This is a genomic window from Streptomyces sp. NRRL WC-3626 (assembly GCF_000718785.1).
GTDB classification, from domain to species: domain Bacteria; phylum Actinomycetota; class Actinomycetes; order Streptomycetales; family Streptomycetaceae; genus Streptomyces; species Streptomyces edwardsiae.
Map to the genome: position 1 here is coordinate 1 of NZ_JOCA01000012.1, position 112,587 is coordinate 112,587.

Annotated in this window: 104 protein-coding genes, 1 pseudogene and 1 riboswitch (1 of these 106 only partly in view); of the genes and pseudogenes, 29 read left to right on the forward strand and 76 right to left on the reverse strand. The window is 71.3% G+C overall.

Annotation, left to right across the window (positions count from 1 at the left end; translation table 11 throughout):
* Positions 1 to 132 (forward strand): annotated as a pseudogene (locus IF28_RS38710) (2-oxoacid:ferredoxin oxidoreductase subunit beta); the annotation flags it as partial.
* A 32-nt stretch (positions 133 to 164) separates the two neighbouring features.
* Here IF28_RS38710 and IF28_RS0119495 read toward each other — a convergent pair.
* The gene (locus IF28_RS0119495) at positions 165 to 545 is read right to left on the reverse strand and encodes a winged helix-turn-helix transcriptional regulator (RefSeq protein ID WP_030221811.1); all 381 of its coding nucleotides are present in this window, start codon (positions 543 to 545) and stop codon (positions 165 to 167) included.
* 103 nt (positions 546 to 648) lie between these two features.
* On the opposite strand from IF28_RS0119495, the gene IF28_RS0119500 reads away from it, so the two are divergent.
* Entirely contained in the window at positions 649 to 1,503 is an 855-nt protein-coding gene (locus IF28_RS0119500; RefSeq protein WP_030221813.1) for an SDR family oxidoreductase, read from the forward strand.
* Between the two features lie 151 nt (positions 1,504 to 1,654).
* The gene (rarD, locus tag IF28_RS0119505) at positions 1,655 to 2,638 is read left to right on the forward strand and encodes an EamA family transporter RarD (protein WP_037893584.1); all 984 of its coding nucleotides are present in this window, start codon (positions 1,655 to 1,657) and stop codon (positions 2,636 to 2,638) included.
* A 72-nt stretch (positions 2,639 to 2,710) separates the two neighbouring features.
* Here the strand turns inward: rarD and IF28_RS0119510 are convergent, their stop codons facing one another.
* Entirely contained in the window at positions 2,711 to 3,889 is a 1,179-nt protein-coding gene (locus IF28_RS0119510; RefSeq protein WP_030221820.1) for a tetratricopeptide repeat protein, read from the reverse strand.
* A 158-nt stretch (positions 3,890 to 4,047) separates the two neighbouring features.
* Here IF28_RS0119510 and IF28_RS0119515 point away from each other — a divergent pair, with 158 nt between their 5' ends.
* The 3 genes from IF28_RS0119515 to IF28_RS0119525 all read left to right on the forward strand — a co-directional run bounded on the left by IF28_RS0119515 (position 4,048) and on the right by IF28_RS0119525 (position 6,352).
* A complete protein-coding gene (locus IF28_RS0119515; RefSeq protein ID WP_037893586.1) occupies positions 4,048 to 4,542 on the forward strand; it encodes a DUF6668 family protein in 495 nt (164 codons plus the stop codon).
* A 32-nt stretch (positions 4,543 to 4,574) separates the two neighbouring features.
* Positions 4,575 to 5,699: an amidase family protein gene (locus IF28_RS0119520; protein ID WP_420713783.1), complete on the forward strand. Its 1,125-nt coding sequence runs from the start codon at positions 4,575 to 4,577 to the stop codon at positions 5,697 to 5,699.
* A gap of 68 nt (positions 5,700 to 5,767) precedes the next feature.
* The gene (locus tag IF28_RS0119525; RefSeq protein ID WP_030221829.1) at positions 5,768 to 6,352 is read left to right on the forward strand and encodes a flavodoxin family protein; all 585 of its coding nucleotides are present in this window, start codon (positions 5,768 to 5,770) and stop codon (positions 6,350 to 6,352) included.
* Positions 6,353 to 6,354: 2 nt separating this feature from the next.
* Here the strand turns inward: IF28_RS0119525 and IF28_RS0119530 are convergent, their stop codons facing one another.
* From IF28_RS0119530 to IF28_RS0119550, 5 genes are all read right to left on the reverse strand, one after another.
* Complete coding sequence (locus IF28_RS0119530) at positions 6,355 to 6,945, reverse strand: hypothetical protein (protein ID WP_030221832.1); 591 nt, start codon at positions 6,943 to 6,945, stop codon at positions 6,355 to 6,357.
* Positions 6,946 to 6,990: 45 nt separating this feature from the next.
* Complete coding sequence (locus tag IF28_RS0119535) at positions 6,991 to 7,860, reverse strand: ABC transporter permease (RefSeq protein WP_030221835.1); 870 nt, start codon at positions 7,858 to 7,860, stop codon at positions 6,991 to 6,993.
* The gene (locus tag IF28_RS0119540) at positions 7,847 to 8,821 is read right to left on the reverse strand and encodes an ABC transporter ATP-binding protein (RefSeq protein ID WP_030221838.1); all 975 of its coding nucleotides are present in this window, start codon (positions 8,819 to 8,821) and stop codon (positions 7,847 to 7,849) included. The genes IF28_RS0119535 and IF28_RS0119540 overlap by 14 nt, the downstream gene beginning before the upstream one ends.
* A 38-nt stretch (positions 8,822 to 8,859) precedes the next feature.
* Positions 8,860 to 10,089, reverse strand: coding sequence for a LolA family protein (locus tag IF28_RS0119545; RefSeq protein WP_030221841.1), 1,230 nt, complete (start codon positions 10,087 to 10,089; stop codon positions 8,860 to 8,862).
* A gap of 242 nt (positions 10,090 to 10,331) precedes the next feature.
* Positions 10,332 to 11,342: a polyprenyl synthetase family protein gene (locus IF28_RS0119550; RefSeq protein ID WP_030221843.1), complete on the reverse strand. Its 1,011-nt coding sequence runs from the start codon at positions 11,340 to 11,342 to the stop codon at positions 10,332 to 10,334.
* A gap of 574 nt (positions 11,343 to 11,916) precedes the next feature.
* A riboswitch (cyclic di-AMP (ydaO/yuaA leader) is annotated at positions 11,917 to 12,083 on the forward strand.
* 3 nt (positions 12,084 to 12,086) lie between these two features.
* Here IF28_RS0119550 and IF28_RS0119555 point away from each other — a divergent pair.
* Positions 12,087 to 12,560, forward strand: coding sequence for a transglycosylase SLT domain-containing protein (locus IF28_RS0119555; protein ID WP_030221846.1), 474 nt, complete (start codon positions 12,087 to 12,089; stop codon positions 12,558 to 12,560).
* Here the strand turns inward: IF28_RS0119555 and IF28_RS0119560 are convergent.
* Positions 12,524 to 13,393 (reverse strand): HAD family hydrolase, encoded by an 870-nt coding sequence (locus IF28_RS0119560; protein ID WP_030221849.1) that lies wholly within the window; start codon positions 13,391 to 13,393, stop codon positions 12,524 to 12,526. The two genes, IF28_RS0119555 and IF28_RS0119560, sit on opposite strands and share 37 nt — an antisense overlap.
* A gap of 284 nt (positions 13,394 to 13,677) precedes the next feature.
* On the opposite strand from IF28_RS0119560, the gene fahA reads away from it, so the two are divergent.
* Positions 13,678 to 14,892 (forward strand): fumarylacetoacetase, encoded by a 1,215-nt coding sequence (gene fahA, locus IF28_RS0119565; RefSeq protein ID WP_030221852.1) that lies wholly within the window; start codon positions 13,678 to 13,680, stop codon positions 14,890 to 14,892.
* 177 nt (positions 14,893 to 15,069) lie between these two features.
* Positions 15,070 to 16,008, forward strand: coding sequence for a M56 family metallopeptidase (locus tag IF28_RS0119570; protein WP_030221855.1), 939 nt, complete (start codon positions 15,070 to 15,072; stop codon positions 16,006 to 16,008).
* A 476-nt stretch (positions 16,009 to 16,484) separates the two neighbouring features.
* Here IF28_RS0119570 and recQ read toward each other — a convergent pair whose 3' ends face one another.
* From recQ to IF28_RS0119650, 16 genes are all read right to left on the reverse strand, one after another.
* Positions 16,485 to 18,416, reverse strand: coding sequence for a DNA helicase RecQ (gene recQ, locus IF28_RS0119575; RefSeq protein ID WP_420713784.1), 1,932 nt, complete (start codon positions 18,414 to 18,416; stop codon positions 16,485 to 16,487).
* Positions 18,417 to 18,591: 175 nt separating this feature from the next.
* Entirely contained in the window at positions 18,592 to 20,241 is a 1,650-nt protein-coding gene (gene nuoN / locus IF28_RS0119580; RefSeq protein WP_030221862.1) for an NADH-quinone oxidoreductase subunit NuoN, read from the reverse strand.
* Complete coding sequence (locus tag IF28_RS0119585; RefSeq protein ID WP_030221866.1) at positions 20,238 to 21,809, reverse strand: NADH-quinone oxidoreductase subunit M; 1,572 nt, start codon at positions 21,807 to 21,809, stop codon at positions 20,238 to 20,240. The genes nuoN and IF28_RS0119585 overlap by 4 nt, the downstream gene beginning before the upstream one ends.
* A gap of 5 nt (positions 21,810 to 21,814) precedes the next feature.
* Positions 21,815 to 23,779, reverse strand: coding sequence for an NADH-quinone oxidoreductase subunit L (gene nuoL / locus IF28_RS0119590; RefSeq protein ID WP_030221869.1), 1,965 nt, complete (start codon positions 23,777 to 23,779; stop codon positions 21,815 to 21,817).
* 14 nt (positions 23,780 to 23,793) lie between these two features.
* Complete coding sequence (nuoK, locus tag IF28_RS0119595; protein ID WP_030221872.1) at positions 23,794 to 24,093, reverse strand: NADH-quinone oxidoreductase subunit NuoK; 300 nt, start codon at positions 24,091 to 24,093, stop codon at positions 23,794 to 23,796.
* Complete coding sequence (locus IF28_RS0119600; RefSeq protein WP_030221876.1) at positions 24,090 to 24,947, reverse strand: NADH-quinone oxidoreductase subunit J; 858 nt, start codon at positions 24,945 to 24,947, stop codon at positions 24,090 to 24,092. The genes nuoK and IF28_RS0119600 overlap by 4 nt, the downstream gene beginning before the upstream one ends.
* Positions 24,944 to 25,585 (reverse strand): NADH-quinone oxidoreductase subunit NuoI, encoded by a 642-nt coding sequence (gene nuoI / locus IF28_RS0119605; RefSeq protein ID WP_030221880.1) that lies wholly within the window; start codon positions 25,583 to 25,585, stop codon positions 24,944 to 24,946. The genes IF28_RS0119600 and nuoI overlap by 4 nt, the downstream gene beginning before the upstream one ends.
* A complete protein-coding gene (gene nuoH, locus IF28_RS0119610; protein WP_030221883.1) occupies positions 25,578 to 26,954 on the reverse strand; it encodes an NADH-quinone oxidoreductase subunit NuoH in 1,377 nt (458 codons plus the stop codon). The genes nuoI and nuoH overlap by 8 nt, the downstream gene beginning before the upstream one ends.
* On the reverse strand, positions 26,951 to 29,455 hold the full coding sequence (locus IF28_RS0119615) for an NADH-quinone oxidoreductase subunit G (protein WP_030221886.1): 2,505 nt from the start codon (positions 29,453 to 29,455) through the stop codon (positions 26,951 to 26,953). Before IF28_RS0119615 ends, nuoH begins: the two co-directional genes overlap by 4 nt.
* Positions 29,452 to 30,798 carry an NADH-quinone oxidoreductase subunit NuoF gene (gene nuoF, locus IF28_RS0119620; RefSeq protein WP_030221888.1) on the reverse strand — a complete coding sequence of 449 codons (1,347 nt, stop codon included), beginning with the start codon at positions 30,796 to 30,798 and terminating at the stop codon, positions 29,452 to 29,454. Before nuoF ends, IF28_RS0119615 begins: the two co-directional genes overlap by 4 nt.
* Complete coding sequence (nuoE, locus tag IF28_RS0119625) at positions 30,798 to 31,658, reverse strand: NADH-quinone oxidoreductase subunit NuoE (RefSeq protein ID WP_030221890.1); 861 nt, start codon at positions 31,656 to 31,658, stop codon at positions 30,798 to 30,800. Before nuoE ends, nuoF begins: the two co-directional genes overlap by 1 nt.
* Positions 31,655 to 32,977: an NADH-quinone oxidoreductase subunit D gene (locus tag IF28_RS0119630; protein WP_030221893.1), complete on the reverse strand. Its 1,323-nt coding sequence runs from the start codon at positions 32,975 to 32,977 to the stop codon at positions 31,655 to 31,657. The genes nuoE and IF28_RS0119630 overlap by 4 nt, the downstream gene beginning before the upstream one ends.
* On the reverse strand, positions 32,974 to 33,750 hold the full coding sequence (locus IF28_RS0119635; protein WP_030221894.1) for an NADH-quinone oxidoreductase subunit C: 777 nt from the start codon (positions 33,748 to 33,750) through the stop codon (positions 32,974 to 32,976). Before IF28_RS0119635 ends, IF28_RS0119630 begins: the two co-directional genes overlap by 4 nt.
* Positions 33,747 to 34,301: a NuoB/complex I 20 kDa subunit family protein gene (locus IF28_RS0119640; RefSeq protein ID WP_030221896.1), complete on the reverse strand. Its 555-nt coding sequence runs from the start codon at positions 34,299 to 34,301 to the stop codon at positions 33,747 to 33,749. Before IF28_RS0119640 ends, IF28_RS0119635 begins: the two co-directional genes overlap by 4 nt.
* A 13-nt stretch (positions 34,302 to 34,314) precedes the next feature.
* Positions 34,315 to 34,674, reverse strand: coding sequence for an NADH-quinone oxidoreductase subunit A (locus IF28_RS0119645; protein ID WP_003974383.1), 360 nt, complete (start codon positions 34,672 to 34,674; stop codon positions 34,315 to 34,317).
* A 533-nt stretch (positions 34,675 to 35,207) separates the two neighbouring features.
* Positions 35,208 to 37,424 (reverse strand): MMPL family transporter, encoded by a 2,217-nt coding sequence (locus IF28_RS0119650; RefSeq protein WP_063829335.1) that lies wholly within the window; start codon positions 37,422 to 37,424, stop codon positions 35,208 to 35,210.
* Between the two features lie 442 nt (positions 37,425 to 37,866).
* On the opposite strand from IF28_RS0119650, the gene IF28_RS0119655 reads away from it, so the two are divergent.
* Positions 37,867 to 38,700, forward strand: a complete 834-nt coding sequence (locus tag IF28_RS0119655; protein WP_030221900.1) for a C40 family peptidase — start codon at positions 37,867 to 37,869, stop codon at positions 38,698 to 38,700.
* A gap of 260 nt (positions 38,701 to 38,960) precedes the next feature.
* On the opposite strand, the gene IF28_RS0119660 is transcribed toward IF28_RS0119655, so the two are convergent.
* Positions 38,961 to 40,640, reverse strand: a complete 1,680-nt coding sequence (locus IF28_RS0119660) for a hypothetical protein (RefSeq protein ID WP_030221903.1) — start codon at positions 40,638 to 40,640, stop codon at positions 38,961 to 38,963.
* Positions 40,641 to 40,765: 125 nt separating this feature from the next.
* Complete coding sequence (locus IF28_RS0119665) at positions 40,766 to 42,049, reverse strand: geranylgeranyl reductase family protein (RefSeq protein WP_030221904.1); 1,284 nt, start codon at positions 42,047 to 42,049, stop codon at positions 40,766 to 40,768.
* A 97-nt stretch (positions 42,050 to 42,146) separates the two neighbouring features.
* Here IF28_RS0119665 and IF28_RS0119670 point away from each other — a divergent pair, with 97 nt between their 5' ends.
* Positions 42,147 to 42,653 (forward strand): GNAT family N-acetyltransferase, encoded by a 507-nt coding sequence (locus IF28_RS0119670; RefSeq protein ID WP_030221907.1) that lies wholly within the window; start codon positions 42,147 to 42,149, stop codon positions 42,651 to 42,653.
* A 112-nt stretch (positions 42,654 to 42,765) separates the two neighbouring features.
* A complete protein-coding gene (locus IF28_RS0119675) occupies positions 42,766 to 43,107 on the forward strand; it encodes a PASTA domain-containing protein (protein WP_078621264.1) in 342 nt (113 codons plus the stop codon).
* On the opposite strand, the gene IF28_RS0119680 is transcribed toward IF28_RS0119675, so the two are convergent.
* From IF28_RS0119680 to IF28_RS36440, 3 genes are all read right to left on the reverse strand, one after another.
* Positions 43,094 to 43,789: a demethylmenaquinone methyltransferase gene (locus IF28_RS0119680; protein ID WP_030221913.1), complete on the reverse strand. Its 696-nt coding sequence runs from the start codon at positions 43,787 to 43,789 to the stop codon at positions 43,094 to 43,096. The two genes, IF28_RS0119675 and IF28_RS0119680, sit on opposite strands and share 14 nt — an antisense overlap.
* Before the next feature lie 68 nt (positions 43,790 to 43,857).
* Positions 43,858 to 46,065: a bifunctional polysaccharide deacetylase/glycosyltransferase family 2 protein gene (locus IF28_RS0119685; protein ID WP_030221916.1), complete on the reverse strand. Its 2,208-nt coding sequence runs from the start codon at positions 46,063 to 46,065 to the stop codon at positions 43,858 to 43,860.
* On the reverse strand, positions 46,062 to 46,412 hold the full coding sequence (locus IF28_RS36440; RefSeq protein WP_051713794.1) for a hypothetical protein: 351 nt from the start codon (positions 46,410 to 46,412) through the stop codon (positions 46,062 to 46,064). Before IF28_RS36440 ends, IF28_RS0119685 begins: the two co-directional genes overlap by 4 nt.
* A 184-nt stretch (positions 46,413 to 46,596) precedes the next feature.
* Here IF28_RS36440 and IF28_RS0119695 point away from each other — a divergent pair, with 184 nt between their 5' ends.
* Entirely contained in the window at positions 46,597 to 47,583 is a 987-nt protein-coding gene (locus IF28_RS0119695) for a chitinase (protein WP_030221924.1), read from the forward strand.
* Between the two features lie 19 nt (positions 47,584 to 47,602).
* On the opposite strand, the gene IF28_RS0119700 is transcribed toward IF28_RS0119695, so the two are convergent.
* The 15 genes from IF28_RS0119700 to IF28_RS0119770 all read right to left on the reverse strand — a co-directional run bounded on the left by IF28_RS0119700 (position 47,603) and on the right by IF28_RS0119770 (position 61,944).
* Positions 47,603 to 48,202: an imidazolonepropionase-like domain-containing protein gene (locus tag IF28_RS0119700; RefSeq protein WP_030221928.1), complete on the reverse strand. Its 600-nt coding sequence runs from the start codon at positions 48,200 to 48,202 to the stop codon at positions 47,603 to 47,605.
* A 7-nt stretch (positions 48,203 to 48,209) separates the two neighbouring features.
* Positions 48,210 to 49,409, reverse strand: a complete 1,200-nt coding sequence (gene mqnC, locus IF28_RS0119705) for a cyclic dehypoxanthinyl futalosine synthase (protein ID WP_030221931.1) — start codon at positions 49,407 to 49,409, stop codon at positions 48,210 to 48,212.
* 69 nt (positions 49,410 to 49,478) lie between these two features.
* A complete protein-coding gene (locus IF28_RS0119710; RefSeq protein ID WP_030221933.1) occupies positions 49,479 to 50,213 on the reverse strand; it encodes a prepilin peptidase in 735 nt (244 codons plus the stop codon).
* Positions 50,210 to 53,131 (reverse strand): BTAD domain-containing putative transcriptional regulator, encoded by a 2,922-nt coding sequence (locus IF28_RS0119715; RefSeq protein WP_030221935.1) that lies wholly within the window; start codon positions 53,129 to 53,131, stop codon positions 50,210 to 50,212. Before IF28_RS0119715 ends, IF28_RS0119710 begins: the two co-directional genes overlap by 4 nt.
* A 124-nt stretch (positions 53,132 to 53,255) precedes the next feature.
* Positions 53,256 to 54,704, reverse strand: coding sequence for a tetratricopeptide repeat protein (locus IF28_RS0119720; RefSeq protein WP_063829337.1), 1,449 nt, complete (start codon positions 54,702 to 54,704; stop codon positions 53,256 to 53,258).
* A 163-nt stretch (positions 54,705 to 54,867) separates the two neighbouring features.
* Complete coding sequence (locus IF28_RS0119725; protein ID WP_030221939.1) at positions 54,868 to 55,107, reverse strand: hypothetical protein; 240 nt, start codon at positions 55,105 to 55,107, stop codon at positions 54,868 to 54,870.
* A gap of 333 nt (positions 55,108 to 55,440) precedes the next feature.
* Complete coding sequence (locus IF28_RS0119730) at positions 55,441 to 55,908, reverse strand: pilus assembly protein TadG-related protein (protein ID WP_030221940.1); 468 nt, start codon at positions 55,906 to 55,908, stop codon at positions 55,441 to 55,443.
* Positions 55,905 to 56,330, reverse strand: coding sequence for a TadE/TadG family type IV pilus assembly protein (locus IF28_RS0119735; protein ID WP_030221941.1), 426 nt, complete (start codon positions 56,328 to 56,330; stop codon positions 55,905 to 55,907). Before IF28_RS0119735 ends, IF28_RS0119730 begins: the two co-directional genes overlap by 4 nt.
* A complete protein-coding gene (locus IF28_RS0119740; RefSeq protein ID WP_234325254.1) occupies positions 56,331 to 56,774 on the reverse strand; it encodes a TadE family protein in 444 nt (147 codons plus the stop codon). It abuts the gene before it with no gap.
* Between the two features lie 26 nt (positions 56,775 to 56,800).
* Entirely contained in the window at positions 56,801 to 57,052 is a 252-nt protein-coding gene (locus tag IF28_RS0119745; RefSeq protein ID WP_030221948.1) for a hypothetical protein, read from the reverse strand.
* A 64-nt stretch (positions 57,053 to 57,116) separates the two neighbouring features.
* Complete coding sequence (locus IF28_RS0119750; RefSeq protein ID WP_030221951.1) at positions 57,117 to 58,046, reverse strand: type II secretion system F family protein; 930 nt, start codon at positions 58,044 to 58,046, stop codon at positions 57,117 to 57,119.
* Positions 58,043 to 58,999 (reverse strand): type II secretion system F family protein, encoded by a 957-nt coding sequence (locus tag IF28_RS0119755; RefSeq protein ID WP_037893627.1) that lies wholly within the window; start codon positions 58,997 to 58,999, stop codon positions 58,043 to 58,045. The genes IF28_RS0119750 and IF28_RS0119755 overlap by 4 nt, the downstream gene beginning before the upstream one ends.
* 52 nt (positions 59,000 to 59,051) lie before the next feature.
* On the reverse strand, positions 59,052 to 60,359 hold the full coding sequence (locus tag IF28_RS0119760) for a CpaF family protein (RefSeq protein WP_030221957.1): 1,308 nt from the start codon (positions 60,357 to 60,359) through the stop codon (positions 59,052 to 59,054).
* Positions 60,356 to 61,201, reverse strand: coding sequence for a hypothetical protein (locus IF28_RS0119765; RefSeq protein ID WP_030221958.1), 846 nt, complete (start codon positions 61,199 to 61,201; stop codon positions 60,356 to 60,358). The genes IF28_RS0119760 and IF28_RS0119765 overlap by 4 nt, the downstream gene beginning before the upstream one ends.
* Positions 61,202 to 61,218: 17 nt before the next feature.
* Positions 61,219 to 61,944, reverse strand: a complete 726-nt coding sequence (locus IF28_RS0119770; RefSeq protein WP_030221959.1) for a hypothetical protein — start codon at positions 61,942 to 61,944, stop codon at positions 61,219 to 61,221.
* Positions 61,945 to 62,391: 447 nt separating this feature from the next.
* On the opposite strand from IF28_RS0119770, the gene IF28_RS0119775 reads away from it, so the two are divergent.
* The 6 genes from IF28_RS0119775 (at position 62,392) to IF28_RS0119800 (ending at position 67,291) form a co-directional block, all read left to right on the forward strand.
* Entirely contained in the window at positions 62,392 to 63,063 is a 672-nt protein-coding gene (locus IF28_RS0119775; protein ID WP_030221960.1) for a hypothetical protein, read from the forward strand.
* Positions 63,054 to 64,139 (forward strand): hypothetical protein, encoded by a 1,086-nt coding sequence (locus tag IF28_RS0119780; RefSeq protein ID WP_030221961.1) that lies wholly within the window; start codon positions 63,054 to 63,056, stop codon positions 64,137 to 64,139. Before IF28_RS0119775 ends, IF28_RS0119780 begins: the two co-directional genes overlap by 10 nt.
* A gap of 229 nt (positions 64,140 to 64,368) precedes the next feature.
* A complete protein-coding gene (locus IF28_RS0119785) occupies positions 64,369 to 64,710 on the forward strand; it encodes a hypothetical protein (RefSeq protein WP_030221962.1) in 342 nt (113 codons plus the stop codon).
* On the forward strand, positions 64,710 to 66,206 hold the full coding sequence (locus IF28_RS0119790) for a C2 family cysteine protease (RefSeq protein ID WP_030221963.1): 1,497 nt from the start codon (positions 64,710 to 64,712) through the stop codon (positions 66,204 to 66,206). Before IF28_RS0119785 ends, IF28_RS0119790 begins: the two co-directional genes overlap by 1 nt.
* Positions 66,196 to 66,525: a hypothetical protein gene (locus IF28_RS0119795; protein WP_030221964.1), complete on the forward strand. Its 330-nt coding sequence runs from the start codon at positions 66,196 to 66,198 to the stop codon at positions 66,523 to 66,525. The genes IF28_RS0119790 and IF28_RS0119795 overlap by 11 nt, the downstream gene beginning before the upstream one ends.
* Positions 66,518 to 67,291: a hypothetical protein gene (locus IF28_RS0119800; RefSeq protein WP_030221967.1), complete on the forward strand. Its 774-nt coding sequence runs from the start codon at positions 66,518 to 66,520 to the stop codon at positions 67,289 to 67,291. Before IF28_RS0119795 ends, IF28_RS0119800 begins: the two co-directional genes overlap by 8 nt.
* A 25-nt stretch (positions 67,292 to 67,316) precedes the next feature.
* Here the strand turns inward: IF28_RS0119800 and IF28_RS0119805 are convergent, their stop codons facing one another.
* Entirely contained in the window at positions 67,317 to 67,577 is a 261-nt protein-coding gene (locus IF28_RS0119805; protein WP_030221969.1) for a WXG100 family type VII secretion target, read from the reverse strand.
* 213 nt (positions 67,578 to 67,790) lie between these two features.
* Between IF28_RS0119805 and IF28_RS0119810 the strand changes: the two genes are divergently transcribed.
* Positions 67,791 to 68,051 carry a WXG100 family type VII secretion target gene (locus IF28_RS0119810; protein ID WP_030221971.1) on the forward strand — a complete coding sequence of 87 codons (261 nt, stop codon included), beginning with the start codon at positions 67,791 to 67,793 and terminating at the stop codon, positions 68,049 to 68,051.
* A gap of 87 nt (positions 68,052 to 68,138) precedes the next feature.
* Here IF28_RS0119810 and IF28_RS0119815 read toward each other — a convergent pair whose 3' ends face one another.
* The gene (locus tag IF28_RS0119815; protein ID WP_030221974.1) at positions 68,139 to 68,441 is read right to left on the reverse strand and encodes a hypothetical protein; all 303 of its coding nucleotides are present in this window, start codon (positions 68,439 to 68,441) and stop codon (positions 68,139 to 68,141) included.
* 71 nt (positions 68,442 to 68,512) lie between these two features.
* Here IF28_RS0119815 and IF28_RS0119820 point away from each other — a divergent pair, with 71 nt between their 5' ends.
* The 3 genes from IF28_RS0119820 to IF28_RS0119830 all read left to right on the forward strand — a co-directional run bounded on the left by IF28_RS0119820 (position 68,513) and on the right by IF28_RS0119830 (position 70,777).
* Entirely contained in the window at positions 68,513 to 68,785 is a 273-nt protein-coding gene (locus tag IF28_RS0119820) for an SAV_915 family protein (RefSeq protein ID WP_234325256.1), read from the forward strand.
* Between the two features lie 10 nt (positions 68,786 to 68,795).
* Positions 68,796 to 70,259 carry a hypothetical protein gene (locus IF28_RS0119825; RefSeq protein ID WP_030221982.1) on the forward strand — a complete coding sequence of 488 codons (1,464 nt, stop codon included), beginning with the start codon at positions 68,796 to 68,798 and terminating at the stop codon, positions 70,257 to 70,259.
* 122 nt (positions 70,260 to 70,381) lie between these two features.
* Positions 70,382 to 70,777, forward strand: a complete 396-nt coding sequence (locus IF28_RS0119830; RefSeq protein WP_158713700.1) for a DUF3592 domain-containing protein — start codon at positions 70,382 to 70,384, stop codon at positions 70,775 to 70,777.
* Here IF28_RS0119830 and IF28_RS0119835 read toward each other — a convergent pair.
* The 3 genes from IF28_RS0119835 to IF28_RS0119845 form a co-directional block, all read right to left on the reverse strand.
* Positions 70,746 to 75,200, reverse strand: coding sequence for an FtsK/SpoIIIE domain-containing protein (locus tag IF28_RS0119835; protein WP_030221988.1), 4,455 nt, complete (start codon positions 75,198 to 75,200; stop codon positions 70,746 to 70,748). The genes IF28_RS0119830 and IF28_RS0119835 overlap by 32 nt on opposite strands.
* A gap of 149 nt (positions 75,201 to 75,349) precedes the next feature.
* Positions 75,350 to 77,149: a serine/threonine-protein kinase gene (locus IF28_RS0119840; RefSeq protein ID WP_030221991.1), complete on the reverse strand. Its 1,800-nt coding sequence runs from the start codon at positions 77,147 to 77,149 to the stop codon at positions 75,350 to 75,352.
* A gap of 73 nt (positions 77,150 to 77,222) precedes the next feature.
* Positions 77,223 to 78,071, reverse strand: a complete 849-nt coding sequence (locus tag IF28_RS0119845; protein ID WP_030221995.1) for a menaquinone biosynthetic enzyme MqnA/MqnD family protein — start codon at positions 78,069 to 78,071, stop codon at positions 77,223 to 77,225.
* Between the two features lie 320 nt (positions 78,072 to 78,391).
* Here IF28_RS0119845 and IF28_RS0119850 point away from each other — a divergent pair, with 320 nt between their 5' ends.
* Positions 78,392 to 78,595 (forward strand): cold-shock protein, encoded by a 204-nt coding sequence (locus IF28_RS0119850; RefSeq protein WP_003992177.1) that lies wholly within the window; start codon positions 78,392 to 78,394, stop codon positions 78,593 to 78,595.
* Positions 78,596 to 78,847: 252 nt separating this feature from the next.
* Here IF28_RS0119850 and IF28_RS0119855 read toward each other — a convergent pair whose 3' ends face one another.
* The gene (locus tag IF28_RS0119855; protein WP_030222000.1) at positions 78,848 to 80,767 is read right to left on the reverse strand and encodes an AMP-dependent synthetase/ligase; all 1,920 of its coding nucleotides are present in this window, start codon (positions 80,765 to 80,767) and stop codon (positions 78,848 to 78,850) included.
* Between the two features lie 207 nt (positions 80,768 to 80,974).
* Positions 80,975 to 82,261 (reverse strand): acetyl-CoA C-acetyltransferase, encoded by a 1,287-nt coding sequence (locus tag IF28_RS0119860; RefSeq protein WP_030222006.1) that lies wholly within the window; start codon positions 82,259 to 82,261, stop codon positions 80,975 to 80,977.
* Between the two features lie 103 nt (positions 82,262 to 82,364).
* Here IF28_RS0119860 and IF28_RS0119865 point away from each other — a divergent pair, with 103 nt between their 5' ends.
* Both IF28_RS0119865 and IF28_RS0119870 read left to right on the forward strand, forming a co-directional pair.
* On the forward strand, positions 82,365 to 83,672 hold the full coding sequence (locus tag IF28_RS0119865; RefSeq protein WP_030222007.1) for a 3-oxoacyl-ACP reductase: 1,308 nt from the start codon (positions 82,365 to 82,367) through the stop codon (positions 83,670 to 83,672).
* Between the two features lie 8 nt (positions 83,673 to 83,680).
* Positions 83,681 to 84,526: a MaoC family dehydratase gene (locus IF28_RS0119870; protein WP_030222008.1), complete on the forward strand. Its 846-nt coding sequence runs from the start codon at positions 83,681 to 83,683 to the stop codon at positions 84,524 to 84,526.
* Here the strand turns inward: IF28_RS0119870 and IF28_RS0119875 are convergent.
* The 12 genes from IF28_RS0119875 to IF28_RS0119925 all read right to left on the reverse strand — a co-directional run bounded on the left by IF28_RS0119875 (position 84,496) and on the right by IF28_RS0119925 (position 95,893).
* Positions 84,496 to 85,188 carry a TetR/AcrR family transcriptional regulator gene (locus IF28_RS0119875; RefSeq protein ID WP_030222011.1) on the reverse strand — a complete coding sequence of 231 codons (693 nt, stop codon included), beginning with the start codon at positions 85,186 to 85,188 and terminating at the stop codon, positions 84,496 to 84,498. The genes IF28_RS0119870 and IF28_RS0119875 overlap by 31 nt on opposite strands.
* A gap of 24 nt (positions 85,189 to 85,212) precedes the next feature.
* Entirely contained in the window at positions 85,213 to 86,526 is a 1,314-nt protein-coding gene (locus IF28_RS0119880; protein WP_051713795.1) for an SPFH domain-containing protein, read from the reverse strand.
* The gene (locus IF28_RS0119885; protein ID WP_030222016.1) at positions 86,523 to 88,160 is read right to left on the reverse strand and encodes an SPFH domain-containing protein; all 1,638 of its coding nucleotides are present in this window, start codon (positions 88,158 to 88,160) and stop codon (positions 86,523 to 86,525) included. Before IF28_RS0119885 ends, IF28_RS0119880 begins: the two co-directional genes overlap by 4 nt.
* 177 nt (positions 88,161 to 88,337) lie before the next feature.
* Positions 88,338 to 89,639, reverse strand: coding sequence for a dicarboxylate/amino acid:cation symporter (locus IF28_RS0119890; protein ID WP_030222018.1), 1,302 nt, complete (start codon positions 89,637 to 89,639; stop codon positions 88,338 to 88,340).
* 70 nt (positions 89,640 to 89,709) lie between these two features.
* Positions 89,710 to 89,811, reverse strand: coding sequence for a putative leader peptide (locus IF28_RS40270; RefSeq protein ID WP_311709939.1), 102 nt, complete (start codon positions 89,809 to 89,811; stop codon positions 89,710 to 89,712).
* Between the two features lie 150 nt (positions 89,812 to 89,961).
* Positions 89,962 to 90,279, reverse strand: a complete 318-nt coding sequence (locus tag IF28_RS0119895; protein ID WP_030222023.1) for a DUF4229 domain-containing protein — start codon at positions 90,277 to 90,279, stop codon at positions 89,962 to 89,964.
* 96 nt (positions 90,280 to 90,375) lie between these two features.
* A complete protein-coding gene (locus IF28_RS0119900; RefSeq protein ID WP_030222026.1) occupies positions 90,376 to 90,900 on the reverse strand; it encodes a GNAT family N-acetyltransferase in 525 nt (174 codons plus the stop codon).
* A 106-nt stretch (positions 90,901 to 91,006) separates the two neighbouring features.
* On the reverse strand, positions 91,007 to 92,170 hold the full coding sequence (gene mqnE, locus IF28_RS0119905) for an aminofutalosine synthase MqnE (protein ID WP_030222029.1): 1,164 nt from the start codon (positions 92,168 to 92,170) through the stop codon (positions 91,007 to 91,009).
* A 93-nt stretch (positions 92,171 to 92,263) separates the two neighbouring features.
* On the reverse strand, positions 92,264 to 92,722 hold the full coding sequence (locus tag IF28_RS0119910) for an Lrp/AsnC family transcriptional regulator (RefSeq protein ID WP_030222038.1): 459 nt from the start codon (positions 92,720 to 92,722) through the stop codon (positions 92,264 to 92,266).
* Between the two features lie 62 nt (positions 92,723 to 92,784).
* The gene (locus tag IF28_RS0119915; RefSeq protein ID WP_078621268.1) at positions 92,785 to 93,459 is read right to left on the reverse strand and encodes a UbiX family flavin prenyltransferase; all 675 of its coding nucleotides are present in this window, start codon (positions 93,457 to 93,459) and stop codon (positions 92,785 to 92,787) included.
* An 80-nt stretch (positions 93,460 to 93,539) separates the two neighbouring features.
* The gene (mqnP, locus tag IF28_RS0119920; RefSeq protein WP_030222044.1) at positions 93,540 to 94,445 is read right to left on the reverse strand and encodes a menaquinone biosynthesis prenyltransferase MqnP; all 906 of its coding nucleotides are present in this window, start codon (positions 94,443 to 94,445) and stop codon (positions 93,540 to 93,542) included.
* Positions 94,442 to 95,893 carry a menaquinone biosynthesis decarboxylase gene (locus IF28_RS0119925; protein WP_030222046.1) on the reverse strand — a complete coding sequence of 484 codons (1,452 nt, stop codon included), beginning with the start codon at positions 95,891 to 95,893 and terminating at the stop codon, positions 94,442 to 94,444. The genes mqnP and IF28_RS0119925 overlap by 4 nt, the downstream gene beginning before the upstream one ends.
* Before the next feature lie 66 nt (positions 95,894 to 95,959).
* Between IF28_RS0119925 and IF28_RS0119930 the strand changes: the two genes are divergently transcribed.
* Positions 95,960 to 96,301 carry a PLD nuclease N-terminal domain-containing protein gene (locus tag IF28_RS0119930; RefSeq protein ID WP_030222049.1) on the forward strand — a complete coding sequence of 114 codons (342 nt, stop codon included), beginning with the start codon at positions 95,960 to 95,962 and terminating at the stop codon, positions 96,299 to 96,301.
* 14 nt (positions 96,302 to 96,315) lie between these two features.
* On the opposite strand, the gene IF28_RS0119935 is transcribed toward IF28_RS0119930, so the two are convergent.
* Entirely contained in the window at positions 96,316 to 98,079 is a 1,764-nt protein-coding gene (locus tag IF28_RS0119935; RefSeq protein WP_030222051.1) for a serine/threonine protein kinase, read from the reverse strand.
* A gap of 166 nt (positions 98,080 to 98,245) precedes the next feature.
* Between IF28_RS0119935 and IF28_RS0119940 the strand changes: the two genes are divergently transcribed.
* Positions 98,246 to 98,845 (forward strand): TetR/AcrR family transcriptional regulator, encoded by a 600-nt coding sequence (locus tag IF28_RS0119940; RefSeq protein WP_030222053.1) that lies wholly within the window; start codon positions 98,246 to 98,248, stop codon positions 98,843 to 98,845.
* A 9-nt stretch (positions 98,846 to 98,854) separates the two neighbouring features.
* On the opposite strand, the gene IF28_RS0119945 is transcribed toward IF28_RS0119940, so the two are convergent.
* From IF28_RS0119945 to hemL, 8 genes are all read right to left on the reverse strand, one after another.
* The gene (locus IF28_RS0119945; RefSeq protein WP_030222061.1) at positions 98,855 to 100,612 is read right to left on the reverse strand and encodes a protein kinase domain-containing protein; all 1,758 of its coding nucleotides are present in this window, start codon (positions 100,610 to 100,612) and stop codon (positions 98,855 to 98,857) included.
* Between the two features lie 224 nt (positions 100,613 to 100,836).
* Complete coding sequence (gene ccsB, locus IF28_RS0119950) at positions 100,837 to 101,946, reverse strand: c-type cytochrome biogenesis protein CcsB (protein WP_030222065.1); 1,110 nt, start codon at positions 101,944 to 101,946, stop codon at positions 100,837 to 100,839.
* The gene (gene resB, locus IF28_RS0119955; protein ID WP_030222073.1) at positions 101,943 to 103,661 is read right to left on the reverse strand and encodes a cytochrome c biogenesis protein ResB; all 1,719 of its coding nucleotides are present in this window, start codon (positions 103,659 to 103,661) and stop codon (positions 101,943 to 101,945) included. The genes ccsB and resB overlap by 4 nt, the downstream gene beginning before the upstream one ends.
* A 4-nt stretch (positions 103,662 to 103,665) precedes the next feature.
* Entirely contained in the window at positions 103,666 to 104,439 is a 774-nt protein-coding gene (locus IF28_RS0119960; RefSeq protein ID WP_030222075.1) for a cytochrome c biogenesis CcdA family protein, read from the reverse strand.
* A 1-nt stretch (position 104,440) separates the two neighbouring features.
* Positions 104,441 to 105,100: a TlpA family protein disulfide reductase gene (locus IF28_RS0119965; protein ID WP_030222078.1), complete on the reverse strand. Its 660-nt coding sequence runs from the start codon at positions 105,098 to 105,100 to the stop codon at positions 104,441 to 104,443.
* Between the two features lie 66 nt (positions 105,101 to 105,166).
* Positions 105,167 to 106,432, reverse strand: coding sequence for a hypothetical protein (locus IF28_RS0119970; RefSeq protein ID WP_030222081.1), 1,266 nt, complete (start codon positions 106,430 to 106,432; stop codon positions 105,167 to 105,169).
* A gap of 156 nt (positions 106,433 to 106,588) precedes the next feature.
* The gene (locus IF28_RS0119975; RefSeq protein ID WP_051713802.1) at positions 106,589 to 107,236 is read right to left on the reverse strand and encodes a histidine phosphatase family protein; all 648 of its coding nucleotides are present in this window, start codon (positions 107,234 to 107,236) and stop codon (positions 106,589 to 106,591) included.
* Between the two features lie 38 nt (positions 107,237 to 107,274).
* A complete protein-coding gene (gene hemL / locus IF28_RS0119980) occupies positions 107,275 to 108,591 on the reverse strand; it encodes a glutamate-1-semialdehyde 2,1-aminomutase (protein ID WP_030222086.1) in 1,317 nt (438 codons plus the stop codon).
* 302 nt (positions 108,592 to 108,893) lie between these two features.
* On the opposite strand from hemL, the gene IF28_RS0119985 reads away from it, so the two are divergent.
* A complete protein-coding gene (locus IF28_RS0119985) occupies positions 108,894 to 109,502 on the forward strand; it encodes a hypothetical protein (RefSeq protein WP_106982097.1) in 609 nt (202 codons plus the stop codon).
* Positions 109,503 to 109,596: 94 nt separating this feature from the next.
* Here the strand turns inward: IF28_RS0119985 and IF28_RS0119990 are convergent, their stop codons facing one another.
* The 4 genes in view from IF28_RS0119990 to IF28_RS0120005 are tightly spaced (at most 28 nt apart) and all read right to left on the reverse strand, a layout consistent with a single transcriptional unit that may run on beyond the window.
* Positions 109,597 to 110,151 carry a flavoprotein gene (locus IF28_RS0119990; RefSeq protein WP_030222091.1) on the reverse strand — a complete coding sequence of 185 codons (555 nt, stop codon included), beginning with the start codon at positions 110,149 to 110,151 and terminating at the stop codon, positions 109,597 to 109,599.
* Positions 110,148 to 110,873 carry a WbqC family protein gene (locus IF28_RS0119995; protein WP_030222093.1) on the reverse strand — a complete coding sequence of 242 codons (726 nt, stop codon included), beginning with the start codon at positions 110,871 to 110,873 and terminating at the stop codon, positions 110,148 to 110,150. The genes IF28_RS0119990 and IF28_RS0119995 overlap by 4 nt, the downstream gene beginning before the upstream one ends.
* A 28-nt stretch (positions 110,874 to 110,901) precedes the next feature.
* A complete protein-coding gene (locus IF28_RS0120000; protein WP_030222094.1) occupies positions 110,902 to 111,591 on the reverse strand; it encodes a YdcF family protein in 690 nt (229 codons plus the stop codon).
* On the reverse strand, positions 111,588 to 112,587 hold the 3' portion of the coding sequence (locus IF28_RS0120005) for a helix-turn-helix domain-containing protein (protein WP_030222095.1). Its footprint extends 44 nt past the window's final position; only the last 1,000 of its 1,044 coding nucleotides appear in the window; its start codon lies beyond the right edge, outside the window — the gene reads right to left on this strand; it ends in the stop codon at positions 111,588 to 111,590. Before IF28_RS0120005 ends, IF28_RS0120000 begins: the two co-directional genes overlap by 4 nt.

Below are 112,587 nucleotides of genomic sequence, written 5' to 3' on the forward strand. Positions count from 1 at the left end.
CTGCGCTCCGTCGACCGGCCCGTCTACGACACCCTCATGGCCGACCAGCTCGACACCGCCCTCGAACAACAGGGCAAGGGCGACCTCGGATCCCTCCTCACCGGCGCCGACACCTGGACCGTCGTCGGCTGATCCGCCGAAGGCCGTGACGAGGCCCGGGTGCGCTATCGCGCCCGGGCCTCGTCGTATGCCTGCCGGGCCCGCGTCACGGCGACCATGCGCTTCTCCGTCCACAGGGCGAGGTCGCGCACCTGCTCGGCGGCCTCGCGGCCCAGGCCGGTGAGGGAGTAGTCGACGCGGGGCGGGATGACCGGCTTGGCGTCGCGGTGGACCAGGCCGTCGCGCTCCAGGGTCTGGAGGGTCTGGGTGAGCATCTTCTCGCTGACCCTGCCGATCGCCCGGCGCAGTTCGCTGAACCGGTACGGGCGTTCCAGCAACTGGATCAGCACGAGCACGCCCCAGCGGCTGGTCACATGCTCCAGGACCAGCCGGTGCGGGCACATGGCCTCGGCCTCGGTCAGCCGTTCCGTCTCACTTACCGCCATGCCAGTACCTTACCTCGAAGTGGGTACTTTCCAAAAGTTAGCGCACCTCCTAGAGTGAGTGACACAGACGCATCCGCACCACCCCCCCTGGGAGTTCCGCATCATGAGCATCGTCGTCACCGGCGCCACCGGACACCTCGGCCGTCACGTCGTGGAACAGCTGCTGGAGAAGGTCCCGGCCGAGCAGATCACCGCCGTCGTCCGCAGCGCGGAGAAGGCGGCGGACCTCGCCGGGCGCGGGGTGCGGATCGCGGTCGCCGACTACAACGCCCCCGAGACCTTCGACGGCCTGTTCGCGGCCGGCGACAAGGTCCTGCTGATCTCCGGCAACGAGTTCGACAAGGGCAGGGTGGGCCAGCACCGGGTCGTCATCGACGCCGCCAAGGCCGCCGGTGTCGCCCTGCTCGCCTACACCTCCGCCCCCGGCACCCTGACCGCCGCGCTCGCCGACGACCACCGCGGCACCGAGGAGGCGCTGCTGGGCTCGGGCGTGCCGTACACGCTGCTGCGCAACGGCTGGTACCACGAGAACTACACCGAGAACCTGGCCCCGGTGCTGGAGCACGACGCGGTCCTCGCGGCCGCCGGTGAGGGCCGGATCTCCTCCGCCTCGCGGGCCGACTACGCGGCCGCCGCCGTCGCCGTACTGACCGGTGAGGGGCACGAGAACGCGACGTACGAGCTGGGCGGCGACGAGGCGTGGAGCTTCGCCGAGTACGCGGCCGAGCTGAGCCGGCAGACCGGCAGGGAGATCGCCTACAACCCGGTCACGCCCGAGGCGCTCACCGGGATTCTCGCCGGTGCCGGGATTCCCGCGCCGATGGCCGCCGTCCTCGCGGGCGTGGACGTCTCGATCGAGAAGGGGGAGCTCGTCGTCGACGGCGGCGATCTGTCCCGGCTGACCGGCCGTCCGACCACCCCGCTCGCCGAGGCGGTCGCCGCCGCTCTCAAGAACTGACCTCCGGGGCCGGCCCCCGCGCGTCATGACCGTATGCCGGTACGGACATGACGCGCGGGGGTGTCCGGCGTTACCGTCGTCCGGTCGAGCACCGCGCGCGTGCGCGGGCCTCGCCGGGACACGGCACGCACCGGACACGAAGGAGGGCCCCATGACCGGGAAGTCGGCCGCAGAGCGGCGCACAGGACTGCTGAACGGCTTCGCCGCGTACGGCATGTGGGGCCTGGTCCCGCTGTTCTGGCCGCTGCTCAAGCCCTCGGGCGCGGTGGAGATCCTGGCCCACCGGATGGTCTGGTCGCTGTTCTTCGTGGGCGCCGCCCTGCTCTTCATACGCCGCTGGGCCTGGCTCGGCGAGCTGCTGCGGCAGCCGCGCAGGCTGGCGCTGGTCGCGGTCGCCGCGGCCGTCATCACCGTGAACTGGGGCGTCTACATCTGGGCCGTGAACTCGGGCCATGTCGTGGAGGCGTCCCTCGGCTACTTCATCAACCCGCTGGTCACCATCGCGATGGGCGTGCTGCTGCTGAAGGAGCGGCTGCGGACCGCGCAGTGGGCGGCGGTCGGGGTCGGCGCGGCGGCGGTGGTCGTGCTCACCGTAGGCTACGGCCAGCCGCCGTGGATCTCGCTCTGTCTCGCCTTCTCCTTCGCCACGTACGGGCTGGTGAAGAAGAAGGTCGACCTCGGCGGCGTCGAGTCGCTGGCGGTCGAGAGCGCGATCCAGTTCCTGCCCGCGGTCGCCTATCTGGTGTGGCTGGGCACGCGGGGCGACGCCACGTTCGGTGCCGAGGGGGCGGGGCACGCGGCGCTGCTCGCGGCGTCCGGGATCGTCACCGCGCTGCCGCTGGTCTGCTTCGGTGCCGCCGCGATCCGCGTGCCGCTGTCCACGCTGGGGCTGCTCCAGTACATGACGCCGGTCTTCCAGTTCCTGCTGGGCGTCCTGTACTTCAAGGAGGCCATGCCGCCCGAGCGCTGGGCCGGTTTCGCGCTGGTGTGGCTGGCGCTCACCCTCCTCACGTGGGACGCGCTGCGCACCGCCCGCAGGTCCGCGCGGGTGCTCGCGGAGAAGAAGAGGCGCGCGGCGGCAGCCGATCCCGCGAGCGTGCCGGTCGAAGCGGACCCGATCCGGAGCACGACCTAGGGGTGCCGTCCGGATCGGGCCGGCTCCGGGCAGCGGCGCCGGTTTCCTCCGGCCCGCTCCGCCGGGCGGGCGCTAACGCGCGCGTTCCGTCAGGCGGCCCATGCGGGCGCGGGCGGATTCCAGCTCCTCGATCTCGTCGGCGGCGGGGCCGTCCTCGGTGGTGAGTTCGGTCCACAGGGTGATCAGCTCGTGCCCGAGTTCCAGTCCGGGCCCCGGGTCGCGTACCGCGCGCCATGCGGTCGCCGCGCTGCGGACATTGCCGTAGGCGGCCTCCGCGTCCCCCGCGCGGCGGCAGATGACGGCGAGGTCGAGGGAGATCCGGAAGGCGCGCAACGGCTCTCCGGCCAGATAGGCGATGTACGCGGCGAGCTCGCGCAGCCGCAGCACCTCGGGGTGGTCCGGGCCCAGGGTGCCCGACGCCTCCGTGACGGTCTCCTCGGCCAGCCGGGCCGCCTCGTCGATCCTGCCCGTCCGGACGGCGTCGTTGATCCGTGCCATGGGTTCGGCGAGGTGGTTCTCGGCGGCGGGGGGCTCGTCCCCGAGCACCGCCTCCGCCACGGCGTCGAACCCGCGCGGCGGGGTGGGCTTGGGGTCGGGCTCGTACGCGGACTCCGGAGCCGGGGTGACCGGTCCGGGTTCGGGGTGCGGCCGCGCGTCCATGGGCGGGGGCGGGCCGAACTCTCCCGTCGGCGGTACGACCGTACCCGGCGGCGTCGGCTCCGCCGGTTCGGGGACGGCCCGCAGCGGGAACGTGGGGGCGGCGTCCCGGGGTGTCCCCGGTCCGGGCAGGGGGCGCAGCTTGAAGGTGGGGGCGCTGTCCCGGTGAGGCGCCGGCGGTGCGGACGCGGTCTCGTGCGCCGCCTGCTCGGGTACCGGCCGCAGGAGGTGGGTCGGCAGGTCCGTGCCGGGCGTCGGCGCCGGCTCGCGGTCCCGCGGGGGTTCCGTCAGGACCGGCTGTCCCGTGAAGTGGCTGGAGCCGTCGGGGTCGACGCGGAGCGGGATGACGCAGCCGACGCGCTCGTCGTGCACGGTGGCGAGGGCGGCGTGTCCGGAGGCGATGGCGATGCGGTGGAGGCGGTTCAGCACCGCCTGCTGGATCTCCTCGCCGGGCCCGGCGATCACCGTCACCCCGCCGACGGACGCGCCCGTCCCGCCCAGGGGGACATGGACGTCGATCGGCGCCGCCGCAGGGTCCACCGCGTCCGCGGCCTGCTGCTGTTCCCGCTTCTTCTCACGGCTGAGTCGCGACATCGTCCCCTCATTCGGGTCGTACACCTACCGTCGAGTCTGTCCGCTCGCCCGCTCTTCTCACGTCACCGCGTTGTCACAGGCTCGTCCCAACGACCGTATGTGCGGTTTCCTGTCCCCGGGGCGGCATGGAGATCGACAGGGCGAGCAGGAGAAACAGCATGCGACAGGGACCGGAGATCTGGATCCGAGGACCGGTGGCGTTACCGGAGCCGGCGCCGCCGGAGCCCGCCCACGCGCGGGCGTCGGCGCGGCGCTTCTCCTGGGTCGGTCTGCACGGCGGCGCGGGCGTCTCCACGCTCGCCGCGGTCTACGGCGGCCATGACGGCGGACGCGCCTGGCCCGGCCCCGCCGATCCGCGGTCGGTGCTGCTCGTGGCCCGGACCCATGCGGCCGGCCTGGACGCCGTGGTCCCGGCGGTGGAAATGTTCCGGCGCGGCGACGCCCCGGAGGGGCTGGACCTGGACGCCGTGGTGCTGGTGGCGGACGCGCCGGGACGGCTGCCGCGCCCGCTCGCCCACCGGGTCCGGCTCATCGAGTCGGTGATCGACGTGTACCGGGTGCCGTGGGTGAACGAGTGGCGCCTCGGCGACCTCGGCGAACGGCCGCCCCGCGAGACGGAACCGCTGGCCCGGCTGACGGGCGCGATGCGCTGACCGGGGGTCGCGCGCAGGAGATCGCGGCCGCCGTGGGCGCACGGCGGCTGCGGGCCGTGGACGTCGTCGCGGAGGCGCTGGGGCGGATCGAGCGGGCCGATCCGGTGCTGTGCGCGTTCCTCGAGGTATGGGGCGAGGAGTCCCTGCGGCGGGCGGCCAAGGTGGACGCGCGGGTCGCCGCCGGGGAGCCGCTGCCGCTGGCCGGGGTGCCGGTCGCCGTCAAGGGGCGGCACGGACTGCGTGCGGCGCGGGCGCTGCTCGCGGCCGGTGCGGTCGCCGTGGGCGCCACGTCGGTGCCCGGTCCGGGAACGCCGTGGCAGACCTGGGGGCTCGGGGCGTACGGCCGTACGGTCAACCCGTGGCGGGCGGACCGTACGCCGGGCGGCTCCTCGGCCGGGGCGGCGGTGGCGGTCGCGGCCGGGCTGGTGCCGCTGGCGACGGGCAGCGACGGGGCGGGCTCGGTGCGGATCCCGGCGGCGTGGTGCGGGGTCGTCGGGCTGAAGGTCACGGGCGGCCGTCTGGCCTCGGCGGACCGTACGGGCCTGGCGGCGCCCGGCGTCCTCACCCGTACGGCGTCGGACGCGGCGGTGTGGTGGCGGATGGTGTCGGGGCGGGTGGTGTCGGGGCGGGTGGTGTCGGGGCGGGCCGACCCGGTGGCGCCGCCCGTCTCCGCCTGCTGGTCCCCCGACCTGGGCTTCGCCGCCCCCGACCCGGAACCCGTCGCCCTGGCCCGCGCGGCGGCCGGCCGGCTGGCCGACGCGGGGATCGTACGGCTCGTACGGCGGCCACCGCCCGGACTCCTCGACCCCGCCCCCGCCTGGCTCGCCCTGCGCACGCCCGGTGCCGATCCCGTCGGCGCCCACCGGATCCGGGCGGAGAACGGCCGGCGCCTGGACGACCTCTTCTCCGGCGCCGACCTGCTGCTCACCCCCACGGCGCCCACCGCGCCGCATGGTCACGAGGGCCCAGGTGACGTCTACTCGACGGCGCTCACCTGGGCGTTCAACCTCAGCGGGCACCCCGCGCTGAGCCTGCCGGCCGGGTTCGGCACCGACGGCTGCCCGGCGGGGCTCCAGTTGGTGGCACGGCACGGGCGGGAGGACCTGCTGCTGTCGGTGGCGATGGAGGCCGAGCTCCGGGGAGTGGTCGCCCTTTGACATGTAGATGCATGCGCATATGATGCAGAGGCGCTTAATTGACGTCCGCCGAGCATCTGGGGATGACCATGGCTCGCCGTTTTCTCTTCGTCCTGGGCAGTGCCCGCCCCGAAGGCAACACCGAACTGCTGGCCCGCAGGGCCGCCGAACAGCTGCCCCCGGATGTGGAGCAGCAGTGGATCGACCTCACCTCCGACCCCCTGCCCGACTTCGAGGACCTGCGCCACGACAGCGACCACGCCCGCCCCACCGAGGGCCCCGTGGCCGAACTCCTGGACGCCACCCTCGCCGCGACCGACGTGGTGATCGCCTCGCCGCTGTACTGGTACTCGGTGTCCGCACAGACCAAGCGCTACCTCGACTACTGGTCGGGCTGGCTGCGCACCCCCGGTCTGGACTTCAAGGCGGCGATGACGGGCCGCACCCTCTGGGGCGTCACCGCCCTCGCCCACGAGGAACCGGAGGTCGCCGACCCCCTGGCCGGCACGCTGAACAACTCGGCGGCATACCTGGGGATGCGGTTCGGCGGGGTACTGCTCGGCAACGGCAGCAAGCCCGGCGACGTGCTGAAGGACACGGAGGCGCTGGCGCGGGCCAAGACGTTCTTCGCCCAGGAGGCACCGCTCGCCCGCTTCCCGTACGAGGCGGGCTGACGTCACCAGCCGAGCTGCGCCTCGCCCAGGACCTCGCTGCCGATGTGGGCGGCGAGTTCCCGGGCGAGGGGCAGGTCCCCCCACTCGGTCACATGGACGAAGACGGTGTGCTCCTCCGTCCAGTCGCCCCACTGGGCCAAGTCACCGTGGAACAGGACCTGGATCCCGTCGTACTTCGAGGACCAGTCCACATCCGGGTCCGCATCGTCCGGCCAGCGCCCGTGCCACTCGACGGAGACCATGCCGTCGCCCAGCGCGGCCAGGATCCCGGCCTCGACGCGCTCCCGCTCGACGTCCTCCGAGAAGGTCAGCGGCAGATGTCCCGCCAGGGCCGCGTCGTCCAGTGCCGTCACGTCGAGGTCGAACCGGAGGCGGCCGCCCGTCGCCGGATCGGTCCGGGTCCCCGCGTAGTCGAAGGGCAGTCCGGGAGCGATCGCGGCGATCGCCCTCACCTCGCGGACCGTTGCCGGTTCGGCGAACAGCCACACCTTGTCCTCGACATTCCTCAGCAGTGCACACAGCCGCCCGGCCTGCCGGTACGCCTCGGCCGCGTCGGTGGTCCGCAGGACGGGGTACGCCTTCGAGTTGCCCATGGCCCGTACCGTCACACGCCCCGCCGCACCCGGGCCACCGATTTCCTACGCGCTGATGTCCTTCGCCGTGAACCGTGCCCACGCCGCCGAGCCGAACACGGCCGCGTAGAGGGCCTGGAGGCCGAGGTTCCTGGTCAGGTCGTCCCAGTAGACCGGTTCGCGCATCAGGTCGGCGAAGGACAGCCAGTAGTGGGAGAAGAGGTAGGGGTGCACGGCGTGCAGCTGGGGGATCTGGTCGACGATCTGGACCGTGATCAGCAGTCCCACCGTGGTCGCCATCGCCGCGATGCCGCTGTTGGTCAGCGTGGAGACGAACAGGCCGAGCGCCGCCACCCCGATCAGCGACACGGCGACGACCAGGGCGATCAGCAGCGCTCTGGCCAGCCCCTCGGAGAAGCTGATCCGGGTGCCCGAGATGGTCGTGAGATCGCCGAGCGGGAACAGCAGCGCGCCGGTGATCAGCGCCGACACGGCGACCACGAGGGTGGCGACCAGACAGAACGTCATGACCGTCGCGTACTTGGTGAGCAGCAGCCGGGTCCGCCCGGCCGGGGCGACGAGCAGATAGCGCAGGGTGCCGGTGTTCGCCTCGCCCGCGACGGCGTCGCCCGCCACGACCCCGATCGCCATGGGCAGGAAAAACGGCAGCGTGGCGGCGAGCGCGGTGAAGACGAGGAACAGGCCGTTGTTGGTGATCTGCGAGATGAACGCCGGGCCCCCGCCGCCCCCTCCCCCGGCCGACGACCCGTCACCCGTCTCGATCCGTACGGCGATCCCGACCAGGACCGGTACGGCGGCCAGCACCCCCAGCAGGGCGAGGGTGCGCCAGCGGCGGAAGGTGGTGAGCAGTTCGCTGCGCAGCAGCCCGAGGGTCCACAGCGGACTCACCGCACGCACCGCTTCAGCCCGCGACATCGAAGCCCTCCCCGGTCAGTGCCACGAACGCGTCCTCCAGCGAGGCCCGTTCGACCCCGAATCCGCGCACCCGGACCCCCGCCGTCACCAGGGCCGCGTTCACCTCGGCGAGGTCACGCCCGGGTACCTCCCCGGTCACCCGCTCCCCGTCCGCCACGACATCGGCGACCCCCTGCTCCTTCAGCAGCCGGGCCGCGTCCGCCGGGTCCGGGGTGGTCACCACCAGCCGGCCGCGGGCGCCCGCGGCCAGGTCGGCGACCGGGCCCTGGGTGAGCAGCCGGCCCCGCGCCATCACGGCGGCGTGGGTGCACACCTGCTCGATCTCGTCGAGGAGGTGGGAGGAGAGGAAGACGGTGGTGCCGTCGGAGGCCAGTTCGCGCACGAGGGTGCGGATCTCCCGCATGCCCTGCGGGTCGAGGCCGTTGGTGGGCTCGTCCAGGACGAGCAGCCGGCGCGGCTGGAGCAGGGCGGCCGCGAGACCGAGCCGCTGCTTCATGCCGAGGGAGTACGCCTTCGCCTTCTTGCCCCCGGCGGCCGTGAGGCCCACCCGGTCCAGTGCGGCCAGGACGCGGATGCGCCGGGTGCGCGGGTCGGCGGTCGGATCGGCGGCGTCGTAGCGCAGGAGGTTGTCGCGGCCGGAGAGGAAGCCGTAGAGGGCCGGGCCCTCGATGAGGGCGCCGACGTGGGGCAGCACGGCGCGCGCGGAGCGCGGCATGGGGCGCCCGAGGACGTGCGCCGTGCCGGAGGTCGGCTCGATCAGGCCCATCAGCATGCGGATGGTGGTGGTCTTGCCGGAGCCGTTGGGGCCGAGGAAGCCGAAGACGCTGCCCGCCGGGACGGTCAGACACAGACCGTCGACGGCGAGCTGTCCGCCGCGGTAGCGCTTGGTGAGCGCGCGGGTGGTGATGACTCCCCCACCCGTGTGCTCCCCGTCCTGCTCACTGGCGGACGCCTCGCCCATCGGCTCCCTCGATCCCTCCAGGGCCTTGTAGGGCCTTGTCACTTACCCGCGTCGGCGGCCTTCACGAGCGCGTCCTTGGTGACCGTGCCCACGTAGACCTTGCCGTCCTCGGTGATCAGGGCGTTCACCAGGCGGGTGCTGAACACCGTGCCGGTGCCGAAGTCGCCCTTGACCTCGTCGCCGAGGGAACCGAGGAAGCCGCCGAGGTCACCGCCGGGCCCGCCCGTCCCGCCGGTGGGCAGGCCGCCCTCGCCGCCGGTGTCGAGGACGGCGACGGAGTTCCAGCCCTCGCCGAGCATCTTCAGCCCGTCGAGCCCCTTGCCCAGGTCCTCTTCGGACTTCGGGCCCCGCTCCGGCTTCCCGGAGTGCTCCCGGCCCTTGGCCGGCGCGTCGTCCTCGGTCACCTTGGCGCCCTTGGGCGGGGTGAAGTCGAACGTCGACGCGGACGGCTTGTCGAAGCTCACCTGGGTGAAGCCGACGTCCACGACGGCCGCGCCCCCGCTGGACGGGGTGAGCGTGAACTTCAGCGGCATCCCGGTCCTGTGGTCGACGGCGATGCTGATCGCGCCGACCGTGGAGCCGGACTGCTTCGGCTTGACGACCAGTTTGTAGGCGTCCCGGCCGGCCACCTGGGCGGTGCCGTCGACGGTCACCGACGTGGTGTCGTCGACCGACTTCAGCGCCTGTTCGGCGAAGTCCTTCGGGGTGGCCGGGGGCCGCTGCTCCCGGTCCTCGCCGGACGCGTCGACGGTGCCGTGGTAGACCTCGTTGGAGCCGCTGTCGTAGCCCCAGACGTCCTCGCCGTTGTGGATCAGGCTGTACTCGGCGGCGTTCTCCAGGAGCGACAGCTTCTGCCGGTCCGGGCCGTCGGCCGCGACGCGCAACGTGTGCGTGCCGGACGCCAGTTCGGTGAGCTTGGCGGACGGGTCGGCCGAGGAGCCGCCGTCGTCGCCGCGCCCCATGGCGCCGGACGTGAGGCTGTTCTCCAGGCCGCCGAGGTTCGGCAGTCCGAGGTCCGTGGTGATCTTCACGGTGCCGGACAGCCGCTCGACGTCCGACTGCGCGATCTTCTCGATGAGCTGCGCGGCGGTGATCTCCGGCAGGTCGGGGTCGCCGGAGTCGGCGAGCGCGGGGACGAGCCCGATGGTCGCGGCCGCCACCCCCATCACGGTGACCGGGACGACGTACCGTGCGGCCCTTCGCCGCCCCGTGCGCGGCTCGTCGACGTCCCCCGCGGTCGTCATGTCGTCGGATTCGTACGGTGCCATGTGTGCCCTACCTCCGTGGTCGGCGGCGGCTTCCGTCTCGTGTGCTCGCACCGGTCCCACCCTGAGCCGCCATTCTCACCCGAATCGGTGAGAAGTGGTGTGGTCCGTCGTTGTCCATCTGACCAAATCCGGCAGGCTCAGTCGTCAGACCCCGGACTCAACTCCGTGTACTGCTGCGGTATGACACGGGGGACGGTTTCGTCCCCCGCCCCGTAGGGGTCGGCGGGGAGGCCGGGGCCCGCTCAGCCCGCGCGGTGCACCACGGCGTCGCACAGCTGCACGAGCGCGGTCTTCGCGGCGCACTCCCGCAGCGGGGCCAGCGCCGCGCGCGCCTCCTCGGCGTAGCGCACGGTGTCGCGGCGGGCCTGCTCGAGCGCGGGGTGGGCGCGCAGCAGCCGCAGTGCCTCGGCGTGCCGGGTGTCGTCGGTGAGGTCGGAGTCCAGCAGCTCGCACAGGGCGATGTCCTCGGCCAGGCCCTGACGGGCCGCCCGTTCGCGCAGCCGCAGCACGGGCAGGGTGGGGATGCCCTCGCGCAGGTCGGTGCCGGGGGTCTTGCCGGACTCGTGGGTGTCGGAGGCGATGTCGAGGACGTCGTCGGCGAGCTGGAAGGCGACGCCGAGCCGCTCGCCGTACTGGGTGAGCACGTCCACGACCGTCTCGTCCGCGCCGGACATCATCGCGCCGAACCGGCAGGAGACGGCGACGAGGGAGCCGGTCTTGCCGCCGAGCACGTCCAGGTAGTGGTCGACCGGGTCGCGGCCGTCCTGCGGTCCCGCGGTCTCCAGGATCTGCCCGGTGACCAGCCGCTCGAACGCCTCCGCCTGCACCCGTACGGCCTCGGGGCCGAGGTCGGCCAGGATGTGCGAGGCGCGGGCGAAGAGGAAGTCGCCGGTGAGGACCGCGACGGAGTTGCCCCAGCGGGTGTTGGCGCTGTCGACGCCGCGCCGCACCTCGGCCTCGTCCATCACGTCGTCGTGGTACAGCGTGGCCAGATGGGTCAGCTCCACGACCACGGCCGACGGCACGACACCGGGCGCGTAGGGGTCGCCGAACTGGGCGGCGAGCATCACGAGCAGCGGACGGAACCGCTTGCCGCCGGCCCGCACCAGATGCTGGGCGGCCCCGGTGATGAAGGGCACCTCACTCTTGGTGGCCTCGAACAGCCCCTCCTCGACAGCCGTCATCCCGGCCTGGACATCGGCTTCCAGAGCCTGGTCCCGCACGCTCAGCCCGAACGGCCCGACGACGGTCACGAGGGGTCTCCTGTCTGCTGGTGTCCACTGGCGGTTATACGGAATGTCGATAGGTCGCTGCCCTCACTCAAGTCAGCGTATCCGGTCATGTTTCGATCACCGCCAGCGCCCGACGTTACGGGCAGGGCGACAGGGGATCAGGAGCGGAGTGTTTTTGATCAGGTGATCACAAGGGACATTCCCTGACATTCCCCTATGTACCGATCCACTCCTCGACCCGACCCTCGACCCGGCCCGCAACCCGCCTTCCGTCACGCGGACCATCCTGCCCGCCCTCGCGTCCGATTTGCCGCACATACAGAGCGAATTCCCTTTGGCGAGTAATGCGCTCACAGGTGATGGACAGTGAAGTGGCTCACGCGCGAACCCGTACCCCCGTCACGGTCCGCGACACCCGTTCCCCCCGCCCCCGCAACCGAGTTGACCCTTGGCACCCGCAAAGGATCAAGCACCCCAAAAGCCCCATCTCAAGATCAAACGGCCTCATCCGTGAGGTCCGCACTTGTTCCCGACATGTGCTCTCGCATACGTTCCGGGCCTGCCGGGTGGACGCCTGATCCTGCCGCCGCCCGCATCACACCCAACGACATCCCGGACGGCAGGAGTGGGGGACCCAGGTAGGTCGCCGGGCCGGTCATGTGCCGGAACGGCTAGGGGTGAAGCCGTGCCCGCAGGGGCACGGCCGGGCACTCTCCCGCCCGAACCCGACAGCTCACCTCGCAGGCGTAGGAGAGGAACCCAGTCATGCCCGCTTCCGCTCGTCACCGCCGTCTCGTCCGCTCCCTCGCCGTCGCCGGAACCGGCGTCGCCGTGGTCGCCCTGCCGCTGTTCGGTGCCACCGCCGCCTCCGCGGCCACCACCGGCACGACCACGACCGCCGCCTCCGTCACGGCCTACCCGGACAACCTCGACGGCTGGATCCGCGAGTCGCTGTCGATCATGGCGCAGAACGGCATCCCGGGCAGTTACGAGAGCATCCACCGCAACATCATGCGCGAGTCCTCCGGCAACCCGTTCGCCATCAACAACTGGGACTCCAACGCCGCCGCGGGCACCCCGTCGAAGGGTCTGCTGCAGGTCATCGACCCGACCTTCGCGGCCTACCACGTGGCCGGCACCGCCTTCGACCCGTACGACCCGGTCGCGAACATCACGGCGGCCTGCAACTACGCGGCCGACCGCTACGGCTCCATCGACAACGTCTTCGGCGCGTACTGAGCCACCCGGGGACCAGGCACCCCCGCCCCGCCGAACAGTCGCTCGAGGACGACGGCCACGCCGTCGTCCTCGTTCGACGTGGTGACCTCGTCCGCGACCGCCTTCAGTTCGGGATGCGCGTCGGCCATGGCGACACCGTGGGCCGCCCAGTCGAACATGGGGATGTCGTTCGGCATGTCACCGAAGGCGATGGTCCGCTCCGGGCCCACCCCCAGTTCCCCGGCGGCCAGCGCGAGCCCGGTCGCCTTGGTCACCCCGCACGGCTGGAGCTCCACCGTGCCGGGACCCGACATGGTGACCGTGGCCAGTGAGCCCACCACCGCCCGGGCCACCGCCGCCAGCTCGTCGTCCGACAGCTCCGGATGGCGCAGCAGCACCTTGCTGATCGGGCGGTCCCACAGCTCCCGGCGCCGCCCGACCCGCACCGCGGGCAGGGTCGGGTGCGGCATCAGATAGCCGGGCTCGATCAGCGTCAGCCCGTCGACCCCGTCCTGGTCGACCGCGGCGTACACCTCCCCCACCTCGGCCTCGATCTTGCCGAGGGCGGTCTCCGCCAGTTCCCGGTCCAGCGTGACCGACCACAGCAGCCGGTCCGCGCCGGCGTCGTACACCTGCGCGCCCTGTCCGCACACCGCGAGCCCCGTGGAGCCGAGGTCGTCCAGGAGCGCCCGCACTCTGGGGGCCGGCCGCCCCGTCACCACGAGGTGCCGCGCACCCGCCCGGCCCGCCCGCGCGAGCGCGGCGAGGGACCGGTCGGAGAGGGTGTCGTCGCCGCGCAGCAGCGTCCCGTCCAGGTCGGTGGCGATGAGTGAATACGCGGTGGGTGCGGCCATGATCAGAGAATACGGACAACACGACCGTCCGATTCACCGTGCCCGCATCCGCTCGCTTCGGTGCGATTCCCCTTCCCTCGATGCCGGTCAAGGACCGTTTCGGGCCCCTTTCCCCGATTGCCTCGAACATGGTCCGCCGTCCGCCCCCGCCACGACGCGGTGCGAGAGGAAGCGCGGGTGCGCCACCACGCCGGCTCTGCCCAAGACCGCCGTCGCACCCGTAACGTGTGGCACGGCCACAGACACGTGGAGCACCTGCGCACACGAAAGCGAGGCAGCACCCGATGCCCCCCTTCGATGTACCCGAGGGCGATCCCTTCGGCCCGCACAACCTGCCGTACGGCGTGTTCTCGCCCCCCGGTTCGTCGGAGCGGACCGTGGGCGTCCGGCTCGGCGACCACGTCCTCGACGCCGGCGCCGCGGCACACGCTCTGGGCTCGCCGTACGCCTCCCTGCTCGCCCGCCCGAGCCTCAACCCACTGCTGGCGGCGGGCCGTACGGCCTGGTCGGACGTGCGGCGGGCGCTCACGGCGTGGGTGACCGTACCGGCGCACCGGGAGACCGTCGGCCCCCTGTTCCACCCGCTGTCCGAGGTGACCCTGCACCTGCCCTTCGAGGTCGCGGACTACGTCGACTTCTACGCCTCGGAGAACCACGCCCGGAACGTCGGCCAGATCTTCCGCCCCGACGCCGCCGACTCCCTCACCCCCAACTGGAAGCATCTCCCGATCGGTTACCACGGCCGCGCCGGCACCGTCGTGGTGTCCGGCACCGATGTCGTACGCCCCTCGGGCCAGCGCAAGGCACCCGCGGACGCCGCACCGGTGTTCGGGCCGTCCGTCCGGCTGGACATCGAGGCCGAGGTCGGCTTCGTGGTCGGCGCCCCGTCACAGCTGGGCCGGCCGGTGCCGCTCGCCGACTTCCGCGACCACGTCTTCGGCCTCTGCCTCCTCAACGACTGGTCCGCGCGCGACGTCCAGGCCTGGGAGTACGTGCCCCTCGGCCCGTTCCTCGGCAAGTCGTTCACCACCTCGGTGTCGGCCTGGATCACCCCGCTGGACGCCCTGGACGCCGCCCGCGTCGCGCCGCCCGGGCGCACCCACGCACTGCTGCCCTACCTGGACGACACGGACGAGGAGCCCGGCGGCTACGACCTGCGGATCACCGTCACGGTCAACGGCCACACCGTCTCCGAGCCGCCCTTCTCCACCATGTACTGGACGGCCGCGCAACAGCTCGCCCACATGACCGTCAACGGCGCCTCGCTGCGCACCGGCGACCTGTACGGCTCCGGCACGGTGAGCGGCCCCTCCGAACGGGAGCGCGGCTCGCTGCTCGAACTGACCTGGAACGGCCGCGACGCCCTCGAACTCCCCGACGGCAAGCGGACGTTCCTGGAGGACGGTGACGTGGTGACGCTGTCGGCCTGGGCGCCCGGACCGGACGGCGTCCGCGTGGGCCTCGGTGAGGTCACGGGACGGGTGACCCCCGCGGTGTGACCCGTCAGGCCCTCACCGATCCTCGCCGACCCCTGACCCGCACCGCCCCGCGCCGTCATAATCGGAGTGGGGCGGTGTGCGCGTTCGCACCGCACTCCCCCTGTACGCCCCCGCACCATCGCACGCCCCAGCACGCCCCGAAGCCGCCCTCTTCCGACAGGATCCGGAGCCCGTGGCATGACCGTCTGCCTGCTCCTGCTGAGCGTTGTCGCCGTGACGGCCGCCGTGCCCGTCCCCCGGGCGCTGACCCGGGCCAAGTGGCCGGAACGGGAGCCGGTGGTCGCCCTGTGGGTGTGGCAGTGCCTGGTCGCCACCGTCCTGCTGTGCTGTGTCACCGCTCTCGCCCTGGGCGCCGCCGCCGTCTTCGGCACCGTCCGCGCCCAGCTCTTCGCCCCGGCCCCGCCCGCCGTCACCGCCGCGTACAACCTGTCCGCCGCCTCGCCCTGGACCGTGGCCCTCACCCTGCTGCTCGCCTGCGGCGCCGCGTGGACGACCGCCATGCTCGGGCGTGAACTGGCCGAGGCCCGTCGTCGGCGCACCCGCGCCCGGGAGCAGCTGCGCGAACGCGCCCCGGACCTGCCGGCCGGCCTGCCCCAGGCCCGCGGTCCCCTGCTGGTGCTGGAGGACGAGTATCCCGACGCCTGGTGGATGCCGGGCAGCCCGCCCCAGCTGATCGTCACCACCGGCGCCCTGCAGCGCCTCACCGACCATCAGCTGGACGCCGTCCTCACCCATGAGCGCGGCCACGCCCGTGCCCGTCACGACTGGCTGCTCCACCTCTCCACCGCGCTGGCCACCGGCTTCCCCCGCATCCCCCTGTTCGCGCACTTCTGCGACCAGACCCACCGCCTGGTCGAACTGTCCGCCGACGACACGGCCTCCCGCCGCTGCGGCCACCTGACCACGGCCCTGGCCCTGATCGAGCTCAACCAGCACCGGGGCGTCCTCTCCTGCGCCTCCAGCCACCGCCTGCTCGGCGAACGCGTCGACCGCCTCCTCGCGCCCCCGCCCCGCCTCACCCGCCACCACCGCGCCCTGACGACGGCGGCGGCGGCGCTGGTCCCCTTGGTCCCCTTGCTGATCACCTTCGCACCGGCCCTGACAGCCCTGCCGTAACCGCCCACGCGGCCGCAGCCCGCGCAGCTGCGGGCAGCCGCACCGCCACAGCCCACGCAGTCCGCCTAGCTGCGGGCAGTCGTGCCGCTGGGGCGGCACGGGTGGGCGCAGCGGCACCCCCTCCAGGGGGGCGAGCGCACACCCACCCCCGCCCAGCAGCTGCCCGGGGTGACGGCTGAGCGGGGGGACATCGCGCAACCCGGCGCTTACGGGGTGCCGTCGCGCCCACCCGTGCCGCCCTGCGGCACGCCTGCCCGCGGAGTGCGGAGGGCAGCGCCAGTCACGCGGCGCGCGGATCGGCGGGAGCGGCGGCGGCAGGCGCGCGGGGCGCGGATCGGCGGCGGCAGGCACGCGACGCGCGCGGGCGCGCAGCCCGACAGGCGCGGCGCAGCGCGGCAGACGCGGGCCGCGGCAGGCACGCGGCGCGCGTGGGTGCGCGCAGCGCGGCAGGTGCGGACGCTCGGGGCGCGGGGCGTCTACTCCCAGTCGTCGGGCTGGGGTTCCTCCTCCGGCCAGTCGTCCGGGCGCCCCACATCCTCGGGCACGCCGCCGGCGTCCCCCGGCGCGGTCAGCCCGGCCAGCACACCCACCACGCCCTCCCCGTACGTCGCCAGCTTCTTCTCCCCTACCCCGCTGATCCCGCCGAGCTCGGCCACCGACGTGGGCCACACCGTGGCGATCTCCCGCAGCGTGGCGTCATGGAAGATGACGTACGCCGGGACGCCCTGCTCACGGGCCTGCTCGGCGCGCCAGGCGCGCAGCGCCTCGAACGCGGGCTGAAGCTCCTCGGGCAGCTCGGCCGCGGCCGCCTTGGCCTTGCGCTCGCCCCGGCCGCCCGCGCCCCGGGCCGCCGTCGGCTTCTTCGGCTCCTTCCGCAACGACACCTCCCGCTCCCGCCGCAGCACCGCCCCGCTCTCCTCGGTCAGCACCAGCGTGCCGTACTCCCCCTCCACGGCGAGCAGCCCCTGCGCCAGCAACTGCCGTACGACGCCCCGCCACTCGGCCTCGCCGAGCTCCTCACCGATGCCGAACACCGACAGCTGGTCGTGGTCGAACTGGATGACCTTGGCCGTACGCCGCCCCAGCAGGATGTCGACGATCTGCACCGCGCCGAACTTCTGCCCGCGCTCCCGCTGCAGCCGCACCACCGTGGACAGCACCTTCTGCGCCGCGACGGTCCCGTCCCAGCTCTCCGGCGGGGTGAGGCAGGTGTCGCAGTTGCCGCAGCCCGTCGGGTCCGGGTCCTGGCCGAAGTAGGCGAGAAGCTGGCCGCGCCGGCACCGCACGGTCTCGCACAGGCCGAGCATCGCGTCGAGGTGCTGGTTGGCCCTCCGGCGGAACGCCTCGTCGCCCTCCCCGGACTGGATCAGCTTGCGCTGCTGTATGACGTCGTTCAGCCCGTAGGCCATCCACGCCGTGGACGGCAGCCCGTCCCGGCCCGCACGTCCCGTCTCCTGGTAGTAGCCCTCGACCGACTTGGGCAGATCGAGGTGGGCGACGAAGCGGACGTCGGGCTTGTCGATGCCCATGCCGAACGCGATGGTCGCCACCACGACCAGGCCCTCCTCGCGCAGGAACCGCGACTGGTGCGTGGCGCGCGTCCTCGCGTCCAGGCCCGCGTGGTACGGCACCGCCTCGACGCCGTTGCGGGAGAGGAACTCGGCGGTCTTCTCCACCGAGTTGCGCGACAGGCAGTAGACGATGCCCGCGTCCCCGGCGTGCTCCCCGCGCAGGAAGCTCAGCAACTGGTTCCTGGGGTCCGCCTTGGGCACGATCCGGTACTGGATGTTGGGCCGGTCGAAGCTCGCCACGAAGTGCCGGGCGTCCGGCATGCCGAGGCGCTCGGTGATCTCCCGGTGCGTGGCGTGCGTCGCCGTGGCCGTCAGCGCGATACGCGGTACGTCCGGCCAGCGCTCGCCGAGCACCGACAGCATGAGGTAGTCCGGCCGGAAGTCGTGCCCCCACTGGGACACGCAGTGCGCCTCGTCGATCGCGAAGACGGAGATCTTGCCGCGTGACAGCAGGTCCTGGGTGCTGTCGAGGCGCAGCCGCTCCGGCGCGAGATACAGCAGGTCCAGCTCGCCGGCGAGGAACTCCGCCTCGACGGTCCGCCGCTCGTCGAAGTCCTGCGTGGAGTTCACGAACCCGGCCCGCACGCCCAGCGCCCGCAGCGCGTCCACCTGGTCCTGCATCAGCGCGATCAGCGGGGAGACGACCACTCCCGTCCCCGGCCGGACCAGGGCCGGGATCTGGTAGCACAGCGACTTTCCGCCACCGGTCGGCATGAGCACCACGGCGTCGCCGCCCGTGACCACATGCTCGATGACCGCTTCCTGCTCACCGCGGAAGGCCTCGTACCCGAACACGCGGTGCAGCGCGGCCAGCGCCTCACTCTCCGTCACTGCCATTCCGCCACTACCGCCCATCACCGGTGCCCCCCGAAAGCCGTCCCTCGACCACTGCCTCCACGATAGGGGTCCGCACCGACAGCCTCCGGAGTTGTCCACAGGCCCATCCGTACGCCGACGGCGGCCCGGCCCCCCGAAGGGTGCCGGGCCGCCGTCGGCGTACCGAACCGAGCGATCAGCGCACGAACACTCCCGCGTCCCCCGCCAGCTCCAGGAAGTACTGGGGTGCCACGCCCAGCACCACCGTGACCGCCACGCCGACCGCGATCGCCGTCATCGTCAGCGGTGACGGCACCGCGACGGTCGGGCCCTCGGGTCGCGGCTCGCTGAAGAACATCAGGACGATCACACGGATGTAGAAGAACGCCGCGATGGCCGACGAGATCACACCGACCACGACCAGCGGGGCGGCCCCGCCCTCCGCCGCCGCCTTGAACACGGCGAACTTCCCGGCGAAGCCGGAGGTCAGCGGAATGCCCGCGAAGGCCAGCAGGAACACCGCGAACACCGCCGCCACCAGCGGGGAGCGCCGGCCGAGTCCCGCCCACTTCGACAGGTGCGTCGCCTCACCGCCGGCGTCCCGCACCAGCGTGACCACCGCGAAGGCGCCGATCGTCACGAACGAGTACGCCGCCAGATAGAACAGGACGGACGAGATGCCGGACGGCGTGGTCGCGATGACACCCGCGAGGATGAAGCCCGCGTGCGCGATCGACGAGTACGCCAGCAGCCGCTTGATGTCGGTCTGGGTGATCGCCACGATCGCACCGGCCAGCATGGTGACGATGGTGACGGCCCACATGACCGGCCGCCAGTCCCAGCGCAGGCCCGGCAGCACGACGTAGAGGATCCGCAGCAGCGCGCCGAACGCGGCCACCTTGGTCGCCGACGCCATGAAGCCGGTCACCGGCGTCGGGGCGCCCTGGTACACATCGGGTGTCCACATGTGGAAGGGGACGGCGCCGACCTTGAACAGCAGGCCCATGACCAGCAGCGCGGTGCCGATCAGCAGCAGCGCGTCGTTGCCCATGGTGCCGGCGAGCGCCGGGCTGACGTCCTGGACCGTGCCGTCGACGACCTGCGCGATCGTGGCGTACGACATCGAGCCCGAGTAGCCGTACAGCAGGGCGATGCCGAACAGCGTGAACGCGGAGGCGAACGCGCCGAGCAGGAAGTACTTGACCGCGGCCTCCTGCGACATCAGCCGCTTGCGGCGGGCCAGCGCGCACATCAGGTACAGCGGGAGCGAGAGGACCTCGAGCGCCACGAACAGCGTCAGCAGGTCGTTGGCCGCCGGGAAGACCAGCATGCCGGCGACGGCGAAGAGCAGCAGCGGGAACACCTCGGTGGTGGTGAACCCGGCCCTGACCGCCTGCTTCTCGCCCTCGCTGCCCGGTACGGCCGCGGCCTGCGCGGCGAACGAGTCGACCCGGTTGCCGTGCGCCTCCGGGTCGAGCCTGCGCTCGCCGAAGGTGAACAGGGCGACCAGCGCCGTCAGCAGGATCGTGCCCTGGAGGAACAGGGCCGGCCCGTCGACGGCGATGGCGCCCATCGCCGCGATGCCCGCCTTCGTCGTGCCGTAGCCGTCGGCGGCGAGCGCCACGACCGCGGCGAACGCGGCGGCCAGGGCGACCACGGCGACACACATCTGCGCGTGGTAGCGCGACCTGCGCGGGACGAACGCCTCGACCAGCACCCCGACGAGCGCCGCTCCGACGATGATCAGGGTGGGCGCGAGCTGCCCGTATTCGATCTTCGGCGCGTCGATCTTGGAGATCGGGTCGGCCGCCGTTGTCCACAGGCTGTGGACGGCTGTTGCGCTCACTTGGCCGCCTCCACCTCGGGCCGGGGGTCCTGCTTCTGTACGTCGGACATGGTGTGCTTCACCGCCGGGTTCACGACGTCCGTGAGGGGCTTCGGATAGACGCCGAGGAAGACCAGCAGCACGACCAGCGGCGCCACCACGGCGATCTCCCGCACCCGCAGATCGGGCATCGCGGAGACCTCGGGTCTCACCGGACCGGTCATCGTCCGCTGGTAGAGGACGAGGGTGTAGAGCGCGGCGAGGACGATGCCGAAGGTCGCGATGATGCCGATCACCGGATAGCGCGTGAACGTGCCGACCAGGACCAGGAACTCACTGACGAAGGGCGCGAGCCCCGGCAGTGAGAGGGTCGCGAGTCCGCCGATCAGGAACGTGCCGGCGAGCACCGGGGCCACCTTCTGCACACCGCCGAAGTCGGCGATGAGCCGCGAGCCGCGCCGCGAGATCAGGAATCCGGCGATCAGCATCAGCACGGCGGTCGAGATGCCGTGGTTGACCATGTAGAGCGTCGCTCCGGACTGGCCCTGGCTGGTCATCGCGAAGATGCCCATGATGATGAAGCCGAAGTGCGAGATCGACGCGTACGCGATCAGCCGCTTGATGTCGCGCTGGCCGACCGCGAGCAGGGCGCCGTAGATGATGCTGATGACCGCCAGGACGAGAACGGCGGGCGTCGCCCACTTGCTGGCCTCCGGGAACAGTCCGAGGCAGAAGCGGAGCATCGCGAAGGTGCCCACCTTGTCGACGACCGCCGTGATGAGCACGGCCACCGGGGCGGTGGACTCCTGCATGGCGTTGGGCAGCCAGGTGTGCAGCGGCCACAGCGGCGCCTTCACCGCGAAGGCGAAGAAGAAGCCGAGGAACAGCCAGCGCTCGGTGTTCGTCGCCATGTCCAGCGAGCCGTTGGCGCGGGCCTCGGCGATCTCCGGGAGCGAGAAGTTCCCGGCGACGACGTACAGGCCGATCACGGCGGCCAGCATGATCAGACCGCCGGCCAGGTTGTAGAGGAGGAACTTCACCGCCGCGTACGACCGCTGGGTCGCCGCCGTCTCCTCGCCGTGCTCGTGGGCACGGTCCCCGAAGCCGCCGATCAGGAAGTACAGCGGGATCAGCATGGCTTCGAAGAAGATGTAGAAGAGGAAGACGTCGGTGGCCTCGAAGGAGATGATCACCATCGCCTCGACGGCCAGGATCAGGGCGAAGAAGCCCTGCGTCGGCCGCCACCTCTTGTTCCCCGTCTCCAGCGGGTCGGCGTCGTGCCAGCCCGCGAGGACGATGAACGGGATCAGCAGGGCGGTCAGCGCGATCAGCGCGACCGCGATGCCGTCCACACCCAGCTCGTAGCGCACGCCGAAGTCCGCGATCCAGGCATGGGACTCGGTGAGCTGGTAGCGGTCGCCGTCCGGGTCGAACCGGACCAGGACGACGATCGCCAGCACGAGCGTGGCGAGCGAGAACAGCAGGGCCAGCCACTTGGCGGCCGTGCGCTTCGCGGCCGGTACCGCGGCCGTGGCGATCGCCCCGATGGCCGGGAGCACCGCCGTCGCTGTCAGCAGAGGAAAGGACATCGGTATCAGACCGCCCTCATCAGCAGGGTCGCGGCGACCAGAACCGCCGCGCCCCCGAACATCGAGACCGCGTAGGACCGCGCGAAGCCGTTCTGCAGCCTGCGCATCCGCCCGGACAGGCCGCCCATGGAGGCCGCCGTGCCGTTGACGACCCCGTCGACCAGGGTGTGGTCGACGTACACCAGCGAGCGGGTGAGGTGCTCACCGCCGCGGACCAGGACCACATGGTTGAAGTCGTCCTGGAGCAGATCGCGCCGGGCGGCCCGGGTGAGCAGCGAGCCGCGCGGGGCGACGGCGGGCACCGGACGGCGCCCGTACTGGGCCCAGGCGATCGCCACGCCGACGACCATCACGGCCACCGTGGACGCGGTCACCGTGGTCGCGCTGATCGGCGCGTCCCCGTGGGAGTGCCCGGTGACGGGCTCCAGCCAGTGCACGAAGCGGTCGCCGATACTGAAGATCGCGCCGGCGAAGACCGACCCGAAGGCGAGCACGATCATCGGAATCGTCATGCTCTTCGGCGACTCGTGCGGGTGCGGCGGCTCGTAGGCGCCGCGCGTCTCGGCGGCGGGCTCCACGTCCGGCGCGGCCGGGGACGGCGTCGGGGCATTGCGCCAGCGCTCCTCGCCGAAGAACGTCATCAGCATCACGCGTGTCATGTAGTACGCGGTGATGGCCGCGCCCAGCAGGGCGCAGGCGCCGAGGATCCAGCCCTCGGTGCCGCCCTTGGCGAACGCCGCCTCGATGATCTTGTCCTTGGAGAAGAAGCCGGACAAGCCCGGGAAGCCGATGATCGCGAGGTAGCCGAGGCCGAAGGTGACGAAGGTGACCGGCATGTACGTGCGCAGTCCGCCGTAGCGGCGCATGTCGACCTCGTCGTTCATGCCGTGCATCACCGAGCCGGCGCCGAGGAACAGCCCGGCCTTGAAGAAGCCGTGCGTCACCAGGTGCATGATCGCGAAGACATAGCCGATGGGGCCGAGGCCGGCGGCGAGGACCATGTAGCCGATCTGCGACATGGTCGAGCCGGCCAGCGCCTTCTTGATGTCGTCCTTCGCGCAACCGACGATCGCACCGAACAGCAGCGTGACGGCGCCGACGATGGTGACGACCAGCTGTGCGTCCGGGGCGCCGTTGAAGACGGCCGCGGAGCGGACGATCAGGTACACGCCCGCCGTCACCATGGTCGCCGCGTGGATCAGGGCCGAGACGGGGGTCGGGCCCTCCATCGCGTCCCCGAGCCAGGACTGCAGCGGCACCTGGGCGGACTTGCCGCACGCGGCGAGCAGCAGCATCAGCGCGATCGCGGTGAGCTTGCCCTCACCGGCCTGGCCCGCGAGTCCGGCCTCCCCGTGGCCGCCGAGCACCGGCCCGAAGGCGAAGGTCCCGAACCACAGGAACATCAGCATGATCGCGATGGACAGGCCCATGTCGCCGACCCGGTTGACCAGGAAGGCCTTCTTCGCGGCCGTGGCCGCGCTGGGCTTGTGCTGCCAGAAGCCGATCAGCAGGTAGGAGGCGAGACCGACGCCCTCCCAGCCGACGTACAGCAGCAGGTAGTTGTCGGCGAGGACGAGGATCAGCATCGCCGCGAGGAACAGGTTCAGATAGCCGAAGAAGCGGCGGCGCCGCTCGTCGTGCTCCATGTACCCGATGGAGTACAGGTGGATCAGCGAGCCGACGCCGGTGATCAGCAGGACGAACGTCATCGACAGCTGGTCGAGCCGGAAGGCGACGTCCGCCTGGAATCCCTCCACCGGGATCCAGCTGAACAGATGCTGCGTGACCGTGCGTTCCTCGGCGCCCTTGCCGAGCAGATCGGTGAACAGCACCAGGCCGAGCCCGAAGGAGACGGCCGCGAGCAGCGTGCCGATCCAGTGGCCCACGGCGTCCAGCCGGCGTCCGCCGCACAGCAGGACCACCGCTCCGAGCAGGGGCGCCGCCACCAGCAGCGCAATCAGGTTCTCCACGATTCAGCAGCCCCTCACAGCTTCATCAGGCTGGCGTCGTCGACCGAGGCCGAGTGGCGGGAACGGAACAGGGACACGATGATCGCCAGCCCGACCACGACCTCCGCGGCGGCGACGACCATCGTGAAGAACGCGATGACCTGCCCGTCGAGGTTGCCGTGCATCCGGGAGAAGGCGACGAACGCGAGATTGCAGGCGTTGAGCATCAGCTCGACGCACATGAACAGGACGATCGCGTTGCGCCTGATCAGTACGCCGGTGGCGCCGATCGTGAACAGCAGCGCGGCCAGGTACAGATAGTTCACGGGGTTCACTTCGACGCCTCCTCGGCCCGCTTGAAGGTCGGCGCGTCGATCGCGGTGCGCTCCAGCCGCTCCTCGGCGCGCTGCTCGATCGCCCGCAGGTCGTTGATCGCCTCGTGCGACACATCACGGATCTGGCCGCGCTCCCGCAGCGTCTTGCTGACGGTGAGGTCCGACGTGGTGCCGTCGGGCAGCAGGCCCGCGATGTCCACGGCGTTGTGCCGGGCGTACACACCGGGCGCCGGCAGCGGCGGCAGGTACTTGCCCTCGCGCACGCGCTGCTCGGCCAGTTCCCGCTGGGTCCTGGCGCGTTCGGTGCGCTCGCGGTGGGTGAGCACCATGGCGCCGACGGCGGCCGTGATGAGCAGGGCGCCGGTGATCTCGAAGGCGAAGACGTACCGGGTGAACAGGAGCGTCGCGAGACCCTCCACATTGCCGCCCGCGTTCGCCTCGCCGATGCCGTTGAACTCGCTGAGCGAGGCGTTCCCGATCCCGCCGACCAGCAGGGCGCCGAAGCCGAGCCCGCACAGCAGGGCCAGCCAGCGCTGGCCCTTGACGGTCTCCTTGAGGGAGTCCGCCGCGGTGACGCCGACCAGCATCACCACGAACAGGAACAGCATCATGATCGCGCCGGTGTAGACGACGATCTGCACGACGCCCAGGAAGTAGGCGCCGTTGGCCAGGTAGAACACCGCCAGGATGATCATGGTGCCGGCGAGGCAGAGCGCGCTGTGCACGGCCCGCCGCATGAAGACGGTGCACAGGGCGCCGATCACCGCGATCGTGCCGAGCACCCAGAACTGGAAGGCCTCTCCGGTGGAGGTGCCGGCGGAGAGGGTCGCCGCGGCGGCGAGCTGCGCGGTCATCGCCCGACCACCTTCCCCGACGCCGGCTCCTCGGGACCGAAGGTCGAGTCGGCCTCCTGCACGACCTCACCCTCAAAGTGGGCCGCCTGCTGCTCCGTGCCGGGCGCGGCCTCGGTCACCAGGCCCCGGTAGTAGTCCTGTTCGTCGGTGCCCGGGTACATGGCGTGCGGCGAGTCGACCATGCCCTCCTCCAGACCGGCGAGCAGCTGCTCCTTGGTGTAGATGAGGTTGGCGCGGCTGGAGTCCGCCAGTTCGAACTCGTTGGTCATCGTCAGCGCCCGGGTGGGGCACGCCTCGATGCACAGCCCGCACAGGATGCAGCGGGCGTAGTTGATCTGGTAGACGCGGCCGTACCGCTCGCCGGGCGAGTAGCGCTCCTCGTCCGTGTTGTCCGCGCCCTCGACGTAGATCGCGTCGGCGGGGCAGGCCCAGGCGCACAGCTCGCAGCCGACGCACTTCTCCAGGCCGTCCGGATGGCGGTTGAGCTGGTGCCGTCCGTGGAAACGCGGAGCGGTGGTCTTCGGCTGCTCCGGGTACTGCTCGGTCAGCCGCTTCTTGAACATGGCCGTGAAGGTCACGCCGAAGCCGGCCACGGGGTTCAGGAAACCGGGCTTGGTGTCCTTGGGTTCCTCAGCCATCGGACGCCTCCTTTCCATCCGTGGACCCGCCCACAGATCCGTCACTCTGAGTATCGGGTGCACCACTGACAATCAGTTCCCGCTCACGGCGCGGACGGCGTCGCGGCACCGGCGGCACCTCCTGTCCCGGCAGCGGCGGTACGGGGAATCCGCCGCCCATGGGGTCGAAGGCGGGCGGGCCCTCGGCGGGCTGTTCCGCCTGCTTCTCCTTGCCGCGGAACAGGTCCGCGACGAAGGACAGCAGCAGGAGGGCGAGGACGGCACCGCCGATGTAGAGCGCGATGTCGGTGAAGTCGTAGCCCTCGTTGCGCAGTGCCCGCACGCTGGCGACGAGCATCAGCCACACCAGGGACACCGGGATGAGGACCTTCCAGCCGAGCTTCATCAGCTGGTCGTAGCGCACGCGCGGGAGCGTGCCGCGCAGCCAGACGAAGCCGAACAGCAGGCTCACGAGCTTGCCGGTGAACCAGAGCATCGGCCACCAGCCGTGGTTCGCGCCCTCCCAGAAGGTGCTGATGGGCCACGGGGCCCGCCAGCCTCCCAGGAAGAACGTCACGGCGACGGCCGACACGGTCACCATGTTGATGTACTCGGCGAGCATGAACATCGCGAACTTGATGGACGAGTACTCGGTGTTGAAGCCGCCGACGAGGTCGCCCTCGGACTCCGGCATGTCGAAGGGGGCGCGGTTGGTCTCACCGACCATCGTCACGATGTAGATGAGGAAGGACACCGGCAGCAGCAGGATGTACCAGCGGTCGGTCTGCTGTTCCACGATCGTCGACGTCGACATCGACCCCGAGTACAGGAACACGGAGGCGAACGCGGCGCCCATGGCGATCTCGTACGAGATCATCTGCGCGCACGAGCGCAGACCGCCCAGCAGCGGATAGGTGGAGCCGGAGCTCCAGCCCGCGAGGACGATGCCGTAGATGCCGACCGAGGCGACCGCGAGGATGTACAGGGCCGCGATCGGCAGGTCGGTGAGCTGCATCGTGGTGCGGTGGCCGAAGATCGAGATCTCGTTGCCGGCCGGCCCGAAGGGGATCACCGCGATCGCCATGAAGGCCGGAACGGCCGCGACGACCGGCGCGAGGATGTACACCGCCTTGTCGGCGCGCTTGACGACGAGATCTTCCTTGAGCATCAGCTTGATGCCGTCGGCGAGCGACTGGAGCATGCCCCAGGGGCCGTGCCGGTTGGGGCCGACGCGCAGCTGCATCCAGGCGACGACCTTGCGCTCCATGACGATGGAGATCAGCACGGTCACCATCAGGAACGCGAAGCAGAACACCGCCTTGAGGACCACCAGCCACCAGGGGTCGGTGCCGAACATCGAGAGATCTTCGGCGGCGAGGTACGGACTCATGCCTCCACCTCCTCGGGGGCCTCGTCGGCGAGCGTCGCCGGGCCGATACGGACGAGCGAGCCGGGCAGGGCCCCGGTGCCGGAGGCGACGCCGCCGCCGACGGAGTTCAGCGGCAGCCACACCACACGGTCGGGCATCTCGGTGACCGCCAGCGGCAGCCGGACCGTCCCGGCGGTGCCGGTCACCGCGAGCAGGTCGCCCTCCTTGACGCCGGCCTCGGCGGCCGTGGCCGCCGACACCCGCGCGCGGGCGGCGTGCCGGGTGCCGGCGAGCGCCTCGTCGCCGACCTGCAGAAGGCCTTCGTCGAGCAGCAGCCGGTGTCCGGCGAGCACCGCCTCCCCGGCGGCGGGCCGGGGCAGCGCGCTCGCGGTCTCCAGCGGGTCGCTCGCGGCGGGGCCGTCCCAGGCGCCGAGCCGGTCGAGCTCCGCGCGGACGGTGCGCAGATCCGGCAGCCCCAGATGGATGTCCATGGCGTCGGCCAGCATCTGCAGCACACGCGCGTCGGTGGGCGGAAGCCGCCGGGTCATCTGGTCGGGCTTGAGCGCCGCCTCGAAGAGGCGGACCCTGCCTTCCCAGTTGAGGAAGGTGCCGGCCTTCTCGGGGACCGCGGCGACGGGCAGCACCACGTCGGCCAGTGCGGTGACCTCGCCGGGCCGCAGTTCGAGGGAGACCACGAACCCGGCCTCGGCGAGCGCGGCACGCGCGCGTGCCGGGTCGGGCAGGTCGGCGACCTCCACGCCCGCGACCAGCAGCGCCTGCAGCTCACCGCGCGCGGCCGCCTCGACGATCTGAGCGGTGTCGCGCCCGTAGCGGGTCGGCAGTTCGGCCACGCCCCACAGGGCGGCGACCTCCGCGCGTGCGCGCGGGTCGGTCGCCGGGCGGCCGCCCGGCAGCAGCGCCGGCAGCGCGCCCGCCTCGACGGCGCCCCGCTCACCGGCCCGGCGCGGGATCCACACCAGCCGGGCGCCGGTCGCGGCGGCGAACCGGACGGCGGCGGTGAGACCACCCCGTACGGCGGCCAGCCGCTCGCCGACGACGATGACCGCGCCGTCGCCGCGCAGGGCCTCGGCGGCCCCGGCCCCGTCGCCCTCCAGGCCGACGCCGCTCGCGAGCGCGTCCAGCCACTCGGTCTCGGTGCCGGGGGCCGCCGGCAGCAGGGTGCCGCCGGCCTTCTCCAGCCCGCGCGTGGCGTGGGTCGCGAGGGCGAACGTCTTCTGCCCGTGCCGCCGCCAGGCCTTGCGCAGCCGCAGGAAGACGCCGGGCGCCTCCTCCTCCGACTCGAACCCGACCAGCAGGACCGCGGGCGCCTCCTCCAGGGAGGTGTACGTGACACCCGTGCCGTCGAGATCACGGCCGCGTCCGGCGACCCGCGCGGCGAGGAAGTCGGCCTCCTCGGCGCTGTGCACGCGCGCGCGGAAGTCGATGTCGTTGGTGTCGAGCGCCACCCGCGCGAACTTGCTGTACGCGTAGGCGTCCTCGACGGTGAGCCGGCCGCCGGTCAGCACACCGGTGCGGCCCCGCGAGGCCAGCAGCCCCTGGGCCGCGATCTGCAGCGCGTCCGGCCAGGAGGCGGGCTCCAGCTCACCCTCCGGGTTGCGCACCAGCGGTGTGGTGAGGCGGTCCCGCTGCTGTGCGTACCGGAAGCCGAAGCGTCCCTTGTCGCACATCCACTCCTCGTTGACCTCGGGGTCGTCGGCGGCGAGCCGCCGCATGACCTTGCCGCGCCGGTGGTCGGTGCGGGTGGCGCAGCCGCCGGAGCAGTGCTCGCACACGGACGGCGAGGAGATCAGGTCGAAGGGGCGGGAGCGGAACCGGTACGCCGCCGAGGTGAGCGCGCCGACCGGGCAGATCTGGATGGTGTTGCCGGAGAAGTACGACTCGAACGGGTCGCCCTCGCCGGTGCCGACCTGCTGCAGCGCGCCCCGCTCGATCAGCTCGATCATCGGGTCGCCCGCGACCTGGTTGGAGAACCGGGTGCAGCGGGCGCACAGCACGCACCGCTCACGGTCGAGCAGCACCTGGGTGGAGATCGCGACGGGCTTCTCGTAGGTGCGCTTCTTGCCGTCGAAGCGGGAGTCGGCCTGGCCGTGCGACATCGCCTGGTTCTGCAGGGGGCACTCGCCGCCCTTGTCGCAGACGGGGCAGTCCAGCGGGTGGTTGATGAGCAGCAGCTCCATCACACCCTTCTGGGCCTTCTCCGCGACCGGCGAGGAGAGCTGCGTCTTCACCACCATCCCGTCGGTGCAGGTGATGGTGCAGGACGCCATGGGCTTGCGCTGGCCCTCGACCTCGACGATGCACTGCCGGCAGGCGCCGGCCGGGTCGAGGAGCGGGTGGTCGCAGAACCGGGGGATCTCGATGCCGAGCCGCTCGGCGGCCCGGATGACCAGGGTGCCCTTGGGCACGCTGATCTCGGCGCCGTCGATGGTCAGCGACACGAGGTCCTCCGGCGGGACCGCCGCCTCTCCCCCGCCGGAGGGAGCGTTGGTGGTCACAGTCATGCGTGCACCTCCGTACGGTCGGCCCAGGCCGTGGACTTGGCCGGGTCGAAGGGGCAGCCCCGGCCCGTGATGTGCTCCTCGTACTCCGCGCGGAAGTACTTCAGGGAGGAGAAGATCGGCGCGGCGGCGCCGTCGCCGAGGGCGCAGAAGGCCTTGCCGTTGATGTTGTCGGCGATGTCGTTGAGCTTGTCGAGGTCGGACATCCGTCCCTTGCCGGCCTCGATGTCACGCATCAGCTGGACCAGCCAGTACGTGCCCTCGCGGCAGGGGGTGCACTTGCCGCAGGACTCGTGGGCGTAGAACTCGGTCCAGCGGGTGACGGCGCGCACGACGCAGGTCGTCTCGTCGAAGCACTGCAGGGCCTTGGTGCCCAGCATGGAACCCGCGGCGCCCACTCCTTCGTAGTCGAGGGGGACGTCGAGGTGTTCGTCGGTGAACATCGGCGTCGAGGAACCGCCGGGGGTCCAGAACTTCAGCCGGTGGCCCGGGCGCATTCCGCCGCTCATCTCCAGCAGCTGGCGCAGCGTGATGCCGAGCGGCGCCTCGTACTGGCCGGGGGTGGCGACATGGCCGCTGAGGGAGTAGAGCGTGAAGCCCGCGGACTTCTCGCTTCCCATCGAGCGGAACCAGTCCTTGCCCCGGTTCATGATGGCGGGAACCGACGCGATCGACTCGACGTTGTTCACCACGGTCGGGCAGGCGTAGAGGCCCGCGACGGCGGGGAAGGGCGGACGGAGCCGCGGCTGGCCCCGGCGTCCTTCGAGCGAGTCGAGCAGCGCGGTCTCCTCACCGCAGATGTACGCGCCCGCGCCCGCGTGCACGGTGAGCTGGAGGTCGAGTCCGCTGCCCAGGGCGTTCTCGCCGAGGAGGCCGGCCGCGTAGGCCTCGCGCACCGCCTCGTGCAGCCGCCGCAGTACGGGGACGACCTCACCCCGCAGATAGATGAACGCGTGGGACGACCTGATGGCGTGGCACGCGATGACGATGCCCTCGATGAGGCTGTGCGGGTTCGCGAAGAGGAGCGGAATGTCCTTGCACGTCCCGGGTTCCGACTCGTCGGCGTTGACCACCAGGTAATGGGGCTTTCCATCGCCCTGGGGAATGAACTGCCACTTCATTCCCGTCGGGAATCCGGCGCCGCCGCGTCCGCGCAGTCCGGATTCCTTGACGTACGCGATGACGTCGTCCGGGGACATGGCGAGCGCCTTGCGGAGCCCCTCGTATCCCCCGTGGCGCCGGTAGACGTCCAGCGTCCAGGACTCGTCCTCGTCCCAGAAGGCGGACAGTACGGGTGCGAGCAGCTTCTCCGGGCTCATGTCCTTGAGTTCGGGTGCCAAGGTCATCACTCCCCCTCCTCGGCGGCGGGACCCGACGGGTGGGAAGGGTCGGAGGCCGATGTGTCCTGCGGCGCGTCGTGCGAGCTGAGGTGCTCCGAGGGCGACGGCTCGTGCGGCGGGGTGTCCCGGGGCGCCTCACCGCGCGGGTGCACCACACGCGCGGGCGCGGCCTCGCCCTTGGCCAGCTTCAGGCCGACCAGGGAGGCGGGTCCCGCGCTGCCGGTGGCCTCGACCGCTCCCTCGCGCGTGTCGGGGAAGCCGGCCAGGATGCGGGCGGTCTCCTTGAAGGTGCACAGGGGCGCCCCGCGCGTGGGCGACACCTCGCGGCCGGCCCGCAGGTCGTCGACCATGCGCTTGGCGCTCTCGGGGGTCTGGTTGTCGAAGAACTCCCAGTTCACCATCACCACGGGCGCGAAGTCGCAGGCCGCGTTGCACTCGATGTGCTCCAGGGTGACCTTGCCGTCGCCGGTGGTCTCGCCGTTGCCGACGCCGAGGTGCTCCTGGAGCTCCTCGAAGATCGCGTCGCCGCCCATGACGGCGCACAGGGTGTTGGTGCACACCCCGACCTGGTAGTCACCGCTCGGCCGGCGCCGGTACATGGAGTAGAAGGTGGCGACCGCGGTCACCTCCGCGGTGGTCAGGTCCAGCGTCTCCGCGCAGAACCGCATCCCGGTGCGCGTGACATGGCCCTCCTCGGACTGCACGAGGTGCAGCAGCGGCAGAAGGGCGGAGCGGGAGTCCGGGTAGCGGGCGATGACCTCGCGCGCGTCGGCCTCCAGCCGGGCCCGTACGTCGTCGGGGTAGGCGGGCGCGGGCAGTTCGGGCATGCCCAGGCTGACGCCGTGGTCCGAAGAAGAGGTGGTCACCGGTCGACGCCTCCCATCACGGGGTCGATGGACGCGACGGCGACGATGACGTCGGCGACCTGGCCGCCCTCGCACATCGCCGCCATGGCCTGCAGGTTGGTGAAGGACGGGTCGCGGAAGTGGACCCGGTAGGGGCGGGTGCCGCCGTCGGAGACGACATGCACCCCGAGTTCGCCCTTGGGCGACTCGACCGCCGTGTACGCCTGTCCCGGCGGGACCCGGAATCCCTCGGTGACCAGCTTGAAGTGGTGGATCAGGGCTTCCATGGAGGTGCCCATGATGTTCTTGATGTGGTCGAGGGAGTTGCCCAGTCCGTCCGGTCCCAGGGCGAGCTGGGCGGGCCAGGCGATCTTCTTGTCGGCGACCATGACCGGTCCGGGCTGCAGCCGGTCCAGGCACTGCTCGACGATGCGCAGCGACTGGCGCATCTCCTCCAGCCGGATCAGGAACCGGCCGTAGGAGTCGCAGGTGTCGGCGGTCGGGATGTCGAAGTCGTAGGTCTCGTATCCGCAGTACGGCTGGGCCTTGCGCAGGTCGTGCGGGAGGCCGGTGGAGCGCAGGATCGGGCCGGTGGCACCGAGGGCCATGCAGCCGGCCAGGTCGAGGTAACCGACGTCCTGCATACGGGCCTTGAAGATGGGGTTCCCGGTGGCGAGCTTGTCGTACTCCGGGAGGTTCTTCCGCATCTTCTTCACGAACTCGCGGATCTGGTCCACCGCGCCGGGCGGCAGGTCCTGGGCGAGTCCGCCGGGCCGGATGTACGCGTGGTTCATCCGCAGGCCGGTGATCAGCTCGTAGATGTCGAGAATGAGTTCACGATCACGGAATCCGTAGATCATGATCGTGGTGGCGCCGAGCTCCATGCCGCCGGTGGCGATGCACACCAGGTGGGAGGAGAGCCGGTTCAGCTCCATCAGGAGGACCCTGATGATGGTGGCCCGGTCCGGGATCTGGTCCTCGATCCCGAGGAGCTTCTCGACGCCCAGGCAGTACGCCGTCTCGTTGAAGAACGACGTCAGGTAGTCCATGCGCGTCACGAACGTGGTGCCCTGGGTCCACGTGCGGTACTCGAGGTTCTTCTCGATGCCGGTGTGCAGGTAGCCGATGCCGCAGCGGGCCTCGGTGACCGTCTCGCCGTCGATCTCCAGGATCAGCCGGAGCACTCCGTGGGTGGAGGGGTGCTGGGGACCCATGTTGACGACGATGCGCTCGTCGTCGGCGCGGGCGGCGGTCTGGACGACCTCGTCCCAGTCGCCGCCGGTGACCGTGTAGACGGTGCCTTCGGTCGTCTCCCTCGGGGAGGCGTGGGAAGTGCTCACGAGTACGACCTCCGCTGGTCCGGAGCCGGGATCTGGGCGCCCTTGTACTCGACGGGGATGCCGCCGAGGGGATAGTCCTTGCGCTGCGGATGGCCCGGCCAGTCGTCCGGCATCATGATCCGCGTGAGCGCCGGGTGGCCGTCGAAGACGATGCCGTAGAAGTCGTACGTCTCGCGCTCGTGCCAGTCGTTCGTCGGATAGACCGAGAACAGCGACGGGATGTGCGGGTCGCTGTCGGGGGCGCTGACCTCAAGGCGGATCAGCCGGTTGTGGGTGATCGAGCGCAGGTGGTAGACGGCGTGCAGTTCGCGGCCCTTGTCGTTCGGGTAGTGCACGCCGCTGACGCCGGTGCACAGCTCGAAGCGCAGGGCGGGGTCGTCGCGCAGGGTCCTCGCGACCCGGACCAGGTGCTCGCGCTCGATGTGGAAGGTGAGTTCGCCCCGGTCGACGACCGTCTTCTCGATGGCGTTCTCCGGGAGCAGGTCCTGCTCCTCCAGCGCGCCCTCCAGTTCGTCGGCGACCTCGTCGAAGTATCCATATGCGCCTCCGCCGCGTGGGCCGCCATAGGGGCGGGCCGCCGGTCCGGGGAGGCGGACGGAGCGGACGAGTCCGCCGTAACCGGAGGTGTCGCCGCCCTCGGTGGCGCCGAACATGCCGCGCTGGACGCGGATCTCCTCACCGCCCTGGCCGCGCTGGCCGGGGAGGTTCTCGGCGGAGAGGTCCTTCTCGGGGTTCACCCCGTCCGACCCGCCCGCGCCGTTCGCGTCACTCATCGCAGCAGCCCCTTCATCTCGATCGTGGGCAGGGCCTTGAGCGCCGCCTCCTCCGCCTCACGGGCCGCCTCCTCGGCGTTCACGCCGAGCTTGGAGTTCTGGATCTTCTCGTGGAGCTTGAGAATCGCGTCCAGCAGCATCTCGGGGCGGGGCGGGCAGCCGGGGAGATAGATGTCGACCGGGACGACATGGTCGACGCCCTGCACGATCGCGTAGTTGTTGAACATGCCGCCCGAGGAGGCGCAGACCCCCATGGAGATCACCCACTTGGGGTTCGGCATCTGGTCGTAGACCTGCCGCAGCACCGGTGCCATCTTCTGGCTGACCCGCCCCGCGACGATCATGAGGTCCGCCTGCCGCGGAGAGCCGCGGAAGACCTCCATGCCGAAGCGCGCCAGGTCGTAGCGGCCGGCGCCGGTGGTCATCATCTCGATGGCGCAGCAGGCGAGTCCGAACGTGGCCGGGAAGACGGACGACTTGCGCACCCAGCCCGCGGCCTGCTCGACGGTGGTCAGCAGGAATCCGCTCGGCAGCTTTTCTTCGAGTCCCATGAGTTAAGGCCCCTCAGTCCCATTCCAGGCCGCCGCGCCGCCATACGTACGCGTACGCGACGAAGACGGTGAGCACGAAGAGCAGCATCTCCACGAGCCCGAAAATCCCCAGGGCGTCGAAGGTGACGGCCCAGGGGTAGAGGAAGACGATCTCGATATCGAAAATGATGAAGAGCATCGCCGTCAGGTAGTACTTGATCGGGAAGCGCCCGCCGCCGGCCGGCGTGGGGGTCGGTTCGATACCGCACTCGTACGCCTCGAGCTTGGCGCGGTTGTACCGCTTCGGACCGATCAGCGTGGCCATGACCACGGAGAAGATCGCAAAGCCTGCCCCGAGGGCTCCCAGTACGAGGATGGGCGCATACGCGTTCACCGCTCCTCGCTCCTCTCAGTCGGCACTGACTGCTGGCGTTTGTGCAGTGGGCCCACCCGCCTCAACTGCCCCACGAACCACGCCCGCCCCGGCGAAGATCGAGAACATGTGAAGCAGGTCACAAGCCCAACCGCTCCGCATCCTATGCCCGCGAGTCTGTGATCTGCGACACGGGGTATTGCACAAGCTTTGTGATCTCCACCACCTGACGAACGATCATGAAGTCGGATGAGCGGTGATCTTCACACGCCAAGCATCCACGCGATCACCAATGGTGACATTTTGACTGGTCAGTGCAGCTCAGAGGGCTCGTCTCCATATCAAGAGGCTTCCCGCGCATGCAAATTGGTGTGGGACTCGATCTCTTGATAGAGGCCCGTTCACACATCAGGGGGACGCGGGGCGGGATGTGGACGTGTGCACGCGTTCACGAAGTCCCCCGCCGCCCGGCCGGTGATGAAGCGGAGCACCCCGGGGCCGGGGGCACCCGGGTGCGGTGCCCCCGGCCTCGGGGTGGCTGGTGGAGCCTTGCCTCAACTGCCCGTTGTGGTGGGGGACTTGACCGGGATCCGAAGGGTGGGACGGTCGGGGGTGCCGACGTCGCCGCCCTCGACGTCGAGGTGGGGCAGCAGGCGGTCCAGCCCGCGGGGCAGCGTCCAGGCCCGGTCGCCGAGGAGGGCCATGACCGCCGGGACCAGGGTCATACGGACCAGGAAGGCGTCCACGAGGACCCCGAAGGCCAGGGCGAAGGCGATCGGCATGATGTCAGCGTCGTGGGAGAAGAGGAAGCTGACGAACACCGAGATCATGATCAGCGCGGCGGCGGTGACCACACGGGCGGCGTTGCGCGCGCCGGCCACGACGGCGGCGCGGGCGTCGCGGTGGCGGACGTAGTCCTCCCGCATGGCGGAGACGAGGAACACCTCGTAGTCCATGGCCAGGCCGAAGAGGACGGCCATGACGATGATGGGCATGAAGCTCGCCACCGGTCCCTCAGCGCTGACGCCCAGCACGCCGGCCAGCCATCCCCACTGGAACACCGCGACGGTCGCGCCGAACGCCGCGCCGACGGAGAGCAGGAACCCGACGGTGGCCTTCACCGGGATGGCGACGGACCGGAAGGCGATCATCAGCAGCAGCAGGGAGAGGCCGACCACCACGACCGCGAAGGGCACGAGCGCGCCGCTGAGCCTGTCGGCGACGTCGACGCTGACGGCGGTGAGGCCGGTGACGGCGACGTGGCTGCCGGAGTCCGCGGCCAGCGGCGCCATCTCGGTGCGCAGGTGAGCCACCAGGGAACCGGTCTCGGCGGTGCGCGGCCCGGTGGTGGGGATGATCCGGACGCGTGCGGCCGTGCCGTCCTCGGCGATGTCGGCGTCGCCGACGTCCGCGATGCCCTCGACCCGGCCCAGCCTGTCGCCGACCGCGTCGGCGGTGGACCGGACGGCCGCCGGGTCGTCGTTCTCGACCAGGACCACCAGCGGACCGTTCACGCCGGGGCCGAAGGCGTCGCCGATCAGGTCGTAGGCCTGGCGGCTGGAGGTGCCTGCGGGGCTGTCGCCCTCGTCGGTGACGGCGAGCTGGAGCTGCAGGGCCGGCAGGGCGAGCGCGATGACGGCGACGGTCCCGACGACGAGGGTCCGCACGGGACGCCGCAGCACACCCTCGGTCCAGCGCACGCCCAGCGGCGTCCGGCCGCCGCGCGCCTTCCGGACGGTCCACCGCCCGGTCCGCGCACCGGCCTTGGGCGTGAGCCTGCGCCCGGCCATGCCGAGGAGGACGGGGAGCATGCCCAGCGCGAGGACGACGGCGACGGCGACGGCACCCGCGGACGCGAGCCCCATCGAGGTGAGCAGCGGCACCCCGGCCACCGACAGTCCGGCGAGCGCGATGACCACGGTGGCGCCGGCGAAGACCACCGCGCTGCCCGCGGTGGCGTTGGCCCGTGCCACGGACTCCACCACCGGTGTCCCGGCGGCCAGCTGACCGCGGTGACGGGACACGATGAACAGGGCGTAGTCGATACCGACCGCGAGCCCCAGCATGATCGCGAGCGTGGGCGCGTTGTCGCTCACCCCGAACACCGTGGCGGCGCCCGTCATGGCGGCCATCGTGCCCACGACACCGAGGACGGCGGTCAGCAGCGGCAGCCCCGCGGCGATCAGCGAACCGAACGTGATCACCAGGATGACCAGGGCGACGCCCAGCCCCGCCAGCTCGGACGGCCCGAACGGCGCGGTGGAGGGAGCGTAGGCGTCACCGCCGAAGATGGTCCTCATCCCCGCCCGCCCGGCCGGCTCCCCCGCGGCCTTCACCGCGTCCAGCGTGCCGGCGGGCACGTCCTCCTCGGCGGCGGCCGTGAACGTGACCTCCGCGACGGCGGTACGTCCGTCCTCCGACACCATGACGTCCTCGGCCGGGCCGCTCACCTCCCGTACGCCGCTCACGTCACCCATCGCCGTGAGGCTGGAGTCCAGGGCCTGCCGCAGCGCGGGTTCGGTCACCCGGTGGCCGGGCGGGGCCCGGAACACGATCCGCGCGGACTGCAGGTCCGGCGACGGGAAGTGCCGGTCCATCCTGGCGAGCGCCGTCTGCGCGGGCGACCCGGGGATGGAGCCGCTGTCCTCGAACTCACCGGCGAGCGAGAAGCCCAGCCCGGCCACCGCGCACAGCGCGACCAGCCATCCGACCAACATGGTGCGCCATCGCCGAGCGCCCAGTGCGCCCAGCCGGTACAAGTACGTAGCCATTCCCGGATCCCTCGTCAGCGGTCATCGACACGCCGATCCTTCTGCGCACGGTTGACGGTCCCTCCCCCCGCGACCTGAGGACTTCCTGACGGTCCCCGCACCGCGCCGTCAACCCGATGCCCGCCGTCGCCGGCGGGGCGCACGGGCCGGGATCGAATCCGGCCGTCGACCGGGGCGGCCGGGCGTCGCGGCCGACGCCGTGACACGGGTAAGCGTTCCGTGACCTCCGTCACATTCATGAGAGCCGCATGAGAGGAGGGATTGGCCAACCACTTCAACCGATGGTAAGTGCGGGGCAATTCGGGCGTAACGATGAAAGCGCGTGATCACGGGCCGATCACGGACGCCCGCAATGTCCGTTAGGGCGTCAATAAAGAGCGACACGCCCGGGAATTGACGCCCCGATTGAACAACTGTGGCGCAGCACACGTTTCTTGAAGATATGAAGCAGCCCCTGGTACCGGTTGTTCCCATGTCCCACACCGCTCACATACGCAGCCACCGGAAACCCCGCCGCACCGCGTCGTCCACGATGGCGATGCGTGCCGGAGTCGCCGGTGGTGTTCTCAGCACCCTGGCAGTGGCCGGGGCGTCCGGTTCGGCCAACGCGGCCGAGCCGGTGACGCAGACCCTCGAACTGCCCACCCTGACGGCCGACCTGGCCACCCAGGCCGCCCAGGCCGCGGACGCCACCCAGCAGGCGGCCGCGAACTACCAGCTGCAGGCCGAGCGTGACGCGGCCGCGGAGCAGGCCGCCAAGGAGGCCAAGGCGGACCTCGCCGTGGCCAAGAAGAAGGCCGAGGCGAAGAAGCAGGCCGCCGAGGAGGCCCGCAAGGCCGCCGCCGAGCGCGCCACCCGCAACGCCGAGCGCACCACCCTCACCACCACGGCGACGTCCACGACCGCCTCCGCGCCGGCCAGCGGCAGCGTCGCGTCGGTCATCGCCTTCCTCAGGGCGCAGGTGGGCGACGCCTACGTCATGGGCGCCTCGGGCCCCAACGCCTGGGACTGCTCCAGCCTGGTGCAGGCGGCGTTCAAGCAGGTCGGCGTCGACCTGCCGCGCGTCTCGCAGGACCAGTCGATGGCCGGCACCGACATCCCGCTGTCCAACGTCCAGGTGGGCGACATCCTGTACTGGGGCGGCAAGGGTTCCGCCTACCACGTGGGTGTCTACATCGGCAACGGCCAGTACCTGGACGCGGCCAACCCCTCCAAGGGTGTCGTCATCCAGGACCTGTCCGGCTACCCCGCGTCGGGTGCCGTGCGCGTGCTCTGAGCCGCGCCCCGTTACGGGCCGGAGGGCCGCTGCCGGTCGAAGGAGCGGAGCGGCCCTCCGCCGTACCCGCACACCACCCAAGATCGCCCGATTGCCCGAATCGTCCCCCGATTCGGGCCGGTTGACGTTGCCGCCGCGCGCCACCGCACCGCCGTACGGCCCCGCAGTGCCCCCTCACGCGCCCCGGCACACACGCGGGCGACCGGAGCCCGCCTTCCCGGCTCCGGCCGCCCACAACGCCGCTCACGGCTTCACACCGCTCAGGCGATGGCCCCGCCCGTCCGCGGTGCCCGGCGGCGCAGCAGCACGGTCGCACCCGCGCCGAGACCCAGCGCCAGCAGCGCCGCTCCGCCGATCAGCACGGTCCCGCCGGCTCCGGTGGACGCCAGACCGCCCTGGACGCCGCCACCGGACGTGCCGCCGGTACCGGAGCCCGGGGTGCCGCCCTGCCCGGGGCCGGGCGACGACGGCGACGGCGAAGGGGAGGCGGACGGCGTACCGCCGCCGTTCTGGCCCGTTCCGCCGTCCGTCGGCCCGTCCGGGCCGTTGAGGACGATCCAGGCCGAGTTGTTCGTGAGGTCCGACTCGGCCGGGTCGTGCGACTCCGGCAGCGCCACCCTGCCCCTGGCGTTCTCCACGACCCGGTCGACCCGCAGTTCGAACGGGTAGCCGAACTCGGCGTCCTCCAGCAGCGGGGTGCTCACGAAGCAGCGGTAGCCCTTCCCGCCGCCGTCGGGGAGGGTGATCTCCCGGCACTTCTGCGGGACCTTGGTGACGGTCGCCCCCTCGGGGGCCTGCACCGTGAAGGAGAAGGACTCGCCGCCGGAGCGCAGGGCGCTGATCCAGGCCGGCCCGTTGTTGCGGAAGCCGATCTCCGCCGTCACCGTCTCGCCGGCCGCGGCGTCCAGCGAGGCGCCGGTCAGCTCGAGGTCGTAGGTGTTCGTCAAGGGGAGGTCCAGTTCCGCGTACCGCGCGTAGTCCGCGGGGTCGGCGTCGGAGACCTGCTTCAGCGCCAGGTCCGCTCCGTTGCCCCGCCGGTAGTCCTTCGCCGCCAGGAGTCCGGCCGCCTCGTCCGGGGGCACGGCCGTGAAGGAGTAGGTGAAGATGTCGCGCAGCGCGAAGTCCGCGGTGTTCACCTTCAGCGGCTCGGCCGTCGTGTACGCCGCGCCGGCGGCGATGCCGTCCGGGAAGACGCAGACGACGTCGGTGCCCTGGTACAGCAGCGGGCCGGTGGTCACCTCGGAGTAGGCGCAGTTGCCGTAGGAGTCGGGGAAGATCACGCCGCGGGAGCCGTGGAACCGCAGCACCGCGCCCTCGGCGGGCATGTCACCGGCGTTGCGCAGACCCAGGGGCGCCTTGTAGGTCTCGCCCGCCCGGTAGTCCTCGGGCAGCGAGAGCTTGCGGTTCACGAACTCGGGCCCGCCGACGAGGACGTCGACGCTCAGCGGCGTGAACTCCAGGCCCTCGCCCGCACCGGTGACCTCGATGCTGCCGGAGTCCCCGGCCTCGCTGTCGTCGTCGATGTCGAGCCGGATGCCGCCGAGCCGGTTGTACTGCTGCCCGGCGTACAGCTCCGAGCCCGTGCAGGTGGCGACGAGACCGTCGACGTCGCAGGGGAGGTCCACCGAGGCGACGCCCTCCAGTGCGGTGGCGTCGATACGGATCGTGTACTCGCCGTTGAAGACGGCCGGGATGTCGCCGTCGCCCTCGTGCTCCTCCCCCGGGACGTCCAGCCGCAGGTCGACCTGCGGCTCCGTGGGGTCGCCGTTGCCGGACCCCAGCGACAGGTCGACCCGGTCCTCGCCGGTGATGGTCACGGGAAGGGGCTCGTCGGCCGCCCGGGCGGTGCCCGTGGCGGCACCGGCCGCGACCAGACTCGCGGCGGCCACCAGTCCCAGGGTTCTCAGCGGTCCGGGCCGCCGTTGTGCCTGTTCTGTCATGGAAGGCTCTTTCGTCGTACGGGACGTGCCTCACTGGTTACGTCCCGTACGACCCCGACCGCGGTCGAACAGTTGTCCGCGACCGGATCACGCAATGATCACGATCCGACGGCCCGTCAGGCCGCTCACGCCTTCGGCGCCACCTTGCTCAGACCGTTGATGATGCGGTCCATCGCGTCGCCGCCCGTCGGGTCGGTGAGGTTGGCGAGGAGCTTCAGGGTGAACCTCATCAGCATCGGGTGGGTCAGTCCGCGCTGGGCGGCGATCTGCATGACCTTGGGGTTGCCGATCAGCTTCACGAACGCCCGGCCGAGCGTGTAGTAGCCGCCGTAGGTGTCCTTCAGCACGCGCGGATAGCGCTGGAGGGCGATCTCCCGCTGCGACGGGGTGGCGCGGGCGTGGGCCTGGACGATGACGTCGGCGGCGAGCTGCCCGGACTCCATGGCGTAGGCGATGCCCTCGCCGTTGAACGGGTTCACCAGACCGCCCGCGTCACCGACGAGCAGCAGCCCGCGCGTGTAGTGCGGCTGGCGGTTGAAGGCCATGGGGAGGGCGGCGCCGCGGATCGGGCCGGTCATGTTGTCCGGGGTGTAGCCCCAGTCCTCCGGCATGGACGCGCACCACGCCTTGAGGACCTCGCGCCAGTCCAGCTCCTTGAAGGAGTCGGAGGTGTTGAGCACGCCGAGGCCGACGTTGCTCGTCCCGTCGCCCATGCCGAAGATCCAGCCGTAGCCGGGCAGCAGCCGGTCCTGCGCGCCCCGGCGGTCCCAGAGCTCCAGCCAGGACTCCAGGTAGTCGTCGTCGTGGCGCGGCGAGGTGAAGTACGTACGGACCGCGACGCCCATCGGCCGGTCCTCGCGGCGGTGCAGGCCCATCGCCAGGGACAGCCGGGTGGAGTTGCCGTCGGCGGCCACCACCAGCGGGGCGTGGAAGGTGACTTCCCGCTTCTCCTCGCCGAGCTTCGCCTTCACGCCGGTGATACGGCCGGTGCGGTCGTCGATGACGGGCGCCCCGACGTTGCAGCGCTCGTACAGCCGGGCGCCGGCCTTCTGGGCCTGCCGGGCCAGCTGTTCGTCGAAGTCGTCGCGCTTGCGGACGAGGCCGTAGTCCGGGAAGGAGGCGAGATCCGGCCAGTCCAGCTGGAGACGGACGCCGCCGCCGATGATGCGCAGGCCCTTGTTGCGCAGCCAGCCGGCCTCCTCGGAGATGTCGATGCCCATCGCGACGAGCTGCTTGGTGGCGCGCGGGGTGAGGCCGTCGCCGCACACCTTCTCGCGCGGGAACTCGGTCTTCTCCAGCAGGAGCACGTCGAGTCCGGACCGGGCCAGGTGGTAGGCGGTGGTGGAGCCGGCTGGCCCCGCGCCGACGACGATCACATCGGCGGTGCTTTCGGAGAGGGGCTCGGTCACGGCGGGATCTCCCCAAGTTCGAAATCTGCGTGCCGACCGGCACTGGACATGGGCAGTCTATTCAGCACGATTGATCACCCCGCTGAAGGGCTGCCCCGTGAACCGAGCTCTCCCCGCTGTACGGCTGCGCGTACCCACCCATGAGGACGCCTTCGCCTGGCACCGGATCTTCGCCGACCCGGACGTCATGGAGTTCCACGGCGGCGCCCCGGCGGAGCTGTCGGTGTACGAGGAGCTCACCGCCCGCCAGCGCCGGCACGACGCCGAGCACGGCTTCTGCCTGTGGAGCATGCTCGACGGGTCGGGGCAGGTCATCGGCTTCACCGGAGCCCAGCCGTGGGAGCGCGAGTGGGGTCCCACGGGGGAGATCGAGATCGGCTGGCGGCTCGCCCGCGAGCACTGGGGCAAGGGGTACGTCACCTCGGCGGCCCGGCAGACCCTGGAGCGGGTGACGGCGTCCGGTCTGAAGGGCGTGGTGGCGATGGTGGACTCCCGCAACGCCCGTTCCATAGCGGTGACCCGGCGGCTCGGCATGCGTCTCGCCGAGACGTTCACGCTCCCGCCCGACCCGCGGACGGCGCACTGCTACCGCCTCGACCTGTGATCCCGCATGGTCACTCTGCGTAGTCGATTGTCACGGAAAGCCATCTGAAGCTTCCGGCGGCCCGCTCCCGGGTCTACTCTGCCGGTACCGCTTGGGGGTGACGTCCGTGCGTATGACACCCAGGATCCCGACGCCCGACGTGCGCGTACCGCGCCTGGTCGGACTGATGGCCGTGGACGCGCGCGAGTCGGCCCGGGCACGGGGCCTGTCGGTGAACGCCCCGGACCGGGCGGACTTCCAGTTCGTCGTCGTCGACTACGTCGTACGGCAGTATCCGCAGCCCGGCACCGAGGTGCCGCGGGACTCCGTGGTCCACGTGTGGTTCGACTTCGGCGAGGGCGAGGGCGGCGGCGGGGTGCGCGAGCCGCGCGGACCGAAGCCGCCCCCCGGCGGGTTCCCGAGGGAACTGGACGAGCCCGCCCTGCCGCACCCGGTGGTGCTCAGCTCTCCTTGAAGCCCCGGTGCAGCGCCACCACACCGCCGGTGAGGTTCCGCCACGCCACCTTCGACCAGCCGGCGCCCTGCAGCCGTCCGGCCAGCGCGGGCTGGTCGGGCCAGTCGCGGATGGACTCGGCGAGATAGACGTAGGCGTCCGGGTTGGACGACACCGACCGGGCGACCGGCGGCAGCGCGCGCATCAGGTACTCGGTGTAGACGGTGCGGAACGGCGCCCACGTCGGATGCGAGAACTCGCAGATGACGATCCGCCCGCCGGGCCGGGTCACCCGGTGCATCTCGCGCAGCGCCGCGTCCGTGTCCTGCACGTTGCGCAGCCCGAAGGAGATGGTGACGGCGTCGAACACGTCGTCCCTGAACGGCAGCCGGGTCGCGTCGCCGGCCGTGTACGGCAGCCAGGTGTTGTTCCGCTTGCCGACCCGCAGCATGCCCTGGGAGAAGTCGCAGGGCACGACGTAGGCGCCGGCGCGGGCGAACGGCATCGACGACGTGCCCGTACCGGCCGCCAGGTCCAGGATCTTCTGCGCGGGCCGGGCGTCGACGGCCTTCGCGACCTCCTTGCGCCATCGCCGGTCCTGCCCGAGGGACAGCACGTCGTTCGTCAGGTCGTATCGTTCCGCGACGTCGTCGAACATCGAGGCGACTTCGTGCGGCTGCTTGTCCAGGGATGCGCGGGTCACGAGCCCATTCTTGCAGCCCGCCCCGCGGGCGGAAGCGTCGGCGTACGCCCCGCTCGCGGGCCGCCGCATCAGCCGCCGCTCCCCGACGGCATCCCGACCTCGCCGGTCCGCTTCAACTTCTGCCAGCGCAGCCGGCCGCCGGTCAGTGCGGTGACGCAGGAGTGGATGAGGACGAGGTACATCAGCTGCCGGTACGCGAGCTGCTGCAGCGGCATCATCAGCAGATACCGGCACTTCTCCCGGTCGAGCCGGAACGCGTAGGCCGCGCATCCCAGTTGCACACCGAGGACGGCGAGCCAGGCCAGCAGGGCGGCCCGGAAGTCGACGAACAGCATCGAGTACAGGGTGAACACGTCGATGAGCGGCGCGAACACCGGTGTGACGATCTGGAAGAGCACCACCAGCGGCATGCCGACCCGCCCGAACCGCCCCGACGGCCCCCTGTCCGTCAGGGACTTGCGGTGCTTCCACAGCGCCTGCATGGTGCCGTACGACCAGCGGTAGCGCTGCGACCACAGCTGGCGCGGCGAGCGGGGCGCCTCGGTCCACGCGCGCGCGTGCTCCTCGTAGACGACCCGCCATCCCGCGCGGTGCAGCGCGATGGTGATGTCGGTGTCCTCGGCGAGGGTGTCCTCGCTCATCCCGCCCGCCTGGAGGACCGCCTCGCGGCGGAACGCGCCGATCGCGCCGGGGATGGTCGGCATGCAGCGCAGCAGGTCGTACATGCGCCGGTCGAGGTTGAAGCCCATCACGTACTCGATGTGCTGCCAGGCGCCGATGAGCGTGGAGCGGTTGCCGACCTTGGCGTTGCCCGCGACGGCGCCCACCGACGGGTCGGCGAAGGGCTGCACCAGCCTGCCCACGGTGTCCGGTTCGAAGACGGTGTCGCCGTCCATCATCACGACGATGTCGTGCCGGGCGCTGCGGATGCCGTGGTTCAGTGCGGCCGGTTTGCCCGCGTTGGCCTGCCGGATCACCCGCACGTTCGGCAGGGCGAGCGCCTCGGCGAGTTCCGCCGTGCCGTCCGTGGAGCCGTCGTCGACGACGAGGATCTCGACCGGATGGGTGCTCGCGGCCAGCGAGCGCAGGGTGTTCCCGATGCACTCCTTCTCGTTGTACGCCGGGACGATCACGCTGACCGGCCGGGTGACCGGCGGCCCCCAGCCGAAGCGGCGTCCGTTGCGCTGCCGGTGATGGCGCCGCGCGAGGACGAGCATCAGCCCGAACCGGCCCAGGACGGCCACGCCCACGACCACCAGGCCCGCCGAGAGCGCGGGCACCGTCCACTCGGCGACGGTGACGGCCGCGACGAGCGCCCTGCCCTCGTAGAGGGTGGTGCCGGTGGCGGGGCGGTGGGAGGCCTGGAGCGGGTCGCCGGCGGCACGGGGTGCGCCGTCGGCACCGGCCATGGCGCCGCTGACGGTGGTGAAGGTGTAGCCCTTCGCTTTCATCTTCTCGATGTACCGCGGCAGCGCCTCGAGGGTCTGTGTGCGGTCGCCGCCGGAGTCGTGGAAGAGCACGGAGGCGCCTTCGCCGTCCTCCGGAGTGGCCCCCTCGACGATCTCCGAGACGCCCGGTTCCTTCCAGTCCTCGCTGTCGGTGTCGATGAAGACGCTGGTGTACCCGTCCTCGCCGAGCCGCTGGTAGACCTCCCAGCTGTAGTCGTCGACGGCGTCCGTCTTCGAGGAGTACGGCGCCCGGAACAGGGTGGTGGTGATCCCGGCCGCGCCCGCGAGTGCCAGCTGGGTCTGCTCCATCTCGCGGGTGACGCGGGAGGCGCTCTGGTACGACAGGTCGACGTGGGTGAAGGTGTGGACGCCGACCTCGTTGCCCTGGTCCACCAGGTCCCTCACGATGCCGGGGTGGCGCGCCACCATCGAGCCGACCACGAAGAACGTGCCGGGTACGTCGTACTCCTCCAGGATCTCCAGCACCCGGGGCGTCCAGGTGGGGTCCGGTCCGTCGTCGAAGGTGAGCGCGATCGTCCGCTCCGGGACGGAGACGGTCGTGGCCCGTCCGCCGGGGAAGGTGAGGATCGGGCCGCCGTCGAGGATGTCGTCGGGTACGCCAAAGGACGAGGCCCCGGCGCGGACCCGCTGGTCGTCGCCCACCTCGGCGCGCAGATAGCCGTCGAGGAGCAGTACGCAGGTCAGGGCGAGCAGGAGCAGCAGGGCGAGGAGCACGCGGGGCCGGTGCAGTGCGGCGGCCCGGCCTGCGGCGCGCTCGATGCGGGTGGGGGCGCGGCGCCGGCCGCGGGCGGGCGGGGCGGCGGTCATGAGGCGGCGGGGGTGGGGGCGCCGGCGGTGGCGGCCGGCGGTGCCGGGGGTGTGCCGGTCGGGGGTGTGCCGTCGCGTGGTCCCGCGCCGCCGCCGGGGCCCGCGCCGTCCTGGAACGGCAGCAGCGAGGCCGGGGTGACCGAGGTGCCGATGCCGAGGAAGGCCAGACCCAGCACGACCGCGTATCCGGCGCAGACGGTTCCCAGCAGGAGACCGATCCGGCGCAGCAGCCTGGCCCGGCGGCCTGAGGAGTCGACGAAGACGGGCCCCTCACCGGGTCCGTTACGGCGTTTGCGGCGACGGCCGCGCCCGGTGGCACGGCTTTCGATGGCGGGATCGGATTGCATGCCCGGACGGTAGAGGCCGTAATCTGCGGAAAACCTGGCATTTCCTGTGGGTCTTCCGTGAGAGAGCCGCCAACCTCGGCCTCCGCTGAGAATCTTCCGGAAACCGGGCGTACATCCGCAGGCGGGACACAGGCGTGTGTGTCACGTTGGGCGTTCGCTGAGAAAGTCGTATGAACGGAGCGCGATGCGCGGTTCCCGGAAGTCCGTCACCGGGCTCGTCCTGTCCTGGCTGGTCCTGCTCGCGGGCTGCTCCGGCGGGGACGGTACGACGGACGCGGCTCCGTCGCCCGTACCGGGCACCGCGTACGCGCCGTACGTCAGCGCCGACACGGCCTCCGGCACCGACTCGGCGGGGTCGCCGGCGGCGTACAACCTGGCGTTCGTGATCTCCGCCGACGGTGACTGCGTCCCGTCCTGGGACGGCATCCATGACATCGGCACCGAGACCGTGGCCTCCCGTATCGCGGGGCTGAGGGAGTCCGGCGCGGACGTGCGGGTGTCCTTCGGCGGCGCCTCCGGGGAGGAACTGGGGGCCGCCTGCGACAGCGCGGAGGCGTTGGCGGAGGCGTACGGGACCGCGCTGGACGCGGCGGGTACGGACCTCGCGGACTTCGACATCGAGGGTGACGAACTCTCCGACTCCGCGTCCGTGGACCGGCGTTCGGAGGCGATCGCGCTGCTGCAGGAGGAACGCGGCGAGCTGGAGGTGTCGTTCACGCTGCCGGTCATGCCGTCGGGGCTCGACGAACACGGGCTGGCGCTGCTGGAGTCGGCCGACGCGCATGGCGTCGACGTCGCCGTCGTCAACATCATGACGATGAACTACGGCGAGTCGTACGACGGTGACATGGGCGACTACGCGCTCGCGTCGGCGCGGGCCGCGCACGGTCAGCTCCGGGAGATGTACGGGCTGTCCGCGACGGAGGCGTGGCGGGGGCTGGCGCTCACGTCGATGCTGGGCGTCAACGACGTGGAGGGGGAGACGTTCACGCTGGCCGACGCGGCGGAGGTGCGGGGGTTCGCGGAGGAGAAGGGGGTCGCGTGGGTGTCGATGTGGTCGGCGTTCCGGGACAGGCAGTGCGGCGAGGACGCCTCCGCGGCTGACGCGTTGACCAAGTGCAGCGGGGTGTCCCAGGAGGACGGGGCGTTCGGGGAGGCGTTCTCGGGGTGAGTGCCCCGCCGCCGACGGGTCAGCGCCGCCGGTACACCAGACGGCCGCTCACGACGGTGGCCACGCACGTGGACGCGCCGTCCCGTACGAGGGCGTCCCGGTCGGGCACGTCGAACACCGCGAACCGCGCGGGTTTCCCGGCGCCGAGGCCCGGCAGCAGCACGAGGGGGGCCGGGGAGAGCGCGGCGGGGCCGGCCGGTGCGGCCGGACGCCCCGCCAGGGCGAGCCCGGCCCTGCGCACCGCGTCCAGGGCCTCGCGGCCGCGGAGCTCACCGGCGACCGCGACCGTTCCGTGCGCCAGCATGCGCTGCACTCCGCGGCGTGCGCTGGCGCCCCGCGCCGACGGTCCGGCGGCCAGAAGTGCCCGCGCGCGCTCCCCGAACACCGGCTCGGTGCCGAGCCTGTCCGCCTCGCGCGGATCGGGGTGGTACGCCTGCTCCAGCAGTTCGGGACCGTAGGGGTTGAGCAGACCGGGCGTCAGGATGCCGGGCCACCGGCGCAGCCGGGCGCCCGGATGACCGGCGGCCAGTTCCTCGTACGGGCCGACGGCGGCGATGTGCGCGCCGTCGACCACGACGGCGGTCCCGGGCGAGGCGTCGGCGGTGTGAAGGGTCAGCACGGGGACGTCAGTTGGACGCGAGGAGCTTCAGCTCCGGGTGGGCCGTGCCGCCCTCGATGGCCGTGGAGGAGATGTGGGAGACCACGCGGTCGTCGACCGGGTCGTTCGCCGGGTCGTCGTGGACGACCAGGTGCTCGTACGTCGTCGCCCGCTGGGCCGGGACCCGCCCCGCCTTGCGGATCAGGTCGATGATCTCCATCCGGTTGGAGCGGTGCTTGGCACCGGCGGAGGAGACGACGTTCTCCTCCAGCATGATGGAGCCGAGGTCGTCGGCGCCGTAGTGCAGGGAGAGCTGGCCGACCTCCTTGCCGGTGGTGAGCCAGGAGCCCTGGATGTGGGCGATGTTGTCCATGAACAGCCGGGCGATGGCGATCATGCGCAGGTACTCGAAGAGCGTGGCCTGCGTGCGGCCCTTCAGGTGGTTGTTCTCGGGCTGGTAGGTGTACGGGATGAACGCGCGGAAGCCGCCCGTACGGTCCTGCACGTCCCGGATCATCCGCAGGTGCTCGATGCGCTCGGCGTTGGTCTCGCCGGTGCCCATCAGCATGGTGGACGTCGACTCGACACCCAGCCCGTGCGCGATCTCCATGATCTCCAGCCAGCGCTCGCCGGACTCCTTGAGCGGGGCGATGGCCTTGCGCGGCCGGGCGGGCAGCAGCTCGGCGCCCGCGCCGGCGAAGGAGTCGAGCCCGGCCTCGTGGATACGGGTGATCGCCTCGTCGACGCTCACGCCCGAGATCCGCGCCATGTGCTCGACCTCGCTCGCCCCCAGGCTGTGGATGACGAGCTGCGGGAACTCCTTCTTGATGGCGGCGAAGTGCTTCTCGTAGTACTCGACGCCGTAGTCCGGGTGGTGACCGCCCTGGAACATGATCTGCGTGCCGCCGAGCTCGACGGTCTCCGCGCAGCGCCGCAGGATGTCGTCGAGGTCGCGGGTCCAGCCCTTCGCGGTGTCCTTGGGGGCCGAGTAGAAGGCGCAGAACTTGCACGCCGTGACGCACACGTTCGTGTAGTTGATGTTCCGCTCGATGATGTACGTCGCGATGTGCTCCGTACCGGCGTAGCGGCGCCTGCGCACGGCGTCGGCGGCGGCGCCCAGCGCGTGCAGCGGGGCGTCGCGGTAGAGGACGAGGGCCTCTTCGGGGGTGATCCGCCCACCGGCGGCGGCACGGTCGAGGACGGTCTGAAGGTCGGCCTTCTCGGTCACCGGCGTTCCTTTCGGAGCTGCTGTGGGCGGACCGATCCAGCCTACGTCAGCCGGATCAGGGGGTTCACGTCAGGCCGCGTACGCGCCGATCAGCAGCCCGGCGAACGCCCCGCTGATCAGGAAGGGCCCGAACGGGATGGCGGTCTTGCGTCCCGCCTTCCGGGCGACGACGAGGGCACCGCCGTACAGCGCGCCGAACACGAATCCGGCGAGGGTGCCGAGCATCACGGTGGGCCAGCCGTACCAGCCGAGGACGGCACCGGCGCCGAGCGCGAGTTTCACGTCGCCGAAGCCCATGCCGCCCGGGTTGACGAGGAAGAGGACGAAGTAGCCGGCGCCGAGGGCGAGCGCGCCGAGGAGGGCGATGGTCCACTCCCCCGCGTGCTCGGGGGCGAGGGCGGTGAGGCCGAGGAGGACGAGGGCGGCCGCGGCGAACGGCAGGGTGAGCGGGTCGGGCAGCCGCTGCACCCGGAAGTCGACGACCGCCAGCAGCACGCCGACGGGGGCGAGCAGCAGCCAGACGAACAGTTCGGGCCGGGTGCCGGTGGCGGCGGCGAGGGCGGCGCAGACGAGGGCCGTGACGACGACGGACGCGGTGCCGGGGCCGTACGACGGTCCGGCGCAGGCCCCGCAGCGGGCCCGTCCCAGCCAGCCGCCGACCGGGTGCCCCGCCGGGCAGGCCGTCCGCCACTCCTCGCCCGCGGGGACGGAGAACCGGTAGGCCGCGCGGGGCAGCACCCGGCCGGCCGACGCGCCCCACAGCGCGGCGACGGCGATCAGCAGGGCGTCCGATTGCCCGTTCATCCGGCCGCCGCGACCGCGTCGCGCCAGGTGGGCAGGAGTTCGTCGAGCAGTGCCTCGGTGCGGGGCGGCAGTCCGCGGGCGCCGGCGCGGCCGACGAGGTCGGCGGCGAGGGCGGTGAGCCGCCCGTGGTCGTCGAGGGAGTGGGTGGCGCGCAGCAGCTCGTTCCACAGCCGCTCGTCGGCCGGGGCGGTGCGCAGCGCGGCGTTCAGCGCCTCGATGGCCTTCTCCGCGCGGTTCTTCTCCATGTGGAACTCGGAGAGCGCGAGTCCGGTGTCGGCGACGAGCAGCGGGAGCTGGGCGTCGACGATCTCGTGGGTGAGCCAGCGGTAGCGGCCCTCGGCCCGGTCGGCGAGGAGCGGACCGCGCACCAGTACCAGCGCGTCGGTGAGCAGCCGTCCGCGGACGGCCCGGCTGTCGACGCCCTTGCCCTGGGTGGCCTCGTGGTACAGCGACCGCAGCACGTCGAGGTCGGAGACGACGGACTTGGCGAGGGTGAGCCGTCCGGTGGTGTCCGTGCCCAGCCGGGGGGTGCCGTCGGGGTCGGTGCCGAGCCAGGCCCGCAGCCGCTCGACGAGCGCCTCGCGTACGTCGTCGGTGACCCCGCGCGGCCACAGCGCGGACGACAGCACGCGCGGGTGCACGCCCTCGCGGTGCAGGAGCAGCAGTGCGAGCGCCTCGTGGAGCAGGGCGCTGCGTTCGCCGTCCGGGGTGTCGAGGCCGATGATCTCGTACGGTCCGACCAGCCGCGCGTAGACGGCGGGCCGCCCCTGCTCGCTGATGTCGACGAGGAACGGCGGGGTGTCGCCGGGCCCGTCGGGGCCGCGCTCGGGGTCGGCGCCGGCGAACAGCTCGACGACCGCGCGCTGTTGGGCGACGGGCAGCGACTGGGCGTCGAGTTCGAGTCCGAGGAGGGGCGCGAGCAGCTTGCCCTCGCCGGTGATCTCCATCTCCCAGGCGGCGCCCGGCAGATCGCCGCTGCCGGTGCCGACGAGGTAGCCGATGCCGAGGCGGCCGGCGTCGGCGGCGAGTTCGGCGAGCGTGACGGCGTCCTCGGCGGACGGTTCGGCGGCGAGCAGGACGAGGTGCGGGGCCCAACGGGTGTGCCGGGCGGGCCCGGTGCGTCCGGTGAGCACGGAGTCGTGCCCGGCCGCGCCGAGTGCGCCGCGCCGTTGCCGGGTCTCGGCCTCCATGGTCTCGATCAGCGCCTCGATGCCGTCGAGGTGGCGCAGCCGGCTGGGCGCGAGCGGGGTGAGGTCCTCGCCGAAGCCGACGAGGGTGATGGTCATCCGGTCCGACCAGCCGTTGGTGGCCAACTCGGCGGCGACGGAGGCGAACACGGCGGCCCGGTCGGCCTCGGCGCCGCTCAGCGAGACGAGGCCGGGAACGGCCTCCAGGTTGAGCAGCAGACGGGAGTCGTCCATGGTGCCGAGGCTGACGAGGCCGGGGAAGGGAGCGGCGGTGTCGACGTCCTCGTACCGTGCGGCGTCGTCCCCGGCCAGCGTCCAGACGGTCTGGTCCTCCCCGAGCCGCCACGGGGCGGGCGGCTTCCCGGACGGCTGGGCGAGCTGGAGGTGCAGGTCGCCGTCGGTCAGCCAGGCCGCGTAGACGGTGGGCAGCGGACGGGACTCGCCGGCGAGGGACGCGGCGAGCCCGCGCAGCGACCGGTCCAGCAGCCGTACGCCCTCGGGGTCGGCGCCGACGAGCAGCGCGTCGTGGACGTCCAGGGCGTCACCGGTCGGTGTGGGCGGCTCCATCCCGCGCCCGCCGATCCCGGCGAACGCCGACTGCCACAGCGCCTGACGGCGCCGGTGCCCGAGGGCGCCGAGGAGGCCGGCGGCGAGGAGGGGCGCGGCGAGGAGGGCTTCGGGGAGCCCGAAGGAGGACGTGTCCCGGGCAGGGGTGGCCTGCTGCCCGGCGTCGTCCTTCGCGGGCGCGGGCGCGGGGGCGGGCCGCTGCTCGGGAACGGAGACCTGCGCGGTGTCACCGCCGCCCCCGCCCCTCTCCGCGTGCTCCCCGGTCCTGTCGTAGTCACGGATCTGCTCGCGCACCTCGGCCGGGACCTCGGGCGCGTCGTCCGGCATCTCGACGAGGTCGCCGCCGCGGGCGTCGCCGGGCATCTCCATGATCCAGCCGGGCCGGATCAGGCTGGCCTCGGACAGCCTGGAACCGTCGGGCTGGGCACGGTCCTTGTTGAGGTCGAAAATCTCCTTGTACCGGCGTCCGTCCCCGAGGTGCCGCTCGGCGATCTCCCAGAGGGAGTCGTGGTGCCGCCCCTCGGGGGGCTGGATCCGGTAGAACTTCGTGTCGCCGTGCTGCTTGCCCGCGGACGCGTCGGCGTGCGACGCCTGCTCGGCGAGGGCGGCGGCGGTACCGGCCGCCTGCTCCTGCTGCTGGGCGAAGAGCCCCGGCGTCTGCTGGGCGGACGCCGCGACCGCGGGCCGCTGGTCCCCGTCCAGGCCCTGCCCGAGCTGGCTCAGCCCCGGAGTGAAACTGGCCGCGGCCGCGCCGACGAGCAGCACGGCGGCGACGAGCTGCCGCGCGAGCAGCTGACTGGGTCCGGCCCCGGGCACCCGCCCCGGCACCCCGACCCCCGACAGCGCGGCCTTCATCTCGACGAGCACACACGCGGTGAACTGCGCCCAGGCCAGCCAGACCACGAAGGTCAGGATGCCGAGGAACGTGTCGACGGAGATGTCCTGCTTGAGCCACTCCATCGGTTCGAACGTGTCCGGAAGCGGCCACCCGGCCTGCGTCGCCAGCGCGAGCGGCACCCCGGCCAGCAGCACCACCAGCGCCACGAAGGCGAGGAACGCCTTGACGAAGTCCCCGAACGACCGCCGCCGCACCTGGACCGGCTGCGGCGTGCGGTTCCTCGGAGCCGTCGGACTGGACGAGCTGGAACTGCGGCGTCGCGGCATGTCGGGTGTCCTGAATTCATGGGGAAGGAGGGTCTGCTGAGCCTAGGGCGATCCTATTGACTCGAATGGCCCCCGTCGAAGGCCCGGGTGGCGTCGGCAGCCCTCCCTCACATCCGGAACCGGGTCACCGGTCGATCAGTGATCTGAAGGCGTTGCGGATGTCGGTGGTGGACGGGGTGGCGCGGACGTCGGAGGGCGGGTCGAGGACGCTCCAGTACGACAGGCGTTGGGGGCAGCTCTCGCCGTTGATCTGCACCTTCCGGTTCGCGACCAGCTTCCCCGTGCGCAGTTCGTAGACCTTCACCGGGATCGCGGTCTTGTGGAAGGTGACGTTGACGATCGTCCCCGGGGACTGCTCGCGCTCGTAGGGGCAGGTGCGCAGGGCCGTTCCGTCCTGCTCCGCTCCCGCGCAGACCACCAGGACGGCCCGGGCGGGGTCGTCGGTGCGCCATGATCCGGGCAGCCGGTCCGTGTAGCCGTCGTTGCCGTGGAAGAGCCCACGGTTGACGCCCTTGCCGTACGGCTTCGCCCCGCTGTAGCGCGCCGGGGCGGTGCAGTACTCCGGCTGGTCTCCGGCGACCGACGTCTCCAGGAGGCGGCGTACGTTCTCCAGCTCGATGGTGAGCGTGGCCTTGCGCACGCCCTTGCGGGCCTGGTCGGCGAGGCCGGCGTTCTCGGGATACTCGTCGAGGAGTTGCTGGTAGCGCGTACGGGCCTGCGTCCAGTCCTCGGCCGTCATGTGGTCGTCGCCGCACTTCACCAGCGCCTTTGGCGCCGTCCGCTCGGCGGTGTCGGCGGACCGGTCGCGGGCGTCGTGGCTCGGTTTCCGGTCGCGGAGCCAGTCGGTCACCGTCACGGTGCCGCACGCGTCGTCGGTGGGCAGGCCGTCGAGGAAGTCGGTCAGGACCGACCCGGCGATCTCGTCGTTGCCGGGTTCGTCCAGGACCGTCCCGAGCCCGTCGAAGCCCGCTTCGAGCGCCCCGGTGTCGCCGGTCAGACCGGTGGTCAGCCGGGCCCCCGCGTCCCGCAACCGCTCGCAGGTGTCGACCACTTCGTCACCGTCGGCCGTTCCCGGCGCGTCGGCCACCCGGTGTCCGAACCACACCTCGTCCTGCGCCGACAGCACCTTCGCGCAGTCACCGTCCCTTCGGGCCTCGTCGACGTCTCGCTCGATGGTGTGGGCGTCGAACCGCAGCAGCCCCACGGCCAGCAGAACGGGAAGGGCCACACCGGCGGCGACCAGCCGCTGCCCGCGCGCCGAGGCCGGTCGCGCCCCCGCGCGGGCCAGGAACCAGCCATGGGCGACGACGGCCACCCACCAGGCGCCCACGACGATCTCGGCCCACGGCTCGGCGGTGGAGACGACGACGGAGACGAGTACGACGGTGACCACGACGGCGGCGCCGGCGAGCAGGCGCCGGCCCAGCAGCAGATAGCCGACGCCGAGAAGCGAGGCGTTGCCGAGAGCGACGGCCGGCGGATCGGCCTGCCGCGGCCCGCGCACCGCGGGCGGCGTGGGTGGTCGGGGCGGAAGCGGTGGTACGGGCGGCACGGAGTACGTCGGGTCGTCCATTCTGGTCCCCCCTGACTGCAGAACGGCATCGCGCACGAGAGCGCCTACCGCTCGTCATACTCCGAAACCCTTACCGCGTCGATGAGTTGAGGGAGCAGGTTCCTGCAAGGGGGAACAGTGCGGGGCCCCGGCCCGCACACGGACCGGGGCCCCGCACACGCGCTCAGAGCATCGTGGTGCGCGCCGCGCCCGCGTGGCCCGTCGAGGCGCCGAGGCCGGCGGAGACGCTGAGGGGGCCCGCTTCGGCGTACACACCCACGCCGACGGAACCGTGGTCCAGGACGACGGCCACACCGGCGTCGACACCGGCGTCGAGGCCGGCGGAGACGGAGTGGCCGCCGGAGATGCCGTCCAGGTCCGCGTCGGAGATCTCGGCCGTTTCCACCTGCGGGGCAAAAGTCATGGCTGGCCTTCCGTTCATGTCGGGGATTCGCGGCGGCGGGGAATTCGCCGGACGTCCAAAACCGGGGCCGGTCGCCGGCGAGCCGCGCGCACCGATCAAAGCACGGGGGCCAAAAGCCGACCAGCGGCGAGCCGTTGACGCACGCGGCCGGGTTCACCAGTGTGGTCGTACGGTCACCGAATCGGCCTCCACCTTCACGGCATCCGACGGATCACGCACCGGACGCGGCGCTCCGTGAGCCCTTTTCGAGCGGTTCCCGCCCCTCCCCCCGCTCCCGGTGCGACCTCCCCGTGAACGGTGTGCAGGTACGCGGGATGTTTCGGGACGCGGGCCTCAGCCCACCTCGTTCTCCGCCACCGCCCGGCCGTGCACGACCACGTCACCGCCGTAGAACATGCCCGTGAAGACCGGTGCGTACGTCAACCGCACCTCGACCTCGACGGCGTCCACGGTCGCCGCCACACAGTGTGTCGCAGCGATGTCCGGGCCGGACATGTCCATTTCGCGGGCGAACGCCTTCACCCGGGCGTCGCAGTTCTCGAAGTTGATCGGCGCGGGCCCGCCCACGTCGTCGTACAGCGCCTCGCGGTCGATGTCCTGGGCGGCGTAACGGGCCGCCTGTTCCGCGATGTCCGCCGCGCGTTCCCGCTTGGAGATCGACAGGCCGCCGTCGACGACGAAGGCCGCAAGGGACAGGAACACGAGCGCGAAGATGATGACCGCCCCGGCGCCCGAACCCCGGTCGTCCAGCACCGTACGGCGATGCGCCGCCCAGGCGCGTACACGTGCCGCCGCTCTCACGCCGTCCTCCGGTACGGGTCCAGCGGTGAGCTGAAGCTCGAGGACAGGGTCGTCGGGATGTCCAGGCCCAGCATGGCGAGCCCGCGCACCTCGCAGCTCACCTCGACCGTGAAGATGGTGTCCGGCTCGAAGCCCTGACTCGTCTGTACGACGCTCACCGGCCCGGAGCAGACGTCCGCGAGGTTCGCCTCCGCCGCCGCACGCGCCTGAGCCATCGCCGTACCGTGGTCCTTCTGGATCGATCCCGCGCGGGCCGCGTCCCGCGCCGCGCCGTCCAGCGCACCGCGCCCGTCGACCAGTTGTCCGAAGCCGACCAGCACGAGAATGAAGAGAATCATGACCGGCGCGAGGATGACCACCTCGACCGTGGACAGCCCGCCGTCGTCCGCTCTTCGCCGTCCGGCGCCCAGGGGGAAGACCATCTAGTTCTCCCCCTCCCGCACGAACCGCTCCACCGGCCCCGTCGACCGCGCGTGCACCGTCAGGTCCAGGCCCGGGAACACCGTCGGGATACGGGCCGTGATCTCCACGCCCACCGTGTTCTGCTCCGGCTGGAGCGTCTTCACCTCGGGCGCCAGCACCAGCTGCGGGCCCAGCTGCCGGATGTAGCTGTCCACCACGCCCCGTGCCTCGCCCTGCCAGCCGCCCGGCCGGGCGTCCGCCGTCGCGCGCGCCTTGCGCGCACCCGCCTGCGCCGCCGCCTGGGCGACATGATCGGCGAAGAAGTACAGCGCGAACTGCACCGTCGCGAAGATCATGAAGAACAGGACCGGAGTGAGGAACACGAACTCGATCGCGGTCATGCCGGAATCGCCGCGGGCGGAGGCTGCCTCCACCCGTCGGCGTACCCAGCGACGTACGCGCATTCCCACCGGTCCCGGCCCCGTCGCGGTCAGCAGGTACCGCTCGCGCTGGCACCCTCGATGCAGTCGCCGACCTTTTCGGCGCCGCCCTTCAGCGCGGCGTTGATGATCGCGGCGACCACGCCGACGATCGCCACGACGACCGCCGAGATGATGACCCACTCCACCGCGGAGGCTCCACGGTCCAGTTCGCCGGAGCGGGCGCGCTCCACGCGGGCCCGCATGAAGGTGACCAGGAAGTCCACGGCGGGGATGCCGGTGTGGAAAGTACGTCCGTTCATGACGCGTTGTCCTCTCGAATTCGGTTCACGGAAGTTCTGACGTACGGATCAGGGGCCGCGGTTCTCACACCTGGAACACCCGCATCGCCGCCGGGAAGATCAGGAACACGAGGAACCCCGCGCACAGCAGCAGCTGCGCCACGAGCATCGACTGGGACTTCTCACCCGCGCTGCCCTCGATCTCGGCGAGTTCGCGGTGCCGCATGGTCTCGGCGCGGGAGGCGAGGGACTCGCGCACCTTGGCACCGTCGTCCGCGACCAGCGCCAGCGACGCGGAGAGGTCCTTGAGCTCCTCGACGCCCAGCTCCTCCCCCAGCTGCCCCAGCGCCTGCCACTGGCTGATGCCGGTGATCCGGGCGTCGGCGAGGGCGCTGCGGATGCGCTGCGTGGCCCAGCCGTCGGACACCTCGGCCGCCGCCATCAGTGCCTCCGGCAGGCCGCGCCCGCCGGCCAGGCTCATCGACACCAGGTCCAGATACGCGCCGATCACCCGGCGCAGATCGCGCCGCTTCTCGGCGGCGTCCCGGCGTACCTCCAGGTCGGGCAGGAAGAAGAACAGCGCCGCGCACACCAGGGCCATCCACACCGGGATGGCCGGGCTGTCGGCGAGGGCGAGCGCCCACCCGATGGCGAAGAGGAACGGGCCGAAGAACAGGCCCGACACGGCCAGCAGCACCTTGGTCGCCAGGAACTTCTCCCAGCTCCGCTCCAGCACGGCGAGGTCCGCGCGCAGCGAACGCTGCTCCCAGCCCTGCTGGAGATACAACTCGGCGATCCGCGCGCCCACTTCGCTACGGAGCGAGCCGAACCGACCGGTGTCCCGCTCCGTCGTACGGGCCGACTCGTAGGCCGTACCGCGCGCCCGCATCGCGTCGATCCGGGCGACCTGGGAGAGCGCGCTGCGCCTGGTGGGCATCAGCGCGCGGACCAGGACGTAGATCCCGAGTCCCAGGACCGCGCCGACGATGACCGGCGTGGTCAGGTCGTCACTCACCGGCGTACCCCCTCTTCCGGCTGGAGCGGTGCCTGCTGACCCGGTACGGCGCCGGGCGTCTGCGGCCGGACGAACCGTACCGACGACTCGTCGCGCACCAGGAACCGCTCGGGTGTCTCGATGGTGGACAGCTTGCGCAGCCACCAGAAGCCGAGCGCGAACAGCCCGCACACACAGGCCAGGACGAGCTGTCCGACCGCCGTCCCGTACGGCTCGACGAACTCCCGGTTGAAGATGGACAGTCCAAGCACGAACGCGACCGACACGGCGACGACGATCTGCACGGACCGCCGGGTCGACGCCCGCTGCGCCATCACGCGCTGGCGCATGTCGACCTCCTCGCGCGACGACTTGGCGAGCGCGCCGAGCACCTGCCGCAGACCGGGGCCGCGCAGCCGGGCGTTGAGGATCAGGGCGGCGACGATGATGTCGGCGGAGGCGTCGTCGATCTCGTCGGCGAGCTGCTGGAGCGCGTCCGGCAGCGGGGTGCGGGAGCGCAGCCGGTCGACGAGCGCGTCGAGGTGCGGGCGCAGCACGGGCGCGGCGGCCCGCGCGGACGCCGGGATGGCCTGCTCCAGGCCGACCGCGCCGGCGATGGTGTCGCGCAGCGACTCGGTCCAGGAGGCCAGCGCCTCCACGCGCCGCATCGCGGCCCGCTCCTCCCCGGCTCCGCCGAAGAGACGGTCCCAGAAGAAGACGAGGACGGCGGCGGCGATCCCGGCGACCGTCCAGCGGGTCAGCAGCAGTACGGCGAGGCCGACGAGCGCGGCGAGGGAGCCGCGCCGGCCGGCGAACCGGATCAGCTCGTCGGACCGCCGTCTCGCCTTCCGCTTCTCGTGCTCGGGCGTCGCGGGCAGCCCGCGTACGGCGACGGCGAGCAGGGCGAGTCCGCCGCCGACGGCGACACCGCACGCGAGCGCGTACAGGACGGTGGTGGAGAACAGCCCGCCCATGGAGCCGAGCGAGTCGAGGGCGGCGAGGTCGGTGGTCGTACGGTTCACCGGCTCACCCCCACGTTCCGCTGGGCCGGTAGCCGTAGGCCATCAGTTCCTCCAGGCAGGCTATGGGGGCGTGCGCGGCGACCCGCCCGTCGGGGGTCTGGGCGAACACCTCGCTGGACAGCACGCGTCCGTCGACGCCGTTGACCTCGCGCACGGAGGTGACCATGCGCTGGAGGCGGCCGCCGCTCTGGTACTCGTTGCGCCGCTGGATGAACACGACGAAGTTCACCGCGCCCGCGATCAGCATCTGGCTGGCCTCGATGGGCAGCCGTTCCGTCGCCTGGAGGGCGTAGGTGGAAATACGGTTGAAGACCTCGCTGGAGCTGTTGGCGTGGATCGTGGACAGCGAACCGTCGTTGCCCTGCGACATCGCGTTCAGCATGGTCACGATCTCGTCGCCGAGCACCTCACCGACGATGACGCGGGAGGGGTTCATACGCAGCGACCGGCGCACGAGTTCCGCCATGGAGATCATGCCCTGGCCCTCGGAGTTGGGCAGCCGCTCCTCGAACGCCACGACGTTGGGGTGGAGATCGGGGAACGTGTCGAGCCCGAGCTCCAGCGCCCGCTCGACGGTGATCAGCCGCTCCTGCGGCGGGATCTCGTTCGCGAGGGCGCGCAGCAGCGTCGTCTTGCCGGCGTTCGTCGCGCCCGCGATCATCACGTTCTTGCGGGCGCGGACGGCGCAGGCGAGGAAGTGGCCGAGCTCGGGGGTGAGCGTGCCGTTGCCGACGAGGTCGGAGATGAACACCTTGCCCATACGGGCACGGCGGATGGACAGCGCGGGCCGCCGCGTCACGTCCATCACGGCCGACAGCCGCGAACCGTCCGGCAGCCGCAGGTCCAGCTGGGGGTTGGCGGAGTCGAAGGGCCGGGACGACAGTCCGGAGTAGGCGCCCAGGATCTGGATCAGCTCGACGAGTTCCTCGTCGGTCTCGGCGACGGCGTCACCGCGCACCTCGCGGCCGTCCGCGTAGCCGACGTACACCTGGTCGCAGCCGTTGATGTCGATGTTCTCGACGTCGGGGTCGTCCAGCAGCGGCTGGAGCCGCCCGACACCGAACAGCGCGGCGTGCACGGCGGCCGCGTACTGCTCCTCCGTCTCGGCGTCCGGCGGGGTACGGCCCGCGTTGATCTCCGCGCGGGCGTACTCCTCCAGGATCTGGGCGATGACGGCACGGGCGTACTGCCGCTCGTCCTCGGTGGACATCGGCGTGACGCCGCCCACCTGGTCGATGCGGCGCTGTTCGGCGATCCGGTCGCCGGCGTCCTGCCGGAACCGCTTGACCAGCTGATGGTCGACAGCGGTCATCGCCCGGCCCCGTGCGGCTGCCGGCCCTGGTCGGAGGTGGCCGTCCACAGGGCGCCGTACTGCTGGTACACGTCCGCCGTCACCTTGCGCGCGGAGCGGATCAGCAGCGACTTGTCGAGCCGTCCGCGCCTGCGCCCGGCCAACTGCTCGGCACCGGCCGGGTCGTCGGCGAGGGTGCCGAGCACCCGGGCGCCGGTCTGCGCGTGGACGAGCATGTCGTTGACCTGGGAGGCGAGTTTGGCCGCGTTGCCGGTCTCGGCGACGAGGACGACGCCGATCACCGGGTTGGCGAGGGTCGCGGCACCACGCTGCCCGCCGTGCAGCTTCCCGGCGAGCGCGGCGGCCCGGTCCCGTACCCGTGCCAGTGCCTCGGGTTCGGTGCGGGAGATGAGCAGGACGAGGGAGGCGTGCGGGAACAGCTCCATGGCCGGGGTGTCCCCGCTGATCCGCCCGCAGTCGGCGATGACGTCGGCGGGCGCGTGCGGGGAGTCGGCGAGCGAGGCGAAGGCGTGCCCGAGCGTCGGCCACAGTCCGGCGAGCCCGGCGGCCTGCTCGGCCACTCCGAGCCCGACGAGCACTTCGAGCCCGCCGCTCAACGGCTGCACGTGGTCCCAGAGTTGATCGGGCGCGAGTCCGCGACGGGCGGTGGCGGCGATGGACAGCATCCCGGTGTTGGGGTTGAGCGGCCCGCCGTGCGCGGCGGCGCTGCGGTACACGAGGTCGCCGCCCGCCGGGTCGGTCTCGGCGAGCATGACCCGCCGCGGCCAGACCGCAGCGAGAGCGACGGCCGCGGTGGTGACGCCGGGGGAACCCTTGTCGGCGGCGAGGGCGATGAGGGCCATGGGTCGGGTGCCGCCTTCTAGTTGCCAGATACGAGGACGAGCGCCACCTCGCCGTTGGAGGCGGCCTGGGTGAGCGCCGCGGCGGCGGCGCCGTCGACGAGGAGGGTCACGGGGAGGCTCGAGCTGCTGACGAGGTCGCCGCTCTTCCTGTCCTGTACGAAGTCCACCCGCGCCTTGTCCACGACCAGGGTGTTGGCGCCGCCGGCGGAGGAACCGCCGTCGGCGTCGGAGTCCGAACCGGACCGCGCGGTGCCGCCGACCCGGTAAGCGGCCACGGTGTCACCGGACTTGATACTGGACGGGTACTGCCCTTCCTTCAGCGACAGCCCCACGAGCGCCTTCCCCGCGGGCACGCTGGCCTCGTCACCGAACATCTCGCCGACGGCGACGACACCGCCGGGGATGGTGCTCTTGGCCTTCAGCTTCTTGAGGGCGTCGAGCTGGGCGTACTGGACGTAGTGGATGTCCGGGTTCTCGGCGACCATCACCGACGTGGTGTTGGCCTCGGTGACGCTCTGTCCGGCCTGGATCTCCTCGGTGATCTTCACGACCTCGATCCGGTCACCGACCTGCAGCACGAGCATGGTGGCACCGAGCGCGCCGACCAGGATCAGCAGCACCGCCAGCGCGGCCAGCGCGGGTTTGCGCTCGCGGGGCGGCGTGGGAAGCCGGTCCCCGACCGCCGGCCCGGCCGGTACCGCGGAACGGCCGGCGCCCGCCCCCGTACGCTCCTGGATCTTCACGCGACCGCTCCCCGTACACCCAAGACGATGCCTACCAAGTCCTATGAATCCGCGGACACCACGACCGTCCGGACCTACCCGCCCGAACTGGGCAAATAGCCAACACCGAGGCGGGTGTCAAGCGATGGCACCGTATCAGCCACGCACAACCCCCTCAAGGCCGAACCGGCCCCACCCACACCACCACTCATCAGCAATTTCACCGTTGAACAACCCTGTTGAACCCCCGCCCCACCAGCCAGAATCCAACGCACCCCGCACGCCTCGCCACCTGGCGCACATACCCCCTCCGCAATTCACTCACGAGAACGGCGGACAAAGGCACACCTGCGACTCGGCCCGACGCGTACAAGCGCTTCAGCGGGGGCGAGTTCGCGTTGGCGAAACCGCTAACCCCGTCGATATCGTCGGGGCACTCGCTACGTCTCGTCCCACGGGGAGCTCACTGTGAAGCGTCGCACTTTGCCCGTTGCTGTCGCGTTCGCCGCCGCCGCGTCCTTGCTGCTGTCGGCCTGCGGAGGCGGGGACGACAAGGCGAGTGCCGGCGACGCGATCGCCGGAGCCGACCGGGGCACGAAGCGGCCGAGCGAGTCGGCGGAGCCCTCGGCCGCCCCGGCCCAGGACAAGCCGGACGGCGTGGACGTGTCCCTGCCCGCGGACATCGACCTGGTCTTCGACTGGAAGAGACCGGGCAACGAGAACGAGGCGGCCGCCATGGACGACGCGGCGAACTTCTTCCGGGCGATCTATCGGGGGGTGGACAAGCGGACGACCGAGGACGCCGCCGTCGTCACCTACTCCACAGGCGACGGCCTGAAGTACGCGAAGACGCAGATCGACGCCAGGCTCGAAGGCGGCTGGACGTCAACCGGCACCCGACGCCACTACCAGGCCACCACTCGGTCCGCTCCGAACGGCAGCTCGGTGGAGGTCGCGTTCTGCGTGGACTCGACCAAGTTCTATTCCAAAGAGGTCGAGACCGGAAAGGTCCTGAAGGGCACTCCCAGCATCACGGACTTCGACTACTTCAAGCTCATCATGGTCAAGCTCCCCACCGGAGAGGGCCTGTGGCAGGCGTCCAAGGTGTCCGTCGAGGCAAAGGCGGCGAAGTGCCGGTAACCGGACCACGGACGGCCCTCAATGCCGGCACTGCCGGCCTGGCGCTGGCCCTGTCCATCGCCCTCGCTGGGCCGGCCCACGCGGGAGAGCAGCCGAGCAACACCCAGGGCGCCAGCACGGAACAAAAGGGCGGCAGCGACGACACCGGCATCTACGCCGCCGCCCGCATCCAGTACTCCGGCGCGGTCGCCAAGGACGGCGGCGCGGGAAACGTGACCCCCACCGACGTCAACTGGGCACCCCCGCCCTGCTGGTACGCCCCCTACCTCGGCGCCGAGGACTTCAGGGCGAAGATGTCCAAGGACCTCGAGCACGCCGCTTCCCTCCCCGGAATGACGGGGCACGCGGGCGCGGCGATCGGCGAGACGAGGCGGCACTACGAGGACGGGTACGGCTGGACCGACACCCCCGGCTACCAGGACTACAACGTCGACAAGGACGGCGAGGGCATGTTCTGGGCCGGCGTCGAGAACCCTGACGAACCCGACCTCCTGAAGCGCGGCTCGTGCACGGACCTCCCCTTCTGGGTCGACAACGGCGAGGCACCGCCACCCCGGTACGAGGAGGCCGTCCGCCCGGAGATCCTCGCCGCCCTCGCCTACCAGCACCTGCGACTGCCCGACACGGAGGTCACCCTCAAGCCCGAGGACACCACCAAGGTCAACCTGCCGACCTGGGCCTGGCTCGACGAGACCGTCTTCGACGAGGTCAGCGCCACGGCGTCCATCGACGTCCCCGGGTTCGCCCTCCGGGCCACGACGACGGCCGAGCCCGTGTCCTTGAAGCTGGAGCCGGGAACCGGCGACGCCGTGACCCACCCGGCCTCCGGCGAGTGCGCAATCAACGCCGACGGCTCCATCGGAGAGCCGTACGCCAAGGGCAAGGCCGACCGCACCCCACCCTGCGGAGTCACCTACCTCCGCTCCTCCGGCAACGCGACCTTCAACCTCCAGGCCACGATCACCTGGCACATCACCTGGACCGGCACGGGCAACACGGGCGGCACCCTCCCCAACGGAACATTCGCCGACACCCGGACCATCACCGTCCAGGAGATCCAGTCAATCAACAGATGACGTGCCGACCGGCCCGCTCTCCCATGCGGAAGTTCATGACCAATTGCCGAATGTGCGGCGAAATCTCACGGAGTCGCGTGAAGTGAATGCGATGAATTCGTAGTTGTCGGTGGAGTTCCGGTCCGTCATGGAAGGGCGGACGCCGTCCTCGTATGCTTCACCGGCGATCCGGTGCGTCAACTCGCTTGTTAGCGCCGGACAATGTCGGTCAAGGGGGAGGAAGTCGGCTGTGGGGCCTGCGGATGCGGACAGTGGTGCCGAGTTGAGGAAACGGGCCGGGCGGTTGCGGGAGTGTGCGCGGGAGGCGCGGACGCTGGCGCGCAGTCTGGGGCCGTTTCTCGACGACGCCGTGAAGAAGGCGGCCCCCCGGGCGGCGCACGGCACCGACGCCATCTGGCAGGGGCCGTACGCCGACGAGTGCACCGCCCTGTTGCAGCAGCGGCAGCGCAGTCTGGGAGGTATGGGCGGCGCCCTGCTGGCCGATGCCACGCGGTGGGAGAGCCAGGCCGACGAACTGGACCGGCAGGCCAAGGAGAAGGACAAGGCCAAGACCGGGGCGGGTGGCAACTGATGGGATTCAGAGGCTTCGACGCCCCGAAGCTCACCGCGCTCGCAGGCGACCTCGACACCCTCGCCGGCAACGCGGGCAAGCTGCACAGCCGGCTGGCCGCGCTTCTGACCTCCGCCCAGCAGGACCTGCCGTCGGGGCAGAGCGCCTCCCGCGACCCCGATCTGCAGGCGCTGGTCGGGGACCTCGTCCCGATGCCGTCGTTCTTCGGCGGGCGCCGCCGGCTGCCCGGTTCCCTGACCGGTGAACTGGGCGACATGCAGGCGTCGATGAAGCGCCGGATCAAGCAGTTGGAGGGTGTCCAGGAGCTGGCGGGGAAGGGGTATCCCGTCGCCGACGGAAGCGTGTTCCTCGACGAGAACGCCCCCGACGCCAAGAAGATCGACGAGGCCCTGCGCAATCTGCGGGCCCTGGACGGCAAGGACTTCGGCACCAACGGCAACCGCGACGACCTGGAGAGGATCTCCGGCGAACTCGACGGGCTGACGGCCGCCGAACTCGACGCCCTCATGACGAAGGCGTCCCCGAAGGACCTCGCCTTCTACAACGAACTCCTCACCGACACCGGCGACTCCCTCTGGAACCCGTTCGACGAGAACGGCCTCCCCGAGGACAGGCGCCGGGACACCCTCAGCCTGATGCTGTCGAAGATCAGCCCCCAGAACGTGCCCAGGTTCCAGACCGCCTTCCCCGGCACGCAGCCGACGTTCACCAACACCGGCGCGTACGAACAGGGCGGCAACAACCAGAACGGCCAGACCAACAGCGGCATCCACTGGGCACCGCCCGGCGACCCGCTGTTCCAGAACGGCGTCTCCGCCGACGACGTCAACCAGAACCAGTTCGGTGACTGCTGGTACGTCGCCTCGCTCGCCGGCCTCGCGCAGAAGAACCCCCGGTTCGTCCAGGAGGGCATCAAGGAGAACCCGAACGGCACGGTCAGCGTCCGCGTCTGGGACAAGGAGGGCGCCTACCACTGGGTCACCATGACCGCCGACCTGCCCACCGACCAGAACGGCAACCCGATCAGCACGTACGGCAACGGGGAGTCCTGGCCCGCGTACTACGAGAAGGCCTTCGCGATGGTCTACTCCGAGGACGGGGACGGCGAACGCGGCTACGGCGGCATCGAGGGCGACGACCCGAAGAAGTCCGCCCCCTACCTCACCGGCCGGGAGGGCGAGGACCTGAGGACCGGCGGTTTCCTCGGCCTCGGCGAGCACGACGACAAGAACCTCGGCGCCCTGAAGAGGGCCTTCGAGTCCGGGCAGGTCGTCACCGTCTCCACACCGGCCGACGAGAGCCTGGACAAGAACCACCCCCAGGAATGGGGCAGCACCTACCACAGCAACCACGCCTACTACGTCCGCGGCTTCACCGACGACGGCAAGGTCATCCTCGGCAATCCCTGGGGAACGTCCGGCTATCCGCCGATCACCGTGTCGCAGGAGCAGTTCGACCAGTACTTCCAGTCGCCGGAGGCGTTCGATGTCCCGTGACCACCAGCCCGACCGCCCCCAGGTGAAGTATCCGTTCGAGATCGACGGCCGCTGGGTGCTCCGCTACCACATTCCGTACACCGTGGAACATGACGGTCACACCCACCGGATCGTCGCCACGATCTTCGCTGAGCCGTCCGTGCACGGCCGGATCCAGGTCAACCGCGACGGACGGTTCGTCGCCGAGTACGACGACCTGGTACCCGGAAGTCCGGTGGAGATCACCGGGGATGTGTGGCGGGTGACGGAGGTCGAGTACCGGACCCATGTCGTCCTGGAACGCGCCCCCGAGGAGACGAAGGAGGAAGCCGGTGAGTAGGTACCGCATCGCAGTGCCCGCGCTGGCCCTGCTCACGCTGGCCGGCTGCGGATCGTCGTCCGGCGGGGGCGGCGACGAGCCGACGAACGCACCCGCGACGACCCGGGCGGCATCCGAGGACAAGGGCCCGGTCTGTGCCGGAGAGGAGTCGCCGGAGGGGCTGCACGTGCTGCGCGGCGGCGGCTTCCGGCTGCCGGGCGGCGGGGGCGTGCAGTACACCGGCGCCGACGCCGACGGCACGACCCGTACGGCGACCCTGCGGGACGGGGAGCGGTACGGGTCCGGCCAGCAGGAGTGGACCGTCGGGCCCGGCACCGGGGTCACCGTCTCCGGCCACGCCTACACCGTCCGGCAGATCTGCTCGTACCGCGTCGTACTCGAACCGAAGACGGCCGAGGACAAGGCCGCGCTCACAGCGGCCCCCGAGTCCATGAAGCCGCCCGGCGGACCGGCGAACGCACCCCTGTGCTTCACCACCAACGAGGCCGTCCTGGCCGCCGCCGCGGCCGGCTTCCCCGCCGCGGGCGAGCAGCTGTCCCTCGTCGGCAACGGCGGAGTCCAGCGCTTCCCGACCGGCCTGTCCCTCACCGTCTCCTACCTCGACACGAAGACGGGTACGGCCGGCATCGCGGCGAACTGCGCGACGATCCCGGTCGCCGCCTACAAGGACGTACGCGTGGGCGATCCGGTGGAGTTCGCGGGGGTCGGGTTCGAGGTCTCGGAGATCACCGAGCAGGCCGTACGGCTCGCGCGGACAGGAGATTAGCGAGCCGGCCGACGCATCCGTTTTCCTACTTCTTCTTGTCCTGGAGGTCCTTGGCGTCCTGCGTGCACTGCTGTGCCTCGTCGCGCAGGGCCTTGGCGACCGTGCCGCACTTCGTCTGCCAGCCCTTCAGCTTGCCCCGGACGTCGTCGGCGTTGGGGCCCGACCAGGACTTCATCCCGGTGGCGCTGTGGTTCTTGGCCGTGTCGACCAGTGAGTCGATGTGGTCGGCCAGCGAACGCAACTTGCCCGCGCGCTGGTTGAGTTCCTGTATCTCAGGTTGTGCCATAGCAGCCTCCCCCGCTGTCCGGACGGCCAGGATACGGTCGCATCCTCCCGCGTGGCCCGGGACCCCGTCGGCCGACCCGTGCCGGACGCACACGCGTTGTTCACCGAATGGTCCCAACCCTTCTGCGCCGGGCAGGAACTGGGCGTGGTGCGATAGCGTCCACTGTTGCAAACGGACAGTCCGCTTGTTCCTGATGACACGGGGAGGATCGCCATGGATCGCGGTGCAGATCTCACACGGCTCCGGGAGTTGTCGAAGACCTACGCCCGCAAGGCGCACGACCTTCAGCTCCTGATCAAGGACCTTCAGACGGCCACGGCCGACAGCACCGGCTACTGGAAGGGCCCGAAGGCCGACCGGTTCCGGGACGACTGGCGCGACGTGAAGCCGACCTTCGAGAAGTGGGTCGACACGCTGAACGAGGCCAGCAAGTCCGCGAACACCAGCGCCGACAACATCGAGCGCGCCACCTGATCCCAGGGCGGAACACGCGGAGTCAAGAGCCGGCCGGGGCGCCGGGGCCAACCCCTCGAGGGTCACGGCCCCGGCGCCCCGCCGCCGTCAGGCACCGGCGCGGTACGAGCGGGCCTCCGCCGCCGACACCTTCTCCGGCTCGCCGCGGATGGCCGCGTCGAGGAGCGGCAGCAACGTGCCCACCTGTTGTCCCAGCCTGCGGTGCCGCCCGGCGAGCTCGCGGTGCCAGGCCCTCGCGTTCTTCCCCACCCAGACCTTGTCGCCCCCGATGTCCTCCGCCGGTGCCTTGAGAGCCCGCGCCAGGTCGTCCACCTCCTTGGCCAGGTCACCGCGCAGCTTCAGCAGATCCGCTTTCCGGGGATTGGGAATACCGTCCTCAGGTCCCGTCATTTTTAATACCTTCCGACTTTCATATTTCGCCGGGAATTGCTCCCGCTCTCGGCGCCTCATAATCTAAGCCGGTGACTTCCGGATACCTCGTCCTGCCGACGATGAGCGGTTCCCCTCCCGACGACGGAGGCACGGTCGAGGTGACGCTCGTTCCCGTCACCGGCGCCGATGGGCGGGATCAGCTCGTCGCGCTCGCGTTCACCTCGGTGCCGCTGCTGGTCGAGGCCATGGGCGAGCGGCAGCCGTGGGCCGTCCTCCCGGCGGGGGAAGTCGAGGGCGCGTTGAGGGGTTCGGGCGCCCGGAGCGTACTCGTCGATCCTCGGCTCGCCGCGGACGAGGAATAGGAAATCCGCCGTGGTCGACCCCGATTTCTCCGGCATCAATCCGGACAACCTTCTACGGACCATCGACAAGCTGGAATCCGGCAGCAGGGCGCTGCGGACCGCGAAGACCTCGTACCTCTCCAGGTTCAACCGGTTCGGTCTGGACACCGCCCAGCTGACGGAGATCGGGAAGATCGCCGGCTGGGTGGACGACGAACTTCCCATACTGCGGCGGAGGCAGGCTCTCGCGGCGGCCATGGAGACGGATCCCGGGGGACGCAAGGACGGCGGGGGCATGGTCCGGTTGCCGGAGCCCGTTGCGACGGTCGGCGAGGCGAGGGGACGGGGCAGGAAGCTCGCCGAGGAGACCGACAAGGCGGGCGCGCTCGACGCGGGCGCCGCCGGTGCGGAGTTCCATCGGATCGCCGAGGAGCTGGCGGCACACCAGGGGGACGCGGACTTCGCCTCGGCGTTCTACGCCGCGCTCGATCCCGAGTTGCTGAAGGTGCTCCCGGTGACCGTCGCCGCCGCCGAGGCGCCGACGGCGGAGAGCGACGCGAAGGTGTTCGGCTCCGCCTTCACGACCGCGGTCGGCACGGACACGCCCGCGCCCGGCTTCAGCAGGACGCTCGCCCTGTTCCACGGGGACATCGGCGAGGACGAGCCGACGGCCGTGTTCAACAGGGCGCTCATGCAGGGCGACGACGTCGGCCTCTGGGCGCTTGCCTGGAAGCACACGCGGATCGCCGTGAAGAAGCTCGGCGATCCGAACGACACGTGGTCCGACACGGTCGGGCTGCTGGCCTCGGTGGTGGGCATGCAGGCGAAGTACGCCGGTCATTTCTGGGAGGAGTCGCAGGACTTCTCCGACGAGGCGCGGCGGCTGCGCGACCAGCGCTTTCACAGCATGACCAAAGCCGAGAGGAGGCGGTACAAGAACGCGGCGAAGCGTGCGGGACGGGTCGCCACGGAGTCGGCCGCCGAGGCGGAACGGATCCTCGGCAGGTTCGGCATGGGCGGGTTCTCGCGGCTGATGGAGTTCTCCGTGGCGGACGGTGGCAGCTGGCTCATCGGCAAGGTGCCCGGCCTTCGACCGCCCAGCTCGACAACCCTCTTCGGCCGCGCACTCCACACGGGCGGCAAGCTGCCCCTGGTCGGCACGGTGCTCACGGTCGGGGCCATTGGGTGGGATGTCGATCACGGGGAGGAAGTGGACGTCGCCGTCGCCGCGAATGTGGGTGGGACCGCCGCCGGGTCCGCTATGACCACAGCCACAATGGCCGCGGTCGCATCGGCAGGAGGACCCGTCGGGTGGGGAATCGCGGCTGGTGTCGTGGTGGGCTTCGGTGTGGGCTACGGGATTTCCTACAGCCTGAAGACGCCGACAGGCAAAAAGGCGATCAACGCGGTAACTGACACGGCGAAGGATGCCGGCCAGGCCGTCAGTGATGCGGCGTCCAGTGTGAAGAGCACGGTGGGCGGGTGGTTCTCATGAAGCGGGACAACACAGGTAACGGCCAGTGGCGCTCTTCCGGGAAGCCTGCAGGACGACCCCGTCCGGTGACGCCAACACCTCGCATGATCCTTGGCGTCTTCGGCGGGTCCATCCTGTGCCTCGTGCTGGCTCTGTTCTTCTGGCTCCCGTCGCGAACTCTGGTCCACGACCTGCGCGCCGACGGAGTCACGGTCGTTGCCACGGTCATCGGAGTCGATGACCAGCCCAGATATGTGCGCGTCAGGTTTGCCCAAGGCCCCCGCTCAAGTGCTGAGGAAGAACTCTGGGACTACGCCGGGATGCTCCCCGATGTTCATTCGGGCGACTCTTTGACGGTCACGTATGACCCGGACGATCCGTCCCACGTTCTTCCGCACATCTGGGTCATCGATCCGCCGACAAACCTGCCTGCGTATGCCGCCTTCACTCTCGCCGCCCTCTTCCTGGCGGGGGCACTCGTGGGAGCTGTCCGCCGCCGACTCCTCCTCACCCACTCACCACCGCCTGAACCGGCATGAACGACCCCCCGCTCACGAACAACCCGCTTCCCGCCGCCCCGGCCCCGCTGTTCGACGGGAGTCGGATGCCGAAGAGTTCGCCCTCCGACGGGCTCTGCGGGGTCAGCAGCAGGCCGTTGCGGGACTTGCGGGCCTCTACCGCGAAGCCGCGGTACTGGCCCGAGAGGCTGTCCGTGGAGCCGGCCGCGACGAGGCCGATACCGCCGTCGGCACCCTTGCGGACGACGGCCTCCAGGGGCTCGTCGAGGCGGGTGTCGTAGAGGAGTTCCGCGTCGTCGACGATCACGACGTACGAGCCGCCGGCCGCCTTCTCCACCAGCGCGTCCAGGTCGTCCTCGCGGCTGTCCGCGTTCAGCAGGCCCAGGACGCCGTCCCGGCCCTCCAGTTCGCGCAGGGGCGAGCGGCGCGGAGCGACCAGCACCACCGGTGTGCCGGAGCGCAGCAGCGTCTCCGTGGCGGCCACCAGCAGGGTCGAGCGCCCGGACTTCGGCGGTCCGGCGATGACGAAGCCGGGGCCGTTCTCCTCCAGGTCGACGCCGACCGGCCGGAGTTCGTCGCCGCCGACGCCGACCAGCGCCCAGAGCGGGGACGGGGCGGTGAAGTCGGGGTCGAGGGCCAGCGCCTCGGTCACCGTGATGCGGGACGGCAGGGCGTCGACCCGCATGGGGCGCCGGCCCGCCGGGACACGGCCGTACCGGGCGGCCGACTCCTCCGCGATCTCACGCAGCGCCCGCACCTGCGCCTGGCCGGCGGGGTCGGCGGCGAGCAGGCCGATCTGGGTCTCGTCCACGCCCGTGTCCGTGATGCGCAGGGCGCGTCCCGGGGGCATGTTCTTGGGGACCTCACGGGCCTGGAGGCCGGCCGTGGAGTAGTCGTTCGGGTCGGCGAAGCGCAGCACCAGACGGTCGGCGAAGGCGGACGAGACATGGCCGCTCAGTCCGCTGCGGTCGGCGGTCATGACGACCTTGAGGCCGACCGCCGAGCCCTCGCGGAAGATGCGCTGGGCCGCTTCGAGCAGTTGGCCGTAGTTGTAGCTCTCGAAGGTGGAGGCGAAGCCCTCCCAGCTGTCCAGCAGGAGCACCATCCAGGGGAGGCGGTCCTCGGGGGCGGCCGTGGCGCGCTGTTCGGCGGCGCTGGACGCGCCCTCCATGGCGAGGAGTTGCTGCCGGCGGGCGATCTCCGCCAGCAGGCGTTCGATGAGGCGCCGTACGCGGTCCGGTTCGTCGCGGGTGACCACGGCGCCGACGTGCGGCAGCCGCATCAGCGGCAGCAGGGCGTTGGAGCCGCAGTCGATGCCGTACAGGTGCACGTCGTCCGGGGACGTGCTGCGGGCCAGGGAACCCGCCAGGGTCCGCAGGGCGGTGGAGCGGCCGGAGCGGGCGCCGCCGAGGAGCAGGGTGTGCTCGCCGTGCACCACGTCCAGGGAGAGCGGCGTACGGGACTGCTTGGCCGGCAGGTCGATCAGGCCGTACGGGATCGGGGCGATGTCCGACGACGCGGCCGACGGGGCTCCGTACGCCGCGAGTTCGTCCAGGGTGACCTGCTCGGACAGCGGCGGCAGCCACGGGCTGCGCTGCGCGCCGAAGCCCATGCGCTGTGCGCCGTCCCGCACCGCGTCGACGAGGACCGCGAGGTCGGTGACCATGGTGCCGTCGTCCTCGGCCTCGGCCCGCCTGGGCAGCGGACGGCTGTACGCGTTCCAGGGCAGCGGCAGCAGCGTCGCCTTCGGACCCGAACCGCCCGTGGCCGGACGCCGGCCGCCGATCCGGGCCGACTGCACGCCGACGAGGGACTGCGCACCCGAGCGTACGTACATCCGGCCCGGTGTGGACTTGGCGATGGCTCCGGAGTCCGGGGCCTCGATGACGTCGATGGACTCGGAGGCGTCCGTCACCCGCAGCGCGATACGGAGGTTGGTGTTGGCGCGGATGTCCGCGCTGACGACACCGGCGGGGCGCTGGGTGGCCAGGACCAGGTGCACGCCGAGGGAGCGGCCGCGGCGGGCGATGTCGACCAGTCCGGCGATGAAGTCGGGAAGTTCCGCGACCAGGGAGGCGAACTCGTCGATGACGAGCACCAGTCGGGGCATCGGCTCCAGCTCGGGCCGGAGCGCCCGGGTGTCGTTGTAGTCCTCGATGTCCTTGGCGGCGGCGTCGAAGAGGATCTTCTCGCGCCGGTGCAGCTCGGCGGCGAGGGACGCGAGGGCCCGCTCGGTGAGGTGGGCGTCGAGGTCGCTGACCATGCCGACCGTGTGCGGCAGCCGGGCGCAGTCCATGAAGGCGCTGCCGCCCTTGTAGTCGATGAGGACGTAGTTGAGGGCGTCGGGGCGGTTGGCGACGGCCAGCGAGGTGATGATCGTCTGCAGGAGCTCCGACTTGCCGGCGCCGGTGGTGCCGGCGACCAGTGCGTGCGGTCCGTCGCGCCGGATGTCGAGGACGAAGGGGCCGTCGGCGGCGATGCCGACGGGGGCCGCCGTGGTGGAGCCGCCCGTCCGCCAGATCCGTTCGACGTCCGCCCCGGTCGGGTCCGGCATGCCCAGCAGGGTCAGCAGCCGGGCGGAGGTGGGCAGGGCGCTGCCCGCGTCGTCGCGGCTGACGTCCCGGACGGGGGCGAGGGAGCGGGCGAGCAGCTCGCACCACTCGGGCGTGACCTGGTCGGCGAGGACGTCCCCGGCGGCCTCCAGTCCGTGGCCGCGCACCCGGACGTGGTGGGCGGAGTCGGGGGACCAGGCGACGACGGCCTTGCACTCCTCCGGCAGCAGCCGCTCGTCCTCGTCGACGCACAGGGCGAGAATGCCGTACTGGGGCCCCTCCGCGAGGAGTTGGGGCACACCGGGTACGCGGCGCAGCAGCCGGGCGCCGTCGAGGATCAGCAGCACGGTGGCGTCCGGGTACAACTGGCCGGTCGTGCTGTTCTGTTCACGGGACGCCTTGCGCCGGGCGAGCTCGTTCAGGAGTTCGTTGACGCGGCGGGTGATCCCCTCGGAGTCGAAGCCGACCAGCGCGACGCAGTTCTGTCCCTGGTCGGGGTTGGTGTGGGGCAGCCAGTGCACCCAGTGCCAGTCGGCGCCGGCGTCCGGGGTGGCGGCGAGCGTCACGAGGGAGAGGTCCCGGGGGCTGTGCAGCACCGCCGCCTGGACGCCGAGCCAGCGGGCGGTGGCCAGCGCCCGCGCCCGGTCCCCGGCGACACCGACCACGCCCAGCTCGGTGAAGGGCAGGGTGACGGGAACGTCCGGGAGAACGGGCGGCTCGGGGCGCTCCTCCTCGTACAGGGAACCGCCGCGGCCCAGGACGAGTTCGACGTCGGACGGAAGGCTGCCGGCGCCGACCCTCAGCTGCAGGGCGTCCGGGTCGGTGAGCCGGCGCTCCCACAGACGGCGGCGCGGTCCCGTGGCGAACAGCAGGATCTCCGCCGGGTCGGGACTGTCCGCGCGGCGTGCGCGCTGCTCCTCCTCGCCGAGGACGGCGAGTTCCGCCTTGTGGGCGGCGATGTCCTTCTTGTACTGCTTGACGGACGTCTTGTGCTTCTTCTTGCCCTCGCGGTTCTCGCTGAGCCACTGGCCGGCCATCATCATCGGGCTCATCAGGCAGAACAGCAGCATGTAGATCTGCTTGGTGAGCAACCACATGCCGATGCCGAAAAGCATGGGCATGAACGCCATGATGAACTGGAACCGGGCCCGGTCCCCCTTGGTGGGCGGTACGGGGACGACCAGTCGTCGCCGGGGCCGCAGCGGGGACAGCCGGGGCGGCCGGTTGTAGGCGAGGCCGCCCTCGCTCATCGCGGACAGGTGGGCGTCGGGCTCCGCGACCCTGTCGAGTACGAGCAGCGAGTCACCGGCGCGGACGACGCCGCCGAGCGGCCAGGGGGCGCCGGAGGTCACCGGCCGGTCGTCGAGCAGGATCTCGGCGCCGCCCTCGGGGGCGAGCGTGGTGCCGCCCTTCATGTCGATGGTGATCCGCAGGGCGACGGGCGGCAGCGTCGTGTCGCTCAGGGGCAGCGAACACGTGGGCGCGGAACCGGCGGTGGCGGCTCCCGCGCCCAGCCGGACCACCCGCCCGGAGGCGGGACCGCCGGCCACCCTGAGTTCGTACTGTCCGACCGGCTCGCCCTTGCGCAGCAGCGGGCCGATCGAGTCGTCGACCGAGACCCGCATACCGTCCTGGAGTACGGCGGTGGCCGGCGCGGAGGGGTCGCAGCGCTCGCCGTCGGCCCACAGGTACGGCGTTCCGGCGGCCGCCGCCACGCCATGGCCGTACGGCAGGGCGACCACATTGCCGGTCGCGCCCGCCGGGAGGCCGGGCCCGCCGACGGCGGTCGCCAGTGCCTGCGCGACATCTCCGGCCGTGGCGGTGTCGTCCGTGGCGACGACGACGTCCTGCGGCCGACCGCCCTCCCGTACGACCGTGACCAGCATCTGCATGGCGGTTCGTCCTCCCCCGTCGGTCCCTGCGGCCACGTACGTTTCCTCGGTTGTGGCCCTGCGCCGGACGCCCGCTGCCGTTCGCCGACGCACACACACATTAGTGAGTGCCGGGCGGCGCACAACGGCCGGGCGGAACCGGAGGGCACTCACTCGATCTTCGACAACCGGGCCTTCGGTGAGCCCGATTCCTTGCTGTCCGACTCGTAGACGAGGTCGTCGCCGACCGGGGTGAGGAGGACCGTGTGGCGGGCCGGGTTGCAGACGTCGCGGTTGGACTTCGCGCCGACGGAGGTCGTGACGAGGTGTTTCTCCGTGACCTGCTGGAGGGTGAGGACGTCGTCGCAGACGCCGCCGAAGATGTCCGTGTGCCGCAGGGTGCCGACCTTCTCCCCCACCTTCGCCTGCTTGAGCGTCACCCGGAACGTGCCGAGCGGAATGGCGATGCTCTCGCGGGAGCTGGCCTGGCCCTCCCAGGTGCCGAGGTAGGTCACCGGGACCGTGAGGGGGGAGGCCGGTTCGCCGGACCGGCCGCCGTCGTCGTCGGAGCGGGAGGTGCCGCCGGGGCCCCCGGGCAGCACGTCGAACACGAAGACGGAGCCGACGGTCACCGCGGCCAGCGCCCCCGCGACGGCGAGGGCGACCGTACAGCTCACCCGCCGGCCCCGGCCGCCGGCTCCCGGGGCGGAGGTGGCCGCGACGGAGACGGAGAGCTTGCCGGGGCGGGGGCCGTCCGTGGGGCTGTCGGAGGACGGCGGGTGCGGGGTTGCCGGGGCGGTCGGCGCGTGCCCGGTCCCCTGCGGCCGCCCGTCCCTCGGCCCCGGTACGCCCGGCCCGTCCCCGACGGCCGGCGGCATCACGGGCGGCGGGCCGAAGACCCCGGACGCCGGACCGGCCGACGGTCCGAAGCCTCCGGCCGGGGCCGCACCCGGCGCCGTACCCCCGGTGTCCGCCCCTCCCCCGGCCCTCGGCGCGGAAGCCCCCTCCGATCCTCCGCTCACCGACGCCCGGCTGAACCCCACCGGCCCCGAAGCCTCGTCCCCGACCCCCGTGGCCTCCAGGTTCAGCAACCGCACGGCCGCCCGGCTCACCTGCTCCACCAGCCGCCCCGGCAGCCACCCGTTCGTCATCAGCCCGGCCGCGCCCCCCTCCGGAGCGAGCCGGCCGGACAGCTCGGCGGGAGTGGGCCGCGCCGACGGGTCCTTGGCGAGGCACGCCTCGGTCAGCTCACGCAGCTCGCCCTCCAGCCCGGCCAGTTCCGGCGGCTCGTGCACGACCTTGTACAGCAGTGCCGCCGACGAGTCCCCGGGGAACGGCGGGCTGCCCGTGGCCGCGTACGCCAGGACCGCGCCGAGGGAGAAGACGTCCGCCGCGCCGGTCACGCCCTTGCCGAGGATCTGCTCGGGGGACATGTAGCCGGGGGAGCCGATCGACACGCCCGTCGACGTCAGGGACGCGGTGCCCCCGGTCGCGCGGGCGATGCCGAAGTCGATCAGGAGGGGCCCGTCGAGGGTGAGGAGGACGTTGGACGGCTTCACGTCCCTGTGCACCAGGCCCAGCGCGTGTACGGCCGTCAGCGCCTCGGCGAGCCCCGCGCCCAGCGCCCGTACGGTGGGCGCGGGCAGCGGGCCGGTTTCGGTGACCGCCGCGGTGAGGGAAGGGCCGGCCACGTAGGCGGTGGCCACCCAGGGGATCCGGGCGCCGGGGTCGGCGTCGAGGACGGGGGCCGTCCAGGCGCCGCCGACCCGGCGGGCGGCGTCCACCTCGCGCCGGAAACGGGCACGGAACTCCTCGTCCAGCGCGAAGTGGGGGTGCACGATCTTCACCGCGACCGTGCGGCCCCCCGCGCTGCGGCCCAGATAGACGCGGCCCATGCCGCCGGAACCGAGCCGGCCGAGCAGCCGGTAGGGGCCCACGACCGTGGGCTCGTCCACTTCGAGCGGCCGCATGGCGCCACCCCTCCCCCGTCGAGCCGGTACGCCGGAACCTTCCAGCAGGGTAGTGGCCGGGCCGCCGCCGGCCTCAGGGCCGGAGCAGATCGACCTTCACGTCCGCCGGGAAGCCGGTCGTCGGCCCGACCCGGCGGGCGAACTCCGCGACCGCCTCCAGCTGCGGGGCGCCGAAGCTGAAGTCGAGGGTGGTGAAGTACTGCGCCAGGGTCGCCTCGTCGAAGGCCTCCCAGCGGGCGGCCTGCTCGGCGACCTTGTCGACCTCCTCCAGGGAGAGGTTGCGGGAGGCGAGGAAGGCCTCGTGCACCTTGCGGGTGATGAGCGGCTCGCGCTCCAGGTAGTCGCGCCGCACCGCCCACACCGCGAAGACGAAGGGGAGGCCGGTCCACTGCTTCCACAGGGCGCCCAGGTCGTGCACGTCCAGCCCGTAGCGCGGCCCGTCGACCATGTTCGCGCGCAGGGCGGCGTCGCCGATGAGGACGGCCGCGTCGGCCTCCTGCATCATCAGGCTCAGGTCGGGCGGGCAGGTGTAGTAGTCGGGCTGGACGCCGTACCGCTCGGCGAGGAGGAGCTGGGCGAGGCGTACGGAGGTGCGGGAGGTCGACCCGAGGGCGACCCGCGCTCCGTCGAGCCGGTCCAGCGGGACCTGCGAGGCGATCACGCAGGACATGACGTCGCCGTCGCAGCCGACGGCGATGTCCGGGAAGGCGACGAGCTGGTCCGCGTGCTTGAGGAACTCGACGAGGGTGATGGGCCCGATGTCGAGATCGCCCTGCACCAGCTTCTCGCTGAGCTTCTCCGGGGTGTCCTTCGTCAGCTCGAAGTCGAGGAGCGTGCCCGTTCTCGCGAGCCCCCAGTACAGGGGCAGGCAGTTCAGGAACTGGATGTGGCCGACGCGCGGCCGGGTGCGAGGATTGTCCACATCGTGAGGCTAGCCCTCGCCCCGAGGGGGCGGGCTTTCGCCCCCCTCCGCCCCCTTGATCGCCAGAGTGTTCGACACCGGGCGCCCGTGACGGACGAGGTGTTCAAACATTCGGGTGACGTGATCTTGACCTCTATTGCATTCGGGAGCCTGCGTGCTAGGCTCGTCGCAAGTTGCAGTTTGGTTTCCCTTGCAGTACAGAGCCTGCGGAGCATGTGACCGCGGGCTCTCGTCGTTCTCAGACATGAGCGATTGTGCGGAATGCTCTTCACACTTGCTGGTTCTGGAGCAGGGCAACCCTTTGGGCCCAAGGAGGGCTTATGGCTACCGGAACCGTGAAGTGGTTCAACGCCGAAAAGGGCTTTGGATTCATCGCCCAAGAAGGCGGCGGCCCCGACGTCTTCGTCCACTACTCCGCGATCAACGCGAGCGGCTTCCGCTCCCTTGAGGAGAACCAGCAGGTGAGCTTCGACGTCACGCAGGGTCCGAAGGGCCCGCAGGCGGAGAACGTCACCCCGGTCTGATCCTCGCGATCCGGGAACGACCAGCAGTACCCAAGGAGCCCCGCGCCGTCAGGCGACGGGGCTCCTGCCTTTCCCCCGGCGGCCCGCCGGGGGAATGCCCCGGTGAATGTTCGGGGAATTCCTCGCATACGGGCCAAACGGCCGGTCCATACGGTCCAGACGGCCGGCCCGCATTCCGTACCGGCCGGACACACGGCGGCGGGGCCCGGCCGGTCCGCATTCATACCGCCGGGCGGCCCGGGGCACAGGACCCTATCCCGCGTACAGCCCCTCCACCGCGTCCGCGAAGTCCCGCAGGATCTCCTCCCGCCGCAGCTTCATCGAGGGGGTCAGATGGCCGGCCTCCTCCGTGAAGTCGGCCGCGAGGACGGTGAAGCGGCGGATGGACTCCGGGCGGGAGAGCATCTTGTTGGCCTCGTCGATCGCGCGCTGCAGGATCGCCAGCAGTTCCGGGTCGTCGGCGATCAGCTCCGGCGGGACCGGGTGCTTGCCGTTCATACGGCGCCAGTGGGTGATGCCGTCGGGGTCGAGGGTGATCAGCGCGGAGACGAAGGGGCGGTGGTCGCCGATCACCATCACCTGGGAGATCAGCGGATGCGAGCGCAGCCAGTTCTCCAGCGGGGCCGGGGCGACGCTCTTGCCGCCCGCCGTGATGATCAGCTCCTTCTTGCGGCCCGTGATCGTCAGATAGCCCTCGTCGTCCAGTGCGCCGATGTCGCCGGTGGGCAGCCAGCCGTCGGGCGCGGCGGGGACGACCCCGCCCGCCTGCGGGTCCCAGTAGCCGCGCAGCACGTGCTCGCCGCCGACCAGGATCTCGCCGTCCGCCGCGATCCGGATCCGGGTGCCGGGCAGCGGCCAGCCCACCGTGCCGAGGCGGGGCTTCAGCGGCGGGGTGACCGTGGAGGCGCCGGTGGTCTCCGTCAGGCCGTAGCCCTCGAAGATCTCGATGCCGGCACCGGCGTAGAACGCGGCGAGCCTGCGGCCCAGCGGTGAGCCGCCGCAGATGGCGTACCGGACCCTGCCGCCCATGGCGTTGCGGATCTTTCGGTAGACCAGCGGATCGTAGAAGGCGCGGGCCGTCTTCAGGGAGCGGGACGGGCCGGAGCCCGACCCCGTCTGGCGGCCCTCCAGCGCCTCGCCGTACCGGCGGGCCACCGACTCCGCGCGGTCGAAGGCCGAGAGGCGGCCGCCCGCCTCCGCCTTCGCGCGGGCGGTGTTGAACACCTTCTCCAGCATGTACGGGATGGTCAGCAGGCAGGTCGGCCTAAAGCTCGCCAGGTCCGGCAGCAGGTCCGCGGGGGCCAGGCTCGGCGCGTGCCCGAGGCGCACCCGGGCGCGTACGCAGGCGACGGCGACCATCCGGCCGAAGACGTGGGACATCGGCAGGAAGAGCAGGACGGAGGCGTCCTCGCTGGTCCGGGTCTTGAAGACGGGGTAGAGCAGCTCGATGGCGTTGTCGACCTCGGCGAAGAAGTTGCCGTGGCTGAGGGCGCAGCCCTTGGGGCGGCCGGTGGTGCCGGAGGTGTAGACGAGGGTGGCGAGGGTGTCGGGGCCCAGCACACCGCGGCGCACCTCCACCTCCTGGTCGGCCAGGTGCGCCCCGGCGTCCGCGAGCGCGTCGACGTGCCCCTTCTCGACGACCCACACCCGCCGCAGGTCGGGCAGGTGCGGGAGTTCGGGGCCGAGGGCGGCGGCCTGCCCGGTGGTCTCCGTGATCAGGGCGACGGCGCCGGAGTCGTGCAGGATCCAGCGGGCCTGGAAGACGGACGAGGTGGGGTAGATGGGGACGGTGACCAGCCCCGCGGCCCAGGCGGCGAAGTCGAGGACGGTCCACTCGTAGAGGGTGCGGGCCATGACGGCGATCCGGTCGCCGGGCATCAGGCCCTCGGAGACGAGCCCCTTCGCGACGGCCAGCACCTCGGCGGCGAACTCCGCCGCCGTCACGTCCTGCCAGCTGCCGTCCGCCGTCTTCCGGCTGAGCACCACGGCGTCCGGCGCCGTGTTCGCGTTCTCGAAGGGCAGGTCGGCGAGCGATCCGTGCCGCACCGGCCGGGCGAACGGCGGTACGGACGCTTCCCGTACGACGCCGTCCAGCCGCCGGGTCTGCGGTTCGACCAGGACGGGTGCCCCGTAGACGTCGTCGTCCAGGGCGGAGGAATGCGGGGTGGACACGGGGCGGCTCCTGGTGCGTGCAGTGGAACTGCTTGATGCCACGACGTACGTGCCTCGCCCGCCGAGGCGCTCACCGAAGGCCGGCGGGGAAAGGGATCACCACCGGTCGGTGCCGGGATCGTACGGCCCTGACGTGGGGGGTCTGTGCGGGTACCGGGAGGGTCCGGGGCCGGGCGTGTGCAATGTCGGAGGTTACGTGAGGGTCGTTCACGTCCGTTCCAGTATGGCCGTCACCCCCTGGCCGCCCGCCGCGCAGACCGAGATCAGGCCGCGCGCGGGGCCGTCCCGTTCGGCGAGGAGTTTCGCCAGGGTGGCGACGATGCGGGCGCCGGTGGCGGCGAAGGGGTGGCCGGTGGCCAGGGACGAGCCCGCCACGTTGAGCCGGGCGCGGTCGACGGGCGCGAGGCCCCGCTTCTCCCAGGCGGCCAGGGTGGCGAGCACCTGGGAGGCGAACGCCTCGTGGACCTCGATCAGATCGAAGTCCGCCATGCCGAGACCGGCGCGTTCCAGCATGCGCGGGACCGCGTGGGCGGGGGCCATCAGCAGGCCGTCCTCGCCGTCGGCGACGTCCCCGTGCACGAAGTCCACGGCGGCCGTCTCGTACGCGGTGAGGTGGGCGAGGGGTTCCAGGCCGCGCTCGGCCGCCCATTCGTCGCTCGCGAGCAGCACCAGCGCGGCACCGTCCGTGAGCGGGGTCGAGTTGCCGGCCGTCATGGTCGGATCGGGGCCGTCGAGCCCGAACACCGGCTTCAGCGCGGCGAGTCGGTCCACCGTCGAGTCCGGCCGCAGGTTCTGGTCGCGGGCCAGCCCCCGGAAGGGCACCACCAGGTCCTGGAACAGGCCGCGTTCGTACGCCGCGGCCAGCCGCTGGTGACTGGCCGCCGCCAGTTCGTCCTGGGCCTCGCGGGCGATGCCCCAGGCGCGGGCGGTGACCGCCGCGTGCTCACCCATGGACAGTCCCGTGCGCGGTTCGGCGTTGCGCGGGATGTCGGGGACGAGCTGCCCCGGACGCAGCTTCGCCAGCGCCTTCAGGCGACCGCCCGGGGACTTGGCCCGCCGCGCCTCCAACAGCACCTTGCGCAGCTGGTCGTTGACGCCGAGGGGCGCGTCGCTCGCGGTGTCGGCGCCGCCCGCGATGGCGGCCTCCGTCTGGCCCAGGGCGATCTTGTTGGCGGCGGCGACGACCGCCTGGAGCCCGGTGCCGCAGGCCTGCTGGATGTCGTAGGCGGGCGTGCGGGCGTCGAGCGCCGAGCCGAGGACGGTCTCGCGGGCGAGGTTGAAGTCGCGGCTGTGCTTGAGGACCGCCCCGGCGACGAACTCCCCCACCGCTCCCGGCGCCTGGAGTCCGTACCGCTCGACGAGGCCGTTCAGGGCGGCGCCCAGCATCTCCTGGTTGGAGGCGGTGGCGTAGGGGCCGTCGGAGCGGGCGAAGGGGATGCGGCTGCCGCCGATGACCGCGACGCGCCGGACGGTGCCCGGCTTCAGGATGCTCATCTCGACCTGCTCCTCACCGTGACATAGGCTTACCTCCAGTAACCTTACTCCAGAGTAAGAAGTTGGCACAGGCACGCCCGGAGCAGGCACGGAGGAATCCCGTATGGCCGACCGCTATCTGAGCTTCACCGGCACCGCGCCCGGCCGCTTTCTGACGCGCAGCCTGGGCCTGCCCCGGCCGGCGCCGCTGCGGCGCTGGTCCCCGGAGCGGCCGGACCTGGACGGCGGACTGCTGCACCTCACGGCCGGCACGTCCGGTCTGGACCTCGCCCCCGTACTCGCCCGCACCGGGCCCGGCACGGACGACACCACCGGCCACCCCGCCGCCGTCGTCCTGGACGCCACCGGGATACGCGATGTCGAAGGGCTCGCCGAGGTCCACGCGGCCCTGCACCCCGTCGTACGGTCGGTCGCCACGAGCGGCCGGATCGTGCTGCTCGGCGCCCCGCTCGACCCCGCCGACCACCATCAGGCCGCCGCCCAGCAGGCGTTGGAGGGATTCGTCCGCTCCCTCGGCAAGGAGACCGGCCGGGGCATCACCGTCAACCTGGTCCGCCTCACCGACGCCCCCGCCGCCGAGTCCACCCTCCGCTTCCTGCTCTCCCCCAGGTCGGCCTACGTCAGCGGCCAGGTGATCGGGGTCGACGCCCCGGACACCCCGGCCCCCTACGACGTGGACCGTCCCCTGTCCGGCCGTACCGCCCTGGTGACCGGCTCCGCGCGCGGGATCGGCGAGGCGGTCGCCGAAACGCTGGCCCGGGACGGCGCCAAGGTCGTCGTCCTCGACGTGCCGGACGCCGAGGCGGACGCCCGCCGGGTCGCCGAACGGCTCGGCGGCACCGCGCTCCCCCTCGACATCACGGCCGCGGACGCGGGCGCCCGGATCGCCGGGGCCCTCCCCGACGGTCTCGACGTCCTCGTGCACAACGCGGGCATCACCCGTGACCGGCGGCTGGCCAACATGCCCGCCGAGCGATGGATACCGGTGCTGGAGGTGAACCTGGCGAGCGTGCTGCGCACCACCGACGCGCTCCTCGCCGCAGGGGCCCTGAAGCGCGGCGGCCGCATCGTCACCACGGCCTCCATCGCGGGGATCGCCGGAAACGCGGGCCAGACCAACTACGGCGCGAGCAAGGCGGGCATCACCGGTCTGGTCCGCGCCCTCGCGCCGCACGCCCGGTCCGCGCACGGGGTGACGGTGAACGCGGTCGCGCCGGGTTTCATCGAGACGAGGATGACGGCCGCCGTCCCCCTGTTCATCCGGGAGGCGGGCCGCCGGATGAACTCCCTCGCGCAGGGTGGCCTGCCGGCCGATGTCGCCGAGACCACCGCCTGGCTCGCCCACCCGGCCTCGGGCGCGGTCAACGGCCAGGTCGTCCGGGTCTGCGGCCAGAGCCTGCTGGGAGCGTGAGACGGCCCATGACGCCCACGGTGGAACTCGCCGCACCGCCCGCCCTCGCCCCGCTCCTCGCCCGCGGCGCCCTGCTCTCCCCCTTCAAACGCCCCCGCCCCGACGGCGGTTGGCCCCGCACCCGCCTGGTGCTGCCCGGTCTGCGCGTCGACGCCGGCCGGCTCGCCGCCTACGAGCGGGTGTGCGGCTTCCCCACCGGCGAGGACGCGCTGCCGGTGACGTATCCGCATGTACTGGGCTTCCCGCTCGCCATGCGCCTGATGAGCCGCCCGGACTTCCCGCTCCCCCTCCTGGGCCTCGTCCACACGTCGATACGGATCACCCGGCACCGCGCGACGGCGTCCCCTGGCCCGTACGAACTGACCGTCTACGCCGACGGGCTGGCCCCGCACCGGCGCGGCACGGAAGCCGTCCTGGTCACCGAGATGCGCCGGCACGGGGCTGTCGTATGGGAGTCGCGGAGCACGTATCTGGCCCGGCACCGGACCGCCTCCCGACAGCACGCCGTGCGGCGGGAGGAGGAGCCGAAGCCGCTGCCCGCCGTCGAGGAGTGGCGGCTCGCCGGGGACGTCGGGCGGCGCTACGGCGCCGCGTCCGGCGACCGCAACCCGATCCATCTGCACCCGCTCACCGCCCGCCTCTTCGGCTTCCCCCGCGCCATCGCGCACGGCATGTGGACCGTGGCCCGCTGCCTCGCCGCGCACGGCACCCCGGACGCGGCGCACGTCAGCGCGGACTTCCGGGCACCGGTACTGCTGCCGGGGACGGTCACGTACGCGGCCGGGGCCGGACGCTTCGCACTGCTCGGCGACGGCGGCCGGGTTCACGTCACCGGCGAGGTCAGCCCGCTCTGAGCCGTCTCCGGGCCCGGCTCGTCGTCCGGCGGGGTCCAGCGGCGGCCCGCCATCAGATCGCCGAGCCCCGCCCAGGCGAAGTTCATCAGGGTCGCCGCCGACTGCCGGACCGTGACACCGGGCGTCGCGTTGGCCCAGTCCGCGAGGGACTCCGCGGCGCCCACCAGCGCCTCCGCCAGCCCGGCGACCTCGCGCTCCGGGAGGTCGGGATCGCGGTGGGCGTCCCGCGCGGCGGCGAGGATCAGCTGCGTCACGAACTCCACGATCTCCGCCCGCATCGCGGCCACCTCGGCCGCGAAGACCACACCGTGCGTACGGGCCTGGAGATGCAGCACCGCCCAGCCGTCGGGGTGCCGGGCGGTGTGCGTGAAGAACGCCGTCAGACCCGACCACAGCTGCCGGTCGGCCGGCAGCCCCGGCCGGGCACCGGCACGCACCGCCGCCACGAGGGCCGTCGCCTCACGCCGGATGCACGCCGTGAACAGGTCCTCCTTGGAGTTCAGATACAGGTACACCAACGGCTTGGACACACCCGCCAGTTCGGCGATCTCGTCCATCGACGCCGCCATGTACCCCCGTTGTCCGAAGGTCCGCACGGCGGCGTCCAGCATCTGCTGTTCACGGACCGCACGCGGCATCCGCTTGGTCTTCACGGCACCCATGGGACACAGCGTACGGTCCGTCCGTCACTCGGAGTCCCGGCCGCCGTGATTCCAGTCACCGGGAGCGGTCCGCTCGCCGGCCGTCAGCCGCGGCAGCAGCTGGGCCGTGAACAGCGTCGACAGCGCCGAGGTGTCGGTGCCGCCGTCGGTGCGCACCACCACCGGCCGCGGCGCCTTCCCGGCCAGCCCGGCGCCCACCTCGAGCCGCCTGCGGGCCAGTTCGTACTGCAGCACCGCCCGGTTGTCCCGGTACGCCTTGGCCAGCGCACGCTGGGCGCGGGCCTCGTTCTCGGCCGCGATGAGCCCGCTGCGGCCACGCGTCTCGATCTCGAACCTGACGCGCTGCGCCTCGGTCTCCTGCCGTTCCAGCAGCTGGGCGACCTCCTCACGGGCCCGGTTCAGCGCGGCCTTCACCTCGACGATCCGGGCGTCGCGCACCTTCTTCGCCCGCTCGATGTCCATGCCCAGACTGTCGATACGGCGCTTGCGGGTCAGGCCCCACTCCTGCTCGTACGCGGTGCGCTCCTTGGCGATCCGCTCCCGGGTCGCCAGGTGGTGCTGGTACTGCGTCGGCAGCTGCACATCCGGGATGTTGCAGCCCGTGATGCGCACCCCGTAGCCGGACAGCTGCCGGTTCAGCAGATCCTGCATGTCGGCCACGTCCGAACCGCGCAGATCGTAGGCGCGCTGCGTGCGCATCTGCCGGGCCCGCTGCCGGATCGCGTCCTGCACGGCACTGGACAGCACCAGGTCGAAGTTGCCGGCGCCGATGGTGCGCACGAACAGCACCGCGTCGGTGATACGGAACTTCAGGAAGAACTCGATCGAGCGCAGCGGCACGTTCTCCCGCGTCGGACAGGCCATGACGGGCGCCGAGTACGGGATCTCGGTGGCCGTGTCGACGACGAAGTCGACCCGCGACCACGGGTGCCACAGATAGTGCCGGCCGGCGTCCAGCGTGCGGGTGACGGCGCCGTAGCGCGTCAGCACACCGTTGGTGCCCTGCTCGATCTCGACGATCGAGGACCGCCACCACCACAGCCCGCCGATCAGCAGCAGCACCACCCCGCCGACGTAGGAGAGGGTGGCCAGCGCACCGTAGGCGAGGTCGCCCAGACCGTCGGAATCGGCCTCCGCCAGCGTCAGCATCACGCCCGTCAGCAGGGCGTAGACACCGAGCCACAGCGGCAGCATCCACCACAGCCGGCGACGGTGCCGCGGAATGATCACCGGGATGAGGGTGTCGGCCTCACCGCCGCGCAGCAGCCGGGCGATGTCGCTCCAGGGGGCGACGGCCTCGGAGATGACCGAACGGCGTCGGGTACGTACGGAACTCAACTCTGGGCCTCCTCGGCGGACTCGGACACATCGCCTGCCGCGACGGCCTCGGGCATCTCCGGCACGGTCGGCCGGTCGGCCGCCAGCAGCGCGCCGATCTCCTCCTCGCGCGCGGCGATCCGCTCGGACACCTCGGCCAGCCGCCCCCGTACGGCGGCCATGTCCGTCTCGGTGAACAGCTCGGCCCCGCGCTCCCCGACCAGCTCACGGGCCAGTTCGAGGAAGTCGATCCCGGCCGCCCCGGTACCGTCCGCGCCGCCGATGCGCACCAGACGCGGCAGATGGTCGGCGACCTGCTCCAGCGTGTCGAGCACCTGCTGCTGGTAGCGGTACTCCAGGATCTCCGGCGCCTGCGCCGCGGTCACCGCGCGGATGTCGAGCGCCTGCGCCTCCAGCAGCGCCGCGTTCGCCTTGGCCTCCGACTCCGCCTGCACATAACGCTGGCGGGCCAGTGCCTCGGCGCGGTTGGTCTCGCGCTCCACGGCGGTGTCCATCTGCGCCTGGTACTGGGCGATGTCGGCCTGGATCGCGGACAGCGTCTCCTGACTGGAGGCGAGTTCCTTGCTCAGGTCGCCCTCGTCCTGCTCCTTGCGCAGCTGGAGCGCGTACTCGTGCGTGTACGCCTCCTTGGCCATCCGCACCATCTCGGGGGCGGCCAGGTCCATCCGGTACCGCTGGTCGGACGGCTCGGCGTGCGTGATGTTGGCGTTGGTCAGCTCCACCGCCGGACGGAACTGCTGGTTCAGCTGCTCCAGCAGCCGCCCGCTGTCCTCGCCGACCATGTCGTAGATACCGGCCGCCTCCTGCTCGTAGATCAGGCTGCGGATGGTCTCGCTGACGGCGTTGCCCAGCTTCTCCTCGAACCCGCGCACGGCACCGAGCGTGTAGACGAACTCGACCGGGTCGCTGATCCGGAACTGGATGAACAGGTCGATGGAGGCCTTCACCCCGCCCTTGGTCGGGGCCTCGCGCACCGGCGCGTTGAACGGGTACTCGCGCGTCGTGTTCACGATGTACGACACCCGCTTCCACGGGCTGAGCAGCGTGACCCGGCCGGGACCGACGACCTTCTCCAGCTTGCCGAACCGGGTGATCATCGCCTGGCAGCCGTCCGGCACCATGACCAGACCCTGCCGCCACCACACGAACAGCACGGCGAGCAGCGCGACGACCCAGTAGTGCGCCCCGAACAGCGGATTGGTGATCCCGTCACCCCCGGTCGCCGACACCACCGACGTCCCCACCGCGCCGATCACCAGGAGCGACAGCACCGGCAGCATGGACAGCAGGGAGCGCCCCTTGGGCATCACCATCGGGCAGATGGCGTGCACCACCTCGCCGCCCTCGCGCAGCTGCTCGCTGCGGCCGAGCGCCTCCCCGGCCTCGTCCAGCGGCACCGTCTTCTGCCGCATGACGGTGTCGACGGAGCTTCCGTCCTGCTCCCGGGCGGCCGGGAAGTCGGCCGGGTCCATCCCGTCGCCGCCCTCGGCCCCGGTGCCCTGCGACGCCCTGCCGCCGCCCCCGCCGCTTCCCGCGCGGCGGCGCAGTTCGTCCTGGGCCGCCGTACGTGGATCGGTGCCGGAGGCGACCGCCTCGGCGACGTTGCGCAGACTCTGCGCCCGCGTGCGTGCCACGGATTCCCCCTTCGCGTGTGGTGCTGATCCCTGCCGGATCATCGCTGTGGACCATGTGCGTCATGTGAGGCACGTGGTCCAGGTGATTCCACACCACCGAGCGGACAGGGATAAGGGGCGCCCCCAGCAACGGTCACCTGTCGGTGGTTGCCGGAAAGCGCCCCTGCCGGCCGTCGGTCAGGCGGCCACGGCCACCTGCTGGGGCTCGTCGACCGGGGAGGCGTGGACCGAGTCGTACGCCTTCCGGTCGAGCAGGCCCTCACGGGCGGAGACGATGACCGGGACCAGGGCCTGGCCCGCGACGTTCGTCGCCGTGCGGATCATGTCCAGGATGGGATCGATGGCGAGGAGCAGGCCGACGCCCTCCATGGGCAGGCCCAGGGTGGAGAGGGTGAGGGTGAGCATGACGGTGGCGCCGGTGAGGCCGGCCGTGGCGGCGGAGCCCACCACCGAGACGAACGCGATCAGCAGGTAGTCGCCGACGCCGAGCTGGATGTCGAAGATCTGGGCGACGAAGATCGCGGCGATGGCCGGGTAGATCGCGGCGCAGCCGTCCATCTTGGTCGTCGCGCCGAACGGGACGGCGAAGGAGGTGTACTCCTTCGGCACGCCGAGGCGTTCGGTGACCTTCTGGGTGAGCGGCATGGTGCCGACGGAGGAGCGGGAGACGAAAGCGAGCTGGATCGCGGGCCAGGCGCCCTTGAAGAACTGCACCGGGTTGACCTTGGCGACGGTCGCGAGCAGCGCCGGGTAGACGCCGAAGAGGACGAGCGCGCAGCCGATGTAGATGTCGGCGGTGAAGGTGGCGTACTTGCCGATCAGGTCCCAGCCGTAGGTGGCGATGGCGTTGCCGATGAGGCCGACGGTGCCGAGCGGGGCGAGCCGGATGACCCACCACAGGGCCTTCTGGAGGAGTTCGAGGACGGACTCGCTCAGGGTGAGGATCGGCTGGGCCTTCTCGCCGAGCTGGAGGGCGGCGATACCGGCGACGGCGGCCATGAAGACGATCTGCAGGACGTTCAGTTCGGTGAACGGCGTGATGACGTCGGTGGGCACGATGCCGGTGAGGAAGTCGATCCAGGAGCCGGACTTCTCCGGCGCGGCGCCGTCCGCCGGGGTGAGGCCGGTACCGGCGCCCGGGTTGGTGACGAGGCCGATGACCAGGCCGATCGCCACCGCGATCAGCGAGGTGATCATGAACCAGAGGAGGGTGCGCGAGGCCAGCCGGGCCGCGTTGTTGACCTTCCTCAGGTTGGTGATGGAGACCAGGATCGCGAAGAAGACGAGCGGGGCGACGGCCAGCTTCAGCAGGCCGATGAAGGTGCCGCCGACCTTCTCCAGGGTGGTGACCAGCCAGGAGAGGTCCTGGCTGCGGGCGAGCCAGCCGAGCAGGACGCCCAGGACGAGGCCGGCGAGTATCTGGGCCCAGAAGGGCGCGCGGACGGGCAGCTTGAACTGCGTGTTCGTGGACACGGACATGCTCCGGTAAGGGGACGCGTGGGGATGGTGACGATGACGTGGAACGGGGGAACGCGGGTGGCGGCGAACGTCAGGGACGACAGTTCGCGGCGGTGACCCGGCAGAGGTCCACGTGCAGGCGCGCCACGAGCGGAACACTCCGGGGCGTGGGGAACACGGCTGCTGACTTCACCCCGAGACGGTAACACCGGAGCTTTGAGGTCCTCAAAGCCTTACTTTGAGAGGTGGGGGGCCATAACCGTCCATACAACGCAAAGCGCCCTGATCCCAAGGGAGTTGGGAATCAGGGCGCGTGGTGCGTGGTGCGCGGCTGTGACGGAGGTTACGAGGGCCGGCCCTCCACGCGGGCGGTGTCGCCCGCACGGGCGGTGTCGTCGGCCGCGTCCTCCTGGTTGCGGTTGGCGTCCAGGTTGGCCTTCGCCCGGTCGACCCGCTGCACGATCCGCTCGGAGGCGCGGTCCCGCTCCTCGCGGAGCACGACGAAGCTGATCGGGGCCGAGAGCAGCAGCGCGAGCAGCACGATCCACAGGCCGTTGGAGTCGCCGAGGCCGCGCGGGGCGAGGCCGGAGTAGACGAGGCCCCAGACGACCACGAGGCAGCCCACGAAGATCCCGAGGCGCATCAGCGTGTAGCGGAGCATCTCTTCCACTCTTCCCTGCGTACGGTCAGAACGTCCCAAAGGGACAACGTCCAGTGAAGCACGGCCCACCGGGGATCTTCCGGCGGGGTACGGGCGTCAGGTGAGCGGCAGCAGCATGACGACGTCGTCCCGGTCGTCGCCGGGGGCGACGCGGATGGCGTCCGGGATCCGGCCGACCTCCTTGTAGCCGCAGGAGGCGTAGAAGCGTTCCAGGCCGAGTCCGCCGCGGCAGGCGAGGCGTATCGCCTCGACGCCGTCGAGGGTGCGGGCCGCCCGGGCGGCCGCGGCCATGAGGTCGCGGCCGTAGCCCCTGCCCTGGTGGCGGGGGTGGACCATGACCGTGTAGAGCCAGATCCAGTGGGTCATGAGGGGATGGGTGTTGAAGGTGAGGAACGCGGTGGCGGCGACATCACCCTCCTCGTCGTGCCCGACGAGGAGACGGGACCGCTCCTCGGCCATCGAGACGAGCTGGCGGACGAGCGCGGGGCGGATGTCCTCCCGCCCCGCCGGCGGCACGAACCCGACCGCCCCACCGGCGTTGGTGACGTCGGTCCACAGGTCGAGGATGCCGTCACGGAGGTCGGGGGTGACGACGGGATCGAGGGTGAAGGTAAGGGGCATGGGGTGATGCTAGCCATTACGCAGAGGTGGTGGGTGGACATGGGCCGGGGGCCCGGGGGCGGGCGGGAGCCCCCTGGCGGGGCCGAAGGGGCGGAGCCCCTTCTCCTCACACCCGCATCGGCTGGGGCGAGTCCCGACGCGCCGGGTCGGCACCGTCGTACTCCCGGATCACCTCGTACCGGGTGTTCCGCTCCACCGGCCGGAACCCCGCGTCCCGGATCAGATCCAGCAGATCCTCACGCGTCAGCTTGTTCGGCGTACCGAAATTGTCCGCGTCATGCGTGATCTTGTACTCGACGACCGACCCGTCCATGTCGTCCGCCCCGTGCTGAAGGGCGAGCTGCGCGGTCTGGACGCCGTGCATGACCCAGAAGACCTTGACGTGCGGCACGTTGTCGAACAGCAGCCGCGACACCGCGAACGTCTTCAGCGCCTCCGCCCCCGTCGCCATCTGCGTCCGCGCCTGCAGCCGGTTCCGTACCTTGCCGTCCTTCATGTCCACGAAGTCGTGCTGGTACCGCAGCGGGATGAAGACCTGGAACCCCCCGGTCTCGTCCTGGAGTTCACGCAGCCGCAGCACATGGTCCACCCGGTGGCGGGGCTCCTCGATGTGCCCGTACAGCATGGTGCACGGGGTCTTGAGCCCCTTCTCGTGCGCCAGCCGGTGGATGCGGGACCAGTCCTCCCAGTGGGTGCGGTGGTCGACGATGTGCTGCCGCACCTCCCAGTCGAAGATCTCCGCGCCGCCGCCGGTCAGCGACTCCAGACCCGCGTCGATCAGCTCGTCGAGGATCTCGGAGGCGGACAGCCCGGAGATGGTCTCGAAGTGGTGGATCTCGGTGGCGGTGAACGCCTTCAGCGAGACGTCGGGCAGCGCCGCCTTCAACTCCCGCAGCGACCGCGGGTAGTAACGCCACGGCAGATTGGGGTGCAGCCCGTTGACGATGTGCAGTTCGGTGAGGTTCTCCGCCTCCATCGACCTGGCGAGCTTCACCGCCTCCTCGATCCGCATCGTGTACGCGTCCTTCTCCCCCGGCTTGCGCTGGAAGGAGCAGTACGCGCAGGAGGCGGTGCACACGTTCGTCATGTTGAGGTGGCGGTTGACGTTGAAGTGCACGACGTCGCCGTTCAGCCGCGTCCGCACCTCGTGGGCCAGCCCGCCCAGCCAGGCCAGGTCGTCCGACTCGTACAGCGCGATGCCGTCCTCACGGGTCAGGCGTTCGCCCGCCCCGACCTTCTCCTCCAGCTCGCGCTTGAGCCCGACGTCCATGCCGATCCCTCTTTCCGTCGTCGAACAGACCCGGTCAACCGTACCCCCCGCCCTTCGGGCGGAGGGACCCCCGAAGGGCGCCGCGCGCCCCGCCTACTCCACCTCTTCGGGCAGCTCACCGACCCGGTTCTCCCACTTGGTGGAGAGCACGATGGTCGTACGGGTCCGGGAGACGCCCTTGGTGCCGGACAGCCGGCGGATGGTCTTCTCCAAGCCGTCCACGTCGGTCACCCGCACCTTGAGCATGAAGGAGTCGTCACCGGCGATGAACCAGCAGTCCTCGATCTCCTTGAGGTCCTTCAGCCGCTGCGCCACGTCCTCGTGGTCGGCGGCGTCGGAGAGCGAGATGCCGATCAGGGCGGTGACACCGAGGCCCAGCGAGGCGGCGTCCACGGTGGCGCGGTAGCCGGTGATGACCCCGGCCGCCTCCAGCCGGTTGATGCGGTCGGTGACGCTGGGTCCCGACAGGCCGACGAGGCGCCCCAGCTCCGCGTAGGAGGCCCGGCCGTTCTCCCTCAGGGCCTGGATGAGCTGCCTGTCCACCGCGTCCATGCGATCGAAGCCTTCCACTGAAGAGGTCTGAAGTTCTGAGTGCTGGAATGGTGCCGCAGGGCTCAGCCGGGCCGGGATCCGCCGCCGAGTTCGCCCTTCCAGCGGCGGTAGAGCCGGTGCTCGACACCCGCCGCGTCGAGTACGCGTCCGGCGACGAAGTCCACCAGGTCCTGGATGTGCGTCGCGCCCGCGTAGAAGGCCGGCGAGGCGGGCACCACGGTCGCGCCCGCGTCGTCCAGCGTCACCAGATGCCGCAGGGTCTGGCCGTTCAGCGGGGTCTCCCGTACGGCCACGATCAGCGTGCGTCCCTCTTTCAGGGTCACGCTCGCCACCCGCTGCAGCAGGTCCTTGGACAGTCCGAGCGCCACCCCGGCCACACAGGCCGTGGAGGCGGGCACGATCAGCATGCCCTTGCTCGGATACGACCCCGAGGACGGCCCGGCCGCGAGGTCACCCGCGGCCCAGTGCCGTACGCCGTCGAGGTCGACGGTGAACGTGTCCGGCTTGCCGTCCGCCCCCCGGGACAGCCATTCCCGCAGGTCGTCACGCCAGTGGGCGTCCCGGAAGGCGATACCGGTCTCGTCCAGCAGGGTCAGCCGGGAGGCCCGGCTGACGACGAGGTCGACACTCTCCCCCGCCGCCAGCAGCGCACGCAGCACAGCGGCTGCGTAGGGGGTCCCGGACGCCCCCGAAACCCCCACGATCCAAGGCTTGCGCCGCGTTTCTCCTGGGTTCACATCTCGAGCCTATCCGGCCGCCCCCTGTGTGTGTCGGGCGGCCGGACAGCAATCCCCGCAGCCGATGTCACCGGAAGGAGCTACACCGTGAGCCCGCGCACCAGCAGGTCGATCAGCGCGCAGACGAAGAGGCTGATTCCGATGAAGCCGTTGACGGAGAAGAACGCGCGGTTGAGGCGGGTCAGGTCGGTCGGGCGGACGATGGTGTGTTCGTAGACGAAGGCGCCGGCCACGATCAGCAGGCCGAGCCAGAAGAAGGCGCCGGCGCCGGTGAGCAGGGCGTACCAGACGAGCAGGGCCGTCGTGACGGTGTGACAGGCGCGCGCGCCCCAGATCGCGGCGGGGATGCCGAAGCGGGCCGGGACCGACTTCACACCGATCTCCCGGTCGGTCTCGACGTCCTGGCAGGCGTAGATGAGGTCGAAGCCGCCGATCCAGATACCGACCGCGAGGCCGAGGACGACGGCGTCCCAGGACCAGGAGCCGGTGATGGCGAGCCAGCCGCCGATCGGGCCCATCGCCTGGGCGAGACCGAGGATGGCCTGCGGGAAGTTGGTGAACCGCTTGCCGTAGGGATACACCACCATCGGGATGACGGCGACGGGCGCGAGGGCCAGGCAGAGCGGGTTCAGCAGGGCCGCCGCGCCGAGGAAGACGGCCAGGGCGACCAGCGCGCCGGTCCAGGCGTGCTTGACGGACATCGCACCGGTGACCAGTTCGCGGTGTGCGGTGCGCGGGTTACGGGCGTCGATCTCGCGGTCGATGATCCGGTTGGCGGCCATCGCGAAGGTGCGCAGGCCGACCATGGCGACGGTGACCAGGAGCAGCCGGCCCCAGTGGATGTTCTCGTCCCGCTCGTACATCGCGGTGAGGGCGGCGATGTAGGCGAAGGGCAGGGCGAAGACCGAGTGCTCGATCATCACCAGGCGCAGGAAGGCTTTCGTGCGTCCCGGCTGCTGCGGCAGGGCGGCGGAGGCCGAGGTCACAGTCCGTACTCCTTCCAGCGGCGGTCGACCAGGGCGGCCGTGTCCGGGTCGGACTCGACCATGTCGGGCCAGCCGCCGTCGCGCGTGTACCCCTCCTCGGGCCACTTCCTCGTCGCGTCGATGCCCGCCTTGCCGCCCCAGAACTGCTGGTAGGAGGCGTGGTCGAGATGGTCGACGGGGCCTTCGACGACGGTGAGGTCACGGGCGTAGTCGGTGTTGCCGAGGGCCCGCCAGGAGACCTCGTGCAGGTCGTGGACGTCGCAGTCCGAGTCGACGACCACGATCAGCTTGGTCAGGGACATCATGTGGGCGCCCCAGATGGCGTGCATGACCTTCTGCGCGTGCTTGGGGTACTTCTTGTCGATCGAGACGATCGCGCAGTTGTGGAAGCCGCCGGACTCGGGGAGGTGGTAGTCCACGATGTCCGGGACGATGATCTTGAGGAGCGGGAGGAAGAAGCGCTCCGTGGCCCGGCCCAGCGGCCCGTCCTCGGTGGGCGGGCGGCCGACGACGATCGACTGGAGCAGCGGCCGCTTGCGCATGGTCACGCAGTCGATGGTGAGCGCCGGGAACGGCTCCTGCGGGGTGTAGAAGCCGGTGTGGTCGCCGAACGGCCCCTCGGGCAGCATCTCGCCCGGTTCCAGCCAGCCCTCCAGGACGACCTCCGCCTGCGCGGGCACCTGGAGCGGCACGGTCTTGCAGTCGACCATCTCGATCCGCTTGCCCTGCACGAAGCCGGCGAACAGGTACTCGTCGATGTCGCCGGGCAGGGGTGCGGTGGAGGCGTACGTCACGGCGGGCGGGCAGCCGAAGGCGATGGCGACGGGCAGCCGCTCGCCGCGCCGGGCGGCCACCTGGTAGTGGTTGCGGCTGTCCTTGTGGATCTGCCAGTGCATGCCGATGGTGCGCTTGTCGTGCCGCTGGAGGCGGTACAGGCCGAGGTTGCGGACGCCGGACTCGGGGTCCTTCGTGTGGGTGAGACCCAGGTTGAAGAAGGAGCCGCCGTCCTTGGGCCAGGTGAACAGCGCCGGGAGCTGTTCGAGGTCCACGTCGTCGCCGTGCAGGACGACCTCCTGGACGGGCGCGTCCTTCACCTTCCTCGGCGGTACGTGCGTCATCGCGCCGAGTTTCCCGAACGCCTCGCGCACCCCGACGAACCCGTGCGGCAGCTCGGGCTTCAGCAGCCCGCCGATCCGCTCGGAGATCTCCGCGTACGACTTCAGGTCCAGCGCCTTCAGCAGGCGGCGGTCGGTGCCGTACACGTTCATGGCGAGGGGCATGGAGGAGCCGCGCACGTTCTCGAAGAGCAGCGCGGGACCGCCGGCCTTCTGCACCCGGTCGACGATCTCACCGACCTCCAGATACGGGTCGACCTCGGCCTTGATGCGCTTGAGGTCGCCCTCGCGCTCCAGCGCCCTGAGCAGGGAGCGAAGATCGTCGTAAGCCATGGGGTCAAGTATCCCCGAGCGGTTACCCTGGGCCTGTACCGCCCACCGTTTCGCTGGAGAGGCCCCATGCTGCGGGTGCTGATGTTCCTCGTGCCACTGGCCCTGAGCATCTACGCGTTCATCGACTGCATCAGCACGAAGGACGACGACATCCGTCATATGCCCAAGCCACTGTGGGCGATCCTCGTGCTGCTGTTTCCGCTGGTCGGCTCGATCTCGTGGCTGATCGCGGGCAAGAAGCGGCACCCCGCGGGCGGCGACGCGGGTTCCGCCTGGAACCGGGGTGGCGGTGGTGGCCGTCGGCAGTGGGTGGCGCCGGACGACAACCCCGAGTTCCTGAAGTCGCTGGACGACGACAAGGACAAGGACGACCGGCCGGGGGACGGCGATCGCGGCGGGGCCGGCTGACCGTCCCGCCCGCGTCAGCTCCTGGTCCAGTTCTGGGACGCCGAGCCGTCGCACACCCGCGCCATGATCGTGCCGCCCCCCTGGGTGTGCTCCAGACACCTGCCGGTCTTCACGAGGACCACGGTGCCGCCCGATCCGATACGCCATGTCTGCGCGTCGTCCGCGCCACAGGTCCCGCTGTGCATCGCACCGTAGGCGGACAGGCAGTTGCCGGACTCCCCGTGGACGATCCGGTAGGTGCCGGACGACGCGCTCCGCAGGCTCCAGTCGGCCGCCCCCGAGGCGCAGTCACCCGTGGCAACGTTGCCGTAACCGGCTCCTCCGTAGGAGATGAGGCACTGTCCGCTCCGCGCGTTGCGCAGGGTGGAGCCGCCCGTCGACGGAGCGTCGGCCTCCGTGTCGGTGCCGGGGTCCGTGTCCGAGGCGGAGCCGCCCCCGCCGTCCCCGCCGCCTCCACCGCCGCCCTTCGCCGCTTCGTCGTCGGTGTCCGCTCCGGCGGCGGCCGGTGACTCCTGGGAACCCCGCTTCCTGGAGTCCTCCTCCTTCGAGTCCTTCGAGGGGGACGCGCTGGTGGACGGTGACGGCTCGGCGGACCCGCCGGCCGTCCCCGAGGGCGTCGCGTCCGCGGACACCGTGACCGACGCCGAGGGGCGGCGGCCCGCCTCGTCGCCCGCGTCGAAGGTGTACGGCAGGAGTGTGAAGGCGAGCGTGGCGCCCGTGGTGACGACCACGACGGGGACGATCACGGGGACCACCCGCGTCCGGCGCTCCCGCTTTTCCGGCGCGGCCCTGGGAGCCGCCTCGGGCGCCGCCTCGGGTTCCCCGGGCTCCCCAGGTTCCTCCGGCACGTCCGGCACGTCCGGCGTGGTCGCCGCGAACGCCGCCCGTTCGGCCAGCCGCGCGGTGACCGCCTCCGGCCACAGGGGCGGGGTGAACGGCCCGTGCCGGTTCGCGAGTTCGACCAGTTCGGCGGCGGTGGGCCGGCCCTCGTAGTCCTTGTCGAGGCAGGCCGTGACGACCTCGGCGAGTTCCGGGTCCAGGGCCCGTACGGCGTCCAGGTCGGGTTCCTCGTGCACGATCCGGTAGAGCACGCCGTGCCCGGACTCGTCGCCGAACGGCGGCCGCCCGCTCGCCGCGTACGCCAGCACGGAACCGAGCGCGAAGATGTCGACGGCGCCGGTCGACCGGCGTGCCCCCGAGGCCTGCTCGGGGGACATGTAGGCGGGGGTGCCCACCACCATGCCGGTACGGGTCAGCTGACTCTGCTCGGCGGCACGGGCCACACCGAAGTCGATGAGGGTGAGGCCGTCGAGGGTGAGCATGACGTTGGACGGCTTGATGTCCCGGTGCACCATGTCCAGCGCGTGCACCTCGGCGAGCCCCGCGGCGGCCTCGCGCAGCAGCAGCCACAGTGCGCCGGCGGGCAGCGGCCGCTCGTGCGTCTCCAGGGCCTCGCGCAGGGTGAGGCCGGGGACGTAGGCGGTGGCGAACCACGGCGGCCGGGCGGTGCGGTCGCCCGCGAGCAGCGGGGCGGTGGCGTGCTCCGGCAGCCGGGCCAGATTGTCCAGCTCGTGTCCGAAGCGGCGCAGGAAGTCCTTGTCCTCGGCGACGACCGACGGCAGCAGCTGCTTGACGGCCGTGTACCGCCCCTCGAGCACACCGAGGTAGACGCGGCCCATACCGCCGGCCCCGAGCCGTCCGACGAGCGGAATCGGTCCGATCCGTCGTGGGTCCTCGTCCTCCAGCGGCTCGGCGCCGCTTCCGCCCAGCTCGATCACGCCTGCCCCGTTGTCGTGTTGTTCCGCTGATGCGGCCCGCCCGTTCCCCCGTGACGGGCGGGCGCGCACGTCGAACAGGGGTCAGTCTGGACCAGCGCGGGCTAGAATTGGAAGCAGATTCTAGAAATTCACTCGAGAAGCGGCCGGAAGGTACGACGACCCTGCGATGAGCCCCAAGCAGCACCGCGGTGAGGTCACCGTCGAACAGCTTCTGGACGCGGCGCTGCGCGTCTACGGCGAGTCCGGCGAGCAGGGTCTCACGGTGAGCGCGGTGACGGCGGCGAGCGGCGTCAGCCCCGGCAGTCTCTACCACCATTTCGGCAGCATGGACGGCCTGTTGACCGCCCTGTTGATGCGCTGGCTGGAGCGGCTGCTGGACCGGATGGTCACGGCGCTGGAGCACTCGGACTCCGCCCGGGACGGCGTACGGGCCCTGGTGGAGGCGTATCTCGCCTTCATCCGCGACCACCGGGCGGCGGGACTGCTGCTGCACTCCTCCCGCGCCGACGAGCTGGGGATGCGGGAGGCCAGGCGGATCCGCGACGCGCAGGAGGCCCGGCTGTCCCCGCTGTCCGCCTGGGTGAGCGGGCACGTCGAGTCGGGCGAGGTCGCGCGACTGCCGGTGGCCCTGCTCGAATCCCTGGTCCTCGGACCGGTCATCGGCGTCAGCCGCCGCTGGCTGACGCTCGGTGACGTCGACCTCGACGCGGCGGCCGCGGTCCTGCCGGACCGGATCTGGCGGTCGATCGCCGCGGATCCGCGGTGAGTACGGCGGTCAGCCGAGCTTCTTGATCCGGGCGGGCGCGAGGGCCCGGTCGAAGACCCGTACGTCGCGGACGGCGCCGGGGAAGAAGTCGGCGGCCTGACCGCCGTACGACGCCCGGCCGATGATGAAGGAGCCGGTGCCGGCCACCGGGTTGGTGTCGTCGGCGGTGGCCTCGAGGACGCCGTTGACGTAGAGCCTCAGTGTGCGGTCACGGCCGTCGCAGACACCGGCGATGTGGGTCCAGACGTTCACGGCGGGCTCGGTGCGGCCGGCGGCGCGCAGGCCGGGGCGGGAGAAGGCCCAGCGCTTCTGGTCGACGGCGTACTGGAGGTAGAAGGCGCTGGCGCCGTCGGCGTCCTGGCTGATGGCGGTGGCCCAGTCCGTGGGGGCGGCGGTGAGCACGACCCAGGCGGCGACCGTGAAGCTGCTGCCCTCCCCCGTCTCCAGCACCGGCCCCGTGGTCATGATCTCGCCGCCGCGCCCGTCGAAGACGGCTCCGGCTCCGCCGGCGGCCCAGGCGACGCGGTTCGCGGTGCCGTCGTGACCGCCCGCGGTGTCACGGGCGACCGTGCCGGAGGTCTCGTCGAGGGGCCAGTGCCCGACGGGCTGGGCGGGCACAGGGGCCGCCGACGGGGAGGAGGAGGCGGAGGGCGCGGCCCGGTTCCCGTCCTCGGCGTCCGACCGGTGGTTGAGCCAGAACCCCGCTCCGATACCGGCCGCGGCGACCGCGCCACCGCCGACGCCGAGCAGCAGGAAGGCCCGCCGGCTGCGGCGGCCGGGGGGTTCGGGTGCGCCGGGTTCACCGGGTACGGCCGGCGGGAAGGAACCCACCTGCGTGGCCTGTTCGTTGAGGCCCGTGCTCACCACGGTCGCCTGCCGCGGCAGTACGTTCGTGAGGGCGCCTTGGACCCGCGTGGCGCCGCCCGCCGGCCCGAGGTGCCCCAGGGCCATCGTGTTCTCGGCGCCCAGCGCGCCGACCCGGGCGAGTATCTCCTGCGGGGTGGGACGGCCGGCCGGGTCCTTGGCGAGACAGTCCGCGATGAGCCCCCGCAGAGCGGGATCTCTCACGGCGTCCACGTCCGGGGAGTTGTGCACGACGCGGTAGAGCAGCGCGGGAGTCGGCCCGCTGCCGAAGGGGTTGGCGCCGGTCGCCGCGAAGGCGAGCACCGCGCCCAGGCAGAAGACGTCGCTGGCCGCCGTGACGTCCTCCCCGTTGACCTGCTCGGGGGACATGAACCCCGGGGAGCCCGCCACAAGTCCGGTCCTGGTGACGGAGTCGGAGTCCACGCTGCGGACGATCCCGAAGTCGATGACCCGGGGCCCGTCCTCGGCGAGCAGCACGTTGGACGGCTTGAGGTCGCGGTGCACGAGGTGCGCCGCGTGGATCGACACCAGCGCCTCGGCCAGTCCGGCCGCCAGCGCGAGTACGGCGCCGGCCTCGAACGGCCCCTGTTCGGCGACCGCCTGCTCCAGCGACGGCCCGGCGATGTAGCTGGTCACCAGCCACGGCAGGGACGCGTCCGGATCCGCGTCGACGACCGGGGCGGTGAAGGCGCCGCTGACCTTCCGCGCCGCGTCGACCTCACGGCGGAACCGCTCCCGGAACTCGGGCCTGCGCACCAGCTCGGCGTGCACCACCTTGACGGCGACGAGCCGCCCGCCGGGTGACCGGCCGAGGTAGACCCGGCCCATTCCGCCGGCGCCCAGCCGGCTCAGCAACCGATACGCCCCGACGGACTGCGGGTCGTCCGGCTCCAGCGCTGACACACATGCCTCCCGGCGTACGATTTCGGCCCCTGGGGGCAGCCCCAAGCATAAAGCCGATCGCACCGGTGTTCACCGAAGTACCGTACGTTGTCCGGTACTTCGGTCATGCCGCGAAGGTTTCGCCCCCGCCGCCCCTTCCCGTCCCGACACTGGGGCTCCGCCCCAGACCCCGCTCCTCAAACGCCGGAGGGGCTGAGTTTCAGCCCCTCCGGCGTTTGAGGAATTCAGAAGCCCACGGACCGCAGCGCGCCCAGCCCCACGTCCGCGTACGAGTGCTTGCCCGAGACGAAGATGTTCACGCCGTAGTAGTTGAACAGCCAGCAGCCGAAGGCGAGCAGGGCCAGGTAGGCCGCCTTGCGGCCCTTCCACCCGGCCGTGGCACGCGCGTGCAGGTAGCAGGCGTAGGCGACCCAGGTGATGAAGGACCAGACCTCCTTGGGGTCCCACCCCCAGTAGCGGCCCCACGCGTCACCCGCCCAGATCGCGCCCGCGATGATCGTGAACGTCCACAGCGGGAACACCGCCGCGTTCACCCGGTACGCGAACTTGTCCAGCGACGCGGCCGCGGGCAGCCGCTCCAGGACGGACGTGGCGAAGCTGCCCGGCTTGCCGCCGCCCGCGAGCTTGCTCTCGTACGAGTCCTTGAACAGGTAGAGGATCACGCCGACCGCACCGACGTAGAACACCGCACCGCACAGGATCGCCGTGGAGACGTGGATGTACAGCCAGTACGAGTGCAGCGCGGGGACCAGCTGGTCGCTCTCGGTGTAGAGGACGGTGACGGCCAGACCGAGGTCGAGGAGGACCGAGGTGGTCAGGAACAGACCGAGCCAGCGCACGTTCTTCTTCAGCGCGAGCAGCAGCAGGTACACGCCGACCGCGGTGGTGGAGAAGGTGATGTTGAACTCGTACATGTTGCCCCACGGCGCCCGCTCCACGGACAGCGCGCGGGTGAGCACACCGGCGAAGGAGAGCAGGAACGCGAGCACGGTGAGGGAGATGGCGATCCGCCCGTAGAGGTCGCCCTTCTCGTCACCGCCGTGCGCGCCGGGCCCGTCGGGCACGTCCCGCGATCCGGTGGCGGCGCGTACGACGACCTTCGGCCGCTCCAGTACGGCGGTGCCGCCGCCCTGCTTCACGGTGACGGCCGGCGCCTTCCCCGCCCGCGCCGCGGGGGTGAGCGCGGAGGCGGTACGGGCGACCTTGCTGCGGCTGCCGAAGGTCCACTCCGCGATGTACGCGAAGAACGCGAGGGTGTAGACGGCCATCGCGGAGTAGATCAGCACGTTGCTGATACTCGCGAGGTTCTCGTTGGTCGCGGCGGCGAGAGTCACTGCTGCTCAGCCCCTTCGGCAGGTACGGCTTCAGGATCGGTGGATTCGGACGGTTCCGGGTCGGGGGCGCCCGGGGCCCGGTCGTACAGGATTCCGGCGAGTTCGCCGAGTTCCTCGGGGACCTTCGCGGACTCGCTGCGGCCGAGGCCGGCCATCTCGACGACGGTCGATCCGTCGTCGCCGCGCACCGCGCGGACCCATACGCGGCGGCGCTGGATGAACAGGGAGCCGGCGAGGCCGGCGATCGCGACGACGGCGCCGCCGAGCGCCCAGGCGCCGCCCGACTCCTGGACGACCTGGAAGCCGGCCCACTCCTTGACGTCCTTCTCGAAGGTGACCGAGCCGGCGCCGTTCGGGAGCGTCATGGTCTCGCCGGGCGTGAGCAGCTTCTTGAACAGCTCGCCCTTGGAGTCCTTGAACTCCTTCATCTTGGTCTTGTCCATCTGGTACACGCTCTGCGGAATGCCGGAGTCGGCCTTCAGATCGCCGTGGTAGGCGGAGAGCGCGAGCACCGGATAGTCCAGCGCGGGAAACTGGGAGAGCATCGTGCCGCTCTCCGAGCCGCCGAAGGTGGGCACGAAGAAGGCGTTGAAGCCGAGCTGCTCCTTCTCGCCGTCCGTGTTGCGGTAGCCGTCGAGGACCTTGACCACGCCGGAGGAGGTGACGTTGGCGTCGAGCGGCAGCAGCGGCACGGCGTCCCGGTAGACGACCTTCCCCTTGCCGTCGCGGACCGTGACGACGGGCGCGTAGCCGTGGCTGACGAGGTAGACCTTGGCGTCGCCGATCTGCAGCGGCTTGTTGACCTTGACGAGGGCCTTCTTCTCCTCGCCGCCCGCCCCCGCGGTGTACGTCAGCTCCGTCTGGTACGTGCGCGGGGTGCCCTTGTTGGGGCCGGTGCGCTCGTAGGTGCCGGTGAACGACCTCACGTCGAAGCTGAACGGCTCCAGGTCGTCGTTGGTGAAGAGGTTGCCGGACTTGAAGTCGTCGTACTGCGTGAGCGTGTTGGCGAAGCCGTCGCCCTCGACGATCAGCTTGTTGCCCTCGGACTTGTACAGCTGGCCCCAGCCGAAGGCGATCAGCATCACGATCAGCGCGATGTGGAAGAGGAGGTTGCCGACCTCACGCAGATAGCCCTTCTCGGCGGCGACGGCGTCACCGACGAGGTGGGCGCGGAAGCGGCGCTTCTTCAGCAGGGCGAGCGCGGCCTCGCGTACGGCCTCGGGTTCGGCCGCGGTGCGCCAGGTGGTGTGGGCGGGCAGCCGGTCCAGCCGGCGGGGGGCGCCCGGCGGGCGGCCGCGCAGCTGGCCCACGAACTGCCAGGTGCGGGGCACGATGCAACCGATGAGGGAGACGAACAGCAGGATGTAGATCGCCGAGAACCACACCGAGCTGTAGACGTTGAACAGGCCGAGCTTGTCGTAGACGGGCGCGAGCATGTCGTGGCGCTCACGGAAGTCGGCGACCGCCGTCTCGTCGATGCCGGTCTGCGGGATGAGGGAGCCGGGGATCGCGCCGAGCGACAGCAGCAGCAGCAGCAGCAGTGCCACCCGCATGGAGGTGAGCTGCCGCCAGAACCAGCGGGCCCAGCCGATGACGCCGAGGGACGGCAGGTTCGGCGCGTCCTCCGTGGGCGCGGTGGACAGCTGGGAGCCGGCGGCGCCGAGTTCCCGGTCGTCGGCGGACTGGGGGGTGTCGTCGGTTGTCGTCTCGCTCATCGGGTCAGATCCCCACAGTGAAGCCGTTGGACCAGGTCTGCATCTGCGCCACGAGGCTGTCCCACGCGCCGGTCAGCAGCAGCACACCGGTGAGGATCATCATCGTGCCGCCGACGCGCATGACCCAGACGTAGTGCCGCTTGACCCAGCCGAAGGCTCCGAGCGCCTTGCGGAAGGCCACGGCGGCGAGCACGAAGGGCAGGCCCAGTCCCAGACAGTACGCGACGGTCAGTAGGGCGCCGCGTCCGGCGCTCTCCTGCTGTGCGGAGAGGGTGAGGACGGAGGCGAGGGTGGGGCCGATGCACGGGGTCCAGCCGATGCCGAAGAGGGCGCCGAGGACGGGGGCACCGACCAGCCCGGTCGCGGGGCGCTTGTGGAAGCGGAACTCGCGCTGGGTGAGCCAGGGCATCAGGCCCATGAAGAAGAGGCCCATGAGGATCATGAGGACGCCGAGCACCTTGGACAGGACGCCGGACTGTTCCTGGAGCGTCTGCCCGAAGTAGCCGAAGAAGGCGCCGCCGGAGACGAACACGACGGTGAAGCCCAGCACGAACAGCGAGGCGCCGGCGATCATGCGGCCGCGCCGGGCCTCGGCCAGGTCGGTGCCGGAGACGCCGGTGACGTAGGAGAGGTAGCCGGGGACCAGCGGCAGGACGCAGGGCGAGAAGAAGGAGACCAGACCGGCGAGCAGGGCCAGGGGCAGGGCGACCAGCAGGGCGCCGTTGAGCACCGTGCCGTTGTAGCCCGTCTCCGCGGCGAGCGTGTACAGGGACGTCACGTCACTTCTCCGCGACGACCGGCTTGAGCATCTTCAGCAGGCGTTCCTCGTCGAGCGCGGTCAGCGAGCGGGCCGCGATCTGTCCCTCCCGGTCCAGGACCAGGGTGGAGGGGATGGCCTGCGGGTTGAGGGTGCCCTTCTCGAAGCGGAGCATCAGCTTGCCCGTGGGGTCGTACAGGCTCGGGTAGGGGATGCCGAAGTCCTTCTCGAAGGCGAGGGCGGCCGTGGTGCTGCCGTCCCGTGTGTTGATGCCGACGAACTGCACGCCCTGGTCGGCGTATTCCTCGGCCACCTTGGCGAAGTACTTGGCCTCCGCGCGGCACGGGTTGCACCAGGAGCCCCAGACGTTGAGGACGACGACCTTGCCCTTGTGGTCGGCGACGTCGAGCTGCTCGCCCTCGAGCGTCTTCCCGGACAGCTCGGGTGCGGCGACCCGCTTGCCCTCGGGAACCGTGGAGATGCCGTCGGCCCCGGCGACGAAGTTGGTGTTGCCGCCCCCGCCGGACGTTCCGCCGGAGCCGCAGGCGGAGACGAGCAGCGCGGCCGCGACGGCGCCGGCGGCCAGGGTGGCGCGGCGGCGGGCGCGTGGGACACGGAGGGCGCGGTCCGGGCTGTGAACGGCTCGGTTCGAGCGCTGGGGGGCGCGGCTGGCGGCACTCATGTGAAAAGTTTCGCATGCCCGTTCTGGGGATCTTGCGCACCCCCCGTCCGGGCCGAATTCCGCATTTCAGGCGGCGTCGCCGGCGCCCGCTCCGGCGGTGTCCTTCGCGAACGCCTTCCAGCCGCCGGCCGGTTCCTGGCCCACGTCCAGGGTGCGGAACCGCTCCAGTACTTCCGGCTTCTGCACGTCGAGCCAGTCGGTGAACTGCCGGAAGGAGACGAGCCTCACGTCGCCGCCCTTCTCCTTCTCGCGCGCGATGTGCTTGAGCGCCTGCTCCACGGCGTCCATGTAGATGCCGCCGTTCCACTGCTCGAAGTGGTTCCCCACGAAGAAGGGGGCGCGATTCGACTCGTATGCCCGCTTGAAGCCGGATATGTACGACTGTGCCGACTGCTTTCGCCAGCCCGGGTAGTTGTGGGCGGGGGCGTTGGTCGAGTTGACCGACTGGTTGGCGAGCATGTTGTAGTCCATCGACAGGACCTCGAAGGAGTGGCCGGGGAACGGTATCTGCTGCAGGGGCAGGTCCCATATGCCCTGCCGCTTCGCCGGCCAGACCTGACGGCCGCCGGGCGAGGAGGCGTCGTAGCGCCAGCCGAGCTCGCGGGCGGTGGGCAGCAGTTTGTCCTGGCCGAGCAGACAGGGCGTACGGCCGCCGACGAGTTCCTTGTCGTAGTCGAACGGCAGGGACTCCAGGTCGGTCCAGCCGGAGTTGGTGCGCCACTCCTTGACGAAGGACTTGGCCTGGTCGATCTCGCTGCGCCACTGCTGGGACGTCCAGTTGCCGACGCTGCCGGAGCCGCCGCAGAAGTGGCCGTTGAAGTGGGTGCCGATCTCGTGCCCTTCGAGCCAGGCACGGCGGATGTTCTTGAGGGTGTCCTTGATGTGGCCGTCGGTGAGGTAGCCGATGTCGGAGGCGCCGCGCGGGTTGTTCGGCGGGTCGTAGAGCCGCTTCTTGGACTCGGGGAGCAGATAGACGCCCGAGAGGAAGAAGGTCATGGCCGCGCCGTGCTCCTTGGCGAGGTCCAGGAAGCGCGGGAAGAGGCCGTTGCCGACCTCGCCGGCCCCGTCCCAGGAGAAGACGACGAACTGCGGCGGGGTCTGCCCCGGCTCCAGCGGCACCGGCGCGTCGGGCTGGTGGGGCTGCTTGCCGGTGAAGGAGGTGGAGCCGTCGCCGATCGGGCGGGCGGTCTTCGTCGGCTTCGGACTGGGCTTCCGCGTCCCGTCCCCGCCGGGCCGGGAACCGCCGGCGCCGCCGCCGTCGTCCGAGTTCTTGTGGCCGCCGCAGCCGGCCAGCGGTACGGCGGCCGCGGCCCCCGCGCCGAGCCCGAGCATTCCCCTACGGGAGAGACTGCGCATGGCAACCCCGTTCGTCACGTCCTCTGGTGGTCACATAATCAGAGGACATGACGAAGCGGGAGGTTCCCGTCGCATGCGAAGGTTTCGCAACGAAGTCCGAACGAACCTTTCCGCGCCGGCCGCTTTACGGCCTTACGCCCCGAATGCCTTGCTCTTGCCCTTCACCGGCTTCGCACCGGCGAGCAGATGCGCGGGAACGAGATCGCGGGCCGGCTCGCTGTAGCCGACGGAGACGATCCGGTCGCCCTGGTAGGTGAACGAGGTCAGCGAGGCGAGCGTGCACTGCCGCTTGCGCGGATCGTGCCACAGCCGCCGCTTCTCGACATAGGACCGCACGATCCAGATCGGCAGCTGATGGCTGACCAGCACCGCCTCATGACCGCGCGCCGCGTCCTTCGCCGCGTGCAGCGCGCCCATCATGCGGATGACCTGGTCGACGTACGGCTCGCCCCAGGACGGCTTGAACGGGTTGACGACATGCTTCCAGTTGGCCGGGCGGCGCAGCGCGCCGTCGCCGATGCCGAAGGTCTTGCCCTGGAAGACGTTCGCCGCCTCGATCAGCCGCGCGTCCGTGCCGATGTCCAGGCCGTGCGCCTTGGCGATCGGCTCGGCCGTCTCCTGCGCCCGCTCCAGCGGGGACGCGACGACATGGGTGATGTCGCGGGAGGCGAGGTGCTCCCCGACCCGGTCGGCCATGCGCCGGCCCAGCTCGGAGAGGTGGTAGCCGGCCAGCCGGCCGTACAGGACGCCGTCCGGGTTCTCGACCTCGCCGTGCCGCATCAGGTGGACGACGGTGACGTCGTCGCTCTTCGGGGTGCTCACGCTGTCGCCTCCGCTGCCGCTCGGGCCGCCGCCGGGAGGGCGTCGGCGATCCGCTGGACGGCCCGCTCGTCGTGCGCGGCCGACACGAACCAGGACTCGAAGGACGACGGCGGCAGATAGACACCGTTGGCGAGGAGGGAGTGGAAGAAGGCGGTGAAGCGGTACGACTCCTGCGCCTTCGCCTCCTCGTAGTTGCGCACCGGGTGGTCGGTGAAGAAGACGGAGAACATGTTGGAGGCGTTCTGCAGCGTGTGCGCGACGCCCTCCTTGGCCAGCGCCTCGGTGACGAGGGACTGGAGCCGCGCCGAGACGGCGTTCACCTTCTCGTAGGCGGCGTCGTCGAGCAGCCGCAGCTGGGCGAGCCCGGCCGCGGTGGCGATCGGGTTACCGGAGAGGGTGCCGGCCTGGTAGACGGGACCGGCCGGGGCGAGGTGACCCATCACGTCGGCGCGCCCGCCGAAGGCCGCGGCCGGGAAGCCGCCGCCCATCACCTTGCCGAACGTCATCAGGTCGGGCCGGACGCCGTCGACGCCGTACCAGCCCGCCCGGCTGGTCCTGAAGCCCGTCATCACCTCGTCGGAGACGTACAGCGCGCCGTTCGCGGCGCACGCGTCCTTCAGCCCCTGGTTGAACCCGGGCAGCGGCGGTACGACGCCCATGTTGCCCGGCGACGCCTCGGTGATCACGCACGCGATCTCACCGGGGTGCGCGGCGAACGCGGCGTGCACGGCCTCCAGGTCGTTGTACGGCAGCACGATCGTGTCACCGGCCTGGGCGCCCGTGACGCCGGGCGTGTCGGGCAGCGCGAACGTGGCGACACCCGAGCCGGCGGCGGCGAGCAGCGAGTCGACGTGCCCGTGGTAGCAGCCGGCGAACTTGACCACCTTGGTGCGCCGGGTGAACCCGCGGGCCAGCCGGATCGCCGACATGGTGGCCTCGGTCCCGCTGGAGACGAGCCGTACCTGCTCCAGCGGCTCGATCCGGGCGACCATCTCCTCGGCGAGCGCGACCTCGCCCTCACCGGGCGTGCCGAAGGACGTACCGCGCGCGACGGCGTCCTGTACGGCGGCGATCACCTCGGGGTGGGCGTGCCCGAGGATCATCGGCCCCCAGGAACAGACCAGGTCGACGTACTCGCGTCCGTCGGCGTCGGTCAGGTACGGGCCGGTGCCCGACACCATGAACCGGGGTGTGCCGCCGACGGCGCGGAAGGCGCGTACCGGCGAGTTCACACCGCCCGGCGTGACGTCCGCGGCACGGTCGAACAGCGCCTGCGAGACCGGGGCTTCGTATGGATATGGCAGTTCGCTCATGACCTGCGACTTCTCCGACCTTCTCCGACTTTCCGGGGGTTTCCCGGCTCCGGGTGCGTATGACGTGTCCAGCGTAGGCCAGGGGCGGCCTGCGGCATCCGGCCCCCGATCCGCCGTGATCTGCGAAACTGACCTCTGATACACACAGCTCACACGGCCGGGGCAGGCCGGAGGCTGCGAAGCTCCCGCGGGCAGTTGTCTCACCGCACGTTTCGGCGGGCGGCCGTGGGGGAGGTCACTGACACGATGATCGGGTTGCGCGGCGGGGGCCACGCGTCCTAGAAAAGCAGTCGGGTGGAGATATGCATCGCGGTGGCGGACTGGGCGAGGGGACTGACGACCTGGGTCCTCGACGTGCCCGGCGGGGAAAGCACCGGCGCGAGGCGGAGGACCCGGACGAGACGCGCCAGGCACTGGGCGGGCCGGATCGGAGCGGCCCCCCGGCGGGGGCAGGGAGCAGGAATGGTGGTCGGGTGGGGGTGACGTACAAGTACTTCGGCGCGCCGGACGGCGCCACCGCGGCCCGCGTCCCGATCTCGATGCGCCCCGAGGAGCTCGGCGGCGACGAGCTCGGCATGGGCGGCATGTTCACCAAGATCAAGCCGGAGACCATGGCCGCGATGGTCCTCACGGGCATCGAAGGTGTCCCCCTGCACAAGGTCCCGCCCCTGGAACTGGTCGTCCTCCACCCCGACTACGCGGTGGTGAAACTCCCCATGACGGTCGTCGACCCCCTGCGCGGCATAGGCGAGGAGGCGGTCGGCGCGGCGGCGTTCATCTGGTCCACGGTCCCGGACCGCGGAGGCCCGCGGGACGCGTTCAACGTGTACCAGCTGCTGCACGAGTGGCAGGACTTCTCGCACCGCCTGCATGAGGCGGGGCATCAGCCGTATTGCCTTGTGTGGCCCTGAGCTGGGGTTTCGAGAGGTTCGGGCGGGGCTTTCGGGCTCCGCCCTCGTCGTGTGCCGGGAGGGGCAGACGGGCGGCAGGGCACGCCGGCACTGATCACGGCGTCACGGACAGGCGGGGAGCCAGCAGCTCCAGCGCCTCCTCCCACCGGTAGCGACCGGCCCCGCCGCCCGCCTTCGGCGGGTGAGGCTCGTAGGAGCCGATGAGGACGCCCATTCCGCGCAGCCGTTCCAGGCTCTGGCGATACGCCGGGTGCGCGGCCTGCGCCGAGTTCAGGTACGGCAGCACAGCGATCGGAACACCCATGGCGGGCGCTTCGCAGAGGATGCCCAGCGCGAGATTGTCGGAGATGCCCGCGGCCCACTTGTTGACCGTGTTGAAGGTGGCCGGGGCGACGGCGATCGCATCCGCGGCCCGGCCTGGTCGCGGCTCCCCGGGCGACCGCCAGGCGGAGCGGATCGGGTAGCCGGTCTGCGCCTCGACCGCCTCCGTGTCGGTGAAACCCAGGCCCTGCGGAGTGGCCACCACGCCGACGTCCCGGTTTGCCTCTTGAGCGGCCGTGATCAGCTTGCCGACGTCGTCGGCGACTCCGGCCGCGCACGCCACGACGTACAGGAACGGTTTCTTGCCCGGCACCTGCGGCTCGGTCACGTGAAGCCCCTCATAAGCCGATGGTCTCGTTGGGCCGCCAGCTTGGCAGCCAGGGCTTCCGGCCCGATCCGGCTCAGCGCCCAGAGGCTGCTGATGTGGCGAGCCCACCGCCAGAGCGGGTCGCCCGTGTCCACAGGGGTATGGAAGGACAGCACCTGGATGCCGTGGCCATCGAACGCCTGACTGTCGAGGTAGCGCCAGCCGCCCGTGCCGCAGAGATAGTGGGTGCTGCTGGTGGCCGCGGCGAGGTCGGCGAGTCTCTCTGACCGGCCCACCCGGGTCGGAATCGCGCTGCTGCGCAGTACCTCGCCACTCCAGCCCAACGCGGTGAGCAGGGCGACCGTCGACGCCTTGGCAACGTCGGATACACGGTCGGTGTCCTCGAACTGATCAAGAACCGCGTCCAAGACGTCGCGCACCGCGGGCCAGTAGCGGCTGCGGCCGTAGTACTGGCGTGTCAACAGGCTGACGGTGCGACGGGATCGGCCGGGTTCGGCGAGCCGTGCCTGGTCGATCGGTGTCGGGCGCCCGTGAGGAAGGCGGGTCGGGAGCGTGAGCCACTGCTGTCGAGCGGGCTCGTCCAGGGCCGCCAGACGAGCCCGGTGCTGGTAGTCGCGCCGGGCGAACTGGACGTCGTCGAGGACGATCCACCGGTCGGCGGCGTACAGCTTCGCCACCGTGGACAGGCGCGGGAACAGGTTCGGTTGGTGGATCGCGCACACCCCACCCGGCGAACCGGCGTGGGAAGGGTCACGTGCCGATGCGGCGGCTGTCGAATCCGTCGCGCAGAAGGCGCTCGTAAGCGTCATACACATCCCCCGGTACGTCCTGCTCGACGGCGAAGCCGAGCTTCGGGTACTCGATCACCCGTTGCAGGTCGCCGACGAGCATGTCGACGACGAGCTTCTCGTCGCCGATGGACTTGATGTAGTCGTCCAACTCCAGTGGCTCGGAGGCGCAGACAACCTCCGCCTCGGGCCACAGCTTGCGGCACGTCGCGTACGAGCGGCGCTCCATGTACGGCTTGGAGATCAGCAGCAGCGACTCCACCGCGATGTCGGCCTCGGCCAGCAGCTCGCGGGAGAACGTGATGTTCTGACCAGTGTTGGCTGCCTCCGGCTCGACCAGGATCGCTGCGTCCGGCACACCCAGGCTCAGCGCATGCTCGCGGTAGTGCACCGCCTCGCCGCGCGGGAAACGGGCCCGGGTGGTGGGGCTGTTGCCGCCGCTGAACACCACGACTGAGAAGAGACCGGCGCGGTACAGATCGGCGGCCGCGGTGGCCACCCCGAGGTCGTGGCTACCCAGGCCGATCGCCACCGAGCAGGGCCGCTGCTCGTGGCCCATCTGGTGGTAGTCCCAGATCAGCGTCGCGTCGTGGAACTGCTCGTCGGTGATCTGGCGCTGCTCGTGCTCCGGCACTGGCACTCCCTGGCTCATCCCTGCTGGTCCTTGCGGATGCCCTCGATGCTGCGCAGCTGGTGGCTCAGCCCGTACTGCCGGGCCACGTGTGCCGCCTGATCGAGGACGGACAGCCCATCATTCCGGGTCGCCGCATCCGACAGAAGGATGTGCCCGTACGCGGTGTCCAACCGCACCCGCTGCATCGGGGAGTCAACGGTGCCGGTCGTGCGTGCGATGCCGATGTAGTGCAGGGCCTGCTTCAGGTCGCCGGCACCGCGGTGGGCCAGGGCCAGCTTCTGGTGCGCGACCGACCAGTCCTCCGGTTCGCCCAGGTCCTCGAAGGCATAAGTGGCGGCCGTCATCACGTTGGTGGCGTATTCGTTGCTGCCCTCCTTACTCAGCGCCGTACCCACCCAGAGCCGCGCCCGGGCTCGATCGCGCGAGCTCAAACGCTCATCTGAGGTAAGGAGTTCGTACTGGCGGGCGGAGGCTTCCAGCTGGCCTGACATCTCCTGGACGACGGCAAGGGAGAGATCGATCTGGGCTGCTCGACGCGGGATGTCGAGTTCGGTGAACATGCCGCGGGCCGTCATGTAGGAGTGGCGGGCGGAGAGCGGGCCGAGGATCGCGCCTTGGTCACGTTGGAGGTCGCCGAGGAGCACGAGGGAGCGGCCGTAGAGGTAGAGCCCCTTGTCGTCCAGCCGATGCGGGTCGTGGCTGCCCAGCCAGCGGTTCAGCAGTGCGGCCGCGAAAGGGAAGTCCTGGCGGCTGACGCAGACAACCGCACGCTCGATGTCCTCGGTCCAGGTCTCGTAATCCGCAGGCCGCGCGCTCTTGCGCTCAGGGAACAGTACCGCTTCGAACCGGGATTGGGCAGCGGAGTCCGCTCGTGCGAGTGCGGTGTCGAGGATGGCCTGGGTGTCTGGCCGTGGCTGCGTCTCGGAGCCGAGGCTCTCCCATTTGGCGACCGTGCGCAGCGCGACACCTAGGTGCTCGGCGAAGGCACGTGTGCTCATGCGAAGCGCGGCACGC

What these genes read in the sequence shown, in the direction of transcription:
- IF28_RS0119650 (WP_063829335.1), bottom strand. Translation starts at nt 37,424, where the DNA reads ATGGCTACGTACTTGTACCGGCTGGGCGCACTGGGCGCTCGGCGATGG.
- IF28_RS0119510 (WP_030221820.1), bottom strand. Translation starts at nt 3,889, where the DNA reads ATGTCGCGACTCAGCCGTGAGAAGAAGCGGGAACAGCAGCAGGCCGCG.
- IF28_RS0119545 (WP_030221841.1), bottom strand. Translation starts at nt 10,089, where the DNA reads ATGGCACCGTACGAATCCGACGACATGACGACCGCGGGGGACGTCGAC.
- IF28_RS0119675 (WP_078621264.1), top strand. Translation starts at nt 42,766, where the DNA reads ATGACACCCAGGATCCCGACGCCCGACGTGCGCGTACCGCGCCTGGTC.
- IF28_RS0119810 (WP_030221971.1), top strand. Translation starts at nt 67,791, where the DNA reads ATGGATCGCGGTGCAGATCTCACACGGCTCCGGGAGTTGTCGAAGACC.
- IF28_RS0119660 (WP_030221903.1), bottom strand. Translation starts at nt 40,640, where the DNA reads ATGACAGAACAGGCACAACGGCGGCCCGGACCGCTGAGAACCCTGGGA.
- nuoF (WP_030221888.1), bottom strand. Translation starts at nt 30,798, where the DNA reads ATGACCTTGGCACCCGAACTCAAGGACATGAGCCCGGAGAAGCTGCTC.
- IF28_RS0119815 (WP_030221974.1), bottom strand. Translation starts at nt 68,441, where the DNA reads ATGACGGGACCTGAGGACGGTATTCCCAATCCCCGGAAAGCGGATCTG.
- IF28_RS0119930 (WP_030222049.1), top strand. Translation starts at nt 95,960, where the DNA reads ATGCTGCGGGTGCTGATGTTCCTCGTGCCACTGGCCCTGAGCATCTAC.
- IF28_RS0119655 (WP_030221900.1), top strand. Translation starts at nt 37,867, where the DNA reads ATGAAGCAGCCCCTGGTACCGGTTGTTCCCATGTCCCACACCGCTCAC.
- IF28_RS0120000 (WP_030222094.1), bottom strand. Translation starts at nt 111,591, where the DNA reads ATGAGCCAGGGAGTGCCAGTGCCGGAGCACGAGCAGCGCCAGATCACC.
- IF28_RS0119555 (WP_030221846.1), top strand. Translation starts at nt 12,087, where the DNA reads ATGCCCGCTTCCGCTCGTCACCGCCGTCTCGTCCGCTCCCTCGCCGTC.
- IF28_RS0119535 (WP_030221835.1), bottom strand. Translation starts at nt 7,860, where the DNA reads ATGTCGCGGGCTGAAGCGGTGCGTGCGGTGAGTCCGCTGTGGACCCTC.
- fahA (WP_030221852.1), top strand. Translation starts at nt 13,678, where the DNA reads ATGCCCCCCTTCGATGTACCCGAGGGCGATCCCTTCGGCCCGCACAAC.
- mqnE (WP_030222029.1), bottom strand. Translation starts at nt 92,170, where the DNA reads ATGGACGTCGGGCTCAAGCGCGAGCTGGAGGAGAAGGTCGGGGCGGGC.
- IF28_RS0119975 (WP_051713802.1), bottom strand. Translation starts at nt 107,236, where the DNA reads ATGCGGCACGGCGAGGTCGAGAACCCGGACGGCGTCCTGTACGGCCGG.
- IF28_RS0119525 (WP_030221829.1), top strand. Translation starts at nt 5,768, where the DNA reads ATGGCTCGCCGTTTTCTCTTCGTCCTGGGCAGTGCCCGCCCCGAAGGC.
- IF28_RS0119835 (WP_030221988.1), bottom strand. Translation starts at nt 75,200, where the DNA reads ATGCAGATGCTGGTCACGGTCGTACGGGAGGGCGGTCGGCCGCAGGAC.
- IF28_RS0119500 (WP_030221813.1), top strand. Translation starts at nt 649, where the DNA reads ATGAGCATCGTCGTCACCGGCGCCACCGGACACCTCGGCCGTCACGTC.
- IF28_RS0119900 (WP_030222026.1), bottom strand. Translation starts at nt 90,900, where the DNA reads ATGCCCCTTACCTTCACCCTCGATCCCGTCGTCACCCCCGACCTCCGT.
- IF28_RS0119940 (WP_030222053.1), top strand. Translation starts at nt 98,246, where the DNA reads ATGAGCCCCAAGCAGCACCGCGGTGAGGTCACCGTCGAACAGCTTCTG.
- IF28_RS0119585 (WP_030221866.1), bottom strand. Translation starts at nt 21,809, where the DNA reads ATGTCCTTTCCTCTGCTGACAGCGACGGCGGTGCTCCCGGCCATCGGG.
- recQ (WP_420713784.1), bottom strand. Translation starts at nt 18,416, where the DNA reads ATGGCAGTGACGGAGAGTGAGGCGCTGGCCGCGCTGCACCGCGTGTTC.
- IF28_RS0119790 (WP_030221963.1), top strand. Translation starts at nt 64,710, where the DNA reads ATGGGATTCAGAGGCTTCGACGCCCCGAAGCTCACCGCGCTCGCAGGC.
- IF28_RS0119710 (WP_030221933.1), bottom strand. Translation starts at nt 50,213, where the DNA reads ATGAACGGGCAATCGGACGCCCTGCTGATCGCCGTCGCCGCGCTGTGG.
- IF28_RS0119725 (WP_030221939.1), bottom strand. Translation starts at nt 55,107, where the DNA reads ATGACTTTTGCCCCGCAGGTGGAAACGGCCGAGATCTCCGACGCGGAC.
- nuoH (WP_030221883.1), bottom strand. Translation starts at nt 26,954, where the DNA reads ATGAGTCCGTACCTCGCCGCCGAAGATCTCTCGATGTTCGGCACCGAC.
- IF28_RS0119640 (WP_030221896.1), bottom strand. Translation starts at nt 34,301, where the DNA reads ATGGGACTCGAAGAAAAGCTGCCGAGCGGATTCCTGCTGACCACCGTC.
- IF28_RS0119600 (WP_030221876.1), bottom strand. Translation starts at nt 24,947, where the DNA reads ATGACCGCGCAGCTCGCCGCCGCGGCGACCCTCTCCGCCGGCACCTCC.
- IF28_RS0119635 (WP_030221894.1), bottom strand. Translation starts at nt 33,750, where the DNA reads ATGAGTGACGCGAACGGCGCGGGCGGGTCGGACGGGGTGAACCCCGAG.
- IF28_RS0119540 (WP_030221838.1), bottom strand. Translation starts at nt 8,821, where the DNA reads ATGGGCGAGGCGTCCGCCAGTGAGCAGGACGGGGAGCACACGGGTGGG.
- IF28_RS0119695 (WP_030221924.1), top strand. Translation starts at nt 46,597, where the DNA reads ATGCGCGGTTCCCGGAAGTCCGTCACCGGGCTCGTCCTGTCCTGGCTG.
- IF28_RS0119720 (WP_063829337.1), bottom strand. Translation starts at nt 54,704, where the DNA reads ATGGACGACCCGACGTACTCCGTGCCGCCCGTACCACCGCTTCCGCCC.
- IF28_RS0119925 (WP_030222046.1), bottom strand. Translation starts at nt 95,893, where the DNA reads ATGGCTTACGACGATCTTCGCTCCCTGCTCAGGGCGCTGGAGCGCGAG.
- IF28_RS0119865 (WP_030222007.1), top strand. Translation starts at nt 82,365, where the DNA reads ATGGCCGACCGCTATCTGAGCTTCACCGGCACCGCGCCCGGCCGCTTT.
- rarD (WP_037893584.1), top strand. Translation starts at nt 1,655, where the DNA reads ATGACCGGGAAGTCGGCCGCAGAGCGGCGCACAGGACTGCTGAACGGC.
- IF28_RS0119495 (WP_030221811.1), bottom strand. Translation starts at nt 545, where the DNA reads ATGGCGGTAAGTGAGACGGAACGGCTGACCGAGGCCGAGGCCATGTGC.
- IF28_RS0119840 (WP_030221991.1), bottom strand. Translation starts at nt 77,149, where the DNA reads ATGCGGCCGCTCGAAGTGGACGAGCCCACGGTCGTGGGCCCCTACCGG.
- IF28_RS0119910 (WP_030222038.1), bottom strand. Translation starts at nt 92,722, where the DNA reads ATGGACGCGGTGGACAGGCAGCTCATCCAGGCCCTGAGGGAGAACGGC.
- IF28_RS0119965 (WP_030222078.1), bottom strand. Translation starts at nt 105,100, where the DNA reads ATGAGTGCCGCCAGCCGCGCCCCCCAGCGCTCGAACCGAGCCGTTCAC.
- IF28_RS0119890 (WP_030222018.1), bottom strand. Translation starts at nt 89,639, where the DNA reads ATGTCCGTGTCCACGAACACGCAGTTCAAGCTGCCCGTCCGCGCGCCC.
- IF28_RS0119875 (WP_030222011.1), bottom strand. Translation starts at nt 85,188, where the DNA reads ATGGGTGCCGTGAAGACCAAGCGGATGCCGCGTGCGGTCCGTGAACAG.
- IF28_RS0119745 (WP_030221948.1), bottom strand. Translation starts at nt 57,052, where the DNA reads ATGAACGGACGTACTTTCCACACCGGCATCCCCGCCGTGGACTTCCTG.
- IF28_RS0119740 (WP_234325254.1), bottom strand. Translation starts at nt 56,774, where the DNA reads ATGCGCGTACGTCGCTGGGTACGCCGACGGGTGGAGGCAGCCTCCGCC.
- IF28_RS0119715 (WP_030221935.1), bottom strand. Translation starts at nt 53,131, where the DNA reads ATGCCGCGACGCCGCAGTTCCAGCTCGTCCAGTCCGACGGCTCCGAGG.
- resB (WP_030222073.1), bottom strand. Translation starts at nt 103,661, where the DNA reads ATGAGCGAGACGACAACCGACGACACCCCCCAGTCCGCCGACGACCGG.
- IF28_RS0119860 (WP_030222006.1), bottom strand. Translation starts at nt 82,261, where the DNA reads ATGAGCATCCTGAAGCCGGGCACCGTCCGGCGCGTCGCGGTCATCGGC.
- IF28_RS0119765 (WP_030221958.1), bottom strand. Translation starts at nt 61,201, where the DNA reads ATGGCCCTCATCGCCCTCGCCGCCGACAAGGGTTCCCCCGGCGTCACC.
- IF28_RS0119795 (WP_030221964.1), top strand. Translation starts at nt 66,196, where the DNA reads ATGTCCCGTGACCACCAGCCCGACCGCCCCCAGGTGAAGTATCCGTTC.
- hemL (WP_030222086.1), bottom strand. Translation starts at nt 108,591, where the DNA reads ATGAGCGAACTGCCATATCCATACGAAGCCCCGGTCTCGCAGGCGCTG.
- IF28_RS0119760 (WP_030221957.1), bottom strand. Translation starts at nt 60,359, where the DNA reads ATGACCGCTGTCGACCATCAGCTGGTCAAGCGGTTCCGGCAGGACGCC.
- IF28_RS0119515 (WP_037893586.1), top strand. Translation starts at nt 4,048, where the DNA reads ATGCGACAGGGACCGGAGATCTGGATCCGAGGACCGGTGGCGTTACCG.
- IF28_RS0119970 (WP_030222081.1), bottom strand. Translation starts at nt 106,432, where the DNA reads ATGCTCGGGCTCGGCGCGGGGGCCGCGGCCGCCGTACCGCTGGCCGGC.
- IF28_RS0119755 (WP_037893627.1), bottom strand. Translation starts at nt 58,999, where the DNA reads ATGGGCGGGCTGTTCTCCACCACCGTCCTGTACGCGCTCGCGTGCGGT.
- IF28_RS0119570 (WP_030221855.1), top strand. Translation starts at nt 15,070, where the DNA reads ATGACCGTCTGCCTGCTCCTGCTGAGCGTTGTCGCCGTGACGGCCGCC.
- IF28_RS36440 (WP_051713794.1), bottom strand. Translation starts at nt 46,412, where the DNA reads ATGCAATCCGATCCCGCCATCGAAAGCCGTGCCACCGGGCGCGGCCGT.
- IF28_RS0119870 (WP_030222008.1), top strand. Translation starts at nt 83,681, where the DNA reads ATGACGCCCACGGTGGAACTCGCCGCACCGCCCGCCCTCGCCCCGCTC.
- nuoI (WP_030221880.1), bottom strand. Translation starts at nt 25,585, where the DNA reads ATGGCTGAGGAACCCAAGGACACCAAGCCCGGTTTCCTGAACCCCGTG.
- IF28_RS0119735 (WP_030221941.1), bottom strand. Translation starts at nt 56,330, where the DNA reads ATGGTCTTCCCCCTGGGCGCCGGACGGCGAAGAGCGGACGACGGCGGG.
- IF28_RS0119805 (WP_030221969.1), bottom strand. Translation starts at nt 67,577, where the DNA reads ATGGCACAACCTGAGATACAGGAACTCAACCAGCGCGCGGGCAAGTTG.
- IF28_RS0119560 (WP_030221849.1), bottom strand. Translation starts at nt 13,393, where the DNA reads ATGGCCGCACCCACCGCGTATTCACTCATCGCCACCGACCTGGACGGG.
- IF28_RS0119985 (WP_106982097.1), top strand. Translation starts at nt 108,894, where the DNA reads ATGCATCGCGGTGGCGGACTGGGCGAGGGGACTGACGACCTGGGTCCT.
- IF28_RS0119615 (WP_030221886.1), bottom strand. Translation starts at nt 29,455, where the DNA reads ATGACTGTGACCACCAACGCTCCCTCCGGCGGGGGAGAGGCGGCGGTC.
- IF28_RS0119530 (WP_030221832.1), bottom strand. Translation starts at nt 6,945, where the DNA reads ATGGGCAACTCGAAGGCGTACCCCGTCCTGCGGACCACCGACGCGGCC.
- IF28_RS0119850 (WP_003992177.1), top strand. Translation starts at nt 78,392, where the DNA reads ATGGCTACCGGAACCGTGAAGTGGTTCAACGCCGAAAAGGGCTTTGGA.
- IF28_RS0119685 (WP_030221916.1), bottom strand. Translation starts at nt 46,065, where the DNA reads ATGACCGCCGCCCCGCCCGCCCGCGGCCGGCGCCGCGCCCCCACCCGC.
- IF28_RS0119895 (WP_030222023.1), bottom strand. Translation starts at nt 90,279, where the DNA reads ATGCTCCGCTACACGCTGATGCGCCTCGGGATCTTCGTGGGCTGCCTC.